Origin of the sequence: Candidatus Liberimonas magnetica (assembly GCA_020523885.1) — a bacterium.
GTDB lineage: Bacteria > Elusimicrobiota > Endomicrobiia > Endomicrobiales > JAFGIL01 > Liberimonas > Liberimonas magnetica.
Window position 1 is genome coordinate 1 of the sequence record JAJAPY010000011.1, and the last position, 98,035, is coordinate 98,035.

Sequence of the window (98,035 nt, forward strand, 5' to 3'; positions counted from 1 at the left end):
CGTTAGCCGCCCTTAAAGCAGCCGGATAAACCCTAGTCCACCTACGCGGTGGAACCTGGTACTAAAATAAAAAACAACCCCAAATCGTTTTCTTCAATTTGGGGTTGTTTTTTAATTACTGCAAGCTAAGAAACCTTCTACCGCCTTCTTGTATTTGTATGTTCAATGTCTATATCTATTACTTTATCTTTTTCCGTAGCCATTACGCAGTTGCCTTCAAAAATAGCGCCCTCGCCTATACTTAAACTGGCAGTATGCAGGTCGCCGTACACCTGGGCTTTGCTTAGTATCTCAAGGCTTTGCATGGCAGTGATGTTCCCTGTTATTTTTCCTCCGACAATGACTATGCGGGCGTTTAAGTCTCCCTGGACCTGGCCTTTTTCGCCGACTATGACTCCGGTAGCTTCAGCTACTCCGCCTTCAAGCTTCCCGTCAATCCTGACAGAATTTTTTGATTTGATCGTTCCCAGGAACGTGCTTTCAGGGCCGACAATGGTTTCAAGCATACCGAATTCATTCTCTTTTTTCTTGAACATAGACATTGTTGTTCTCCCTTTCCCATACATGGGGACAAGCTATCTGTAATTTGACAAAGGCCCTCTATTATTTGAGGCAACAGAGAAAAGGTCTTTTTTGAAATAAGTCATCGGGTCAACAGGGTGTTCGTTATATCTTATTTCGTAATGGGTATGGCTGCCTGTGGAGCTGCCTGTGTCCCCCATCAGGGCTATAAGCTGGCCACGTTTTACTTTATCTCCTGTTTTTACAAGAAATTTGTTCAGATGGCCGTAAAGAGTTTTATATTTATACCCGTTATCGACTATTACCAGCCTTCCGTACCCTGGTTGCCACTCGGCAAGAATAACAGTGCCATAGGCAGTTGAATAAACCGGCGTGTTTTTTACGTTAGCTATATCAACACCCGTGTGCCTGTCGTAGACTTGGTATATAGGATGTATCCTGTACCCGAACTTCGATGTGAAATTACCGACGCACGGCATACAGTTTGGTATTGCCCTAAACAGCATACGTTCGTTTTCCACGTATCCGGTTATCTCGTTAAAACTTTGCATTTGTTTTTTTGTTTCTTCTATTAAAGCGTGTGTCTGCCTGTAGATATCCTGACTGGACATTTCATATATTTTACCGGACAAAAACCTGTTTAAGTCCCCTGTTTCTTCCGGCAGCGGTCCGCCGCGGCCTTCGGTTTCAATTATGGCTTTTTTAGATTTTAAATTCAGGAGAGACCTTATGTTTTCGTCATTTTCTCTTACATGTTCAAGCATTTCTCTTGATTTTCTTACTTCCTGAGCAAAGAACATAACCTTCAATTTCATCAGGTTATGTTCCGATTTTACCCTCCAGTAGTCAATATGGCGGCTTGCCAGGTAGCCGGCCCAGAGAGTTATACCTGTCCATAGAGATAACAAAAAAAGCACAAAAGACAACGTGAAAGTTATCCTCAACGGTTTTATGGTGTTATGAGGTATAAGCATCAGGGTAAGATGCCTTTTCAACTCTTTTTGGATGCTTTGAACGATTTTCATTCTACCTCTTTATATTAATAGGATATTAGTCCCAATATTATATAACACAAAAAAAATAAAATGTCAAGAATATATTTCATATATAATTTTAAATAAGTTTTTATTAAACATCCGCACGCTTCAGGCTATAGGATGTCTAAGATGAACATAATTGACTTGAACTGGTAAAAATATGTAAAATCAAAGGGCTTACAGCCCTTGGTTACACAGATTATAAGCAAAACCGATAGTATAATCACTGTAATCTGTGTATAGAATCTGTGTAATCAATAATTCCCGAAGGGATTATATGAAAAAACTTGATTTTGAATTAATTGTTCAAGCAATAAAGAAACTTATAGTTTTAAACGGCATTTTCTTGCTTTTAATGTCATTGTATAGGCTGTTTTTCTTTGTTTATTTCGCTAATTTCAATGAATTAAAAGGGCAATATTGGTATGTTTTTAAAGCATTTTTCTTAGGGTTCCGCTATGACCTTGCTATAATAGCTTATATAAATGCATTGGTAAGCCTGAGCATTTTAATAATTTTGTTTGCAAGGAACCTGCGGCTGTTTGATATATGGAAAAAAGTACTTAAAATTTACTACACTTTAGCATATTCACTTCTATTTTTGATCATAATTACAGATTTTGGATTCTATTTATATTTCAAAAACCATATCAATATCCTTATATTCGGTATATTTGAAGATGACACAAAAGCTCTTTTTTCAACTATTTACCAGAGCTATCCTATTATAAAGGCGGTTGTTGGGTTTCTGGTATTCATTATTTTAGTAAATTTTATAATAAGGTATTTTGTTGGTTCCATCAAAGACGAAATCGAAGGATTAAAACCATATAGCACTGGTATAAAAGTTATTTTTGTTTTCTGTTTATTAGCAGGTAATTTTATCGCAGCAAGAGGCTCTTTCGGCTTGTTCCCTTTAGGCGTTATGGATGCCGCTCTTTCGCCGAACGAGTTTATCAATAAGTTATCGTTGACAGGGGTTCACACTTTGCAGGAAGCCCTGGAGTTTAGAGCTAAAGAAGGAAAGGAGTACGATCTAATAAAAGAGATGGGGTACCAGGACAACGTAGAACAGGTCGTTCTTGATTTCCTGGATGCGGGCTATGGAGACATTGGCAAACAAGAACTTCAATTGTACCTTGTAAAAAAGACACGCAAAAATGATGCGGCGCAGAAAATAAAACCGAACGTCATTGTAATCATGTGTGAGGGTTTTGGCACGGACCTGGCGAGGTATAATTCAAAAAGTTTTAATGTTTTAGGCCAGCTAAAAGGCCATTTTGAAAAAGACTACTTGTTCACAAATTTTCTTTCAGGAGATATAGGTACTATCGGAAGCATAGAAGCCGTTATCTATAATGTGCCCAAAAGGCCCCAGTCAAAAGCTATAAGCCAATCTAAATATGCTTACAAGGAGCATTCTTCCGGGGCAGCTGTTCCCTACAAGAAAGCCGGGTATGATACTCTTTTTCTGTACGGAGGGAACGCGAACTGGAGAAATATGCAGTCCATCGTGCCTAACATAGGTTTTGACGCGATAGAGGGTGAAGGCGCTATGGACCCCTCCTATCCTAAAAACCAGTGGGGAGTTTATGACGAGTTTCTGTTTGACCACATCTACAAAAAACTTCAGCAAAACAGCGCAAGGCCGAAGTTTATCTTTGCGATGACCACGAGCAACCATCCGCCGTATTCGCTCCCGCCGGGTTATAAATTGTTGCCGCTTGACATACCCGGAGCGCTTCAAAAAAGGATTACAGGGAACAAGAACCTTGCGATGCAGAGGTTCCAGACTTACCAGTATACGAACCAAAAACTCGGAGAGTTCATATCAAGGGTCAAAAATTCGGAATTAGGCAAAAACACCATCATAGCTGTTACAGGAGACCATAACTTCTGGGATGTTGTGGATTACTCCACGGAGGATTCGCTTAACCACTTCGGTGTGCCTTTTTATCTCTATATCCCGGACAGCTTAAAACCAAACAGTGTTGATTTAAATACGGTAGGCTCCCATGTTGATATAATGCCGACACTCTATAACTTATCCTTGTCCGACGCTCAATATTTATCAATAGGAAACGATATGTTAGATGCACGGGTAAAACATATAGGTTTTAACGTTGCAAACCTGGTTATAGCCAAAGAAGCGGCTCTTATTTATACGCCTGCAAACGATACAGCGAGTTATTATAGTTGGAAAAGTGATGACAAAAGAACCCTTAAGGAATCAAAAAAATTCTATATTCATGAAACGATCCTGAAACATTATAAGGCAGCTCTGGCACTTTCAGATTACCTTATTAAACACCCGTTTAAGTTTTAAACCGTAATCCTTCCATGAAGCAGTTTTCAAATTGACAAGAACTGCGGAAATTGGTATCATAAAAACACTTTAAAATTAAACAGAAATGAAGGAAACATAGGATAATGAAAGAAAGTTTACATTACAGAAAAAACAATCTTTATTTTGAGAATGCCTCGCTTGAAAAATTAGCAGATAAATTCGGGACGCCTCTTTACGTTTATTCTAAATCAAAATTGATTGAAAATTATAGGTCTTTTGATTCAGCTTTCAAGAAAGTCCCGCATCTTGTTTGCTATGCGATGAAGGCAAATTCTAATTCAACGGTACTAAAAACCCTTGCAGGTTTGGGTTCCGGAGTTGATGTTACATCCGGAGGAGAACTATACAGGTCTCTAAAAGCCGGATTTTCTCCGGAAAGGACGGTTTATGCAGGTATAGGTAAGACCGCAGTGGAAATAGAGTATGCTTTAAAGCATAATATCCTGATGTTCAATGTCGAATCAATAGAAGAGCTTGAATTAATCGGCCGGTTGGCTAAGAGGCACAATAAAAAAGCCTCTATTGCGCTCAGGGTCAACCCTCACGTTGATGCGCATACCCATAAATACATAACGACAGGAAAAAGCGGTTCAAAGTTCGGGATACCCTATCCTGAAGCTCTTGTGGTTTACAAACTCGCGTCTAAGATAAAAAGTATTGATGCAGCGGGCTTGCATTGCCATATAGGTTCGCAGATAACCGAAGTCAAACCGTTCCATTTAACGTCTTTAAGGATGGCAAAAATAGTTAATGAGCTTTTTAAAGCCGGAATAAAATTAAGATACATAGATTTTGGCGGCGGCCTGGGTATCCAATACAGGCACGAAAATGTTTCCAGTCCCACAAACCTTGCAGACGCAGTACTTGTGCCTTTTAAAGGTTTTAAAGGGACATTCGTTTTTGAGCCCGGCAGGTATATCGTAGGAAATACCGGCATTCTTTTAGTAAAAGTTACATACAGAAAAAAAGCAGACGGCAAGAATTTCCTGATAGTTGACGGCGGGATGAACGACCTCATAAGGCCGACGCTTTATGAAGCCTATCATGATATAATACCGGTAAAAAACCCGGCAGGGCCGAAACTAACTTCTGATGTAGTAGGGCCAATATGCGAGACCGGAGATTTCTTAGGACAATCCAGGCTTCTTCCCTGGCTTGCACAAGGGGAATACCTTGCTGTAAAGTGTGCAGGCGCTTATTCAATGGCTATGTCGTCCCAGTATAATTCAAGGCCGAGGGCAGCTGAAATAATGATAAATGGCTCAAAATATAAAATGGTACGTGAACGCGAAAAATACGAAGACTTGGTAAGAAAAGAAAGGATTAACGGGTAGCGTACAATTATAGCGTACAGCGGATAGCGTAGAGCGTATAGGAAAGTCAAAGATTTTAACTATCCGCTAAACGCTCTACGCTAAACGCTAAAAATAATACTATCCGTTTTACGCTGAACATGAATAAGAAAATTGACTTTTATAAAATCTCTGCAGCAGGTAATGATTTCATAATGATCGATAACAGAAAAAAGGTTTTGTCCGGAGACCTATCTTCTTTAGCAAAGCGTTTATGCCAGAGAAAGCTCTCGATCGGGGCTGACGGGCTTATCCTGATAGAAAAAAGCAAAAAAGCAGATTTTAAAATGTGTTATTATAATTCCGATGGCTCTCATGCGGCGATGTGCGGGAACGGCGGCCGTTCCATAGCCCGTTTTGCGAACCTGCTCGGCATAACCTCAAAAAAAATGGCATTTGAAACGGATGCGGGGCTCGTAAATGCCGAGATCTTAAAAAACAATATAAGGCTTGAACTGTACGAACCGAAAGATGTCCGGCTTGATTTCCCTTTAAAGGTAGGCGAAAAAGAGTTTGATGTTTCATTTATAGATACAGGAGTCCCCCACACCGTAGTTGCAGTAAGTAATATAGATAAAATAGACGTATGCGGTCTGGGGCAGATGATAAGGTATCATAAGGAATTTTCGCCTGCAGGCACGAACGTGGATTTTATCCAGAAGAAAAACGAGAACACCATATATGTAAGGACTTATGAACGCGGGGTTGAAGACGAAACGCTCGCCTGCGGTACAGGAGTAGTGGCAAGTGCGATAATCGCCAGTATGAAAAAACTCGTAAAAGAACCGGTTCACTGCATTACGCGGGGCGGAGATACGTTATATGTTTCGTTCACGCTGAATACCGAAGACGATTTTATTTCTCCGGTCTCGAATGTCCATCTTGAAGGCCCGGCGGAAGTTACGTTTACGGGGAGTGTAAATATCTGATTGCAAATTGCAAATCGAGAAATTGCAAATTGTAAATTTAATGAATGACATTGAAAATTTGAAATTTGCATTTTGCACTTTGCAATTTTCAATTAATTTGTGGAGGAAAAATGTTCCAAGGATCGTATGTCGCGATAGTCACGCCTTTTAAAGATAATAAGGTAGACGTAGAAAAATTAAAAGAACTTGTGGAATTTCATATTAAGAACGGGACATCCGGGATAGTGCCGTGCGGCACTACTGGCGAATCGTCTACTCTTTCATACGAAGAGCATGATTTTGTCATAGAGACGGTCGTAAAAGCCGTCAAGAAAAGGGTAAAAGTCCTGGCAGGTACGGGGTCAAACAGTACCGATGAAGCTATAATGCTTTCCCGTCACGCTGAAAAAGTCGGCTGCGACGGTGTACTCTTGGTATCCCCGTATTATAATAAGCCTACGCAAAAAGGGCTTTACCTTCATTTTAAGGAAATAGCCAGTGCCATAAAGATACCGATAATGCTTTATAATATACAGAGCCGTACAGCCGTAAACATAGAAATACAAACTACTGCAAAGCTTGCAAGAGAGTGCAAGAATATAGTGGCTGTAAAAGAAGCGTCCGGGTCTTTGGAACAGATGGAGCAGACCATAGCTTCCTGCCCGGACATTGAACTTCTTTCGGGTGACGATGCCTTGACCCTTCCGGTCTTATCTATCGGTGGTGCCGGGGTGGTCTCTGTTGTTGCGAACATAGTCCCGAAAGATGTTTCAGATATGGTCTCCCTTTATCTAAAGGGAGAAATTAAAAAAGCCAAAGAGTTGAATTATAAGCTTTTACCTCTTATAAAAGCGATGTTTATCGAAACAAACCCGATACCGGTAAAAACTGCAATGGGTATGCTTGGGATGTGCCAGCCGGAACTTCGGCTTCCTATGTGCGAGATGGAAGATGCAAATAAGAAAAAACTTGAAAAAGCATTAAAAGATTACGGATTAATAAAATAGGAACAGAAAACATAGGGTCAAAGGGGCAAGGGTCAAGTAGCAAGGAAGAAATAAAGGATTTTCCTAAACCCTTGACCCTGACTACTTGATCCTGATTTTTAGGGGTTTATTATGGATAAAATTAAAATAATAGTTTGTGGTGCGGCAGGCAGGATGGGACAAAGAATAATCAGCCTTGCTAAAGACTCCAAAGAATTAGAGATAGCCGGTGCTGTTGAGACAAAAGGACATCCGATGATCGGCAAGGATGAGCCAAAGATAACATCTGACCTTGCAAGTATTATAAAATCCTGCGATGTTGTTATGGATTTTACCGCGCCGATAAGCGCCTTGATCAATCTTGAGACTGCCTTAGAAAACAAAAAGGCCATTGTTATAGGCACGACCGGCTTTAATGATGCCCAGGTAAAAAAGATCAAGGATACAGGTTCTGAGATACCTGTCTTGCTGTCTCCGAACATGTCAATAGGGGTAAACCTTTTATTTAAACTTGCCGGCGATGCAGCTAAGGTGGTCCCTGATTACGACGTAGAGATAGTAGAGCTTCACCATAACAAGAAAAAGGATGCTCCTTCCGGGACAGCGGTAAAATTGTTTGAAATAATCTGCAATGTTCTGGGAAAGAAACCGAAGGATGCCGGTATATACGGCAGGCATGGTATTGTGGGTGAAAGAACGAAGGAAGAAATAGGCATCCACTCGATAAGAGCAGGGGACATTGTAGGAGAACACACTGTCTATTTTGCCGGCCCGGGAGAAAGGATCGAACTGGTGCACAGGGCCCTGTCAAGAGATACACTCGCAAATGGCGCCCTTCTTGCGGCAAAATGGATATATGGAAAGAAACCGGGAATGTATAATATGCAGGACGTGTTGAACATAAGATAAATCACAGACATCAGACTACAGACCAGAGACTAAAGACCTAAATTCTTAGTCTGTTGTCTGAAGTCTGTAGTCTGATTCTGGAGGTCCTATGATCTATTTAAGGTTTTTGCATGACGGCCACATAAAACACGGTGTTCTGCTTGGTAAAACCGTCCATGAAATTACTCCGAATTATTTCGTAAAATACAAAAAAACAGGGAAGAAATACCCGTTAAAGAAAATCAAACTCCTTGCGCCCGTGCAGCCCGGAAAAATAATCGCTCTGGGGCTTAATTACCTTGAGCATGCTCAGGAGCTTAAAATGTCCATACCTTTCGAACCCCTGATGTTCCTGAAAGCTCCTACGTCCGTTGTAGGGCCTTGCGACGATATATCCTATCCTGAAAGTTCGATAAAGGTCGACTATGAGGCAGAGCTTGCGATAGTAATTAAGAAGAAAGCAAAGAATGTCCCTGAAAAGAAAGTCAAAGACTATATCCTGGGGTATACGTGTTTTAACGACGTAACAGCCCGCGACCTGCAGAAGAAAGACGGGCAGTGGACCAGGGCGAAATCGTTTGATACCTTTGCTCCTATCGGGCCGTGGATAGTGGACGATATTAACCCGGGTAAGCTAAAAATAGAGACCTATTTGAACGGCAAACGGTGCCAGAGGTCTAACACCAGTGACCTGATATTTAAAATAGAAGAGATAGTCCATTTTGTTTCAACAGTTATGACGCTTCTTCCCGGCGATGTCATAGCAACAGGCACGCCGCCCGGTGTCGGGCCTATGAAAAGGAAAGACAAGGTCGAAGTGAGGATCGAAAAGATAGGGGCATTAAAAAATAGAGTTGTATGAAATAGCGTAGAGCGTTTAGCGGATAGCGTATAGAAAAACCAAAATTACAATTTCTTTTCACTTTACTATACGCTCTACGCTAAACGCTATCCGCTGGAGTTTTTAATATGGACATTAAAAAAATATTTACTGATATTGTAGACGTTTTTGACGACGAAAAAGATGACCCGGATGAACCGAAGTATGACCCTGTTCATGTCGGAGCGATGATAATCCTTGTTATTTTTGCGATCGCGGTCCTTTTCTGGCTTTTGTGGGCGCTTCTTGTATTCGGTGGAGGCCTGCAGGCTAAAATAATCCCTTTTCTTAAGATATTGTTCACATCAAATACAGCCGGTGATTTCGGTTACGTGGGTTACCCGTATGAGATGGGTGTTTTTGAGGGCTGGCCTACGAATGTCGTAGCTTTTATTTTTGCTGTTTTACTTCTGGCCGCTGTGTGGCACGTGTTCAATAATACAGGAAATATCAGCGGAAAAAAAGAGGAAAACAAAAATGAAAATTAATTACAGCGATAAACTTAAAAAACTTCCTCCGTATTTGTTCATTGAGATCGACAGGAAAAAACAAATTGCCAAAGAAAAAGGAGTAGATATAATCTCTCTTGGGGTAGGCGACCCTGATAAACCTACGCCAAAACATATAATAAAAGCCGGACAGGAAGCGCTTGCAAGGCCGTCCAATCACCAGTATCCTTTCGGTTCAGGGCTTAAAATATACAGGGAAGCTGTCGCAGGGTGGTACATGAGGCGTTTTGGCGTAGAACTTAACCCTGACACCGAGGTATCGGCTCTTTTGGGGTCAAAAGAAGGCATAGGCCATTTTCACCTGGCTTTTATAAACCCGGGCGATATAGTATTGATACCCGAACCGGGTTATCCGGTTTATAATACAGGCACGATATTTACAGACGGTAAACCGTATTTTATGCCTTTATTGGAAAAAAATGGTTTTTTGCCTATCCTTGAAGATATCCCAGAAAATATATGCAAAAAAGCAAAGGTGATTTTCATTAATTATCCGAACAACCCTACCGCAGCGGTTGCAGGCAGGGGTTTTTATGAAAACGTCGTAAGGTTCGCAAAGAAATACAACATAATAGTTGCCCACGATGCGGCTTATTCGGAAATATATTATGAAGAAAAACCCATGAGTTTCCTTGAAGTGCAGGGCGCAAAGGAAGTCGGTGTGGAGTTCCACTCGCTTTCGAAAACTTATAATATGACCGGCTGGAGAGCAGGCTGGATATGCGGGAATGCCGATATAATTAAAGGGCTTGCTACGGTAAAAGATAATTATGATTCCGGGGTTTTTGGAGCTGTACAGGAAGCGGCCGTAGCAGCGTTGAACGGGCCGCAGGACTGCGTTGATGATATGCGGAAAATATATAAAACAAGAAGGGATGCTTTAGTCGACGGCCTCGTCAAGCTTGGCTGGAAAGTCACTAAGCCTAGAGCAAGTTTTTATGTCTGGGCCAGGACGCCCGCCGGGTTCACGTCCGCAGAAACCGTAGCAAAACTTCTTGACGAGGCAGGTATAGTTTGCACCCCTGGAAACGGCCTGGGGCCGAGCGGCGAAGGCTATGTCCGTTTTGCCCTGACAGTTGAGGTGCCGCGTATAGAAGAAGCATTGAAGAGAATAAGTAAAATAAAGTGGTAAAATAGACCACAGACTACAGACCGCAGACTTCCGGCTACAGATTAGAAAATAGAAAATTTTTAGTTTTTGTTTTTCAGTCTGTAGTCTCAAGTCTGTAGTCTGATGTCTAAACATCTGTGGTCTTGAGTCTTATGTATACAGCATATATCGGGCTTGGTTCGAATATCGGTAACAGATATAGGAATATAAAGAAAGCCTGCGAATCTATTTCAGTTAACCCTTCCTGTAAAATAGAGAAAATATCTTCGTTTTACGAGACGTTTCCAGTCGGGCCTTCCCAGAGAGATTATATAAATGCCGTTATAAAGATAAAAACGAAGTTGTCTCCGGTTTTATTGTTAGAACAATTGAAAATAATCGAAAGGTCGTTGGGGAGAAAAAAACAAAAGAAGAAATGGTTGCCGAGGGTTATTGACCTTGACCTGCTTTTTTACGGCAATAGACTTATTGTAAAGAAAGGCCTTTGTGTCCCTCATCCCGAGATCCCAAAGAGAAGGTTTGTACTTGAACCTTTAGTTGAAATAGCTCCGAAATTGATACATCCAGTATCCAAAATGAGCATAAGGTCTATCCTCGGCAAATTATTGACACAAAAGAGCCAAAAGGTTAAGGTTATTAAATAATCAGGAATGGCAAACAAAAAAAATCCCAATTGTTTGCTGGGGGGAAGATTGTGGAAAAAATGACAATCAGTAAAATAAAGGAAATGAAAAAAGCGGGCAAAAAGATAGCTATGCTTACGGCCTATGACTATGAGACCGCTAAAACATTGAACGAAGCTGGGATAGATATTATACTCATCGGAGATTCTCTTGGCATGGTCAAACTGGGGCAGGAAAACACGCTCGATGTTACTGTGCATGATATAATTTATCACTGCAAAGCCGTTAAAAGAGGGAATTCAGGGGCTCTTTTAGTGGCAGATATGCCGTTTATACCGCAGCACAAAAAAAATATAGAGGTCTTAAAAGATGCTAAATGCATGATCGAACACGGCGGCGCAGATGCAGTAAAAATTGAGGTGGGTATAACGAGCCAGTGTTGTTACGGGAAAGACACAAAAGCCGTCACCTCAATGGCCCCGAAAACCACTGATTCGGTCCTTAAGATAATAGAATTGTTGTTAAAAAACAATATCCCGGTAATGGGGCATATAGGATTAACGCCTCAGTATCTTGAACAGCTGGGAGGCTATAAGGTGCAGGGCAGGGATGATAAAACAGCTTCCGAGCTCCTGGCTACAGCCAGACTGCTTGAAGCTACGGGTGTTTTCTCTCTTGTTATTGAATGTATCCCTCCTTCGCTTGCAAAGCAAATAACCGGAAGTTTATCAATCCCTACGATAGGCATAGGTGCGGGTGTTGAGTGTGACGGCCAGGTCTTAGTGATAGACGATATACTCGGTCTCTGTTCAAGGATAAAGCCGAAATTTGTAAAACAATACATTAACTTAAAACCGCAGATTCTTGATGCGGTAAAACAATATGTCAAAGAAGTTAAAGAACGCAAATTTCCCGGCGAGGAAAACACCTATAATTAGGAGCGCATAATGAGGATAAAAGGCGTTAATATTGGCGGCTGGCTTCTGATGGAAGGCTATATCCTTGGCGGGAGGAACATCCCGGAAAGCCGGTTTAAAAGAGATTTTATAAAAGTTAACGGAGAAAATGAGCTTTTTAAATTTGAAAAAACGTTCCGGGACAATTATATAAATGAAATAGATTTTGAGAATATAAGCCGTATGGGCGCTAATACGGTCCGGGTACCGTTCAACTCGAGGCTGGTTGAAAAAGGACCTTACCTATATTCAAAAGAAGGGACTGAGTATATTAAAAAAGCGCTTGACTGGGCAGAGAAATGCGGCCTAAAGATAATACTTGATTTGCATGCAGCGATAGGCGCCCAGAACCATGACTGGCACGGAGACAGCGACGGCAGGGCGCTTTTGTGGGATGTAAAGTCCTACAGGGAAAGGACCTGCGTGCTCTGGGAGTTTATAGCCGGTTCTTTTAAGAACCATCCCGCACTTCTTGGCTACGATGTTTTAAATGAACCTGTCGTTGATAAGTCAAAGATAGGGGCATTAAAAAACTTTTACAGGGACGTCATAAAACGCATAAGAAGCGTTGATAGCAAACACACGATATTTCTTGAAGGCAATATCTGGGCACAGCAGATAGATTTTTTAAATGATTTGATTGATGATAATATTTCTATAAGTATACATACCTATTGCCCGTTAACTTATACTTTTAATTTTTCGCCTTTTTTAAAATTCCCGGGGAAAATAGAAGGATGTACGTGGGACTCTAAAACGATAAAAAAATACCTAAAGCCTTATTACGATTATTCAAAAAAGAACAAAGTAGAGATCTATGTGGGAGAGTTCGGGATCAACTGGCGCAGCGGTTATTACGGCGAACTTGACTGGCTAAATAGCATATTAAAGGCTTTTGATGAATACGGTTTTGGCTATACTTACTGGACATACAAAGCCATGGCAAACAGCGTTTTTCCAGACGGTTTGTTTCAGCACATTTCGGATAATAAATATGTAAACAGGATGGGACCGGTCTTTGGCTGGGAAAACTATCCTAAATTCTGGAAAACTGAAAAAAAACAGCTTGCTGATTTCTGGCGAACCAAAAATTTCACGCCAAATGCAGGGATAATAAAGGCATTAAGCAAACATTTCTAATAACCACGTTCCACCGCGTAGGTGGAATGCGGTTGAAAAGATGATTTATGAAGATAATAAAAAGTGCAGGGGAGATGCAGAAAATAGCTTTAAGAGTTAGGCAGAAAGGCAAGTCTGTGGGCCTGGTGCCTACTATGGGCGCTTTGCATGAGGGGCATGCATCCCTTGTAAAAAAGGCCAGGAAAGAAAATGAGATAGTCGTTGTATCGATATTCGTAAACCCGATACAGTTCGGGCCTAACGAGGATTACCTGCGTTATCCAAGGCCGTTTAGTAAAGATAAAAAGATATGTAAAAGCTTAAAGGTTGATTATATATTTGCGCCGGAAGTAAAGGACATGTACCCGGGCGGACAGCTTGCTCATATTTCCGTAAGTAGGGTATCTGAAGTGTTGTGCGGGCCTTTAAGGCCCGGTCATTTTAAAGGAGTAGCCACTGTAGTTGCCAAGCTGTTTAATATTATACTGCCGGTAAAGGCATATTTCGGCGCCAAAGATTACCAGCAGTTAAAAATAATCGAGAAAATGGCATGTGACCTTAATTTCCCGGTCAAGATAATAGCTTGCCCTATTCTAAGAGAGAAAGACGGCCTTGCGATGTCGAGCAGGAACCAGTATTTAACAAAAACAGAAAGAGAAAATAGTTTAAATATCCATAGATCATTAAAGTTAGGGGAAAAATTGATAAAGTCCAAGAAAATAAGAAATTCAAAAGATGTTTTAAATAAAATAATACCGGAAATAAAAAAGATACCGGGTTCTAAAATAGACTATATAAGGATAGTTCATCCAGAGACGCTCGAGTATATTTCAAAAATAAAACTCCCTATTGTTATAGCGGCTGCCGTATGGATAGGGAAAACAAGGTTAATAGACAACATAAAAGTCAGTAATAAGCTCTAAGTTGTAAGCTATAAGAAAAACTCGGGAAACAACGGAGGGGAAAGTGAAAATAAACATTGGTTTTATGTCGTTATTGCTTGGCGCAGCGATGTTAGCAGGATGTGCTGAGCACAAAAAAATTATTCCCGTAAATCAAAATATTCTGAGCCAAGGTATGCAGGAAGAAAAAAGCGTTGTAGATTCCATAACCGAGGTTTTAGCGCAGAACATGAACAAACTGCCCAATAAAAGGCTGGCTGTATCGGATTTTACTGATATTTTAGGCAATGACACAGAAGAAGGAAAACTCCTCAGCGAGCAGATAATCACCAAGTTATCACAAAATCCGAACATAATAGTCGTTGAAAGAAAACAGCTCCAGAAAGTCCTGGAAGAGCAAAAGCTTGCGCTTTCCGGCGCTACTGAAACCGATACCCAGAATGTCGGCAAACTTTTGAACGTTGACGCAATTGTTTCAGGCACTATAGCCCATCTTGATGACTACGAGGAAATAAACGCAAGGATGATAGATGTAAAAACAGGGCAGATCTACTGTGCTGTAAACCCAAAACAAAAAGTAACGCAGAGGAAACAGGAATTTGAAAAGCTTGACCCTGAAATACGCAGCAAACTGGATAATGAGTTCGATAAACGGGCAAAGGAAAGTAATCCTCTTGTAATAAAACAAAGAAAGGAAATGCTTGCCCTAAGAGAAAATGACCCGTCGACCTTTAGGGACACGATAAGAGTGATCAGGGAAGTGCAAGCGCTAAAAAATGACAGGCCGCGGTTGTTTGTAATGCTTACTGAACCGGAAAATTCTCAAAGGCTTACTTTTTTAGCTAAAAGAAACCCTGGTATTTACCGGCGAATTATGGGCCTTCGGGAAAAACTGGAAACGGTTTACAAAAACACTCCTTCATATAAAGATATTATCTTGCTTGAACGAAAGAATATGATAGATAGCGCTCCTGTTGAGCTGAACGAACCGGAATAGCAAAAATAAGTTCGGAGTTATGAGTTCGGAGTGTGGAGTAAAAACTAAAAACAATAATCTTAAGGTTCAAACTCCGAACTGGTATATTTTATGATAAAATCTGACTATTTGATCATCGGAAGCGGTATAGCAGGGCTTTCGCTTGCAATAAAAGCAAGCAGGGTGGGTACCGTAACTATCGTCACAAAACGAAATATAAATGATTGTTCTACCAACTACGCTCAGGGTGGGATAGCCGCTGTTTGGAAAAAAGAAGACAGCTTTGAAAAACATATAAACGATACTTTAGTAGCAGGTGCAGGGCTTTGCAATAAAAGTGTTGTTGAAATGGTTGTTACCCAGGCGACTGAGCGGATAAAAGAATTGATACGCTGGGGGGTCGATTTTACCATAAGCAAGGAAAAATCCGGCTACGACTATGAGCTCGGTCTTGAAGGCGGGCATTCAAAAAGAAGGATATTTCATGCCGGGGATTTTACCGGAGAAGAAATAGAAAAGGTTCTCGTTGAAAACGTAAAGGACAACCCGAATATAAAAGTTTTCGAAGACCATATAGCGATAGATATGATAACGACAGGCAAACTTTTAAAAAAGTTTCAGGGGAAAAATGAAAAATGCTGGGGAGCCTATGTCTTAGACAAAAAGAACAACCGTGTAAGGACATTCCTTGCAAAAGCTGTCGTCCTTGCAACGGGCGGAGCAGGTAAAGTTTATATGTATACGTCTAACCCTGACGTCGCAACGGGTGACGGCATAGCGATGGGTTATCGCTGCGGCGCTGTTGTGAGCGATATGGAGTTCGTTCAGTTTCATCCGACTTGCTTGTTCCATCCAAAGGCAAAATCCTTTTTGATATCAGAGGCTGTGCGAGGCGAGGGAGCGGTGCTTAAGCTTAAGAACGGCGAAGCTTTCATGCATAAGTACCACAGGTTAAAAGAGCTTGCGCCGAGGGATATCGTTGCAAGGGCCATAGACTCAGAACTTAAAAAAAGGGGGGATGACTGCGTTTACCTCGATATAACTCACAGGCCAAAAAGTTTTTTAAAACATCGTTTCCCGAATATATACGCCAAATGCCTTGAGTTCGGCATAGACATGGCAAAAGACCCGGTACCTGTAGTGCCGGCAGCCCATTATCTCTGCGGCGGGATATTGACGGATAAGTCCGGCCAGACATCCATAAATAATCTTTTTGCGATAGGCGAGACAGCCTGCACAGGGCTTCACGGAGCGAATAGGCTTGCTTCAAACTCTCTTCTTGAGGCTCTTGTTTTCAGCCATAATGTATTTGAGAAGACAAAAGACATAATAAAAAACAGCTCGGAATTTATCGAAGTGCCTTTCTGGGATGTAGGAAAAGCAAAAGACAGCGACGAATCAGTAGTGGTAACACAGAACTGGGAAGAGATAAGGCTTTTTATGTGGAACTATGTAGGGATACTGCGCAGTAACAAGAGGCTCAGCCGCGCAAGGACAAGGATAGAGATGTTCCAGAAAGAAATAAGCGAATATTACTGGAACTTCATAGTTACAAGCGACCTGATAGAGCTCAGGAACATAGCCACTGTGAGCGAGCTAATAATAAAATGCGCCCAGAAACGCAAAGAGTCCCGGGGACTGCACTACAACATAGATTATCCGCATAAAAACAAACACCCCAAAAACACGCTATTGCACAGGTTTTAACCCGTTCCAAAGCGTAGGTGGGACATGGTTGTTAATTATAGGGGAGGGATTATGTTAAAAGCAAAGGACATTATGACAAAAAATGTGATAACGATATCTCCGGATGCGACTTTGGCAGATGTGGCAGAATTATTAGACGCAAAAAAGATAACCGGAGTGCCGGTGGTTGACGGTGAAGGTAAGGTTATTGGAGTGATCACAGAAAAAGACATACTAAATTTTGCCTTTCAATTTGTTACCAACCTGCACGCCACTAGAGTCAAAGAAGCAATGACAGTAAAAGTTGTTAGTTTTACTTCGGATACCGATATAGATAAGATATCAGAATGTTTTACTAAGAGTTTGTTCAGGCGTGTTCCAATCATCGATGACGGCAAACTTGTAGGTATCCTTAGCCGCAGGGATATAATCCGTTCATTATTATAGTATATCTGCAACTTGCAGTACGAAATGCAAAGCAGAAGCCGAAAAAAGATGCAAAATGGAAAATAAGCAATATCGTATTATCAAACAACATTGTATGTCCCCTATTTTCCCAAATAAACGACATAACTGAAATCAGTAAAGCAAGTAGTGTGTAATTAGCAATTTTGTGTAAGAGGTGTAATAATGAATGTTGTCCGGGCTCCAAGATTATAGGTTATACATAGATGAATCTGGGGACCATACAAATCAGAATATAGAAAAAACGGATAAACGATTTTTAGGACTTACAGGAATTCGTAAGGTTTAGTATTAAGTGTTGATAATTTAATTTCCATAGATTATTCCTTTTGAGCATAAAAAATCAGCCGCCGGCGCGTAGCGACGGTCGGCTGTATTGTGTTGTTAGAATATTAATTTATTAATGATTTTATACTGCATATTTATGCAAGATGCTTGAAATTAAGGTCTGGTAAGGGATACCTTCCTTAATTGCTGCTCTTTGCAGGCGTATTAAGTCTCTTTCGGAAATACGAATATTGATACGTTTATTCTTTACTAATGTGTTTTTAGCATATTTCCTGTGTCGTTCGATCTCGCTTTTTACATTTGGGATAGATTTCAGAGAACCTTTTTCAAAAGCATTAAGAATTTCTTTTTCTTCGTTTGATAATTTCATAACTCACCTCTTTTAACGTATTTTCTCGTTGCCTTACGGCTGGGGATAATTGTTTTTAAAAACACCATGTCTTCGCTTTCAATAAATGGCACTAAATATATATAGTCATCTACGTTAATTACATATACTTTTTGATTCGGATACTTCTTCTTGTTAGGGTTTGGAATAATATCTAATACATCGCCTCTTTCAATATAAAAAACAATTTCTTCGAAAGAAATACTTCGTTCTTTCTGTAACTTATCATTCTTATCGGAATCCCATTCATGTATTTTCATTTTATAGTATTATAGCCTAATGTGTGCCTTATGTCAACAGGTCGTATAATGCTGGCAATCCTAAGTCTGCATTATTTTGTAATCTCTATCCTGCCCCGTTTTCAATTATTTATAGAAATTGTCGTAATCGACAATTTCGTATCCCCTTGCGGGATAGATTACGACGCGATTTCCATTATTTAGTTCAACTATTCAAGTCAGTACAGTTTCTCTCTTCTTTTATTTAGGCAAGTTAGGCAAGCCTGACACGGATTCGGATTGACACGGATTTTATTGATTTGTTAGCGTTTCTGTTACTTATTTTTTAATTGTGGATAAAACATGTCAGCTAAACTTGGCTGACGCACTTTAAAACTTAACGATTGTAAGCATTGCGGACAAATAAAACTTTGAGAATTATGAAAATTATTATGTAAATTATATGTTGCCCCACAGTTTTTGTATGGACAATTAATAGATTTGCTGTTTATTGGGAATTGATAACCTTTTGAATACTGATCTAATACACTTTTCAAATACTCAAATGAATTAATTTTAGCATCACTATGTGTTGGTTTGCCACCAAGAAAAGCTAACCCAGACAAATTGACATAAATATAATTATTAAGATATGGAACAGGAAAATTTAGTCTTGGTATGTTTTCACAAATTACCCAAACATCTAATTCTAATTGACATGCCATTCCTATTTCATATGCTATCCAGTTTTGAGTATGTTTCCAGCTTAGTGTTCCTTGTGATTGCAAAGTTCTAAAGTTGTTTCCAATAACAAGAAACATTGCAGTAGATTTTCTCATTTCGTCACGAAGGGTTTTCCACGCAGGATTTGATATTTGTTCAAGTTCTGATCGAAATGATCCCAGTTCACACCTTGCAAGAACAGTATCTAAACTGTTTAAGAATTCCTTATCATGTTTAGTGTGCGAAATAAATATTTTTCTTTTATCCATTTTATCCCTCTTATTAATTCTTTGCTAACGACTAAGCTCAGCCGCCGCGGAACGCGGTCGGCTGTAGCGCCTTGATGGACTATTTATTGATTCTTAGTAATTATTTGAATTAAATAGATAGATAAACGCCAAAATCCAAAAGCGAGTAATCCAGAAACTACTAACGACACGTTTTTTTTAATTCTTTCATGCTTTAAAAATATAAGATTTTTAAATTCAATTCTAAAGAAAAAGGCATTAAAGTATAAAAATAGCAGAGCTATAGAAATTCCTATGATTATTCCGATTAATAAATTATTACTTTTTTGAAATAAATATTGTAGAGCAGTAATAGCTAGTATCCATCCAATCCAATCAAACCATATAGCTGTGGCATCAAGAGCAAAAGCGTCAAGGATCTCTATCCATCCCTGTTCAGTTTTTTTCGTTCCAAAATCTATAATAATTCTCTTATTTTTATCCATAACAGTTATTATACGTAATACTTATTTGTTTTTTATTTCGACCTTAATAGGGGTATTTTACTATTTTAGACAAATAAATGCAAAAAACCTTCTTTTGGTATTAAATATTTGACAATATTTTGAAAAAAAGTGTAGAATAGCATAAAATACGTAATGCTGGATATTGAATATATTTAGGGTCTGCTGAAAAATCCAGCAGCCCTTGATTACGGTGATTAACTTCAAGATTACAATGATTAATAACCGTCGAAGTATCACTGTAATCGCAGTTGCTAATCTCTGTAATCAGGGCTTAATGAAAAATATTAAATAACAAAAAGTGCAAGTTTTTTATGTATGCAAAAACCGTGCACTTTTATATGCTTTATTATTACACTATTTGTTGAATATCCAATCATTAATTTCATTTTTCAGTAAGCCCTATATAGTTGTTCCGGAAGCTGTCTTTAAAAAGCGGCAAAGTATTAAAATGACAAATTTACATGCGCATATAAAAAAGACATGACTATTTTACATGATAATACAAAGTAGGTAAAATTGGATTATAAAACTATCCCTGTAGGTTTTTCGTTTCACTCAAAACCTAACCGCAGCGATACGAAGATTGATGGAACAGTAAGGTTTGTATGGATAAAATAATAATTAAGGGCGCAAGAGAACATAACTTAAAGGATATCAGCCTTGAGCTGCCGAAGAACAAGCTGGTGGTAATTACCGGGCTTTCGGGGTCTGGGAAGTCTTCGCTTGCGTTTGATACGATTTATGCGGAAGGTCAGCGCAGGTATGTGGAATCGCTGTCTGCTTACGCGCGGCAGTTTCTGGAGCTCATGGAAAAGCCGGATGTGGATGTTATTGAAGGGTTATCACCTGCGATTGCAATACAGCAAAGGACGCCGTCGCATAACCCACGTTCGATCGTAGGCACTGTAACCGAGATATATGATTACCTGAGGCTTTTGTTTGCAAGGATAGGCATACCTCACTGCCCGCAGTGCGGAAAAGAGATAAAGCCCCAGTCCAGCCAGCAGATAATAGATGAAATAATGGCTATGCCAAAAGATACGAAGATACAGATTCTGGCCCCGATAGTTAGGGGAAGGATAGGGACTTACGAAGAATTGTTTAAACGGTTTTTGAAAATGGGTTATATCCGTGCAAGAGTGAACGGGAAAATTCATGAGCTTGAAAATAAAATAAAGTTGGACAGGTACAAGAAACACAACATTGAGCTCGTCATTGACAGGATCGTTATAAGCCCTGATTCAAGGCAGAGGATCGCTGATTCGGTTGAGACAGCTTTAAAAGAATCAAAAGGGCTCGTGCTTGTTTTAACCGATAAAGGCTCAGGAAGGTTTGATGAGAGGATCTTTAGCGAACATTACGCCTGCACTGACTGCGGTATCAGCTTGCCGGAAATAGAGCCGAGGCTGTTTTCCTTTAATTCTCCGCACGGTGCATGCCCTGAATGCACAGGGCTTGGCAACAAGCTTGAAATTGACGAGAGCCTCGTAATCCCGAACCGTGAACTTTCGATAAGAGACGGCGCAATTCTTCCATGGTCAAACCCAATAACTACAAGGACGCACAGGTGGAAAGGCGCCTGGGGCGGCTACTATGTAGAAATGCTACGTGATGTTTGCAGAAGGCATAATATAGCCGAGAATAAGCCGTGGAAAGAATTAGAAAAAGACGACCAGAAAATATTGCTGTACGGGGATGATGAGTTCGAAGGCGTAATAACTAATTTAGAGCGCAGGTATAAGGAAACAGAGTCCGAATATGTAAAAGAAGAAATATATAATAAGTACATGCGCCAGCAGCTCTGCCCGTTATGCAACGGAGCGCGGCTTAAAAAGGAAGCTTTGTCGGTCCTGATAGACAAAAGGTCCATACACGCTGTCATTGAAATGTCTGTCCTTAAAACCCGGGAGTTTTTTAATGACCTTAAACTGACAGAAAAAGAAAAGGTTATCAGCAAAGCCGTATTAAAAGAGATAAACTCGCGCATTTCTTTCCTGACCAATGTCGGGCTCGGGTACCTGACGCTTGACCGCGAAAGCCATACCCTGGCGGGCGGGGAAGCCCAAAGGATCCATCTTGCAACGCAGATAGGTTCGGGATTAACGGGCGTGCTTTATGTGCTTGATGAGCCTTCCATAGGCCTTCACCAGAGAGACAACAAGAAACTTCTTGATACGCTTATGAAACTTAAAGCGCTCGGTAACACTCTAATAGTAGTAGAACATGACGAAGAGACCATGCGCATGTCAGACTGGATAGTCGACCTTGGCCCGGGTGCAGGGATACACGGCGGAAAAATCGTAGCTGAGGGGACTATCGAAACGGTGCTTAAAGCAAAAGATTCCTTAACAGCAAAATACTTGAACGGACAACTTAAAATACCGGTTCCTGAGAAAAGAAGAAAACCATCTGAAAAAACCCTTAAAATAACTGGGGCGCGGCAGTTCAATTTAAAAAATATAGATGTGGAAATACCTCTTGGCTTGTGTGTATGCATAACAGGGGTTTCTGGTTCGGGAAAATCAACTCTTGTCCATGAGATAATATATAAAGCCCTGGCACAAAAGCTCTACGGTTCAAAAGATATTCCGGGAGCTTATGACAAAATAAAAGGGATAGAAAATTTAGACAAAGTTATAGTCGTAGACCAGTCGCCTATAGGACGCACCCCGCGCTCTAACCCGGCTACTTATACCGGCGCGTTCGGCGTAATAAGAGACCTTTTTTCCATACTTCCTGAATCAAAAAGAAGGGGGTACAAACCCGGCAGGTTCTCTTTTAATGTAAAAGGCGGCAGGTGCGAGAACTGCGGAGGCGACGGGACGCTTAAGATAGAGATGCAGTTTTTGCCTGACGTGTATGTGCATTGCGAAGTCTGCAAAGGGAAACGGTTCAATGAAGAGACACTGCAGGTAAAGTATAAAGGCAAAAATATCGCAGAAGTGCTCGACATGACGGTTGAGGAAAGCTCGGAGTTCTTTGCAAATATCCCAAAACTAAAGCGTGTCCTTGGAACACTTGGTGATGTGGGGCTTGGTTATATTAAGCTCGGCCAGCCTGCAACGACTTTGTCCGGAGGGGAAGCCCAGAGGGTCAAGCTTGCCACAGAGCTTTCAAAAAGAGCTACAGGAAGGACCCTTTACATCCTTGATGAGCCCACGACAGGGCTCCATTTTGCAGATGTAGAAAAACTCTTGAACGTTCTGCACAGGCTTGCGGATGCGGGAAACACTGTGATCGTTATTGAACATAATCTGGATGTAGTTAAAACAGCGGACTGGATCATTGACCTCGGTCCTGAAGGCGGGGACGAGGGCGGGCAGGTGATAGCTTCAGGCACCCCGGAGACAGTGATTAAGAATATAAAATCTTATACAGGAACGTATCTAAAGCCTGTTTTAGAGCCTTAGGCATTGACACTAAAGCTTTTATTAAGTAAAATCTAAAATAATAAAAAAAATATGAAAACTCACCGGAGGCGTAAAATGCTTAAAAAGTTATTTTTAATTGCTTGTTTTTCTATCTTGATTGCAGGGTGTGCCAATAAACAAATGGTCAAACCTGGGACGGAAACACAAAAACCTGAGTCGCAGGAAGAACCTTCCATCCGTTTTGCTGATTGGCAGGCTGTTCCTGAGATGAAAATGATAAACTTTAACTATGATAAATCCGACCTTCTGCCCCAAGCCCGGGAAATATTAAAACAGAATGCCAAGTATCTGCTTGCTAACCCGGACCTTAATATACTTGTAGAAGGCAATTGTGATGAAAGAGGCACTGAAGCATACAACCTGGCCTTAGGGCAAAGAAGAGCCACAGCTGTCCGGCAGTATTACGGTAGATTGGGTATACCGCTTTCAAGTATAGGGACTATATCCTACGGGCTTGAAAAACCGCTGGATCCTGGGCATAATGAAGAAGCCTGGGCCAAGAACAGAAGGGCAGAGACTAAAGTAAGAACCAAAAAAACCGATAAACTTGAAAATAAAGCACCGGCAATACGAGAATAAGAGTAGATAGAGATTTGTTGATAATTTAAAGTCAACGTCGCGGGGCTATCCTGCCCCTGCACCCCTGGTTATCTTTTCTTTGGGTGCACAAAGAAAAGATAAGAAAAGAAATGCACCCCAGAGCCATTCGCTCCTATTTTTCAGGCAGGCCGATAAATCGGCATTCCATTTATGTAAATAGAGGAAGTCACTGCCGGAACTCGCCCCGCCATGGCGGGGCTCAGACAGTCCTCACAGAATTCCCTGAAAAATACTCGCTCATAACCGGCTCCAAAGGGTGGTAAAACATAAACACAACTTATAGATCGTACAAAGTATATAAAACTCCAAATTTTAAACTTGAACCATCTAAATGAAATTTTTTAGGATTATATATCCCTTTTTATTTTTGTTATCATCATTTCTTCTTTCCGGCTGTATAGCCACTACCAATCAATATGTCGACCTTAAAGACGAGATATACCAGCTGCAGTTGAAACTTAATGAAGTACAGAAAAACCAGGCTGACCTTTCCAGTAAAATGGACACGCTTAACTCTAGCATGGATGCACTGACGTCCAAACTTGATGAAACCACCAACAGCATGTCCGTGCTCGGGCAAAGGCTGGATGATGTCGAATCAAACCTGTCCAGGAAAATGAACAAGCTTTCCGAACCTGTCTACCACCAGCCGGTAAAAGTATCCACGTCAGCAGCCGCAGCGCCGGCTCCGCCTGCGCCGGTTATAAGCGACAACTCTTCAGGGCCTGTCCCTTCGAAGCTTTACCAGCTTGCCTACAGCGATTTTTCCAAAGGAAAGTATGAGCTTGCCATAGAAGGCTTTGTGTCGTATTTGAGCGAAAATCCGAAAGGGGAGCTGGCAGACCAGGCAGAGTATTATCTGGGCGAAAGCAATTATGCTTTAGGCAAATGGGATGAAGCCTTGTCTGAATTCGGAGCGGTCGAGACTGATTTTCCCAAGTCAGAGCTGATACCTGCTTCGCGCTTAAAAAAAGCATTATGTTTCGAGCAGAAAAGTAAAATAAAAGAGATGAAAGAACTATTAGGATCTATCATAAAAGATTTTCCGAACTCTCCGGAATCGTTTACTGCAAAAGAAAAATTATATACCTACCGTAACAATAATGATAAATGACCTTAAAATCGCACTCACTTTATCAATTCTTGTTCATGTAAGTGTTTTTCTCGTAACAGCTTATAAATCCAAAAGTGTCATATATTTAAGCCTTCCAGTTGAAATTTTTTTCTATAATGCGCCCAGCCCCACGGTTTCAAGCGGCGACATAATACCTAAGGAAAAAGAAAAAGACGAGGTAGTTATACCCAAGAAAGAAAAAAGGGTAAAGGAAAAGAAAAAACTTAAAGAAACAAAAACAGAAACAAAGCAGGAAACAACGGCCGGGAAAGCTTCTGAATCCGCACCTGCTCACCTTGTGCCTTCAGGCCAGATAAGCGTAGACTCGGCCAGGTTTCCGTATACGTATTATACCAGCATGATCGTTAAGAAGATAAGCCGTAACTGGCAATGGGCCGTTGAGTTCGGGCGTTTAAAAGCCGTGGTTTATTTTAAGATACAGAAAGACGGCAGTTTAACCGAGGTTACCGTGAAAGAATCTTCAGGTGACAGTTTATACGACCAGCAGGCCCTGCGGGCTATAAAACTTTCAGACCCTTTTCCTCCTCTGCCGCAGGGGTATCCGGAGGATAACCTGGGAGTATTTTTTGAGTTTACGTTTAAGGAATAAATAATAGCGTAGAGCGTACAGCGTTTAGCGGATAGTAAAAGTCTTTGACTTTCCTATACGCTCTACGCTAAACGCTATCCGCTAGACTGCAAGGATTCATGATGAATTTCATTAAGAAATTTATTTTATACGAACTTCTATTAATAGTTTCGCTTTCAACCTTTGTGTTTGGAGCGGATATTTATTTGACTTTGTCGGCCCACGGGCAGAGGACGGACCTGGGGATAAGCGGTTTTGTTCCGGAGAACGACAAGGTCGAAGAGGCGAAACTCGGACGCCTGGTAACAGAGGTATTGATAAACGACCTGCTGTTCTCCCGCTATTTTAATATAGTGGAAGGCGGACCTCTTTATACCGGCAAAAACGAAGAACTCCTTGACTGGCAGCAGAGAGGCGCAAATGTCCTTGTTTGCGGCAAAGTCTCCCTAAGGAAAAACGAGCTGGTCGTTACCGGGCAGCTTTTTGATATATACAGCCAGAAAGTCATCTGGGAAAAAACTTTTTACGGTTCGGTCGACGAGTTCCGCTACATTGCGCACGACCTGAACGATGAAATAATATTCAGGTTTACAGGAGAGAAAGGGATAGCTCATACCAAGATCGCCTTCGTGAATAACGGTTCAAAGTCAAAAGAGCTTTACGTCATGGACTATGACGGTTATAACCCCAGGCAGTTAAGTTCCGACCGTTCTATCAACCTGTTCCCGAAATGGTCTCCGGACGGCAAGGAAATAATATTTACCACTTACCGCTACGGGAACCCAGATCTTTACGCGATGGCTGTTCCCGGAGGGGAACGGCGGGCCGTTTCAAAACTGCAGGGTTTAAATACCGCCGGGTCTTTTTCTCCAGACGGCCAGTCAATAGCCCTTACTCTTTCAAGAGGGAATGTCCCCAATATCTATATCATAAAAAAAGACGGCAGTATTATCAGGCAGTTGACTTTTTTGAGGGGAATAGCCACAAGCCCCTGTTTTGCCCCTAACGGAAAAGAGATCGTATATATATCGGACATTCCAGGATGGCCTCAGGTCTACATTATAAATTTAGATACTGGAAGGTCGCGCAGGATAATAACCAGGGGTTTTTGTGATTCCCCTGTATGGTCGCCCAGGGGAGACAGGATAATTTTTACTATGAGGGTCCGTGATTACGGCTATGAGCTCTTTGTCTATGACCTCAACACTTCGGAAGTTTCAAGGCTTACTTACGGCAAAGCAAGGCAGGAAAGCCCTTCATTTTCTCCTGATGGCAGGTTTATTACATATTCTTCCACAATAAATTCAAAAAGCGAGATATACGTGATGGCAGTTGACGGTTCCGGCGTAAGGAAGTTAACAGACCTGCCCGGCTCATCTACCACCCCGAGCTGGTCACCCTGAATTTTCTGCAGCCGCCATTCATTGAGAGCGCGGATGCCGGTGAAGAAGGCCTCAAAGACGGTAAAGAAATTTTATATAGGAGACATAAAATGCTAAGAATATTTTTAGTATCGCTGTTTTTTGCAGGTTCAAGTTTGCTTTTTGCGGAAGATATGAAAACCCCTGCGCCTTCCAGCACAAAGAACGTTTCTTTTGATGTCTTTGTTTCAACGAACATAAAGAAAATAAAAGGGCTTGAAAAAGAGACCCGTAAAAAATTGCTTGATAAAGATGCCTCTATAAGAAGAAATACCGTTCTCGGTCTTGCCGTAAAAGGAAAGACCGGATACCTCCCCGCGTTATTTGCGATGCTCTATGACCAGGATATAGCTGTCCAGCGTGCTTCAGTTATGGCCATCACTTCTATAGGAGAAGAAAAAGCCGCAAAGTACCTTATAGACAAATTCAATATGACCGGCGAGTTAAACATCCAGAACGCGATAATAACGGCATTAGGAGAACTAAAAAGTACGGCATCCCTGCCGTTCCTTGGGGCTTTGTTAAAGGATTCATACCCCGGATTCAGGCATGAATCGCTGAAATCAATTGCTATGATAAATGACCCCGGGACCTACCCGCTGATAGCCGAAATGATAAATGATGAATCGGAAGGCATAAAGATTACAGCTGCAAATCTTTCGGCAGAACTGAATATCCCGGATTCTATCCCGCTGCTTTTAAAAAACCTTGACCATTCGGTTTCGATCGTACGTACCGCTTGTGCAAACGCTTTAGGAAAACTTGGAAACGAGGATTCCATAGAAGGCTTGAAAAAACTTCTTAAGGACAAGGACGAACAGGTTAAAAATGCGGCCGAGGCCGCGATACAAAGTATAAAGGAACGGCTAAAGGCTCCCAAATAAAGAATTTTAAATAGAGGTTGTTTAGGTTTTTTAACAATCTCAAATTTCAAATCTGAGGCCAATATGAAAATTGATATTATTATATTTGACCTTATTACAAAGACATTTCAAAATAGTTTTTTTGATTTTATAATGCCTGTTTTGTCAGATGCAAAATTCTGGCGCCTGCCGATATTAGTTATGGTTGTTTGTCTTGCTGTATTCGGAAAGAAAAAAGGTTTAAAAACCATCTTGCTTTTAATATTAGCCGTCTCTATAAGCGATTTTATCTGCGGGAGCATACTCCAGCCTTTGATCAGCCGGCCGAGGCCCCTTGGAGGAGTAACCCCATCTTTTCCGTCCTGCCACGCTTCGAACATGTTTGCAGCCGCGGCCGTTATTTATTATAGCTGGCGAAAGTTATGGGTGGGGGTAACCGTTGTTACGGTAGCTCTTCTGGTCGGGTATTCAAGGGTATATACGACCTCTCACTATCCAAGCGACGTATTCTTTGGCATGGTATTCGGCACAACATTTGCGATAGGTATAATACTTCTCTACAACTTGATGCAAAAAAAGAAACAGGAAAAAGAACAACGTAAAGATTAAGAAAAAGATAAAGCTAAAGGAAAGACAAAACAAAAATTAAAAATGCTTAAATACATAAATTCGATATTCGAATTAAATAAGAGAAACACGATAATTTTTATTGCTGTCATTACTCTTTGGCGTATTTACCTTGCCTCGACGCTTCAGCTCCATCAGGATGAAGCGTATTACTGGTTATGGTCAAGATACCCCGCCTTCGGTTATTATGACCACCCGCCCATGATAGCCTATTTTATCTGGCTTACGACGCTTTTTTCAAAGTCGGAATTATTTGTAAGGCTCTCGGGTATCCTTGTCCCTTTGGTTTTAAGCCTGCTTGCCTGGAAACTGTCAAAACAGATATTTAAAAGCGAAAAAACCGCCTCAGGAAGCGTTTTCCTTCTTAATATATATCCGATGACCATGGCCGGTTCATTAGTCATTACACCCGATGTCCCGGCATTTTTGTTCTGGGGTTTAAGCGTTTATTTTACCTGGCAGGCCTTTGAAACGCAAAAAACACACTTTTGGTACCTTACAGGCCTGTGTTTCGGGTTGTCCCTTGTTTCAAAATATACTACGGTTTTGTTGGCTCCATGCCTGTTCCTTCTTTTGATATTTACCGATGAAAGAAAACATTTAAAGACAATACACCCCTATTTAGCAGTTTTTTTAGCTCTGACCGTATTTTCGCCGGTGATCTGGTGGAACATGCAGCACCAATGGATCTCGTTCAAGTTCCAGCTCGGCCACGGTATGGGTGCAAGAGCGGTTTTTTCTTTAAGCAACCTGTTTGAATATATAGGAAGCCAGCTTCTTGTTATTACGCCGTTTGCCTGGCTGGCAGGGATATCGGTTGTTGTTGCGTATTTATTTTCTAAAAATAAAGGGAAACTATTTTTAGCCTTAACATCTCTTCCTGTAATACTGTTCTTCGGTTATGCGGCCATGAAAAAACCCGGGGAGGCTAACTGGCCTGCGCTTGCATATTTCAGCTTTTCTATAGCTCTTTCCGGATACCTCTTAAGCGATGAGGTTATATCCGGGTTTAAAAAAACCGTATGGGCCATTATTCTTTTAACATGTTTATCTGCAACATGCATCGCCACGCTCCATACCCGTTTTACGGTTTTAAACCTTGGAAAGTTCAATAGAGAGTGGCCTAAGACCGACGCTACTAATTTTTTCTACGGCTGGAAGGAGCTTGCAGGTGAAGTAACAAAGTACAACGACGTTTGGTTCATTATAACGCCTTCCCACCAGATAAGCGCCCTGCTTTCTTATTATACGGATGAAAAGTATTTTACGTACATCGATGAAAAACTCACCAGAAAAAGCCAGTTCAATATCTGGGGGTTCCAGGAAAAATATTACGGGAAGAACGGTCTTTATGTCAATACAGACGACATGACCCTGGAACCATACAAGGAATTATTTGAAAGCTGCGACGCTCCAAAGATGCTTACAGTTTACAGGAACGGTTTCCCCATCAGGGGCTACAGGATAACCTACGGGAAAAATCTGATAAACAAAATGCAGCTCATTTAGGGTATTGACAAAACAAAAAATATTTGTTATATTAATAATGAAGACATAGATGTCTTAGTAGTTGCAACGAAGCTCCCAACATTAGGCGGAGCTTTTTTTATTTGCCGGTCATTGACTGGCAAATAACCCTGTGGTTAGTTTTATTCTATAAACCAGAACAAAACTGCATGGGGTAGATTAAATTTGTTAATTAAGGTTGTATAGGACAATGAAGCCCTTTTTGTAAGGCAGGATGCCTTTAAAAAGGGTTTTTCTATTAATAGGCAAAGTAGCCTGTACTAGGCATAGGCGCCCACAAGAAATGTGGGTTTTTATTTTTGAAAACAATTTGGAGGATAATCCCGCCCTGGCGGGATTTCACGCATTGAAATTTACATTAAGGAGTTCAAAATGAAAAAATTAATATGTTTGTTGTTTTTTACTGGTTACTGGTTACTGGTCACTGTTCACTGTAACGCTACACCGTCTACTCAAATATGGAACCCGTCAACTGATATACAGGGAGTGAAAACATTTCATCTTGGCATTGATGATTATTTTTCTGTATCAAATAATGATACAAAGCCCTATCAGTTCGCCACTGATGTCAACCTTACCTATGGTTTGGTAAAGAACCTGGAAGTCGGAATAGATATATTTGAACCTTCCACAGATCCGTTTCAATTTAATGCCAAATACGGGCTGCCGGAAACGGATCAATTGCCGGCCATGGCGGTTGGAGCAATGAACTTGGGCACTAAAACCGATGTTACCAACTACAACATATTATATGTAGTTGCCGCAAAGACATTTAAACCACTTCCCCGCTTGTCGCTTGGATATTATTCCGGTAATGACAAGCTGTTTGTTGATGAGCTTGGCGAAAAAGCAAATACTGGACTGATATTGAGCCTTGATAAACAGTTAACCGATAACGTGTGGGCTTGTATTGACTATGCTTCCGGCAAGAGCTGGTACGGCGAAACGAGTTTTGGTTTTTCCTACCTGTTTGCCACGAACACCAGCATAATCTTTGGTTATGTAGTTTACAATAATGACAAGATAAACAAAAACAACCAGGTTACAACACAGTTGGATATAAATTTTTAAAGATAGACAACAGACAACAGACAGAAGGCATAAAAGCCCTGGTTTTGAGTCTGTGGTCTGAAGTCTCAAGTCTGATATACGGAGGTTACTAAAATGGATAATATATTAAAAATCGACAGTGGCGACACAGCCTGGGTACTGATGTCAACAGCACTTGTTATGCTGATGACACTTCCGGGGCTTGCTTTTTTTTATGGAGGGTTGGTAAGAAAGAAAAATGTGCTAAGCATTCTGATGCAATGCGCAATTATGTTATGTGTAATAAGTTTGCAATGGATATTGTTCGGTTATAGCCTTGCATTCGGGCCAAATAAAGGTTTCTGGGGAGGGTTTCAATGGCTGGGTTTAAACGGTGTAGGCCTTGAACCGTACGCCGATTATGCAGGAACAATCCCGCATCAACTGTTTATGATATTTCAAGCGATGTTTGCCGTAATAACTCCTGCTTTGATAATAGGCGCATTTGCGGAAAGAATGAAGTTTTCGGCATTCCTTCTATTTAGCATACTATGGGCTACCTTTGTGTATGACCCTATAGCTCACTGGGTATGGGGTATAGGCGGTTTCTTAAGAAACATGGGCGCCCTTGATTTTGCAGGAGGTACTGTAGTCCATATTAATGCCGGTATTGCTGCCATAGTCACAGCCATTGTAATTGGAAGAAGGAAAGGTTACGGGTCGCCAATACCACCGCACAATTTACCGTTTACCATGTTAGGTGCAGGCCTTTTGTGGTTCGGCTGGTTCGGGTTTAATGCTGGAAGCGCCCTTGCGGCAAACGGTCTTGCAGTCAATGCTTTTATTGTGACGAATACAGCTTCGGCTGCTGCCGGGCTTATGTGGGCGGTTCTTGAATGGTTCCATAACGGTAAACCTACCACCCTTGGTGTTGCCACAGGCGCTGTTGCCGGCCTTGTTGCTATAACCCCGGCTTCAGGCTTTGTGGGTTCCATGTCCGCTATCTTAATAGGTTTAGGTGTCAGCCTGATATGTTTTATAATGGTTGCTGTAGCTAAACCGAAGCTTGGTTATGACGATTCTCTTGACGCTTTCGGCGTCCACGGCATAGGAGGGATTTGGGGTGCCCTTGCTACAGGGCTTTTTGCTTCAAAAGCTGTCAATCCTGCAGGTGCTGACGGGTTATTTTTTGGAAATCCGGCACAGTTCATCATTCAGCTAAAAGCCGTAATGATAACTATCGCTTACAGTTTCATGGTAACCTTATTGATATACAAATTAGTTGACGTATTAATAGGGGTAAGGGCTAAGGAAAAAGAGGAAGTGCTAGGCCTTGATTTAACAGAACACCACGAAGGAGCGTATACGGTGTTATAAAAATTGTAGGGGCGGGCCTTGCGTCCGCCCGATATAAAATAATATAAAATCATCAAAATGGGCGGACGCAAGGCCCGCCCCTACCAAAAAGGAGGCAGTCATGAAGTTGATTATCGCGATAATCAAGCCGGACAGGCTGGAAGATGTAAAAAAGGAATTGTACAAAAAGGAAGTTAATCTAATTACGGTCAATGAAGTGCTTGGCCACGGCAGGCAAAAAGGCGTGACAGAAGTTTACCGCGGGGTTGTGGAAAGCGGGAATCTCTTAAGAAAAGTCAGGCTTGAGATAGCCGTAAACGAGAACTTTGTGCAGCCTACGATTGATGCCATAGTAAAAGGAGCGCGGACAGGCGAGATAGGTGACGGGAAGATATTTGTCCTAGACCTGCCCAGGGTAATAAGGATTAGGACCGGCGAAGAAGGCGGGGAAGCGATAGGATAAAGATAGACAGCAGGCCACAGACTACAGACAATAGGCAAATACAAAATAAAAACTGGAGTTTTAAAGTCTGTGGTCTGAAGTCTCAAGTCTGATGTTGAAGTAGTCTAAATTAAAAAAATTAAGTATAATATCAAAGCCCATGCAGCTTCATTCTTGAAACTGCATGGGCTAAAGGCTGAAACTTTATGATCTTTATTATTAAACATGCCGTAGATGAAGGCCCGGGATTGTTAGGCAAATACCTGCAAGAAAAAAATATTAAACATAAAATCATTGAGCTTGAGAAAGGAGAAAGGCTGCCAAAAACAACGGATGGTATCGAAGCTGTTTTAATTATGGGCGGGCCGATGAACGTTTACGAAGAAGGCAAATATCCTTTTCTAAAATACGAAAATGATTTTATAAAAGATGTGTTTAAAAACAATAAACCGCTTATGGGTATTTGCCTTGGAGCACAGCTTATGGCAAAAGCTATGGGTGCAACTGTAAGAAAAGCAAAAAAAGAAGAGATCGGATGGGATAAAGTGTACTTGAGCAGCCGGGGGATTATAGACCCATTGTTTTCTGGTGTGGACAGCGTTATCGATGTTTTTCAGTGGCATGAGGATTGTTTTAGCGTGCCTAAAGGAGCGGTTCTCCTTGCCGAAAATTCAATATGCCCGCAGGCATTTAAGGTAGGGGGCAATTCCTATGCATTCCAGTTCCATATAGAGGTCACTAAAGAACTATTAAATAGTTGGGCAAGAGGCATCAAATCCGTTGACAAAGAAAATATATTAGCAGGGTTAAAGGAAGAGTATAAAAAGCAGGCTTACAAAATATTTAATAATTTCTGTAACATAATACCATGAGAATAGCATTAGCGCAGATCAATCCTATAGTAGGCGATTTAAAAGGCAATGCTGAAAAAATATTGCAGTATGTGAAAATCGCCAAATCTAAAGGCGCGGATATTGTGGCGTTCCCTGAGCTTAGCGTTTGCGGTTACCCCCCCCAGGACCTGCTTTTGAAAGAGGCGTTCGTGGAAGATACGATAAAGGCATTGAAAGATATTTCATCGAAAATATCAGGGATAGTTGCCATTTTGGGGTGCGTAACAAAGGATGATAAAAACAGGCTCTATAACTCGGCTGTTTTGATAAAAGACAGGAAGATCAAGGCTGTCTATAATAAGATTGAGCTTCCCAACTATGGGGTGTTTGATGAAAAAAGATATTTTCATCATGGGAACGAAATACCGTTATTTAAATTAGGCAATACCGTGTTCGGCGTAAGTGTTTGCGAGGACCTCTGGCTTGCCAGGGTGACTGAAGAACAAAAACAAAAAGGGGCGCAGGCGGTATTTAATATATCTTCTTCTCCTTATCATATTGACAAAGCAAGCGAAAGAACGGAATATATCGGCAAAAAAGCAAGGCGCCTTGGTTTATATATTTTTTACACCAATACAGTCGGCGGCCAGGACGAACTTGTGTTCGACGGCAACAGCCTGATCCTTGGGCCGGACGGCAAAGAAAAAATGAGGGCTAAGCCGTTTGAGGAAGATATTATATTTTATGATATGCAGCAGGGCTCTTGCGGGTATCCTGATAACACGGATTATATTGATCTTGGCGGGATAAAAGGCAAAAAGCCGTTATTGAAGAAAAGAAAAATAGAAACAATAAAAGGCCCGGGAGAGGTTTACAGGGCGCTTGTTTTAGCAACGAGGGATTATGTTAAAAAGAACTGTTTTAAAAAAGTTGTTATTGGAATAAGCGGAGGCATTGATTCAGCGCTGACAGCTGTCCTAGCCTGTGATGCTGTAGGCAGGGGCAATGTTATGGGTGTCACAATGCCGTCAATGTATTCTTCAAACCAGACGAGGAATGATGCCATACGGTTTTGCAGGGATAATGGCATAAATATAATTGAAATACCTATCCAGGAAATTTATTATACTTATATCAACTCCCTTTCAAAGGAATTCAAAGGCTTAAAAACCGGCTCTGCAGAAGAAAACCTGCAGGCGCGCATAAGAGGCAATATCCTTATGGCTTTTTCCAACAAATTTGGATGGCTCGTCCTTTCTACCGGGAACAAGAGCGAGGTTTCATGCGGATATTCAACGATTTACGGAGATATGGTAGGCGGGTTTAATATCTTAAAAGACGTGTACAAAACCCGTGTTTACGAACTTTCAAGGTATGTCAACCGGTGCGGTAAATACACAATACCCGGTTCAATAATAAAGCGGCCGCCTACTGCGGAACTCAGGCCAAATCAAAAAGACAGCGATTCTTTGCCGCCATATAGGGTTTTAGACAGGATATTAAAGCTGTATATCGAACAGGATATGGGTTACGAACAAATAACAAGAGCCAACAAGTTCAAGCCAGAAACAGTAAGGAAAGTTATAAAGCTGGTTGACAGGAACGAGTTTAAAAGAAGGCAGGCGCCGCCAGGAATCCGCATAACTAAAAAAGGGTTCGATAAAGACCGCAGGATGCCTATAACGAACAAATACGGTTGCTGAAAAAATTGGCAGTATTATGGATAAAATTCTTGTAATAGTAAATAAGGATATCATTTCTGTGCCGGAATTATTGTTGAAGGAGTTCCTGGGCGGAAAATCAGACGAATATGAACCCTCGGGTACAGGAAAAAATCCGGGAAAGAAGCTTACAATAGCCGGTTACCTTGGCCAAATGCCGGTTATTTTCAGCGAAGATTCAAAAGGTTTGCCGGTTAGTTTAAGCAGTTCGGCAAGGAAACTGCATTTAAGCGGCACGCATTTTGCGTTTATAAGCACGTCGGGTATCCATCCCAGCGGAGAATGGTTATTTGCATATAACGGCAGGTTAAAGAACGAAGAGAAAAACATGTACGATCATTTAATGAATTATATTGATGCGCATAAATTTAAGAACCCTCTTTTATATTTAAAGAAAGCTTTTGAAACTGATGTTATCGCTAAAAGCCCTGCTTCATTGTTTTTGGCCAATAGCAGGTATTTGTTTGTCTTTAAAGGTAAGAACAGCAGGTTAAAGTTTGCTCATCTGGATGAAAATTGGATTTTTTGTTCGCAGAATATAAAAGGTATTAAGTGGAGGCCCGTAAAAAATGGGCATCTGATGGTCGTAGACAAGAAAGCTAATTTAATAAAAAATTTAAGCGAATTACCTCTTGAGCACATGAATAACTACAGCAGAGTAGTTGTGAAACCTATAAGCTCAAGATAATAATACTGTTTTTAGCAGTAGTTTTTTTACAAAAATAGCTGCAGAAATATAATCTAGGACAAAGGCGTCCATTAATTTCACTACGAACAAGTGATATGGGCGTTTTTTATTTGTATAAAATGTATTTTAACAGGAGAAAAGTTAAATGAAAAAAATACTACTTGTCCTATTTCTATGTTTACCGTTGTTTTTCAAAGGCATTGCAGTTGCACAAGAGGCGGCCCAGCCTTTAACTGGAATTGTCCAGGCTTCATCCAGCCCCGGGCCGGTACAATCCGTAACAACAAAGATAGACGGCAGTGACACTGCGTGGGTTTTAACTGCAACTGCGTTTGTAATGCTTATGACACTTCCGGGCCTTGCTTTTTTTTACGGCGGCCTTGTAAGGAAAAAAAATGTGTTAAGCGTCTTAATGCAATGCGCAATGATGCTTTGCGTGATAAGCCTGCAATGGATATTGTTCGGGTACAGCCTTGCCTTCGGGCCGGATAAAGGGTTCTGGGGAGGGTTTAAATGGGCAGGTTTAAGCGGGGTAGGGTTAGAGCCGTTTGCGGGTTATTCAAGTACCATTCCTCATCAGTTATTTATGATATTTCAGGCTATGTTTGCAGTTATTACACCTGCTTTAATAATAGGTGCGTTTGCAGAAAGGATGAAGTTCTCTGCGTTTTTACTATTTAGCCTTTTATGGGCAACATTTGTTTATGACCCGATTACTCATTGGGTGTGGGGAATAGGCGGTTTTTTAAGGGAAATGGGAGCTCTTGATTTTGCCGGCGGAATAGTTGTTCATATCAATGCAGGTATTGCAGCCATTGTTACGGCCCTGGTTATCGGAAGAAGGAAAGGGTACGCTTCACCCACTCCTCCTCATAACCTGCCGTTTACGGTTTTAGGAGCCGGGCTTTTATGGTTTGGCTGGTTCGGGTTTAATGCAGGCAGCGCCTTATCAGCCAGCGGGCTTGCAGTAAGCGCTTTTATTGTAACTAACACTGCTGCTGCGGCAGCCGGGCTTGTATGGGCTTTTCTTGAATGGTTCTATGTTAAAAGGCCTACGACTCTGGGTATAGCGACCGGGATGATAGCAGGTCTTGCTACAATAACCCCGGCTTCAGGTTTTGTAAGTATTAACTCGGCAATTATTATAGGCGCTCTGGCAAGTTTGATTTGTTTTTTTATGGTTGCTTTTATAAAACCAAAATTAGGTTATGACGATTCGCTTGATGCCTTCGGTGTCCACGGGGTAGGCGGGATTGCAGGGACTCTGGCTACAGGGCTTTTTGCGTCAAAAGCGATTAATCCGCAGGGAGCTGACGGTTTATTTTTCGGGAATCCCGGTTTGTTTTTTATACAGCTCAAGGCGGTATTAATAACCATAGGGTACAGTTTTGCCGCTACTTTGGCGATATATAAACTTGTTGATGTGTTGATAGGTGTAAGGGCAAAAGAAAAAGAGGAAGTAATAGGTCTTGATTTAACTGAACATCATGAAGGGGCCTATACGGTGTTGTAATTACAAGGTATAAGGGGTAAGTGATAAGGGCTAAGGGAAACCGAAATCTTTGAATTTGCTTATTTTGTTACTTACAACTTACACCTTACCCCTTATCCCTGATTTAAAATAGTTGACATTCAAAAGGTTTTTAAATATAATCTTGTGTCAATGCATATCAGTAATCACAGGACAACGACGTCCTTCTGCCGATTATAAAATGTATTGCAGATGTTTCAGATAAAAATATGCCCTAACTTGATTTCAAGATCAAATCGGAGGAAACAGCAATGAAAACCAAGGTTAATGAAGGGAAAATTCAGACTATAGCTGACATTTATGGAGAAAACGTGTTCGGGCTCAAGACCATGAGCAAGTATCTTTCAAAAAAAACATACGATTCCCTGCGCGCTACTATAAAAGAAGGCCGGTCTCTTGACCCGCAGATAGCAGACGAAGTCGCGGAGGCGATGAAGAAATGGGCGCTTTCAAAAGGAGCAACACACTTTACCCACTGGTTCCAGCCTTTGACCGGCGGTACTGCAGAAAAACACGATTCTTTCATAGACCCGGACGGGGAAGGCGGAGTAACACTAAAATTTAAAGGCAAAGAGCTTATACAGGGAGAACCGGATGCATCGAGTTTCCCTTCAGGCGGCATTCGTGCGACTTTTGAAGCAAGAGGCTATACCGCCTGGGACCCGACAAGCCCGGCTTTCATAAAAGAAGGCGAGGATTATTCCACACTTTGCATACCGACAGCGTTCTATTCATATACAGGGGAGGCCCTGGATAAAAAGACGCCTCTTCTGCGCTCCCTTCAGGCTTTGTCGAAACAAGTCTGCAGGATGGCGGAGCTGTTTGGGATAGATGCAAAGAACAAGAAAGCCTATGCGACTCTCGGGCCTGAACAGGAATATTTCCTGATAGATAAAGCTTTTTATGATTCAAGGATAGACCTGTTGCAGACAGGCAGGACGCTTTTTGGCAGAAAACCTGCGAAGCACCAGCAGCTGGAAGACCATTATTTCGGAGCCATCAAACAAAGGATCATGGCTTTTATGGAAGACCTGGACCGCGAACTCTGGAAGCTGGGCATCCCTTCTAAAACCAGGCATAACGAAGTTTGTCCTGCCCAGTTTGAAATGGCCCCTGTGTTCGAAGAATTAAACCTTGCTGTAGACCATAACATGATGGTCATGGAAGTCTTACGGCAGGTAGCGGACAGGCACGGGCTTGTCTGCCTCTTGCACGAGAAACCTTTTGCAGGAGTAAACGGTTCAGGCAAACATAACAACTGGTCTGTGGCAGGCCCTGACGGCAAGAACTGGCTTACACCCGGCGATAATCCAAGGGAAAACGCAAAATTCTTAACAGTAATATGCGCCTTGATGAAAGCGATAGATACTCACGCAGGCCTTTTGCGCGCCGCAGTAGCATCCGCAGGGAACGACCACAGGCTGGGAGCTAACGAAGCACCGCCTGCGATACTTTCCATTTTTTTAGGAGACCAGCTTACTGAAATAATAGAACATATAGAAAAAGGAAAAACAGGCGGGGAAGCAAAAGATAAAGAGTTCCTGGAGTTAGGAGTATCGTCACTCCCTAAACTTGCCAAAGATGTTACAGACAGGAACAGGACGTCCCCTTTTGCTTTTACAGGCAACAAGTTCGAGTTCCGGGCAGTGGGCTCAAACCAGAGCTGCTCGACGGCAAATATCGTTTTAAATACGATAGTGGCGGAAGCTCTCGATGAGATATGCACGCAGCTTGAGTCCGATATAAAAGCTAAAAAGGACTTTAACGTATCATTGCAAAAGATATTGCAGTCTCTAGTCAAAAAACATAAGAGAATAATATTTAACGGCGACAACTATACCGAAGAATGGCACAAGGAAGCGGAAAAAAGAGGGCTTCCTAATTTAAAGAACACGCCGGAATCGTTAAAAGAGATAATCAAGGAATCTTCTCTGGCGATTTTTGAAAAGCACAAAGTGCTTACAAGAAGGGAAACGCATTCCCGCTACGAGATTTATAAAGAGCAGTATGAAAAAATAGTCAATATAGAAGCTCTTGTAGCTCTTGATATGGCCAAGACGCTTATAATCCCGGCGGTGTACAGGTACCAGAAAGAGCTCTCTAAAACGGTCATCAACAGTGAAAAGTGCAGCTGCCCGGCCTCTAACCTTAAAGAACTGCTCGGACAGATAGCTAAACTTGCTGAAGATACGCTGTCGGACATAAAAGAACTCGAAGGGTCATTAGCCGGCGAACCGAAAGAGAAGCTTGAAGCGATGAATAAACTCCGCTTGAGCGTTGACCAGCTTGAAGGCCTTGTGCCAAAAGAGTTCTGGCCTCTGGCTTCCTACACGTCAATGATGTTTGTGATGTAAGAAAATCAGACTACAGACCACAGACGACAGACTACAGATTGATTGTTATAATTTAGTCTATAGTCTGTAGTCTGAAGTCTTTAATCTGAGGTTCCATGTCAAAAATATTCACGTTGATGAGCACAGGGCTTCCTGAGTTAGATAAAGTTATCCAGGGAGTCCAGCCGGGCGATAATATCGTCTGGCAGCTTGATTCCATAGAAGATTATAAGCTTTTTGTCCATCCTTTTTGCAGGGACGCCTATGATAAAAAGAACAAGCTCATCTATTTCAGGTTCGCCCAGCATGAATCTCTTCTACCCGAAGGCGTCCAGGCCCAGGTTTACGAACTCCATCCAGAAGACGGTTTTGAGACGTTCATTGCAGAGATATTCAAGGTAATAGAAAAGAATGGGCTGGGCGCATTCTATGTTTTTGACTGCCTTTCCGAGCTTACCGTAGACTGGTACTCCGACAGGATGCTCGCCAACTTCTTTATGCTGGCCTGCCCGTACCTTTACGACTACGACACTGCCACGTATTTTGCCCTCTTGAGGAACCACCACACCACGCAGACCGTAAACGTGATACATAACACAGCGCAGGTGATAATAGACGTTTACCGTAACAAAAAAAGCCTTTACCTCCAGCCGATAAAAGTTTATAAGCGCCATTCCCATACCATGTATATGCTCCATCACTGGAAAGACGGGAAGTTCCATCCTGAAACAAGAAGCGCGGTAATATCTGAAATACTTGAAGAAATTTACCACCCGTGGCTTGACATATCCATATCCAGGCAGGATATGTGGCCTCGTATTTTTGCAAAAGCGCGCGAGCTGCAGCAGGAGCTGGCTAAAAACAGGAAAAACTCAAGAGAAGAAGAAAAGCATTATAACAGGCTCATCAGGATGGTTGTAACAAGGGACGAACCTGTATTAAAGCTTGCTGAAAAATATTTTGACCTTGAAGACCTTATAGATATAGGAAAACATATGGTGGGCACCGGGCTTATCGGAGGAAAAACAGTAGGTATGCTCCTGGCAAGGGCGATACTGAAGAAATCAAGCCTTGAGTGGCGCGACGTGCTTGAGCCGCATGACAGTTTTTTCATAGGTTCCGATGTGTTCTATACTTATGTCGTTCAGAACGGGTGCTGGTGGTTCAGGTGGAAACAGAGGTACTCGGATACCGTCCTTGAAGAAACCGAGGAAGCAAGAAAAAGGATGCTCGACGGCAAATTCCCGCAGGATATCGAAGACCAGTTCAAGGAGATCCTGAATTATTTCGGCCAGTCGCCGATAATAGTACGGTCATCAAGCTTGTTAGAGGACGCCTACGGCAATGCTTTTTCCGGAAAATATGAAAGTGTGTTCTGTGCCAACCAGGGTACTCCGGAAGACCGTTTAAAGGATTTTACCAATGCCGTAAAAACAGTCTATGCAAGCACCATGAGCCGTGATGCGCTCACTTACAGGCTTCAAAGAGGGCTCCTTGACAGGGACGAGCAGATGGCGTTACTGGTCCAGCGTGTCTCGGGTTCGATTTGCGGAAATTTATTTTTTCCGCACGTGGCAGGAGTCGGGTTCTCGTACAACCCTTACGTCTGGAGCAAGGCTATAGATCCTAAAGCAGGAGTGTTGCGCCTGGTGTTGGGCCTCGGCACAAGGGCGGTAGACCGGTCCGGCGATGATTATACAAGGATAGTAGCGCTAAATGACCCGGTAAAAAAACCGGCGGCGGATTTTGAAGAAGCAAGGAAATATACGCAGAAAAAAATGGACCTTTTAGACCTTGCCTCGAACAAGCATGTGACCAGGAATATTTCAGAACTCGTAAAAGAAAATATCGAACTTCCGCTTGAAATGCTTGCCGAACGGGACTTGTCCATGGAAGAAAGGGCAAAGGAAGCAGGCCTGCATGATGTTTTCTCCTGGGTTTTTAATTTTGATAATTTCCTGTCGAAAACAGATTTCCCCAAAGACATGAACAGGATGCTTTCTACCCTTAATGACGCGTACGATTATCCGGTTGATATAGAATTCACGGCCAATATATTCGATGGCAATAAATATAAGGTAAACCTGCTCCAGTGCAGGCCGTTCCAGGTAAAAAAGGAAGTCAGGATCGTAAAAGACCCGGGCAAGATACCTCAGAAAGACATGATACTTAAGACAAGTGGGCCTATCATAGGCAGCAGCATACAGACTATAATAGACAGGATAATCTATGTTGTGCCTTCGGTCTACGGCAAACTTCCTGAGAATGAAAGGTACCAGGTCGCAAATGTAATAGGCAAGGTCACAAATTTAGAGAAAAAAGATAAAAAGAAAATAATCATGCTCATCGGGCCCGGCAGGTGGGGGACAACGACCCCGTCCTTAGGAGTCCCGGTACAGTTCGGGGACATAAACAATGTTTCTGTCCTTTGCGAGATGGCTGAAATGCACGAAGGCCTTGTGCCCGATGTGTCCTTGGGCACTCATTTTTTTAATGACCTGGTAGAACTGGACATGCTTTACTTGGCTGTCTATCCCCAGCGGGAAGATAATTTTATCAATAAAGCATTCCTTGAAAATGCAAATAACCGGCTTTTAAACCTTGTCCCTGAAGCGGGAAAATGGAAAGATGCAGTACGTGTAATAGACCTGGCTGGAGCAAACAAGGAACAGGTAATATATTTAAATGTAAATTCGACAGAACAAAAGGGTGTATGCTATATAGGGGCAAAATAACAGAAAGACAGACATGAGACATCCGACAGCAGACATCAGACCTCGAACAACCGATTTTGGGTTGAGGGATACTAAAAGATAAATGAAAACACGTATAGAGTTAGCATACAAACTAAATTATATAGATTCCGTTAAATTTGAAAAAATAGAAAAATTGTGCGATGACACATCTAAAATGTTATATGGCTTAATTGATTATATTGAAAAAGAATGTTCTCTGTAGTCTTTAGTCAGAAGTCTGTTGTCTGAGGTCTGTAGTCTGTGGTCGGAAGTCTGTAGTCTGATAAGGAATAATATGAACAACTTCGGTTTATACAATAAAGAATACGAGCATGACAGCTGCGGCGTGGGTTTTGTCGTAAACATAAACGGCAAGGCTTCGTATAACATCGTGTCCGAAGGCATAACTATTTTAAAGAATTTGGTGCACAGGGGCGCAACGGGCGGAGATCTAAAGACCGGTGACGGGGCAGGTATCCTTGTCCAGATACCGCACGAGTTCTTTTTAAAAGAATCCATGGCAGCGGGCTTTAGCCTGCCTGACAAGAACGAGTACGGGGCCGGTTTTTTGTTCCTTCCGAAAGAAAAGGTTTTAAGAGAGTCTCTTGAGAATAAAATAAAAGAGATAATTGTTAAAGAGGGCGGTAATGTGCTCGGCTTCAGGGATGTACCGGTCGACCCGGAATGCCTTGGAGAGATAGCAAGGCGGTCCATGCCTTTTATGAAGCAGGTGTTCGTTCAGTTTAAAGGCTTAAAAAACGGCGAGCTTGAGAGGAAACTCTATGTTGTCAGAAAAGTAATAGAAAATTATGTCCTTAGCAAGAAGATACCTATAGAAGATTTTTATATAGTCAGTTTTTCGTCCCGGGTCATTAATTACAAGGGGATGTTCATCGCCCCTCAGTTCGAGATGTTCTATAAAGACCTCGGCGATAAAGATTTCCAGAGCTCGATGGCCCTGGTGCACCAGAGGTACAGCACGAATACATTCCCTTCCTGGCCTTTAGCCCAGCCTTTCAGGTACATAGCGCATAACGGAGAGATAAACACAATCCGCGGCAATATCAATAAAATGAAAGCCCGTGAATCGACCCTGTCAAGCGTTCTTTTCGGAAGCGATATAAAGAAACTATTCCCGATAATAGAGGCTAACGGAAGCGATTCTTCGATGTTCGACAACGCGCTCGAACTTTTGGTTTTAAGCGGAAGGACCTTGGAGCATTCCCTCATGATGATGGTGCCTGAAGCTTTCGGTACGAAATACCATATAAGCGAGGATAAACGCGCTTTTTACGAGTACCACGCAGCCATGATGGAACCCTGGGACGGGCCTGCAGCCATAGCGTTTTGCGACGGGACCAAGATAGGAGCGGTGCTTGACAGGAACGGGCTCAGGCCTGCAAGGTATGTTATAACAAAATCCGGAAAAGTAGTGCTTGCGTCTGAAATGGGGGTCCTGGATATCCCTGTCGAAGATGTACTGGAAAAAGGCAGACTTGCCCCGGGCAAAATGATCTTAGTCGACACCTTAAACGCAAAGGTAACAAAAGACAATGACATAAAATCAATGATATCAAGGCAGAAAATGTACAGACGCTGGCTGGAAGAAAACCGGATAGAGTTAAGGGGATTGTTCCAGCTGCCAGGCCCGGTAAGCGTTGATAAAGCGTCTATAACAACAAAACAAAAACTCTTCGGGTATACAGTGGAAGACCTGAATATCATTCTTACACCTATGGCGGAAAATGCTCAGGAACCGATAGGTTCCATGGGGGATGACGAAGCCCCTGCTGTATTGTCAGAGAGGCCGCAGCTTTTGTTCAGGTATTTCAAGCAGCTTTTTGCCCAGGTGACGAACCCGCCCATTGACCCGTACAGGGAAAACCAGGTGATGTCTCTTATGAGCTTTACAGGGAGGGAAAGGAACCTTCTTGAAGAAACCCCGCTTCACTGCCACCAGTTAAAACTTTCTCACCCTATACTTACGAACGAGGACGTTGAAAAATTAAAAAAAGCCAAGGTAAAGGATTTCAAGACAGCGGTTGTCCCGATGGTGTTTAAACTAAAATCCGGAAAGGCCGGCCTTGAAAAAGCGGTAGCAGGCCTTTGCAAAGCAGTTGAAGATAATATTGACGGAGGATGTTCCATAGTCATAGTGAGCGACAGGTTCGCAGACAAGGATAATGTGCCTATACCGTCTCTTTTGGCGGTTTCAAGCATAAATAACTGTCTTATAAACAAGGGAAAAAGGCACCTTTCAGGTATTGTAATAGAAACAGGGGAAGCAAAAGAGGTAATGGATTTTGCTACGCTTATCGGGTTTGGCGCAAGCGCCGTAAACCCCTACCTGGCGTTTGAGACTATAGCCCAGCTAAAAGACAGCGGTAAGATATCGGATGCCATAAAACTTGAAACCGCGATAGATAATTACATCCTGGCGCTTAAAAAAGGGCTCCTTAAAATAATGTCCAAGATGGGTATATCCACTATCCGCAGTTATAAAGGCGCGCAGATATTTGAAGCGATAGGCCTGGACTCTGATTTTGTAAATAAATATTTTACAGGCATAGCGTCCCGTATAGAAGGGGTGGGGCTTGAGGTGATCGCCCAAGAATCGATCTTGAGGCACAGGTCGGCCTACTCGGAAAATATTAAGGAGAATTCTATCCTTGATTCAGGCGGCAGGTATAATTACAGGCGTTTTTCCCAGAAGCACCTGCTCTCTCCGGAAACCGTGGTACTCTTACAGAAAGCTGTAAGGGAAGCAAGTTACGAGACATACAAAAAATACGCTCAGACCATAAATGACCAGTCAAAGAACCTATGTACCCTAAGGGGTTTATTTAAATTTAAGAAATCCAAGCCCGTAAATATAGATGAAGTGGAAAGTGTTGATTCTATAGTAAAAAGGTTCGTTACTTCGGCGATGTCCTTCGGCAGTATCAGCAAAGAAGCTCATGAGACCCTGGCTATAGCGATGAATAGGCTTGGCGCAGGGTCAAATTCCGGAGAAGGCGGAGAGGACGAAGAACGTTATATTTCACTTGCCAATGGCGATTCAAAAATGAGCAAGATAAAACAGGTTGCCTCAGGCAGGTTTGGAGTCAACTCCAACTATCTGGTACATTCAAAAGAACTGCAGATAAAAATGGCGCAGGGCGCAAAACCAGGGGAAGGCGGCCAGCTCCCGGGCCACAAAGTCAACCAGATAATAGCAAAGGTAAGGCATTCAACGCCCGGTGTAATGCTTATTTCGCCGCCTCCGCACCACGATATTTATTCAATAGAGGACCTGGCCCAGCTTATCTATGATCTAAAAAATGCTAATCCTGAGGCAAGGGTCTCGGTAAAACTGGTAAGCGAAATCGGCGTGGGCACAGTTGCGGCAGGTGTTGCCAAAGGAAAAGCCGATATGGTCTTGATCTCCGGCGGCGACGGCGGCACAGGAGCTTCCCCTTTATCTTCCATAAAAGGCACAGGAATTCCCTGGGAGATCGGGCTTTCAGAAACACAGCAAACGCTCGTTTTAAATAAATTGAGGAACAGGATAAGGGTTCAGGTTGACGGCCAGCTAAGGACAGGGAGGGATATTGTGATCGGAGCTCTATTGGGAGCTGAAGAGTTCGGTTTTGGCACTATAGCCCTTGTCACCCTTGGATGCATTATGATGAGGAAATGCCATTTGAACACCTGCCCGGTAGGAGTGGCGACCCAGGATGAAACTTTAAGGAAAAGGTTTAGCGGAAAACCGGAACACGTTATAAATTTCATGAGGTTTGTGGCACAGGAAGCGCGGGAAATAATGGCAGAGCTCGGGTTTAAGACTTTCGATGAAATGATAGGCCAGGTTGACAGGCTTGAAACAAATAACGCCATAGAACATTACAAGGCGAAAGGCCTTGATTTTTCAAAAGTATTTACTAAATCAGTCGTCAAGGACCTGGAAGGCTCCTACCATTGCACAAAAACCCAGGAGATAGATCTTTCGCTTGCTCTTGACCCGGAAATAATAGAAAAAGCCAAAGACGGCCTTGATAACAAGAAACCCGTTGTGTTGTTCGCCCAGATAAGGAACAGCAACAGGACCGTAGGCACAATGCTCAGCGCTGAGGTATCAAAACGGTATGGTTCCGGAGGTTTGCCTGAAGACACGATTAAATGCAAGTTCACCGGTGTGGCAGGCCAGAGTTTCGGAGCATTTTTAGCCAAAGGCATAACTTTTGAACTTGAAGGCGATGCTAACGATTATTTGGGAAAGGGACTATCCGGCGGAAAGATAATACTTTATCCTAACAAGAAATCAACTTACCGGGCACATAACAATATTATTACCGGCAACGTGACTCTTTTCGGAGCGACTGAAGGCGAGGTGTATATCCAGGGTATGGCGGGCGAACGGTTTGCAGTCAGGAATTCCGGTGCTCTAGCTGTGGTTGAAGGTGTCGGCGACCACGGCTGTGAATACATGACAGGTGGAAGGGTGATAGTGCTTGGTAGGACAGGGATAAACTTTGCCGCCGGGATGTCCGGCGGGATAGCGTATGTGCTTGACGAGGACCAGCTCTTTGATACGAAGTGCAACCTTGAAATGGTCGACCTAGAACCTGTCAAGAACGATACAGACAAGGCCTTCCTGTATGAATACATAAAAAAACATATTGAATATACCGACAGCCAGTACGCCGCAAAGATAATCCACGACTGGGAAGAAATAGTACCTAAATTTGTGAAAGTCTTCCCGATAGATTACAAGAAAGCCCTGGAACGTATACAGGTCTCGGATTACAAGGGCTCAGAGACCGTGTCAATGACGGAAGAAGTCTTTAGTTAAACAGATTAATTGAAAAATGCAAATTGTAAAATTACCAATGCAAAATTGTGGTTAAAGGCTTTTAGAAACATTTAATTTTCATTTTTCACTTTGCATTTTGCATTTTTCATTGAGGTGTGGATAAATGGGCAAACCTACGGGTTTTTTAGATTACCAGAGGAAAGATATAGCATACAGGCCTGTTGAAAAAAGGCTGAAAGATTATAAAGACGTCAATCAGTACCTTCCTTTTGACGAAATAAAAATTCAGGCTGCAAGGTGCATGGATTGCGGGATACCTTTCTGTCACTCCCTGGGGTGCCCGGTGTACAACCTCATACCCGAATGGAACGACCTGGTGTACAAAGGCAAGTGGGAAGAGGCGCTCGGTCGGCTTGAAAAAACTAACTCGCTTCCTGAAATTACCGGAAGGGTTTGCCCGGCGCCTTGCGAGACCTCATGCACGCTTTCGATAAACGACAGCCCGGTTTCAATAAAACAGATAGAGCTTTCCATAATAGAATACGGTTTCAAGAACGGACTGGTCAGGGCAAAGGTGCCGGAAAAAGAGACGAAGAAAAAGGTCGCCATAATCGGTTCAGGGCCTGCAGGGCTTTCCTGCGCAATGGCTCTGCGCGAGATGGGCCACAGCGTGACTGTCTATGAAAAGGAAGACAAAGCCGGCGGGATACTGCGCTACGGCATACCTGATTTTAAGCTCGAGAAATGGGTCTTGGACAGAAGAATAGACCTCATGAAAAGATCAGGAATAAAATTTAAGACCGGAATAAATACCGGAATTAAACTTACGGCAAAGGCTCTTAAAAGATCCTATGACGCGATACTGATAAGCACAGGCGCAGGCGAACCCAGAAAATTAAATGTTCCAGGTTGTGAAATGAAAGGCCTGTATCTTGCCATGGAATACCTTACTAAGTCGAACAAGTATGTAAGCGGAAAACTAAAGAAAACTGAAATAATATTGGCAAAAGGCAAGAACGTCCTGGTCATAGGCGGCGGAGACACCGGCTCTGACTGTGTAGGCACAGCCAACAGGCAGGGAGCAAAAAAAGTTTACCAGTTTGAGATACTGCCGAAGCCGAAAGAGTGGAACGAGCCCTGGAACCCTGTTTGGCCGAACTGGCCTGTGATACTTCGGACTTCTTCTTCACATAAAGAAGGTGCGGAAAGGGACTGGTCTATTATAGTAAAATGCTTTAACAGTGAAAAAGGGAATATCAAAGAGGCGGTTTGCGCAAGAGCGGATTGGAAATGCGACGAAAAAGGGAAGTTCGTAATGAGCGAAGTTCCGGGCAGCGAATTCAGGCTGCAGGTTGAGCTTGTACTTCTTGCGATGGGTTTTGTTCACTGCGAGCATTCAAAGCTCATTAAAGACCTGGGCCTTGAGCTTGACGGCAACTGCAACATAAAAACCGGCAGCGATCATGCGACGAGCCTCAAGGGAGTCTTTGCTGCGGGCGATGCTGATACAGGGGCGTCTCTTGTCGTGCGCGCGATATACCACGGCCAGGAAGCCGCAAAGTCCATAAACAAATATCTTTCTAAGTAATAAGCATACAAGCATACAGAAATACTTCCTTGAATATTAATAATAATATTTGTATAATAATGATATATGTAGTTAAAAAATGGTAAAATATGGAATATTGTAAATGAGAACACATAATCAAATTCTGACCTCTCTAACAAATGCTTTTAAATCTATAGGTTATCGAAATAACTTAATTCAACCAAATTATCAATATGTTGATTTTTTTGAAAAAGATTTTCCACAATCGCGAACTATAGATTTGGGAATATTTGGACAAGAACCATTTGATTATAGATCTGCTTGTTTTGGTGTTCATTTATATAAAAACAACGAAACTATAGATCATTTACGTGCTTTTGGAGCACCTCAATTATTTGTAGTGCATAATGGCACAACATTTCATTACATCAATAAGGAAAAAAGTTTAGATAAGAAAAATGAAATTCCCACAAAATTATTGCCTGAATTAATAAAAAAACATATTAAAGATTGGAATCCTGATACTGTAAGAGGGGCAAAATCCGGTATTTTTCCTTCAGGTATCCAACAAATCGATTTTATAGATATTGGATTATTACCCGCTTTGGAAAGTGAAGCCAGTAAAAAAATAGACCAACTAATAAAAAGAATACTCGCTAATATAGATGAGGTTTATAAGCAGAATAATTTACCAGCTGTATTTCACATTGTTTTTCGTTTATTAGCGGCGAAATTATTAAGTGATAGGGATGTTGTCTCCACTATAGATTTTTCCAATCATTCTGTAGCATTAGGGTCAGTTCTAACTTATTATGGAAATAGATTTAATAAAGAAGATATAACTAAAATCCCTAAACAAGTAATTAGTGATATATCTCAAGAAGTGGGGAGATCATTCTCATTTAAGAATTTATCAGTTGATACGCTTACTTATGTATATGAAAATACTTTTGTTTCTCAGGAAAGCCGAAAAAATTATGGTATACATAGTACACCTTCTTATATCGCCGATTATGTGCTTTCCCAAATGCCAATTGATAAGATACCAGTACACAATTTAAAGGTTTTTGACCCTATGTGTGGTCATGGGATATTCTTAATTGCTGCAATGAGAAGAATAAGAAATTTTTTGCCTAAAGATTGGAGTGGGGAAAAAAGGCATGATTTTTTCATTAAGCGTTTAAGAGGAACAGACATAGACTCATTTTCCATAGAAGTTGCCAGAATGTGTTTAATGCTTGCTGATTTTCCTGAAAGAAACGGCTGGAATTTAAATAATGATGATATTTTTAGAGGTAATCTCCTGGAAAATGAGATATCAAAAACAACAATCCTGGTAGGAAATCCCCCTTTTGGAAATATAAAAATAAAATCTCATGACATACCAAAACCCGTTGAACTTTTAAGAAGGGTCTTTCCAAAACTTTCAAAAGGTTCTTTAATAGGGATGGTTTTACCTAAAACAATTCTTGATAGCAATGATTACAAAAAAGAGAGGGACTTGTTATTGAGTAATTTTAGTATTTTAAGTATTACATCATTGCCTGATAAAATATTTAAGTATTCCGATGAAGAAACCGTAGTTCTGATTGCAGAAAAAAGTCAAGAAAAAATTAAAAGTACTTTTACAAAATATCAGGAAGTGAAAGATAAAGATAGAGAAAAGTTTAAAACTAATAATAAATTTACTTATACTGATGCTGTACCACAAGAATATTTTTCGAAAGATAAAAACTTAATAGTCCCGCCCTTAAGAGAATTATGGGAAAGATTGGAAAAATGTCATAGATTCAGTGAAATTGCTGTTATAAGAACAGGTGTTGAATATAAATCTAATTTAGATAAAAACAGGTGGTTAATTAATAGTCATTCTTCTGATGCTGTGCACGGGATAGCAGATACAAATGATATCGAGCAATTTAGAGTAATTAATTCAATATATATGAGCACAGATAAAGAATTAAGAAGAAATTCTTGTCACAAATTTGAAGATATTGATTGGCATATTCCTAAAGTTATAGTTCCCTGTAGCAGATTATCTCGTGGGGTCTGGAGATATGTAGCAGCTATTGATTATAAAGGGCTTATGATTTGGCGTAATTTATGTGGTGTTTGGCCTAGTAACAAAGATATAAGCATAGAACTACTTGCTGCTTTATTGAATTCACCTTTAGCACAAGCATATGTATACTGTCATTCTACACAGAGAGGTGTTCCTGTGAGGGTTTATAAGAAAATACCTATACCAGATAATCTACATCATATTAATTACTTTATAGAAGGACTTGTAAAGAAATATTTAGAAGATGTTATCAAAAATAAAGAAAAAGCAAAAAAAACACTTTTAGAAATAGATGCTGAGATACTAAAAATTTATAATATGCCCCCGAAGTTAGAAAGACAGCTATTAGATTTATTTTGGGGTCAGAAGCGTAAGGTGCCTTTTGATTTTACAGGGTATGTCCCTTCGGAAAATGCTTCATGGATACCTTTGCATGTATATATTTCTGATAAATATAAAGAAGCACATCCTAAGAACATATTAGAAAAATATCCTGTGATAAAGGATAAGAAATTGTTAGATTACCTAACAAAAATAGGGACTGAATAAATATGCCTGGAAAAGATTATTTATTGGACACTAATATACTGGGGTATCTCGCTAACTTAAAAGCAGGTGAAACATCTGATGAATGCAAACGGTTAAAAGCCAATATTGATAGAATTTCAGATAGAAAAATGTGTTTATGTCCAATTTCAGCAGGTGAAATAGAATATGGGCTTCTCGTCAATACACACATGGATAAAGATAAAAGTGATCAAATAAGGAATATTCTGGATTTGTATCCCTATTTCCATATTGATCGCAATATTGCGGTAGAATATTATGCTAAATTGCGAGCTTTGTTATTTGAGAAATATTCTCCAAAGAATAGAAGAAGTAAAGTCAAAAGACTGGAAGAATTGGTTGATCCTTTAACATCAAAGAAATTGGAAATACAAGAAAATGATGCATGGATATGTGCTGTTGCTATGGCATATAATTTGGTGCTAGTAACTAATGATAAAATGAAGCCTATTAAAGATATAATTGGAGCAAATCTAGAGTTTGAGGATTGGCTAATATAATAAGAAAACAGAGAAAAACAGAGAATTTCATTGACTTTATTTTCTTATTAATAGTATAATAAATACCCGAATACAAGTACACATACCTTAGGTTTTTGCTAATTTGAAAATACAACAATCATTAAACGTCTTCAATGCCTGAAATGGTATTTGTGGAAGTTTTGAAGACGTTTTTTTCTTGGTAAAAAACATGAACAAAAAAGCTAAAATCGCATTGGAAAATGGAGTTGTTTTTGAAGGAAGTTCTTTCGGCGCTGAAGGTGAAAGGGACGGCGAGGTGATATTTAATACAAGTATGTCCGGTTACCAGGAGATACTTACCGACCCTTCCTACAAAGGCCAGATAGTTGCTATGACATATCCTTTAATAGGAAATTATGGGGTAAACACCGAAGATGTTGAATCCGGCAGGGTCTCGGTGGACGGTTTTGTAGTAAAAGAAGCAAGCCGGCTAACAAGCAACTGGAGGTCCAAACAAGACTTAAGCGAGTATTTGAAGGAAAACAGTATTATTGGGTTAGAAGGCATTGATACCCGCGCTTTGACAAGGAGCATCAGGTTAAAAGGCGCCTTAAAAGCAGTTATTTCAACCGAAGACCTCAATGATAAAAGTTTAATTAGAAAAGCTCAGGAGTCGCCAGGCCTTGTAGGCAGGGATCTCGTAAAGCTTGTTACCTGTGACAAACCTTATTTATGGAATAAGAAAGGAAAATATAAAGTAGCAGCGATTGACAGCGGTATAAAACTTAACATATTGCGGGAACTTGAAAAAAACAACTGCCAGGTGCACGTATTTCCCGCAAAAACATCGGTGGAGAAGATACTCGATATAAAGCCTCACGGACTCTTCCTTGCTAACGGGCCGGGAGATCCGTCTGCCGTTCAATATCTGGTTAAAACCGTAAAACAGTTGATAGGCAGAATTCCTATTTTCGGCATATGCCTGGGCCAGCAGATGCTCGGTCTTGCCCTTGGCGGCAAGACATACAAACTTAAATTCGGCCATCATGGCGGAAACCATCCGGTAAAAGACTTAAGGACCGGCAAAATATACATAACCGCGCAAAACCACGGTTTCTGTGTAGATATTAATTCGCTTAACAAGAACGATATCGAAATAACGCATATGAACCTTTATGACAATACACTTGAGGGGTTCAGGCACAAGAAACTGCCTATTTTTTGCGTGCAGTTTCACCCTGAAGCCAGCCCCGGCCCGCATGAAGCGGAATACCTGTTTAAAGAATTCACTGACCTAATGGAGAAGAAAAGTGCCAAGAAGAAATGATATACACAAAATATTGATAATAGGCTCAGGGCCGATAATTATAAGCCAGGCCTGTGAGTTTGACTATTCCGGGACCCAGGCCTGTAAGGCGCTTAAACAGGAAGGCTACGAAGTAATACTTATAAACTCTAATCCTGCCACTATTATGACGGATCCGGAGATAGCAGATGCAACCTATATTGAGCCGATAACTCCGGAAGTCCTTGAAAAAATAATCGAAAAAGAACGGCCTGATGCGATACTCCCGACCCTGGGCGGACAGACCGGTTTAAATACCGCAATGAAACTCTATGAAAGAGGGACGCTTAAAAAATATAAAGTAAAAATGCTCGGTGCAAATTATCATACAATAAAAAAAGCTGAAAACAGAGATGATTTTAAAAAAGCGATGTTAAAGATCGGCCTTGATCTGCCAAAATCGGGATTAGCGCACTCTATGCAGGAAGCAAGCAAAGTCTTGAACAGGATAAAACTCCCTGCTATAATACGCCCGAGCTTTACATTGGGCGGTACGGGCGGCGGTATAGCCCGGACAATGAAAGAATTTGAAAGAATAATCGACCTAGGTCTTAAAAACAGCATGATCCATGAAGTCTTGATAGAAGAATCGATAATTGGATGGAAAGAATACGAGCTTGAAGTTATGCGCGACAGGAAAGACAATGTTGTGATAGTCTGCTCGATTGAAAATTTTGATGCCATGGGCATACATACCGGAGATTCAATAACGGTTGCACCTGCGCAGACTCTGACCGACCGGGAATACCAAAGTATGAGAGATGCTGCGATAGCGATAATTAGAGAAATAGGCGTAGAGACAGGCGGGTCTAACATACAGTTTGCCATTAACCCTAAAGACGGGCGCATGGTTGTTATAGAAATGAACCCGAGGGTTTCACGCAGTTCGGCGCTTGCGAGCAAAGCTACGGGTTTTCCGATAGCAAAGATAGCTGCTAAGCTTGCAGTCGGATACAGCCTTGATGAGATTAAAAACGACATAACAAAGGAAACCCCGGCATCTTTTGAACCTACTATAGACTATTGCGTGGTTAAGATCCCGAGGTTTACATTCGAAAAGTTCCCGGAAGCCGAGGATATCCTTGGGATATCGATGAAATCTATCGGCGAAACCATGGCCATAGGAAGGACGTTCAAAGAAGCGCTTCAAAAGGGGCTACGAAGCCTTGAAATAGGCCACTCAGGGCTTGACAACAAAAGTAACTATACTCAGATACCTGATGAAAAAATAGAACACAGGCTTAAGATACCCAATGCCTCGAGGATATTCTATATAAAGTACGCTTTACAGAAAGGCTATACGATAGATGATATCCATAGGCTTACGTACATAGACCCGTGGTTTTTGGATAACATTAAACAGATAGTCGAATTTGAAGATGAAATGCTGAAATCTTCTTCGAAGAAAAAATTATCGAGGGATACTTTAAGGAAAGCAAAGGAATATGGTTTTAGCGATAAACAGATAGCAGACCTTATAAAAACCGATGAGCTTTCGGTCAGGAATTTAAGAAAAAAATACAGGATAAAACCTGTTTACAAACTCGTAGATACCTGTGCAGCTGAATTTGAAGCCTATACCCCTTATTATTATTCCACTTATGAAAAAGAGAACGAAACAAAGAGGTCAAATAAGAAAAAAATAATGATACTCGGCGGCGGGCCGAACAGGATAGGCCAGGGCATAGAATTCGATTACTGCTGCTGCCATGCTTCTTTTGCGCTGCGCGACCTTGGCTATGAGACAATAATGGTCAATTCAAACCCCGAGACGGTTTCTACGGATTATGACACGTCGGATAAACTTTATTTTGAGCCTCTTACTTTCGAAGACGTGATGAACATAATAGAAGAGGAAAAACCGGATGGTATAATCGTGCAGTTCGGCGGGCAGACGCCCTTGAACCTTGCAAGGCGCCTTTATGAAGCAGGAGCAAATATAATTGGTACAAGCGTTGATTCTATAGACCTTGCCGAAGACAGGGAAAAGTTCTCGGAACTTATGGAAAAATTAAAAATAAGCCAGCCGCCTAACGGTTCTACGACTTTAAAGAGCGAGGCTGTAGAGATAGCAGAAAATATAGGTTACCCGGTCCTTGTCAGGCCGTCCTATGTCCTTGGCGGGAGGTCAATGAAAATAATTTATGACGAGGAATCCCTGAAAGATTTTATCTTCCAGGCAAGGGAGATCTCTGCGGGTAAACCGATCTTAATCGATAAGTTCCTTGAAGATGCGGTCGAAGTTGACGTTGATGCGATATCGGACGGCCAGACGACCGTTATCGGCGGTATCATGGAACACATAGAAGAAGCGGGGGTCCATTCCGGCGATTCTGCCTGCGTTCTTCCTCCACATACCTTAAGCGACGATATAATAGAGATGATAAAAAAAATAACCTACACCCTTGCAGGAGCTTTAAAAGTTAAGGGCCTTATGAACATACAGTATGCCATTAAAAACGATATAGTCTACGTCCTTGAGGTAAACCCGAGAGCGTCAAGGACTGTGCCGTTCGTAAGCAAAGCAACAGGGGTGGCTCTTGCAAAAATTGCTGCAAGTGTCATGGCGGGAAAAACCTTAAAGCAGCTGAATTTTACTAAAGAAGTACAAGTTGAACATATATCAGTTAAAGAATCTGTTATGCCTTTTTCAAGGTTTTCCGGAGTTGATATCCTTTTAGGCCCTGAAATGAAATCTACCGGCGAGGTGATGGGCATTGATTCAACTTTTGGGATAGCTTTTTATAAATCCCAGATAGCTGCAGGCCAGATTCTTCCTCTAAAAGGAAAGATATTTATGAGCGTAAAAAATTCGGATAAAAGAAATATAATATTTATAGCAAAAAAACTTTTTGACCTCGGGTTCCAGATAATAACGACAAAAGGCACTTCAAAGGTCTTAAAGTCGAACAATATCCCCTGTGAAGAAATAGGAAAGATAGGCGAGGGAAATGAAGAAGTCCTTGAGCGCATAAAGAAAGGCGAGATAAAGCTTATCATTAACACCCCGAGCGGAAGGCGGGGCCAGTTTGACATGAGGCCTATAAGAAGCCTTTCTGCCCAGAACGGCATCCCCTGCATTACGACCATCCAGGGTGCCCAGGCAGCAGTGAACGGAATAGAAGCGATAATGAGCGGAAAACTTAAAGTAAAGCCGATACAAGAATATATTAAATAGACATCAGACTACAGACCGCAGACTATAGACTAACTTCAAAAACGAATCTGTTATTATGTGGTTTTTAGTCTGTAGTCTGTGGTCTATAGTCTGCAGTTATGGGAGTTATTATGTGCGGTTTATTCGGAGTCTATAACCATAAGGAAGCATTAAAACTAACCTACCTTGGCCTTTATTCGCTTCAGCACCGGGGCCAGGAAAGCGCCGGCCTTGTTGTTTCTGACGGAAAGAATGTAAATCATATCGTTGGTATGGGCCTGGCTGGCGATGTGCTGACTATGGATAAGCTTTGCAAACTCTCCGGCAATATAGCCATAGGACATGTCAGGTATTCTACGACAGGCTCATCTTTGATAAAGAACGCCCAGCCGTTTTTGATAAAACATAACAGGTATTTTCTTGCAATCGCACACAATGGGAACCTTGTCAATACGATAGACTTAAGGTATAAACTTGAATCCAGCGGCGCTATATTCCAGACTACAACGGACAGCGAACTTGTGGTCCATCTTATCGCCCGTTCGAAAAAAGAAAAAATCGAAGACAGGATAATAGAATCCTTAAAACAATTAAAAGGAGCCTATTCTTTTCTTCTTATGACGGAAGATAAGATAATAGCAGTAAGAGACCCGTATGGTTTCAGGCCGCTGGCCTTGGGTAAAATAGGGGACAGCTACGTTGTGGCTTCGGAGACCTGTGCTTTTGATATCTCGGGCGCAAAGTATGTCCGGGAAATTGAGCCGGGTGAAATGGTCGTCATAAGTAAAAAAGGGATCAGGTCAATAAATGTTTTTAAAAGCCCGCGGAAAGCTTTCTGTATTTTTGAATATATATATTTTGCAAGGCCGGACAGCAACATTTTCGGACAAAACGTATGCCTGACCCGGGAGCGGCTGGGAAGAGAGCTTGCCAGGGAATGCCCGGCAAACGCTGACATGGTCATGCCAATCCCTGATTCAGGAAACTATGCAGCTTTGGGGTTTGCCAAGGAGTCTCAGATACCGTTTAAAATGGGGATAGTAAGGAACCATTATATAGGCAGGACTTTTATACAGCCTCTTCAGGAAATGAGGGATATGAGCGTAAAACTAAAACTTAATCCGGTAAAAGATGTGATAAAAGGAAAAAGATTAGTAGTTATAGAAGACTCGATAGTAAGAGGCACTACAAGCAAAACAAGGATAAAAGCATTGAGGGAAGCCGGGGCTAAAGAGATACATATGCGGGTAAGCTGCCCGCCTTTGCGGCATCCATGTTTTTACGGGATAGATTTTCATACTAAGAAGGAACTTATAGCCGCTCAAAACAGCGTGGAAAAAATAGCAAAGATAATCGGGGTTGACAGCCTCGGGTATTTAAGCGTTGAAGGGATGTTAAAGGCGATGTTCCAGCCGAAAGATAAATTTTGTACGGCCTGTTTCAGCGGTAACTACCCGGAAATAATAAAAGGAAAAGTTTCTAAATATAACTTGGAGTAAAATAAAGGGTCAAGTAGCAAGGGTCAAGTAGTTAGGAAGTCCTTGACCCTAAACCCTTGACCCTGTGACCCTGAAGTTTCAAGGAGAAAAAAATGGCAAAATATATCATCGTAACCGGCGGGGTAGTATCATCCCTGGGTAAAGGCATAACGGCTGCATCACTTGGCAGTATTTTAAAAAGCTGCGGGTTAGAAGTGACTGTAGTTAAAATAGACCCGTACCTGAATGTAGACCCGGGCACCATGAGTCCTTTCCAGCACGGCGAGGTTTTTGTCACTGATGACGGGGCAGAGACGGACTTAGACCTCGGCCATTATGAAAGGTTCATGGATGTAAACCTGTCAAAGAACAATAATTTTACGAGCGGGGCTGTTTACGACACGATAATAACCAAAGAAAGAAAAGGTGAGTTCCTGGGCGGAACGGTACAGGTGATACCTCATGTCACAAATGAAATAAAATCACGGATACAAAAACTAGGGGTAAACCATGACGTAGTTATAGTTGAAATAGGCGGTACCACAGGAGACATAGAAGGGCTGCCGTTTTTAGAAGCGGTAAGGCAGATGGGCCACGAGCTGGGTCCCGACAATATTTGTTTTCTGCACGTAACCTTAGTGCCGTTTATTCGCGCGGCAGAAGAATTAAAAACAAAACCCACACAGCAAAGCGTTGCAAAGCTCAGGGAAATCGGAATACAGCCTCAGATACTTGTTTGCAGGACTGAAAGGCCTATCAGTAAAGAAATGAAAAAGAAGATGTCTCTTTTCTGCAACGTGCGGGAAGATGCTGTTATCGAGGAAAGGGATGTTACGCACAGCATTTATGAAGTGCCGCTGGTCCTTAAGGAACAGAACCTGGATAAACTCATACTTGAGATACTTCATCTGAAAGCAAGAAAGAGCAACCTTAAAAAATGGGAAGAATTACTTAAAAAAATAAAGAACAGGAAGAAAACCATTAACATAGTGATAGCCGGCAAATATACTGAGCTCAAGGATTCCTACAAAAGCATCTGGGAATCGCTTGTCCATGCCGGAATAAATAATAATGTTATTGTTAATATTAAATATGCTGACGTGGAAAACAGGAATTTGAAGGATGAGCTTAAAAAAGCGGACGGTATACTTGTACCGGGCGGTTTCGGAGACAGGGGAATTGAGGGTAAACTTGAAGTTGTCAGGTATGCAAGGGAGAACAAAGTTCCGTATTTCGGGCTATGCCTTGGCATGCAGATGGCCGTTATTGAGTTTGCAAGAAATATCTGCGGGTTTAAAGGCGCAAACTCTACCGAGTTTAACCCTAACACGCCGTATCCTGTTATAGACCTGATGCTTGAACAAAAGAATGTAATGCATAAGGGCGGAACTATGAGGCTCGGAAAGTATCCGTGCAGGATAAAGAGGAACTCCCTTGCGTACAAAGCATACAAATATGACCTTGTTTATGAAAGGCACCGCCACAGGTATGAGGTGAACAACGAGTTTAAAGAGATACTGCAGAAAAAAGGTTTGTTCCTGGCAGGCGAGTATGAAGAAAAAGGCCTTGTAGAGATAGTAGAACTTAAAAATCATCCGTGGTTTTTAGCAGTACAATTCCATCCCGAGTTCAAATCCAGGCCCAACAGGCCCCATCCCTTGTTCAACGATTTTATCAAAGCTTCCATAAAAAACAAATAAACCCAACTAATCCCTTCTTTCGTGTCTTTTTGTTTTTTTGCCCATAATATTGTATAATTTAATAAACTTTAATGAAAACTTTATGATACAAAACTTTAAAAAATTAGATCAATTTAATACAGAATTTATTAAAAATGAAAAGCTATCTTATCTTGAAGCTCTTTGTGTATATGAACAGCTTCATAACGAAGCTGTATCTTTGGGCATAATAAACGACCAGAATATCCTTGAAGGCATCGAAGTTAATTTGCAAATCTCAAAAATCGTTAATAGGCTAAAATGATACAGGTTCTTATAAAAAAGCTGGCCGAGGCTCTGGATAGGAATAATATCCCGTACATGGTTATTGGTGGGCAGGCGGTTTTGTTGTACGGCAGTGTTCGTTTAACAAGAGATATTAATGTTACCTTAGGTATAGGTACAGATAAGCTTGAAATAGTGAAAAAACTGTGTCGAGACTTAAACCTTTCAATGATACCCGGAAAATCTGATGAATTTGTTTATGAAACAATGGTTTTGCCTGTTGAAGAAAAAAATATTAAAATAAGGGTAGATTTTATTTTTTCTTTTTCCGAATATGAAAAACAGGCAATAAATAGAGTAAACAGGGTGATTATAGAAGATTATCCAGTCAAATTTACGTCAATGGAAGATTTGATAGTACATAAAATCTTTGCCGGCCGTGCCGTTGATTTAGAAGATATAAAAAACATATTGATAAAAAACAACGATAAAATAAATTATGAATATATCAAAAAATGCCTTAAAGAGTTTTTCAATGTTCCCGGGAAAGAGAATATGTTGAAGGATTTTATCAAATTGAAAGATAATATTGTAAAATAAGAAACATAAATATATAATTATCTTCACTGAAAATTAGATTTTACGGTCACTGGTAACTGGTTACTGTTCACTGTAAATGGGCCGGTAGTTCAGCTGGGAGAACGCATCGTTCGCAACGATGAGGTCGCCGGTTCGAATCCGGTCCGGTCCATTTTTAAAGAAAGCAAGATCAATCATGAAAGTAACTTTAATACAAGCTCCAGCCTGGGGTATAGACACGCCTCCGTTGAATTTAGCTGTTCTTGCGTCAGTCCTAAAAAAAAACGGGCACAAAGTAAATGTTATAGATATAAATAACGAGTTATATCATAAGACCGATAGCAAATATAAGGCTAAATGGGGCTCCGGGGATTTTTTGGCATGGGAAGATAGAAATTATGTTGAAAGATTTTTTGCTGAAAATAAAGGGATAATTGACCTGATCTTAAAGCAAAAAAGCCTTATAGATTCTGCTGTGGTTGGTTTTTCCATTACGTCTTCTACAAAACTGGCAAGCATGGAGCTTGCAGACAAAATTAAATTCCTGGACAAAAATAAGCTCATTGTTTTTGGCGGTTATCTCTGCGTAAGGCAAAGGCAGGCAGGCCACTTTTTAAATGAAAAAAACGTTGATGCCGTAATACTCGGAGAAGCTGAAGCCACATTTCCGGATTTTTTAAACAAGTTAGAAAAAAATAAGAAAATATCTTTCTGTAAAGGAGTTATATATAAAAAAGGCCCGGATATAATAGATTGCGGCGACAGGCCTGTCATTAAGGACCTTGACAAACTGCCTTTTCCTGATTTCGGAGTTTTTCCTTTAGATAAATACAAAAACTTCCATAAAATTCCCATGAGAGCCAGCCGGGGATGCGTTTTGGAGTGCGTCAACTGTTATTTGGATTATTCCTGGCATGAGTTCCGCACGATGAGCGGAACAAGGATCTTTGAAACCGTAAAATACCTGGCTAAAAAAACCGGGCTAAACAGCATATTTTTTTATGACGCGATTTTAAACGGGGATATGAACGTGCTTATGGAATTTTGTGAGTTGATGGCCAAATACCAGCGCAGGGCTAAAACCAGAATATCCTGGGGCGGGACAGCAGTCCCTTTACCTGAGCTTTCGCGCAAAGCTATTTTAAAAATGAAAACAGCCGGGTGCGATTATTTATATTACGGAATTCAAAGCGGTTCTCAAAGGGTGCTTGATAAGATGGGAAGGAAGTTTAATATCCTTGCCGCACAAAGGGTCATTCGTGATTCGCATGAAGCAGGTATTTTTACTCATGTGTCTTTCAGAGTAGGGTTTCCTTTAGAAACAGAAGAAGATTTTAAAAAGACCATTGAATTCGTAAAAAGGAATTCAAATTATATTGATGCAATATCCGTTCCTCCGGTTTTTGATATACCCGGGAATACGGATATTTACAGGGATTTTAAGAAATTCGGGGTTTTATCGCCTGCCGGCGGCAACTATTGGCGCACAAAAAACGGCAATACTTATCCGGAAAGGTTGCGCAGGCAGGAAGCCCTTGGCAGGACAGCAGCAAAGTTAAAAATAAAGGGTGCAGAACCGGAACTCAGTGCTTTTATGTCCCGCAAATCGTTAGACCTTGAAAGGTATCGCAAATATCTGAAGGAGCTTAAAAAAGCCGGGACATGTCTTAAAAAGCATGCTGGTGCCGTGCCGGTTAATTCCTGGCAGGTTATTAATTGAACAAGATGAAAGTAGCCTTAGTCCAAACTCCACAATGGCAAAGGAAGTTCCCGCCGCTCGGGGTCGCGCTGCTTTCAGCTGCTTTGCGCAAGGCCGGGTTTGAAGTTGAGGTCTTTGATATCAATAACACCCTTTATCATGAAGTTAAAAAAGACTACAAGGGTTTGTGGGATATCCCCAAAGCACAGCTCTGGACACAGAAAGATTTTGTCCTGAAATTTATTGAAGACAATAAAAAAGAGATATCAAAATGGGCCGGGAAAATACTGGCAAGCAAGGCTAAGGTTATAGGTTTTTCCACGCACTACAGTTCTCTTTTGATGAGCCTTGAGCTTGCCAGACTGATAAAGGCAGCGGATGTGGAAAGGGTCATAATCATCGGAGGGCCGGAATGCCTGCCCGGGAGGGCCGGCAATAGAGCGATAGAAAACGAGAACATTGACGCCGTGGTCCTGGGGGAAGCGGAAGAAACGCTGCCTGAGCTTATACGAATAATTGAAAAAAATGGGAAACCGGGTTTTTTAAAAGGGATACTGTTCAAAAAAAATAAAAAGGTTATCGACTGCGGGCCAAGGCCGGCGATAAAAAATATAAACCGCCTTGCGTTTGCGGACTTCAGTGATTTTCAATTAGGCCGGTATCTAAACTCGAATGTTTTACCCGTCTATATAGGGCGAGGCTGCCCCTACAAGTGCGTGTTTTGCACAGTAGATTCAATATGGAAAAACTTCAGGTCTCTAAAAGCTGACAGGCTGTTTAAGGAATTGGAGCATCAATTAAAATTATACAAAAATGTAGATACTCTGTATTTCTGCGATTCTATAATTAACGGAAACATTAAGGAATTAATAAGATTCTGCGATTTAATATTGAAGTACAAGACTAAAAATAGACGGTTCAAAAACCTGTCCTGGAGCGGCGAAGCAGCTCTTTGCGGCGCGATGACAAAAGAAATGCTGATAAAGATGAAACTGGCCGGGTGCGGTTCTTTAAGTTTTGGCATTGAAAGCGGCTCGCAGAAAGTGCTTAAGGACATGAGGAAACCGTTTACTATAAAAACCGCGGAAAGATTGATAAGAGATGTGTCAGAAGCAGGCATCGTCATGATAGGGGGGTTTATCGTGGGTTTTCCTACTGAGAGCAAAAAAGATTTTGAACAAACCCTGAAATTTCTAAAGAGGAACGCCGGATATTTATATATAGCTGACCCGAGCGAGACCTTTTGTTCCATAGATGAAGGCACTTATCTGTCCGGGCATTCGCAGGAATTCAATGTCCCAAGCGGCAGCCACATGCTTTTCTGGAGCACTTTTGACGGCAAAAATGATTACCCGGAAAGGGCAAAAAGGTTCAAGAGGTTTGTTCAAACAGCGGGTTTGTTGGGTATAAGGCTCGGGAACAGCGGCAGATCAGGCAGTTATTTTAAGACAGTTAATTCAAAAGCATGATAGCAGAACAAATAACGATTCAGGTTAAATATATTTGTTTTAAGATGCAAATATAAAAAATATAAGTATGAGAGGTCTTATGTCTTACGTAGTTTTTGCAAGGAAGTACCGGCCGCAAACATTTGACGATATTGTAGGGCAGGAACATATATCGCGGACACTGAAAAATGCCATTTCCGAAAACCGCGTTGCCCACGCATATCTTTTCAGCGGGCCCAGGGGCGTAGGAAAGACCACTACTGCAAGGATACTTGCAAAGGCATTGAACTGCAAAGAAGGGCCTACCGATAAACCCTGCAACAAATGTTCAAATTGCACTGAGATAGTGGCGGGAAATAATGTCGATGTCCAGGAAATCGACGGCGCATCTAACCGCGGCATTGACGAGATACGGGCTTTAAGAGATAACGTAAAATTTGCGCCTGCTTCTTCAAAATATAAAATCTATATCATAGATGAAGCCCACCAAATAACTGACGCGGCTTTTAACGCCCTTCTTAAAACGCTTGAAGAGCCGCCCCCTCACGTAGTTTTTATACTTGCAACTACGGAAGCTCAAAAGATACCGGTGACTATACTTTCGCGCTGCCAGCGGTACCGTTTTAAGCTGATTTCCTCAAAAGAAATAATCGCCCACATAGAAAAATTAATGAAAACAGAAAAATTCGAGATCGAGCAGGAAGCTTTACGGGTCATTACGGAATCCGCAGGCGGGTCCTTGCGCGACGCCTTAAGCCTGCTTGACCAGGTCGTTTCTTTTACCTCGGGAAAAGTCACTTTCAAAGATATGGAAAACCTCCTGGGTTTCCTGCCTAAAAAGATAGTATGTAGTGCTGTGACCTGCATAGCCCAAAGAGATTCCGCAAATATCCTTTCTTTGATAAAAGATATTTCGGAACAAGGATACAGCCTGGTACAGTTTGCAAGGGATTTAAGGGAACATTTCCGGCATCTTCTCTTGTATAAATTGAACAAGGACGTTCTTGAGGTTACAAAGGAAGAAGAGGAGCTGTTGAAAAGCCAAAAAGAATTATTTTCAAGCGATTGGCTTATAAGGACAGGGAACATCCTGTCTAAACTGCTTGATGAAATGCGCTGGAACGCACAGCCAAGGCTGATATTGGAGCTTTATCTGTTGAGGGTAGCCCAGCCTTATGCCTCTGTGTCCGAGTTAGTTGAAAAGCTTGAGAACCTGGAAAAAAACCTCCCAATGACAGATGAACCGGAAAAGATACAGCAGATAAAGGAAAAGATGAAGATAAAGGTAGAGATAAAGGAAGAGGAAGAAACAAAAGATAAAGCTAAAGAAGAGGCACAGGCGAGTCCAATTATTTATGATAAAGATCAAATGAGCTTATGGAAAAACGTTGTATCAGAGGCAAAGCTTGCAAGCCCCCACCTAGGGAGTGTTTTGTCGGAAGTTTTAATAAAAGGGGTGACAGGGGCCAAAATAAATTTGGCTGTAAGAAGCAATTTCCAGCAGGAAAGCATAAAACGCAACCAGGAGTTGGTTGAAAAAATAATAAAAGATATTTTCGGCAGTGAATTAAGGATCGAAACCGTTGTGGATGCAGATATACCCTCGCTGTCTTTTGAAGGACAAGAGGAAGGAATAGTCATAGATAAGGAAAACAGCCCTGCCCCAAGCAGCGATATGTACAGGCTTGAAGATGCTGTTATTGACGAAGAGAATATACCTGCTGATGTGAAAAGGGTATCCGATAAATTTCACGGGAAGATTACAAAGAAAAGGGCATCTTCATAAAGATGTCTGATCCTTTTATAAGGTAAAAGAAATGAACAGGCCGCAGTCGATCGAACGAATGATAGAGTCCTTAAGAAAACTTCCGAGTATAGGCCCCAAGATGGCTGAACGCTTGAGCTACTATATTTTAAAGTCATCGGAGGCAAGCGTAGAAGACCTGATAAATTCGATAAGACAGGCAAGAGAACTCATACATCTTTGCGACCGGTGTTATAACTTGAGTGAAGAAAACCCGTGCCCTATTTGCAAGGATGAGTCCAGGGATGCCTCTATATTATGTGTTGTAGAAACTCCTCAGGACCTGTTAGCTTTAAGCCATGTAAAAAACTATGACGGGATGTATTTTGTCTTAGGAGGGGCGCTTTCGCCTCTTGACGGGGTCGGCCCTGCTGATATAAGGGTCAAAGAGTTGATTAACCGCATCAAAAATGATAAAATAAAAGAAATAATAGTAGCTACGGATACAGATTCAAAGGGTGAAACCACGGCATTATACCTTTCAGAACAGATAAAACCTCTAAACGTCAAAGTGACCCGCCTGGGATACGGCCTGCCTGTAGGCGGAGACCTAGAATATGCTGATGAGGTAACCTTGTCCCGTGCCATAGAGGGCCGGAGAGAAATGTAATTACAGATTGGGTAGACGGGAAACGGTAAATGGGAGACGGATAGATAATGATTTTTTCCTTCTACCATCTACCTTCTACCGTTTACCTTTTATTAATTTATAAAGGAGTTAATTTATGTCAGAAATGGTAGAAATAAGATGGCATGGAAGAGGCGGGCAGGGTGCAAAGACCGCTGCGCTTCTTTTTGCAGAAGCAGCGCTTGCTACAGGAAAATATATCCAGGCTTTCCCTGAATACGGGCCTGAAAGGATGGGTGCGCCTGTCCAGTCTTTTGACAGGATAAGCGACAAGCCGATAACTCTTCATTGCGGTATCACAGAACCGGATTTTGTGGTGATACTTGATCCGACGCTCATGGACAGCGTTGCCGTAACAGACGGTTTAAAAGCGAGCGGAAAAGTGATAGTTAACACTTCTTTTTCAGCCTCAGAAATTGCAAAAAAACTGGGAATTCCTTCAAGCCAGGTCTCTGTAGTAAATGCAAGCCAGATAGCCCAGGAAACAATAGGCATGAACATACCGAACACGCCTATGCTTGGAGCACTTGTAAAAGTCATTGGTAACCTTGATATAACTGGTGTTCTTGAAGATACAAAACACAAGCTTGAGCTCAAATTCAGGCATAAACCGCAGGTCATTGAAGGAAACCTTGCATCAATAAAAAGAGCATACGAAGAAGTAAAGAATGGATAAAATATCGTCATGAGTCATGAGTAGTGGGTCATGAGCCATTGACCCAAGACACATGGCCCAGGACACATGACAGGAGTTAATAATGAAAATCGAAGAGAAAAAACCAGGTTGGAAAGAGCTCCCGATAGGAGATATCCTTGAAGCAGGTACAGCAGCAAAATTTAAAACCGGCGACTGGAGAAGCGAAAGACCTGTGTGGAACGAGAAGTTATGCATACAATGCATGTTCTGCTGGATAGGGTGCCCGGATAGTTCAGTCGTGGTTAAAGACGGCAAAATGACGGGTTTTGATTATGACCATTGTAAAGGATGCGGCATTTGTGCAAAAGAATGCCCCGTAAAACCTGTCAAAGCTATATTGATGGAAAAAGAGAAAAAATAACAAACTGTTCTGAGTAATGAGTCATGGGTTATGGGTCTTGGACCCAAGACTCAAGACACACGACTCATGACCTTTTACTTTAAGGAGTTTACAATGGTTCAGACAACATCCAAATTAAGTAAGATAGTGGCAAAAACAGGAAATGAGATAATGGCAGAAGCGATGCGCCAGATTGCGCCGGACGTAGTAGCAGCTTATCCTATCACGCCTGCAACCGAAGTAGTACAGATATTCTCCCAGTTTGTTGCGGACGGAGTTGTTCCTACCGAGTTTGTCGCGGTTGAAAGCGAACACTCAGCTATGTCCGCATGTATCGGATCCTGCGCAGCAGGTGCAAGGACGATGACGGGTACTTCGTCACAGGGTCTTGCGCTTATGTGGGAGATGCTCTACATCGCAGCGGGCCTTAGGCTTCCTATAGTGATGGCAGAAGTAAACCGCGCGCTTTCAGCGCCGATAAACATTCACGGAGACCAATCGGACACGATGGGCGCAAGGGATGCGGGATGGATACAGATCTATTCAGAGAATTCTCAGGAAGCATATGATAATATGATACAGGCTGTAAGAATAGCTGAAAAAGCCAAGCTTCCCACAATGGTGACCACTGACGGTTTTATAATCAGCCACTGCATGGAAGTTGTTGAAACGCTGCCTGATGAAGAAGTAAAAAAATTCATAGGCGAGTATAAACCGGAAAGATACCTGCTTGATATAAAGAAGCCTTTTACTCTTGGGGCTCTTGACCTTCAGGATTACTATTTTGAACACCGTTACCAGCTTGCAAAAGGTATGGAAGACGCAAAGCCGATAATAATGGAAGTAGCGAATGATTTTGCTAAACAATTCGGCAGGCAGTACGATTTCTATGAAAAATATAAAATGGATGACGCTGAGGCCGCTATCGTTATCATCGGTTCTGCTGCTGGAACTGCAAAAGTCGTGATAGATGAACTTAGGGAAAAAGGTGTAAAAGCCGGGCTTATAAAAATAAGAACCTTCAGGCCTTTTCCTCACACCGAACTGGCAAAAGACCTATCAAAGCTGAAAGCTGTCGCTGTATTGGACCGCTCTGATATGTGTGCGGGCTCCTTCGGGCCTCTTTTTACGGAAGTCACATCAGCCCTTTATGCAAACCTGAACGGCAGCGGCCCCAAGATAGTAAACTATATATACGGCCTTGGCGGAAGGGATATAATGACGGGACATTTCACAGAAGTTTTTGAAAGGTTAGGCAAAATTAAGTCAGGCGAAGCCGTAGGAAAGTTATTGGAATATATAAACTTAAGATAATAAAATCAGTCCTGAGTATTGAGTTGTGAGTTATGTGTTTCTGACTCAAGACCCAAGACTCAAGGCTCACAACATTAAGAGGAGTAAATTAAATGGCTAATTTAAAAGAACTATGTAAAAAAGAAGATTTAGTGACGGGCGGACACAGGCTTTGTGCAGGCTGCGGAGCAGGTATCATAGCCAGGCAGGCTTTGCTTGCGTCAGGCGACAAAAATATAGTTGTTACAAGCGCGACAGGATGCCTTGAAGTCGCAACCACCATATTTCCCTATAGTGCATGGAAAACGCCGTTCATACATGCAGCTTTTGAAAATTCCGGAGCCACGTGTTCCGGCGTTGAAACAGCATACAGGAGCCTTAAGAAGCAGGGCAAGATCAAGGACGATATACATTTCATCGCGTTCGGCGGCGACGGCGGTACTTACGATATCGGCTTGCAGTCACTCTCAGGTGCTATGGAACGGCGCCACAAGATGCTTTACATCTGCTATAATAACGAAGCTTATATGAATACCGGCATACAAAGAAGCGGCGCTACACCTAAAGGCGCGCATACAACAACAGCTCCTACTGGAAAAGTAAAGCAGGGAAAAGAACAGGTGCGAAAGGATTTGACAGCGATTATGGTAGCTCATGAGATACCTTTCGCTGCTCAGTCGGCTGTAGGTTACTGGAACGATTTTACGACAAAAGTTCAGAAAGCCCTGGATGTTGACGGACCCAGTTTCATAAATATATTACAGCCCTGCAGGCTTGGCTGGGGATATAAACCGGAAGACACGATGCTGCTCGGCAGGCTCGCAGTAGAAACATGCATGTGGCCTGTTTATGAAGTTGAGAACGGCAAATATAAAATTAACATAAAACCCAAAGTGAAAAAGCCGATAACCGAGTTTTTTGCCCCGCAGGTAAGGTTCAAACACCTTCTTAAAACAGAGAACAAGGCCCTCTTGGACCAGATACAGAAAGAAGTTGACGAACGCTGGGAAAAATTGCTGAAGCTTGAGAGTTGTTTCGCATAATTGACAAACAAAAATCAGATAAGTAGAATATACCAAATCAGTTATGAGTTGTGAGTAGTGAGTTCCTGGTACAGGTTCGGAAATGAGTCTTGAATTTAGTTTTGAAAAACTTGAAGTATATAAAAAATCTATAAATTTTGTTGATAGAATTTATATAGTAACAAAGTGTTTTCCTAAAGAAGAAACATTCGGACTCACGAATCAAATTAGGCGAGCTTCTGTCTCTATAGCATTAAATATAGCTGAAGGTACTTCCAGGAACGGGAAAGATTTTACTAGATTTCTTGATATAGCTAAGGGCTCTGTGTTTGAATGTGTAGCAATAATACAGATATCAAAAAATCAAGGGTACATCCAGGAAAAAGATTTTTTGTTGTTAAAACAAGAGCTAGATGCGATATCGAGAATGCTTAGCGGCTTAAAAAACTCGGTTAATTAATTTTTTACTCAAGCAACACAGAACACAATACACATAACTGTAGTTGAGATTCTGGCGTAGCTCAATGGATGCGTGTCCTGACGAATAAGTCAGGACAGGTACGCAGGCCGCCGAGACGGTGAGGCGGCAGGAGGAGCAAGCTCCAACGTTGAGCAAATCAAAGAAAGCTAAAAAAATAATAGATATAATAAATAACCGTGTTTGATTCTGGCGTAGCTCAACGGTGGAGCATCCGGCTGTCAGTAGGCAGCTTTCCCGTGAAAGCGGGATTGAAAAAGTGGGTGAATTCAGGGAACCCTGATTACCGCAAGGTGTAAGGCAATCCTGAGCCAAGCCCCGATATTTTTTCGGGGAAGGTGCAGAGACTAGACCGAAAGGTCGTAGTGCCAAATAATTGGTACGAAGCGCCCGCTCTCCTTATGTTGGAGAATGAGATAGTCCAAGCCTTAAAGAAATTTAAGGGACACTTGTAACCGGAGGGTTGTAGGTTCGAATCCTACCGCCAGAGTTTATTTTTTAAAACATATTGAAATATCAATAAGTATTAACTATTTACAAAATTGACCCCTGGTAGGACTTTGGTTGATTTTGCAATATGAAAGCAACAGGTTCGAATCTGTTGCTTTTTTGTTTATACCAATAGCTGTCTTTTAGTAATAAAGTCCTTGAAAATATGTAAAAACGGCGTATACTTATATTGATGATGTTGAATAGATAAAGGCAAACCCGGAGAAATCCGGGGACGCAAAGCCACGGGTTCTAACCATTTTTATGGAAGGATAGCCGGGTTACCGGGGTCAACATGTCAGTCTATAGAGGGGATAGGACTAATTTTTATTTATGTGTAAATTATTCCTATCTCTTTTTTTTATATTATAGAGAAACATTTTACTTGTAATGTTGAATAGATAAAGGCAAACTCCGAGAAATCGGAGGACGCAAAGCCACGGGTCCTAACCATTTTTGTGGAAGGATAGCCGGGTTACCGGGGTCAACATGTTCAAATACAATAGAGGTGGGACTAATTTTTTCTATTTGAATAAATTATTTCTATCTCTATTTTTTTTATTATATGGTTCTTATTCTGTTGTATTTGCCGGCTATGGAGTTATCTGTGGAATAGTGACGAAGTTGGACGGTGTGACAACAGTAGGCGGAGCAGTGATAGAGCTGGTGCAGTCTGGTGTAGTTAAGTACAGTGCTGTGTGTGATGGGAACGGTAATTATATGATGACAGTGGCGCCTGGTACGTACGATGTGAGGGCGTCATCGGCAATATACTACACGCAGACAAAGATCGGTACAGGGATAAGCAGCGGTGACAATGTGGTTGTGAACTTTGCATTAGCGCCGAAGGTGTATAGCGGTGTGATATCCGGGAAGATAACGAGTGCGGACGGGGTGTCGGCGATACCCGGGGGGCTGATAGAGGTAATGAAAGGCGGTGTAGTAAAGAAGTTCATGATGGTGGATTTAAGCGGGAACTATTCAATAGTAGTAGATACAGGCACATATGATGTAAGGGCATGTTATACAGGGTATCAGGAACAGATAAAGAGCGGATATGTAGTGACATCTACGGTGACGGTAAATTTTGCGTTATCGGTAGTAGTTCCAGATCAAAGCTCGACAAAACCGATAATCAGGACGGTAGCAGGTACGTTATATACAGGGAGCTGGGCAAACGGGATCTATGGACTTGCAGCGCAATTAGGCTCTGTAAATGGGATAGCTTCGGACGGGAAAGGTAATGTGTATATAGTTGAGGGTGATAATTATAGGGTGAGGAAGGTGAATGCAGCCGGGATAATAACAGCTTTTGCCGGGACTGGTGCAGAGGGCTATTCAGGTGACGGAGGTCCAGCGACATCAGCGATGATATATAGGCCGTGTGGAATAGCGGTAGACGTGACAGGGAATGTATATATAGCCGATTCTTATAACAATCGAGTAAGGAAAGTAGATAGTTCAGGGATAATAACGACATTTGCGGGCAACGGGTCTATGGGTTATTCAGGTGACGGAGGTTCAGCGACATCAGCGGCGCTGGCAAGGCCGTTTGGTATAGCGGTGGACGGGTCAGGGAATGTATATATAAGTGATAGTTATAATAACCGAATAAGGAAAGTGAACAGTGCGGGGATAATAAGTACGGTAGCAGGAACAGGTGAAGGAGGATATTCCGGTGATGGAGGTCCAGCGACATCAGCCAAGTTAAATCAACCTTACGGAATAGCTGTGGATGGGACAGGGAATGTATATATAGCTGATAACAGACGAATAAGGAAAGTGGATAGTACAGGCATAATAAGTACATTTGCAGGGGCAGGAGGTTCCGGGTATACAGGAGATGGCGGGATGGCGACATCTGTTAACTTGGATAGGGTTCAATGGGTGGCAGTAGACGGGTCCGGGAATGTATATGTAAGTAAACTTGGATATGATAGGGTAGGTAAAATAAATTCATCAGGCGTGATGACATATTTTGCAGGAGGAGGGTATAGTTCCGCAGACGGGATAGATCCTGCATTGTCTGAACTTATGAGTCCTTATGGGACAGTGGCAGTAGATTATTCCGGTAATGTGTATATTTCAGAATATTCTAGAAATCCCAGAGTGAGGAAGGTTGATCTTGAAGATCCGTCTGTCCAGTACGGCATAATTTGCGGCAGGTTAACGAAGCCAGATGGGACTGCGGCATCAGGCGTAGTTGTAGAATTGGTAGGATCGAATGATGTCAAATATAGAGAAACAACAGACGAGAACGGGAATTATTTACTAAAAGTAGCACCAGGGACTTATAATTTAGTAGCAGTATCTGAATGTTATTATGAGCAAATACAGACAGGCAATGTTGTAGCTAATGGCGATAACGTGATAGCAAATATGACGGTTTCTCAAAAACCTCAAATTGGCATGATATCAGGAAAAGTTACTAAAGCAGATGGTACAACAGAGTTAAGCGGAGTGATAATAAAAATATTACAATCAGGTGTTATAAAATCAAGTACAACGACGAATTCAACAGGCAACTATTCAATAACAATAGGGACAGGGACTTATGATGTAAAGGTATTTTCGACAGGATATTATTCAGACACGAAAACCGGATATAGTGTAACCAATGGTTCAACTGTAACGGTTAATTTTGCGCTTATTCAAATCCCACAAAAAGGAATTATTTTCGGCAAAGTAACTAAATCTGATTGTACAACAGTTTTATCAGGTGCGATAATTCAAGCATTACAATCTGGTTTTTTGAAATCAAGCGCCACAACAGATGGAAACGGGAATTATTCAATAACGGTTAGTACTGGGAGTTATGATATTAGTGCTGCATTATCGGGTTACGAGTCACAGACAAAGAACACCTATAGTGTAACCAAAGGTTCTACAGTTACAGTTAATTTTTCACTTATACAAATTCCACAAAAAGGGATAATCTCAGGTAAAGTAACAAAATTAGAAGGCATACCCATAAGCGGAGCATTAGTAAATGTATTACAGTCTAACATCATAAAATCCAACGCTATAACAAATGCATCAGGCGATTATTCGGTAATAATAGGAACAGGCACTTATGATATTGCCGTGTCATTTTCCGGATATCAAGCACAAGCAAAAAGTAATTATTTTGTGGCCAATGGTTCTACAATAACAGTAAATTTTGCACTTACTCAGATTCCACAAAATGGGATACTTTTAGGCAAAGTAACTAAATCTGATGGTACAACAGTTTTATCAGGTGCGATAATTCAAGCATTACAATCAAATGTTTTAAAATCAAGCGCTACAACGAACATAGATGGAAATTATTCAATCACTATTTGTACTGGTAGTTATGATGTTAGTGCATCATTATCGGGTTATGAATCACAGATAAAAACCGGGTATAGCATAACTTATGGTTCCACTGTAACAGTAAATCTTGAATTAACTCAAGTTTCTCCTCCTACCGATACTGCGCCGCCTGATGATAATCCAAATATTCCTCCAGAACCAGAAACTGGGCTCCAAGCGCTGGAAAATAAATGGTCAAGATGGGATCTTATGGCCTGGGGTGATGCTATTCTTGACATAGCATCTTACAATAAGAATATATACTTAAGCGGATATACAATTGGGAATTATGATGGAAATCATAACCATGGGAAAAAAGATGTTTTTTTAAAAAAATATGATACGGAAGGAAATAAATTATGGTCAAAACTGCTCGGAACAACAGCTAATGATATTGGTTTCTCGCTGGCAGTTAATAATACTGGCAACATCTATATTGCCGGGAATACTGAAGGAACTTACGAATTAAATACAAGTTCTGGTTCAGGTGATATATTTATTGCCAAATACGATTCGTCAGGCAATAATGAATGGGTCAGGCAAAAAGGAAGTTCAAATATAGACTATGCAAATGGCATAGCAATTGATAGTAATAACAATTTATATGTAACTGGATATACAAATGGGAGTATGGATGGGATTAAAAACACCGGAGGTAAGGATATATTCCTTATTAAGTACGATAATTCAGGAAATAGAAAATGGACCAAATTACTTGGTTCAACATTGGATGACATTGGACAATGCCTGACAATCGACAGATACAACAATATTTATATAGCCGGGTGCACAGAGGGCAATTTGAATGGTAATTTAAATGCTGGTGGAAAAGATATATTTGTTGCAAAATATGACGTTTCAGGAAATATGGTATGGTGTAAACAATTCGGCTCGCAGGTAGAAGATATTTGTAGTAAAGTAAAAGTCGACGGTGCAGGGAACGTTTACTTGTTAGGAACTACAGCAGGATTGTTTGATGGTAACAAAAATTATGGAGCCATTGATATTCTCTTAATAAAAATAGATCCATCCGGAAGTAAATTCTGGTCAAAACAATTCGGTACTACAAGCAGTGATATTGCAACCGGGTTAGCGATTGGTTGTAATAGTATCTACATATGTGGATTTACAAGAGGTTGCGTTGGAGTAAAGATTATTGGAGGAGTAGATTTCTTTATTCTAAAAACAGATCTTGCTGGAAATGTCTTATGTGTAAAACAAGATGGAAAAAATACTGATGAAACTACTTATGGATTAACTCTTGATGGATCTGAAAATATATATTTATCAATGAACAGTTCTGGCATGAAAGATGTTTCATTTAATGGAGAGGAATTTATTGGGAGTGGTGTTTACTGTAGTGCTGGGACTAAAGGTGGCACGCGGGCTTTTGCTACCGAGACTGGTTTATTGAAATACATTAAAATAAAGACACCTACTTTTGGAATAATTTCAGGTAAAGTGACAAAATTAGATGGCACTACAGCGATATGTGGGGCGATAGTTAATGCATCACAATCAAGTGTTGTTAAATCAAGTGCCACAACAAATGCAACAGGAAATTATTTAATAACTTTAGGTACCGGTACTTATGACCTTAGCGTCTCATCTTCAGGTTATCAATCACAGTTAAAAACCGGATATAGTGTAACCAATGGTTCTACTGTAACGGTGCATTTTTTGCTCCAACCGATGCAGGATACCACTGCTCCGTCCATTCCCATATTAACTTGTCCGCTTAATAATTGGGCAACCGCACAAACAACAATTAGTTTTGATTGGCAAGATTCTACTGATACAGTATCCGGAGTTGCTGGCTATGAACTGCAGCTTTCCACTAACAATCAATTCAAAGGTTCATATTGCATTACCACTTCTGTGGTTTCACAGATAAAACTTACTAATATTGTGCCGAACTCATATTATTGGCATGTAAGGGCGAAAGATAATAAAGACAATTATTCAGACTGGTCGGATGCAAGGTTATTGAATATTAAATTCATTCCCATACCTGTGCCAGCGGATAATGTTCCACCTGCCTCAATGACAGGGCTTTTAGCAAAACAGGGCAAGAATGAGGGGGAAATTATCCTCACTTGGTCAAGCCCGGGAGATGATAATTGGACTGGTGTACTTTCTTGCGGTTCTCAGTTTAGGATACAGTATTCAACACTCTCAACAGTAGGTTGGTCATACAAATCTGCTCAAATATCGGTATCGGTATCCAGTGGTTTGCCTAATTCAAGTACGTCATATACTGTTCAGGGGCTGGAGCAAGGAAAAGAATATTATTTTCGCAACTGGTATTGCGATGAAGTGCAAAACTGGTCTGAAGCATCAAATGTCGTAGTATCGAAAGCTCAAGTATATCAAGGGGTAACAGCTCCCAAATATTTCAACGGAAAAGCGCTTTCAACTAGCTCAATTCTATGGAAGTGGGAAGATACTACCAAAAATGAGAACGGGTATAAAATACTAAATTCATCACGGGTAATGGTTTCCGGAGAACTTGCTCCGAACACTACTTCATGGATAGAATCAAACCTTTTGCCAAATACATCCTATTTCCGTTATGCCCATGTCTTTAATCAAATTAATGCTTTAAATTCTGATCCATGCGTTGTATTTACACAGGCGAACATACCTTCCGGACTGGTTATTCTTAACAAGAACATAACATCCATTGAAATGTCTTGGAAAGGCAACGGAATATGTTACGCAGTTGAAAGATCTACAGACACTCTTGAGTGGACATATTCCAAAACATGGCAGGATAACTTATATGTTACAACTTATACCGATACCGGACTTGTAAGTGATACCTCATACTATTACAGAATACGCGCATACAATGGTGATAAGGAAATAACGGAGCCTTGCAAATATATAACTGTCAAAACCAAGAGAGCGCCGCCACAGCCGGTTTCAAACCTAACTACTGAATCATTGGATAACGCGAAAATCCTCTTAACCTGGGGTTTCTCTTCATCAGGTGATATTTCCCATTACAATATCTATTATTCAACTAATCCAGACTTTATTGATTTTTCTTCACCTAAAGGTGTTGTCAAAGGCACAGATGGGCAATGGATTTCTCCAAAACTTACTAATAAGGTAGTTTATTATTTTGTTGTACGCGCCCTGGATGCATACGAAAATGAAGAACAGAACAAGAACTTTGTGAGTGCAACGGCTCTGAAGAATGTGTCCGGATTGGTAAAAGCTGCTATTAAGACACCACAGAACGGAAAAAAAGTTTCAGGTAATTTGCTTATGGTCATGGCAGAAGTTGTATCCGGTGATATCGCAAATACTAAAGATATCCTTTTTGAATTTAAAACTGATGTTGAAACTGCCTGGCATAAAATTCCCGCTGCGAATGTCAACCATCCAAATCCGGATAATGATGCTCCGTATTTCATGCACTGGGATGTAAATAGTATGCCGCAGGGGAAGTATTTGCTAAGGGCTGTGGCATGCGATATTGAAGATGTAAACGACTGCTCGCCCGGATATATCACTATAGAAATTGATAATAGTGACCCCGACGTAATGGAAACCAAAGGTAATGACGGACAACAGGTCAAGAAAGAAAAAATAGATAATTCAATAGATACTACTGTAAAAATAGGTGATGAAAATACAAATGCGTTCACGCAAGTTATAATTCCAAACGGTGCAATTGATACTGTGGCGACAAAAATATTCGTAACGGTCAATCCCATAAACACAGTAGCTTTACCTGAAAACGTTGTTTCAATAAACGAGTATCGTGAAATAAAGCTTGATAACGGCGCAAAAGTCAGCGGCCAGGTGACCCTTGTTATCCCATACGATGATGATAACAATGATAAAATTGTGGATGGAACTGATATCCCGGTTTCAATTCTTAAAGTATTTGCCTACAGCGCAGAAACAAGGAAGTGGGAAAAGCTTCCCACACAGATAGACGCAGAAAATAAGACTGCAGCAGGTATAACAACACATTTTTCGCTCTTTGCCATTTTCAGCGCCCCGCCGCTAACCTATGATAACATAAGGGCTTATCCTAATCCGTACAAACCCGGCAAAGGGCATTCCTATATTAAGTTCGATAACCTTACAATGCACACAAGGATACAGATTTTCACTATTGCAGGTGAAATTGTTTTTGAAAAAGATGACATCAATATCGGAGAATATTCCTGGAATGTAAAAAATCAATCGGGAAATGATGTTGCAAGCGGCGTTTACATTTGTTTGATGATCAATGATAAAGGCGATAAGAAGATTGTTAAGGTAGCGGTAATACGATGAAAATAATAAAACTTCTTACTATCATTTCTATAATCATGTTGCCTGCTCTGGTTTATGCTGTTGACAATGATGCAGGAACGTCGAGCTTTCAGTTCTTAAAAATAGGTGTCGGGGCCAGGCAGGCAGCGCTGGGAGATGCTTTTAGTGCGGTTGACAATGATGTCAATGCCATATTCTGGAATCCTGCTGGTATTGGGCGCACAATCAAACCTCAATTGAGTTTCTCGCGTAACCAATGGCTGGGAGAAATCGATGAGCAGTGTGTTGCAGGCTGCTACCCTACACGGTATGGAACTTTTGGTGTAGGCGCCATGTATCTATCTATGAATGACCTTATTGGTTATGATATTGACTCACTGGGTAATCCTGTAAAAATATCAGATTTTACTTCCCGTGATATGGCAGGAATTATATCTTATGGCATTAAGGCCGGTAATCTTTCGTTAGGTGTTAATGCAAAAATGGTTCAGGAAGAAATAGAAACGATGGTAGCTAAAGGCTCACTAATGGATGCAGGGATACAGTTCCGGATAAAACACCACACAACACTGGGACTTTCAGTTCAAAATATAGGGCCAAGCATCAAATTTATAGAGAGATCTGAATCTGTTCCACTTAACATTAAGGCAGGTATTGCATCCAGGTTTATAAATGAGAACTTCCTTATTGTAGCAGATGTCAATAAATCCTCAGATGGAGAATTGCAGCCATGTGTTGGTGTAGAATACACCATTCATAATATAGTTGCTTTTAGAGCGGGTTATAACAACAAAAACTCTTTAAGCAGCGGTATAACTATGGGTGCAGGGTTTAGTTTTTCTGGCTGGATTATAGATTATGCATTCATCCCTTATGGAAACTTGGGTAATGTTAACAGAATAAGCATTTCGCTCAAGCTTTAATTTGTTTGCCGATTAATTTAGCCAATTGCTTGTAAAATCAAAGCTGTTTTGATTAGAAATGTCCCCGAAATAGGTTCGAACATCGTTCAGCCAGGGGAGTTTATTGCTTTAAGTTCCGACGATAAACCATCTATTTTCAGTCGATAAACGATTGGGAATGGATGGTTTATGTTGTTTTTGCGAAAAAGATTGTAAAGAGTATTGCTATAACCAGAAAAACTTCTACATTTAAGTTAGTGTAGTTAGTGAAGCCAGGCACGTTTCTTTATAAACATTACAAAATAATTGCTGTGTTGTTGGGAAACAAAAGGATATTGGAAAAAATTAGAAATAAATTATTGCCATCAATAAGTCAAGAAAATATTTATTCAATGTTTCTGGGTGAAAAATAGAAAGAAAGTAAAAACGGTGAAAACGCTGTCACCTATGCCGAAATGGTGCCGGCCCTCCTTCGTCCCGCTTTGCGGAACTACGGAAGGACACAGCATGACTTTTATAGGAGACTTTAGGGACATTGTTAGGAAATACGGTATTGAAAATCCAGGGACGGTTTTGATGAAAGCATATATTCTGATAGTCGCTTTGTTTGCCTTTCCGTCAATTGTGACTGGCGCGCAGAAGTTGCCAGATATTAAGACTGTTGATTACGTGGATATAAACCGCTATATGGGCACATGGTACGAGGTCGCCAGGATAACCCACTGGTTTGAGAAGGGGTTGGTGAGCTGTACGGCCAATTACAAGCTGCTCGACAACGGCAAAGTGCAGGTATTAAACACTGGTCACAGGCGCACGCCTGACGGTAAGATAAAACTCGCGCGTGGCAAAGCCTACGTTGCCGACAAACAAACTAATGCCAAGCTGAAGGTCACTTTTTTCTGGCCGTTCTATGGCGATTATTGGATAATCGAGCTGGGGAAAGACTACGAGTACGCAGTGGTCGGCGGGCCGGGCCGGAAATACTTTTGGGTGCTATCACGAACGCCTGACATGTCGCCCGAAGTGTACAATGCCATCATTGAAAAGGCGAAGGCTCAGGGTTACGACCTAAGCAAAATCGAGAAGATGCATTAAAATAAAAACATGAGATATTTGGGTTTATGACGTAATATCGAAACTGATATATTTTGTAAAGTTGCTGAAAATAGGTGAAATATAATGATAACTGTTAAGGAGAATACTACGCTAGTGGGGGTGTCCGAACTGCGGGACAATTTGGATAAAATACTTAACAAGACTAGGGAAAGTCTTGTTATTATTGAAAAAAGTCATAAACCGGTTGTGGTATTAATGTCAAATAAGGAGTACAATAAGATGACTAAGATGGTTAAAATAGCCGAAGATATAATTCTTGGGGTCATTGCAAAGGAAAGGTTATTGAATAGCAAAAATGAAGATTTCGTTGATATAGAAAAATTAATATAATCATGGATGAAGAGCTCCAGAGCTAGTTAATTAGTTTAGTGAGCAAAGAATTTGACATAAGACTTAAAAATTAAAAACAATATTTAGTAGTAGACTTTAAAATAAAGTAAAGGAGAAAAACCATGGGTAAAGACCAGAAGGCAAGAAAAGAAGTAAAAAAGACAGCAGAGAAAACATTGAAAGAGAAAAGGCTTATAAAAAAAGCAAAAAGAGAAAGCAGATAATTCAATAGTTAGTAAAATGGATCAATGCAAGGCCATTTATGCATCCAATCGGGAATCACACTAGAATAGTTTAATTTATTTATTCAAATAGTCTAGATGATCTGTGTTGAAAAAGATAGGTAGCTACCACGCTGAGATTAACAAATTTCTACAATATAGAAAAAATAGCTTGACAAAATGATGTTTTTGAGTTATAATTTCTGTAAAGGAGAAAATATGAAAATAAATGATAGATTAAAAGCTATTCGTTCGGCTTTTGGTTTTACACTACAAGATGTTGAAAAATCAACAGGAATTGGTGTTTCGTCACTAAGCGATTTTGAAAATGATAAAAGAGAACCCTCTTTGAGTCAATTAAATAAGTTGTCAAAATTATATGAAAAACCACTTACATTTTTTCTTGATGTTAATAATGTGCCTGAACCTATTATATTGTGGAGAAAAACGCCCGAAGATTCAAAACGTATGAAAATGGAAGCAAAATTTACTACATTATGTAAACAATACAAAAACCTTGAGGTTTGGACAAAATCGGCATGTGTGAACAGTTTTAATGTATTATTTGCGCAAGTCTTTCCTAAGGATTACAACGAAGTAAGAAAACTTGCTGTTCAAACAGGCAAGCAGCTGGATTTGGGTGCCCATCCTTCATTGAGCTTATTAAAGGTGCTGGAAGAAGTGTATGGTCTCAAAATATTTTACAACCCACTGGGAGATGATGCTTCATCTGCCTGTTTCTATACAGATGAGTTTGGGCCGGCAGTAATGTTAAACAGCGACAGCAAACAATGGAGGCGTAATTTTGATTTAGCTCATGAACTGTTTCATCTAATTACATGGAAGGTTCGGCCTGTGTCTGAAACTCCCAACACACCTATGAAAGATGAAGAGACATTTGCTAATCATTTTGCGAGTGCTATTTTAATGCCTGAAGAATCACTGAGAAGTGCGGTTGAAAGCTGCGTAAAAGATAATAAAATAAGCGTCGACAGTTTGGATGCTATTGCAAGACAGTTTGATGTTTCGGTTGAAGCATTGTGCTATAGGCTTCCTTATATTTTCAGTATTAATCCAGATGGAATTAAAGAATTGATAGAAAAAACAAAAAAGTACTCGAGATTGCCTATAAGAGAAAGTGAAACACCGCCGCCGGATTTGCCTTCAAGATACAGAGCTCTTGCTGTAACAGCTCTTAATAACGGTGAAATATCTTCTCAACAATTCGCTAATTATATCGGTATCAAGATATCTGAAATTGATGAATATTACATCCCCGGAGAATCAAATGCCATCCAAATCAATACTGGTTCTATGTGATACCGGGGTAATTATTGAAGCATTTAGAACAAGCTCATGGGATATATTAATCGAGAAATATGATATTCTTATATCTCAAGCAATTGTGGATGAGATATATTATTATAAAGATGATGCTGGCAATAAGCATGATATTGTGCTTTCCGGTTATGTCTCAGCCAATAAGATTAAAGTAGTTGATGTTACATATTCGGAAACTATAGAATTTAAAAATAAATACAACCCTGTATATTTCGAAAAATTAGATTCGGGAGAATTGAGTTTGTTATGCGTATTATTTAAAGATTTATCTCAAGAGTTTTTAATTTGTTCAGGAGATGCAATTGTGTATAAGGTGCTTGGAAAACAAAGATGTTCTGAAAAGGGTATTTCTCTTGAAGAATTATTGCAAAAAGCAGGTTTTACAAAGCCACTTAAACAACAATTCAAAAAACAATTCAGGGAAAATTATTCTCAACAGGGGTTATCAGATTCGTTTTTATAATTAAAAAGTAAACTATTTCCAGGAACTTGCTTAAAAACGTCGAGTTGCTATTGTTGTCCTGAATATAGGGATACCTATTGCAGCTCGATTTTTATTTTAAGGAGGTATAAAAGAGGTGGAAATGGCTCTGATTCAGAATTTAAATAAATTGTTTTATAGATTACTTAATATGGAACCTGTGAAACAGAGTACAATAACTTCAAAATTAAGCAGAGATAATCATTATATTCCAATTTGGTATCAAAGAGGATTTATTCTGCCTGGAGAAAATGATTACTTTTATTTAGATTTATTGCCAAAGAAAATACAACTACCAAATGGTAAAATTAAGATATTGAATGAAGTTCGAAAACAATATCCTAAAAGTTGTTTTTTTGAAAAAGATCTATATACAACATCATTTCTGTTTTTTCTGAATGATGAAATTGAAAAAAAATTATTTAGTAATATAGATAATAATGGGTCTAAAGCTGTAAAAGCAGTAATAAATAATAATTTCGCAGAATTGCATCATAATTTTATTAAATTCTTTGAGTATTTAGACATACAAAAGTACACGATGGACTTAATATATGTTTAAAGCTTACAATATCTCAAACTGAGCAGATTTAAGATGATGCAATCTTTACCTAAATTGCTATTCAATTTCACCAATTCGTTGTAAAATCAAAGCGATTTTGAATAGAAATGTCTCCAAAACAGGTTCGAACATCGTTCAGCCAGGGGAGTATTTTGCCCCAGATATTCCACCAAAAGTGGAGTAGCTGGGGCAATCTATTTGCTGTAAGGATTCGAAGTTGCAACCCGGAGGGAACCCACTAGTGTCCAAACGTTTTAGGTATTGATCTTTGAAATAACTAAGTAAATTCAATGCATTTTAGAGCACAAAAATATTTTACGATTTGGATTCGAATTTTCATTTATGCCATACTGTAATAAATATGTTACTTGGAGGCATAGATGAATTGTAATAAAATAATATTTATTTATAAACTGCCGAGGATTAAATTGAAAAATGGCAATTCTAAATTATTCTGGATTGCCCGGTCAAACCGGACAATGACAAAATAAATAATTTTATATATTTTTCTATTAACTTTTAAAAGAAAACTCATATTCGTAGATTTACCCCCAAACTTTTCCTACTTCATAAACAGTATTTTTGCTTGCTTCTTAAGTGGTAAAAAAGATAAAATTATAAAAATATGTCCATAGAAAATCAAGGCAGGCACTAAAATCATAAATGAAAATGGCATTATTTAAGCGTTTACTCTTAATATTTGTTGGCATATTTATCGGGCTTCTTGCCGGTGAGTTATGTTTGAAGATTTTTAAAGGCGTCCCTCCTGTAGCAGCAAGGTCCAAAACCGATCATTATGATGACATTTATTGGAAATACGTTGATATTTATGAGCCGTATTTTAAGAAGAACAATAAAACTCATGTTTATGAAACACAAAGGCCGTTTGCTTTTAACAATTCTAGTTTTCCTGCCATAAAACCTGCAAATGAAAAGAGGATTTTTATTATTGGAGAATCGGTCGCAGGGCGTTTTGAAAGTGAAAAGGAGTATTTTGAGCATAAACTTTCAAGCCTTTTACCTTATTATAAATGGAGTATAATAAACTGCGGCATGCCTGGCTATGATGCTTACCGGATCAAGCTGATAGCAAAAGAAATTGTAAATTACAAACCCGACCTGATAATCTTAATGATGGGAAATAATTGTCCTTTTGTGCCAGAAACAATAAATCATTGGAAGTATAAATATGCCATATTAGGCTCTTTCTGGGTTACAAGCATAATAACTGACCGGTTAAAACCTTCCTTAGATATCAGAAACAAAGGCCTTGAATATTTTTGCAAAGAATTATATGAAATGATAGGTATTGCCAAAAGCCGAAGCATACCCTTGCTAATATCTACCCTGCCTAATAATATCAAATTAGTTAATTATCAATATGATACAGATGAAAAAAAATTCAAAAACTATTGGCTATTGTGGCATAGGCCTCAAATGATATTCAATAATAAGAGCAACGATGATATTTCCCGCGCAAAAGCCCTTGAAAATATGGGAAAAAGTCATGAGGCGGAAATCTTGTACAAAAGACGAGGGTATCGCAATTTGGGAGCATGGAAAAATAATCTAATTTTAAAGGAAGTCGCAGGAAGAGATAGGAATGTTATGCTCTTTGATTTTGAAAAATACTTGATGGAGATCGGAAAGAAAGAGTCTACGGGTTTTGATTATTTTTCCGATAAGGTGCATTATTGGCCTTATGTTTACAGGTTGTATGTTGACAACCTGGCAAAAGCAATATACCAGTATAACGATGCAATGTCTAAAAATATCCTTGATAATAATATGAAATGGAGAAAAGAAGGCTTTGCTGAAGTTAAACCTGAAGATGTCCTAAAACATAACAGGATGGATTTGATAGGAAAGGCAAAAAAAATATTGAACGGAGAAGAGAGAGTTAATAAAAATTATGATTTTGCCGCGCTAGTTCAAATGTTAGTGGCGGCGTATAAAACCGACCCTGAGGTTTTTGAGGGCATGAAGTATTTAAATAAAAAATCTGAACTGCAAGATGATGAGTGTTTTAATCTGGTATTAACAGCAGAGGCGCTAAGGCTGGTGAAAAAATATCATGATGCCATTAGGTGTTTAAACGCGGGGATAAGAATGAAAGACAGCGAATATCTTGGGTATTTTATCAGGGGACTGGTGAAATATGAAATGAATGACCGCCAAGGCGCTGAAGCGGATTTTAATAAACTTCATGAGCTAAAACAGGGTTACGGGTGGGTTAAGGTAGTTTCTCTTGATTCGTTCTCGGAAAACGGTCAATTGTGATCCAAAAATCAATAGCCGGATATTGGACAATTATTAATTTATTTAGTAAAATAGCCTCTTGAAATAAGAGAGAACTATGGCAAAAAATCTACTATCAATCTTTGACCTGTCATCAAAAGAAATATGGTCGCTTTTTGGTCTTGCTAAAAAGGTCAAACCTCATAAGCATTTGAACCGGCTTGCCGGTAAAACTCTTGGACTTATATTCGAAAAACCTTCTACAAGGACTTCTGTTTCATTTTCAGTTGCGATGTTCCAGTTGGGTGGTTTTCCTTTGATATTGGATGTGAAGAATATGCAGTGGCAGCGGGGCGAAACGGTCCAGGATACAGCAAGGGTCCTTTCAAAGTACATTGACGTAGTTATGTTCCGGGCGTTAAAACACTCGGATGTGGAAGCTTTTGCGTCTTCATCGACTATACCCGTGATCAACGGCCTTACTAACAAAGAACATCCCTGCCAGATACTCGGAGATCTACTGACCCTGATAGAAAAAAGAAAAATAAGCTCAGCACAAGAACTGCGGAAAATGAAAGTAGTTTTTATGGGCGACGGGAACAATGTCTCAAATTCCTGGCTTGGCGCAGCTGCTATAATGGGGTTTAATTTTATTCTTGTGGGGCCAAAAGGATACGGCCCTGATAAAGAGATTTTAGCAAAGGCCCTTCCTCTATCAAAAAAAACGGGTGCAAAAATTGAAATAAGCGATGACGTGCGCCGTTCAGTAAAAGGCGCAGACCTTATTTATACCGATGTCTGGACGTCTATGGGTGCAGAAAAGGAAGAAAAGAAAAGAAAAGTTGTATTTAAACCCTACCAGGTAAACTCAGAACTCTTAAAACTTGCCAAAAAAAACTGCCTTGTAATGCATTGCCTCCCTGCTTTCAGGGGCCAGGAGATAACAAGCGATGTCCTTGACGGGCCCAGCTCTGTAGTGCTTGACCAGGCAGAAAACAGGCTTCACATACAGAAGGCGATATTGATACATTTGCTTAAACCTGAGAAATGATCAAGAACTATCATACACATAAACCAAAAATAAATCCTCAAACCTACATCTCAAAACATGCTCTGGTAATAGGAAGGGTCACTCTTTCAAAAGACGTTTCCGTATGGCCCGGCTGCGTTTTAAGAGGTGACGTAGAAGAGATACTGGTAGGAGAGCGTACTAATCTTCAGGAGGGCGTATTAGTTCATCCGAATCATTCAAAGCCGGTAATAATAGGCCAGGGTGTAACAATAGGGCACGGTGCTATTATACACGGCTGTAAAATAGGAGACGGATGCCTTATAGGCATGGGTGCGGTCATTCTTGACGGTGCTGCCATAGGAGATGAGTGTATAATAGGTGCGGGAAGCATCGTTACTGAAGCTATGCATGTAAGTTCAAAAAACCTGGTCCTTGGCATGCCCGGAAAGATAGTCCGGCAGGTTAAGGAGGAAGAGATAAAAAGAATAAGAAAGAATACCGAAGAATACGTACAGCTTGCCAGAGTTTATAAGAAAAGTAAAATTTGACCATGACAAAAATCAGGTCACCTTTTGAAATTTATAGAAAACTATTCAAAGATTTCGGGCCGCAAGGCTGGTGGCCTGTTACAAGAACAGGTGAAGCTAAAGAAAAAAACAAGCCCGCATATTACCCATTATCATATAACAGGGATACAGAAAATAAAAAATTTGAAATTTGCCTTGGCGCGATCCTAACTCAGAATACTTCCTGGAAAAACGTGGAAAAGGCCATTGTTAACTTAAATTCTAGTAATATATTAAGCGTAAATAAAATTAACAGCGTAAAAAAAAGTTATCTTTGTAGGCTTATCCGGCCTTCCGGATACTATAACCAGAAAGCAGAAAGGCTAAAGGCCTTCTCGTCGTACATATTAAAAAAATATGAAGGCAAAATAAGCCGGCTCTTTGATGAAAACACGGAAGCGGCAAGGAAAGAGCTGTTGTCTTTATCGGGCATAGGCCCGGAGACTGCTGATTCGATGCTTCTATATGCGGCGAATAAACCGGTATTTGTGGTTGACGCATATACGCTGAGGATAGGTAAAAGGGTAGGCTGGTTTGGGGACGGGAGTAAAGGCGAAGAGGGGCATATAACCGGCAGAAAGGAAAAAGATTACGATATAGTACAGCGGTATTTTCTTAAAAAACTGCCGGAATCTTTTAAGGTCTATAATGAGTTCCACGCTTTGCTTGTAGAGTTAGGTAAGAATTATTGCAGAAAAAAACCTCTTTGTACCGGCTGCCCGATAAGGCAAATGTGCAAATATACAAAAAGGAAATTGCCCGCCTACGCTAACCGTGTTATCAATCCCGCTAAGCGGGATGGCTATTCGCCATATTGATAACACAGCTTCGGCGGGTCACCTGAAATTTGTGAAAATTTTATATTATTTGAGTAAACAGCAATATTGTGAAATTTTAAAATAACAGTGAGGTAAATTTTCAGGTGAAATATATAGTGGTTTTTATTACCTGTGCAAATAAAAAAGAAGCTGATAAAATAGCAAACCTTCTTGTAAAAGAAAAGCTTTGCGCCTGCGGTAATAGCCTAAAGGGTGTGAGGTCAATATATTGGTGGAAAGGCAAAATAGAAAAATCTAATGAAGTGCTTTTGCTATGCAAATCAGTCAAAATTAAACTTGATAAAATAATAAAAAGGGTCAAAGAACTTCATTCATACGATGTTCCTGAAATAATAGCTTTGCCGATACTTGGCGGGAGCAGGGATTATCTTAAATGGATACGAAATTCAGTGAATAATAGATACTGTAAATTATTAACAAACTAATGTTGTTCTTTAAATTCTAAATCCTAAACTCTAAACCCTAAACAAATTCAAAACTCAAATAACCAAAATAAAAAACAACAGGATTTTGTTTAGTATTTTAAGTTTTGAACATTTGAATTTATTTAGAGTTTAGGATTTAGTGTTTAGAGTTTTATCTACTATTCATTATCAATTAAGGGCTAACTTATGTTTCCGGCTTTATACTATGTTCAAAAAGACAAAGATACCATAAAATGCCAGCTTTGCCCGCACGGGTGTGTCATAGGAAATGAAAAAACCGGTATTTGCAGGGTAAGGAAGAACCACTCGGGAAAACTTTTTTCCCTCACTTATGATAAATTTACATCGATTAACCTTGACCCGATAGAAAAAAAACCGCTTTATCATTTTCATCCGGGAACATATATACTTTCCGTAGGTACAATCGGGTGCAATTTCGCATGCGACTTTTGCCAGAACTGGGAGATATCGCAGGCCAGTTTTAACGGCATTCAAACAAGGACCTTGACCAAGGAGTTTGCCCTAAAATATGCAATTGAAAATAACTCTATCGGCATAGCTTATACCTATAATGAACCGTTGATGAATTATGAATGGGTGCTCGATACATCAAAGCTTTTTAAAGAGAAGGGCCTGAAAAATGTGCTTGTCTCAAACGGTTTCATCAATGAAGAACCCTGGGAGAAACTCGTACCGTTTCTCGATGCGGCAAATATAGACATAAAATCGTTCAATGACGAGTTTTATAAAAAATACTGCAAAGGAAAACTCGCTCCTGTTTTAAGGTCAGTAGAGACCATGGTCAAGATGAAGAAACATGTGGAAATAACGACCCTCCTTATTCCAGGTGAGAACGACAGTGATGAGGAAATAAGAAAGCTTGCCGGCTGGTTAGCCGGTTTAAACACCGAGATACCTCTTCATTTTTCAAGATATTTCCCGAACTATAAGATGAATATTCAAACGACCGGCATTGAAACCTTAAGAAGAGCCTATAAAATAGCAAAAGAGAAGCTGAAGTTCGTCCATTTAGGGAATGTCTCAAACTCAGAGCTTTCATGATAATCCTTGCTTCGTCATCACCCAGGCGCTTTGAACTGTTAAAGGAGTGCGGTTTAAAATTCAAGGTTATCCCAGCCAGCATAAAAGAAAATACCAGGTATAAAAATCCCGCAAAAATAGTTGAAAGGCTTTCTTTAAAAAAAGCGTTATTTGTCGGAAATAAATTAAAAGACGGCCTGGTAATAGGGGCCGATACTATAGTCGTTTTAAAGGGCCGGATAATCGGAAAGCCGAAGGACAAAAAAGATGCATTCAGGATCTTGTCAATGTTAAACGGCACCTATCACAGGGTTTACACAGGGGTCGCTGTAGTCGATGCAAAAACGCTGAAATACAAAGTAGGCCATGAAGTCAGCCGCGTTAAAATGAGAAAATTGAGCAAAGAGGAAATAAATAATTTTACCGGTAAACATATGGATAAAGCCGGGGCTTATTCTGTCCAGGAACAGGAAGATGCCTTTGTAGAAAAAATCGAGGGCGATTACTATAATGTGGTCGGGCTGCCTTTAAGAAAACTTGCCGCTTTATTACGGGCCTTTAAGATCAAGCTGACAGTAACAAAGAAAATATACCGACCGGGGAAATTATCCTAATCCAACATGGATTCTAATAACCAACCGTCATTGAGAAAACCACACAACGCCATAAATAAGATCATAATCGGAAATTTAATTGCCGCTGCTATTATAATAAGCACTGTCTGGGCAAGTAATTTGATAATCAGGAACAATTACATGCCTTTAAATGACCTTTATTTAGACTGGCTGCTTAACGGGAAAAACTATTTTGTCGAAGCTTATAGGTCCGAAAAAAATCCGGCAATACTGATGAGGACCAACAAAGAATTAATTTCCATGGACAATACTCCAGAAAGCTTCAGCAGAGAAAAAAAGCCAGGGGCTGTCCGGATTTTCTGCGTAGGAGGTTCAACGACCGGAGGCTGGCCGTTCCATAAATATTTATCTTACCCGAGACTGATGTCCTTGTATTTAAAGGACCTCTTGCCGGATAAAAGAGTAGAAGTTATAAATGCAGGTTTTATGCGTTCGGATTCCTTCAGCGATATTTCTCTTGTTAAGGAAATCCAAAATTACCAGCCCGATCTTATAATCCTTTATGAAGGCCGCAATGAAGAGCCGGGCATATCCCTCCATTCCTTAAAGCAGTTATGGCTTATGAAAACCTATCTGTTTATTTTACGGAATTTTCATGTCTTTAGTAATTTAAAGAAAAGCTTTAACAACGAATTTAACGGGGCACAAGGCATCAGGGACCTTGTGCAAAAAATGGATAAATCCAACGAAAATAAACTGCGGAATTTTATTTTTAAAAATATAATGCTTATAAATGAAACAGCAAAGGCGAATAAATGCAGGATTGTATTACTAACACAGGTTATGCACTCATCTGAGCGAAACAATGGTTCTGTTATGAATTCCATTAACGGCTGGCTTAAGGAGTTATCAACAAAGAATGGTATTTTACTGATCGATATAAATGAAGCGTTTAAGAACTCAGTGATACCCGAAGAAGAACTTGTAATTCCGTTCAGTGTACACCCTGATTATAGGGGGTATGCTTTAATGGCAAAAACAGTTTGTCTGGTGCTGGCAGATGAGAATATCATCGCAAGCAAAAACAAATGGGAGTGGAAGAATTTAAAAGACGATACCTATTACTTTGACAAGCTTAGATTTACGCCTGCCTTTATTAATGAAACATATTACAAGAGGGTTTTGGGATTATCTAAGATAACAGATTTGAATGGTTTTGAAAAAAAATACCGGCAAATGGCCAAGGATTTTGTAAAAAATAACAGTACTAAATAGTGAAACCCATCCGGCAGGAGCCGAAGGATGGGTTTCATCCCGCAATGGCGGGATTGACTCTGCTTAGTACTTACAACTTACTGCTTATAACTGTCTTTACGATTGGCCTTTTTCTATCTCGTTTAAATGCACTTTTATCTTGACTGAAATATTCAACTGTTTGAACCATTCATTAAAGACCATCGCAACTTTTTCCTGCCTTAAGTTTTTTATAAATTCCTGCCTTTGTGCCTCAAACTTGGACATGTCCCCGCGGTTAGCTCTCATATATTCAAGGCGGATCTCGGGTTCCGTCAACCTGACGCTCGAAGCGATAAGGTACCTTAATTTAAATACAGCTATTTGCCTTTTTCTTGATTCTTCAAACTTTTGCGGAGTTGTACGGAGTATCTGATTCAATACGTTGTAATAGGCGAACCTGTCAAACTGCCCGTTTTTTTGAAAACCGGGATAGCTGTTAATATCCGCGGCGATCTCGCCGTCCGAAACCTTTATGCCGTATTTAAGGGACTCCTGATAGAAAACCTCTTCCTGTATCAAGTCCTGCACAACTTCCTGCTTTTTGGTTTTCAGGATGTCATCGGTTACTTCCGTGTTTTTTTTGCGCATGTTTTCCACTACTCTGTTATACAAGTTGTAATAGGTCGTGTAGGGGATCTGGACGCCGTTTACTTCAGCGACTGCATCGCTTGCTGTTTTTCTTCCAAAAAAATAACTTCCAAAACCTACAAAAGCACCTGAAAGAAATCCCAGTATGGTTATCGCGAATATGGTAGTCCTATGTTTACGCAAAAAATTCATTATCATTGGTATATATCTCCTTGAATATCAGACTACAGACTACAGCCTGGTTTATTGTACAATAATTGCTTGGTGAAATCAAATTTAATATAATGAGATTGTTTGAAAACCAACAATCTCTGATTGCAGTGATTAAGGAATAGACTACACAGCTTATGAATCAAGACCGTTCGAAGATGTTTTAACGGTATAATAATAAAACAATGGAACTAGTATCAAAGCTTGTTATGCAGGTGTTCATATATATTTTGCTCGGTTTTATTATGAGCAGGTTAGTCAGTAAAAACCTTGAAAAATTTGTAGATATATTCATAAATTTTGCAATCTATTTTTTAATTCCTTTTTTTATCCTTTCTACTATCTGGGCCGCGCCGTTATCTGTTCTTGAGGCAACAAAAATAATAAGTGTAGCTTTTTTTGTTTTTGTTGCAGGCATCTTAATGGCTCAGGTTTGGGCATATTCCAGGAAAATACCTTTTTCAAAACATTGCTTATCAATAATTTTCATGAACTCTGCCTATCTTGCTATACCGATAAATACAATGCTTTGGGGAAAACAGGGTGCGGTTTATACAATTATTTTTAGCGCAGTCATCTCGGTATTCAATTATACCGCAGGGGTCTGGTGGATAAGCAAAAACAAATCCATAGTTGAGGTATTAAAGCTCCCTTTTATTTATGCGGTAGTCGCCGGAATAGGGCTGAATATCTTAGCTATACCTATCCCTGAAGTCATTTTAAAATCAGGCAATTATGTATCTTATTTTACCCTTCCGTTAATGCTGGCCCTTGTGGGATACAGCCTAAAAGCCATTAAACCGGAGGTGTTGCTGGATGCTTTTTTTGCGGGTGTTTTATTAAGGATGCTGGGAGGGGTGCTGGCAGGGACTTTTTTCGTTTTTGTTTTTGACGTGACGAGCCCTACCATGGCCGGCGTATGCCTTATGACCGCTTCCATGCCTCCGGCTGCAAATAATTATATTTTAGCACAGCGGTATAAGGCAGAAGTGGAGTTTACCTCAGCTTCTATTTTTTTAGGTACTGTTTTTGTCCTATTAACAGTTCCAGCGATAAGCTATTTTTTAGCTATGTTCTATTAATATGAGATACTTTAAAACTAAACTCTTTATTTATTTGGCTGTTTTTATATTCGCCTATCTTTTTATTAATCCCTACTACTTGTTCCCGGACGGGCAGGGTTATTTTTCTTATCTGCCCTCTATTTTTTATGACGGTGACATTGATTTTTATAATGATTTTACAAATATGCGTATACCTATTCCTCTTGCCCTTACCAAAACCGGGTATATAAGCAATAACTGGTCTTTTGGAACGGCATTTTTCTGGACACCTTTTTACCTGACTGCAAAAATACTTGCCAAGGTTGATGTGAGCCCTTATTCGGTCTGGTTTTGGTACTGGGTTAATTCAGGCACTATATTTTACGGTATCCTTGCGTTTTATTTGATCGTCCTGACACTAAAGGAAATGGGATATAAGTCCTATAGAATTCTTGTCGCGATAACCGCGTTCATAGGCACGCCTATGTTCTTTTATACTTTCATTCTTTCATGCACTGCCCATGCTATAACAGCATTTGTCATAACTCTTTTCCTGTGGGCTTGGCTGTATTCTATGCCGGATAAAGCAAGTGACGAAAAGAATAAATTCAAATTAAACGAGTTAAAAAGGTTTACTGTCCTTGGCTTAATCCTCGGCGCGGCTTTTATGGCAAGGCCGCAGGAAGCGCTGTTCGGCGTAGTTGTATTATTTGAACTTGGTTTCAGGCTAAAGGACGGGTTCATAAAAGCATTAAAATCCGGGGCGGTTTTTATCTTTTCTTTTTTGTTAGGAGCTTCTCCCCAGCTTATAATTTGGAAATTATTTTACGGTTCATTTTTTTATGCTCCCAGTAAATTTAATGTTTCGCTGAAATATTTTGCCTTGCCGCAAGTCCTATTTTCCTCATACCACGGGATATTGACCTGGACACCGGTATTTTTTATAGCTTTTTTTGGACTTTGCTTCGGCCTTTTAAAAAATGCAAAAATATTTTCCGGGCTTATCGCTGCTTTTCTGGGGCAGCTGCTTATAAATTCCTGCTGCGTGGCGTACTGGGAAGGGTATTCGTTCGGGCTTAGGCAGATGGTAAGCACACTGCCTTTGGCGGCTATAGGTATTTCTGAATTCTGGAGCTTTTTTGAACTCAAACCAAAGTTCATAAAAGCTATAGGTCTTGCCCTGATAGTTATCCCGGGCCTTTGGACCGCAGGGCTGCTTCTTAACTATTATTCCGGGCTTGATCTTCTCTGGTATCTTTCATATAAGGATATATTAACTAAACAAGCGGGTATAATATTTAATTTAAAAGGGATATTTAATAAATTGGCGGCATTGTCCCGGCCTGAGCTGTCTTTATTTATCGGGATCTTGGTAGTTGGTTCTATTTTTTATATTGTATTTGAAAAGCTCAAAAACCAGTTCGAGAAAGCAAGGCTGTACCCTGTTATCCTGTTTCTGGCAATTATACTGGCAGGATATGATATAATTATCCTGAAAGCTCATTTAAACAAACCCATGCATACGGGCGAGCAAACTGCAAGTCTAATAACTTCCGGGCAGCTGGATGAGTTTTTCATAGGACAGGTGCAGGAAATAAAGAAGAAATACAACCTTAAATGAGAACAAAACCGGTACTTTTATTTTTTATTGTTTTTTCCATATATCTTTTTACCCTTCATCCTACGGTGCCGGCTTACCGCGATTCCGGCGACCTTGTAGTTGCCTCAAGCACGGTCGGGCTTGCCCATCCTCCGGGGTATCCTTTATATATTTTGTGCGGGAAAGTTTTTGACATGCTCAGCCCGTTTGGAAATACCGCCTATCATGTTAATATCATGTCCGCGGTTTTCGGCGCAGGTGCGGCTTTTGTCCTTGCCGTGTGCCTGGAGAGTGTTTTTGGCGGCTCTTGGTGGATTTTGATATCTCTTTTCTTGCTCCTTTTTTCGCCTTCTTACTGGAGGCTTGCCCAGGTCCCGGAGATGTATTCCTTGAACGCATTTTTATTGAGTTTGATCCTTTTGCTGGCCATTAAGCTGTCCATAGATTTTAAGGCCCATAATATAAATAATCCGCTTTTTTTATTGATAGCATTTTTATGCGGGATTGCTTCGGGGAACCACCAGACCATTATATTCATAATACCCGGCCTTGCCTGGTTCTTCTGGTCTTTGGGCAGTTTCAAAATAGAAGACATTGCATACGGTATTTTACTTTTTAGTCTTGGCCTTTCGGTTTATTTGTTTTTGCCGCTAAGATTTTCAACTGCCCCGGTCTCAAGCTGGGGTGAACCCCAAAGTATCGAAGGCCTCTTTAGGATAATAACCCGTTCAGATTACGGCGGGATGAAACTTCACCCCGAACAGAGCAAGTTTGAATGGAGCTTTGGGATGGTAATGCAGCATTTGTTAGTTTATATAAAATCCCTTTCCCAGCAGTTCACCTGGCCCGGGATGCTGCTTGGACTAATCGGGATATATCTCAAGATAAAGGACAGGTTCTTTAAATTCCTCCTCATAAGTCTTTTGATATCCGGCCCGGTCTTTGTAATATTGTCTAACCTCCCGCCCAACGAGGAGACTACCCTCCCTATCCTTGAACCGCATTTTGTCATGCCTAATGTTCTATTCATGTTCTTTGTTGCAGCCTGCGTATCAGCCATTGCATCAAAAGGCCTTGGTAAAATGCTTATTTTATTTTTGGCAGTATTATCATTTAATACGAACATGGCCCAATGCGATTACAGGAACAGCTTTTTTGCCTATGATTATGCAAGGAACTTGTTTCTAACCTTGAAACAAGGCAGTTTTATTTATAACCCTGACGATTCAACGGCATTTTTAACGACTTATTTTCAGAAAATTTTAAAAAAACGGCAGGATATAAAGCTTATCGCATATTACCGCACACGCTGGGGATATATGCTGATGAAGGAACGTTACCCGGAAATACTCCCGAAAGAGGAAGTCTCTTCCGGGAGGGAGCTTGAACACCTGATCCTTGATTACAACCGCGAAAAATTCCGGATCTTTTCGGAACTGCCCAGTAAGTTCCCGCCGAACTATTCTTCTTACCCGTATGGCTGCCTGTTCAGAATGTCAGAAAAAGGCGAGTATGAACCGGATAATAGCCCATTTATTTTTTATGTTGAAAGAGGGGCTTATAGTAAAAGCGAAAAGAATGATTTTTTTACCAATCATATCATTTCATATTATTCTTCAAGCCATAATAACCTGGGCCTGGCTTTTGCGAACATAAAACAATATGACACGGCGCAAAAGGAATATTATAAGTCGCTCAGTATAGACCGTACGCTCATAGCTGCTTACAACAACCTCGGCACGCTTGAGTATGCACAGTCAAATTATGAAAAAGCCGTTTACTGGTTCAACAGGGTCCTAAAATACAATACTAACAGCGACCTCGTGCTTTTTAATATAGGGTTAACGTACAAAGCGCTGCAAAAATACCAGCAGGCACAGGAAGCTTTCCTGAAGTTATGGCAGAAGGGTAATTCTGCTAATGTCGGCAATGAACTCGGGCTCCTGTATCTATATTCCGGGGAGACAAACAGATCGATAGAGTTTTTTACAAAAGCCATAGAACTTGACCCGAAATATTTATATGCCTATTACAACCTCGGCCTTGCATACCAGAAAGCCGGCGATTATCCTAAAAGCAAGCTGAGTTTTAAATATTATCAGGGCCTGGTCCAGGACCCGAAAGAAAAACAGGAAGTTGAAAAGATTTTAAAAACTTTGCAATAAAAAAATAAAAATTTGATAAAATAAGGTCTGCTTCTCTGAAAATCCAGCAGACCAGGACTTTTAAAAAGGACAAGAAAATGAGTATTTTAAAGATTTATAAGTACGGTGAACCTATTTTGAAGAAAAAATGCCTGCCGGTCAAAGAAATTACGCCGGAAATAAAAAAATTAGCCGGCGATATGCTTGAGACGATGTATATCAATAATGGCGTCGGCCTTGCCGCCTCTCAGGTAGGCGTACCGGACAGGATATGCGTTATAGATGTAAGGCCTGAAGGAAAAAGGAAACCCCTTGTGCTCATAAACCCTAAGATAACAGATAAGAGCGGCAAGATGCTGGAAGAAGAAGGCTGTCTTTCGTTCCCGGGTATAGCAGCCAGTATCAAGCGTCATAAGAACGTCAAGGTGAGCGCGATAAATGAGAACGGCATGCCTGTTATCGTAGAAGGGGCCGGCCTCCTTTCAAAAGCCCTGCAGCACGAACTGGACCATCTGGACGGCAAGGTTTTTATAAGCAGGCTTCCGATTTATAAAAAACTGCATGTTCAGTACCTGATAAGAAAAAGAAAAAAATTGGGCGAGTGGTAAAAACAATGATTAGAGTGATTATTGGAGCAAAAAATGGAAACAACGAAAATAGTTGTGTTTAAAGGCAAGAATGTCCGCAGGGCTATTCATAACAATGAGTGGTGGTTTTCTGTAACAGATATAATTGAAGCGCTTACAGGTACAGAAAGGCCGAGAAAATATTGGAATGATTTAAAAAACAAATTGAAAAATGAAGGATATGTTGAGTTGTCCGAAAAAATCGGACAACTGAAAATGCAATCTTCTGATGGTAAGATGTATAATACAGACTGTGCAAATGCTGAAACAATGTTTCGTTTAATTCAATCGATCCCATCGCCAAAAGCAGAACCTTTTAAACGCTGGCTTGCCAGGGTGGGGTATGAGAGGGTTCAGGAAATTGAAAACCCCGAGCTTTCAACACAGCGGATAAGGGCGTTATACAAGGCTAAAGGATACAGCGATGCCTGGATAGAAAAACGGATGCGGGGTATTGCTGTTCGTGATGAATTGACAAATGAATGGAAAAAGCGGGGTGTAAAAGAAGATAAAGAGTATTCAATACTGACCGCTGAAATATCGAAAGCAACTTTTGGCTTAACCCCAAGCGAATACAAGGGATTAAAAAAACTTGATCGTGAAAATCTGCGGGACCATATGAATGATCTGGAACTTATTTTTACTATGCTGGGTGAAGCTTCTACAACTGAAATAGCACGCAACAAACATGCTCAAGGTTTTGAAAAAAATAAAGATGCGGCAATACAGGGTGGTACTGTTGCAGGCAGTGCGCGCAAAGACCTTGAAAGAAAAAGCGGCAAAAAAGTTGTTTCATCCGAAAACTATCTTGACCAGCCGGAAAGCCGTAAACGGTTGGAGAAATAAAGTTGATTTTAATACACCGATATATAAAAATAGGAAATAAGTATTGTGTCCCCTGAATTCCTTGGACGGGTATTATTTTGTAACAATATGTTCAAAAGACAGAAAGAATATTTTCG

79 protein-coding genes, 1 tRNA gene and 2 riboswitches are annotated in these 98,035 nt (G+C 40.7%); of the genes, 73 read left to right on the top strand and 7 right to left on the bottom strand.

Annotated features, from left to right (window positions below; all coding sequences use genetic code 11):
• Positions 1 to 137 precede the first annotated feature (137 nt).
• Positions 138 to 542: a polymer-forming cytoskeletal protein gene (locus LHV68_09110; protein MCB4792032.1), complete on the bottom strand. Its 405-nt coding sequence runs from the start codon at positions 540 to 542 to the stop codon at positions 138 to 140.
• Positions 543 to 575: 33 nt separating this feature from the next.
• On the bottom strand, positions 576 to 1,547 hold the full coding sequence (locus tag LHV68_09115; protein ID MCB4792033.1) for a M23 family metallopeptidase: 972 nt from the start codon (positions 1,545 to 1,547) through the stop codon (positions 576 to 578).
• 289 nt (positions 1,548 to 1,836) lie between these two features.
• On the opposite strand from LHV68_09115, the gene LHV68_09120 reads away from it, so the two are divergent.
• The 15 genes from LHV68_09120 (at position 1,837) to LHV68_09190 (ending at position 17,249) form a co-directional block, all read left to right on the top strand.
• A complete protein-coding gene (locus LHV68_09120; GenBank protein MCB4792034.1) occupies positions 1,837 to 3,885 on the top strand; it encodes a sulfatase-like hydrolase/transferase in 2,049 nt (682 codons plus the stop codon).
• Positions 3,886 to 3,989: 104 nt separating this feature from the next.
• On the top strand, positions 3,990 to 5,240 hold the full coding sequence (lysA, locus tag LHV68_09125; protein MCB4792035.1) for a diaminopimelate decarboxylase: 1,251 nt from the start codon (positions 3,990 to 3,992) through the stop codon (positions 5,238 to 5,240).
• Positions 5,241 to 5,359: 119 nt separating this feature from the next.
• Complete coding sequence (gene dapF, locus LHV68_09130) at positions 5,360 to 6,187, top strand: diaminopimelate epimerase (GenBank protein MCB4792036.1); 828 nt, start codon at positions 5,360 to 5,362, stop codon at positions 6,185 to 6,187.
• Between the two features lie 110 nt (positions 6,188 to 6,297).
• Positions 6,298 to 7,173, top strand: coding sequence for a 4-hydroxy-tetrahydrodipicolinate synthase (gene dapA, locus LHV68_09135; GenBank protein MCB4792037.1), 876 nt, complete (start codon positions 6,298 to 6,300; stop codon positions 7,171 to 7,173).
• Positions 7,174 to 7,284: 111 nt separating this feature from the next.
• On the top strand, positions 7,285 to 8,061 hold the full coding sequence (dapB, locus tag LHV68_09140) for a 4-hydroxy-tetrahydrodipicolinate reductase (GenBank protein ID MCB4792038.1): 777 nt from the start codon (positions 7,285 to 7,287) through the stop codon (positions 8,059 to 8,061).
• A gap of 88 nt (positions 8,062 to 8,149) precedes the next feature.
• Positions 8,150 to 8,902, top strand: a complete 753-nt coding sequence (locus LHV68_09145) for a fumarylacetoacetate hydrolase family protein (GenBank protein ID MCB4792039.1) — start codon at positions 8,150 to 8,152, stop codon at positions 8,900 to 8,902.
• A 107-nt stretch (positions 8,903 to 9,009) separates the two neighbouring features.
• Entirely contained in the window at positions 9,010 to 9,408 is a 399-nt protein-coding gene (locus tag LHV68_09150; GenBank protein ID MCB4792040.1) for a hypothetical protein, read from the top strand.
• Positions 9,404 to 10,561: an LL-diaminopimelate aminotransferase gene (locus LHV68_09155; GenBank protein ID MCB4792041.1), complete on the top strand. Its 1,158-nt coding sequence runs from the start codon at positions 9,404 to 9,406 to the stop codon at positions 10,559 to 10,561. Before LHV68_09150 ends, LHV68_09155 begins: the two co-directional genes overlap by 5 nt.
• Before the next feature lie 131 nt (positions 10,562 to 10,692).
• Positions 10,693 to 11,184, top strand: a complete 492-nt coding sequence (gene folK, locus LHV68_09160) for a 2-amino-4-hydroxy-6-hydroxymethyldihydropteridine diphosphokinase (GenBank protein ID MCB4792042.1) — start codon at positions 10,693 to 10,695, stop codon at positions 11,182 to 11,184.
• Between the two features lie 59 nt (positions 11,185 to 11,243).
• Positions 11,244 to 12,101 carry a 3-methyl-2-oxobutanoate hydroxymethyltransferase gene (locus LHV68_09165; GenBank protein MCB4792043.1) on the top strand — a complete coding sequence of 286 codons (858 nt, stop codon included), beginning with the start codon at positions 11,244 to 11,246 and terminating at the stop codon, positions 12,099 to 12,101.
• Positions 12,102 to 12,110: 9 nt separating this feature from the next.
• Positions 12,111 to 13,259 (top strand): glycoside hydrolase family 5 protein, encoded by a 1,149-nt coding sequence (locus tag LHV68_09170; GenBank protein ID MCB4792044.1) that lies wholly within the window; start codon positions 12,111 to 12,113, stop codon positions 13,257 to 13,259.
• A gap of 47 nt (positions 13,260 to 13,306) precedes the next feature.
• Positions 13,307 to 14,161, top strand: coding sequence for a pantoate--beta-alanine ligase (gene panC, locus LHV68_09175; GenBank protein ID MCB4792045.1), 855 nt, complete (start codon positions 13,307 to 13,309; stop codon positions 14,159 to 14,161).
• A gap of 43 nt (positions 14,162 to 14,204) precedes the next feature.
• Positions 14,205 to 15,137: a CsgG/HfaB family protein gene (locus LHV68_09180; protein ID MCB4792046.1), complete on the top strand. Its 933-nt coding sequence runs from the start codon at positions 14,205 to 14,207 to the stop codon at positions 15,135 to 15,137.
• Positions 15,138 to 15,227: 90 nt separating this feature from the next.
• Entirely contained in the window at positions 15,228 to 16,823 is a 1,596-nt protein-coding gene (nadB, locus tag LHV68_09185; GenBank protein MCB4792047.1) for an L-aspartate oxidase, read from the top strand.
• Positions 16,824 to 16,874: 51 nt separating this feature from the next.
• Positions 16,875 to 17,249, top strand: a complete 375-nt coding sequence (locus LHV68_09190; GenBank protein ID MCB4792048.1) for a CBS domain-containing protein — start codon at positions 16,875 to 16,877, stop codon at positions 17,247 to 17,249.
• 427 nt (positions 17,250 to 17,676) lie between these two features.
• Here the strand turns inward: LHV68_09190 and LHV68_09195 are convergent, their stop codons facing one another.
• From LHV68_09195 to LHV68_09210, 4 genes are all read right to left on the bottom strand, one after another.
• Complete coding sequence (locus LHV68_09195) at positions 17,677 to 17,925, bottom strand: antitoxin (GenBank protein ID MCB4792049.1); 249 nt, start codon at positions 17,923 to 17,925, stop codon at positions 17,677 to 17,679.
• Positions 17,922 to 18,203 carry a BrnT family toxin gene (locus tag LHV68_09200; GenBank protein ID MCB4792050.1) on the bottom strand — a complete coding sequence of 94 codons (282 nt, stop codon included), beginning with the start codon at positions 18,201 to 18,203 and terminating at the stop codon, positions 17,922 to 17,924. Before LHV68_09200 ends, LHV68_09195 begins: the two co-directional genes overlap by 4 nt.
• 293 nt (positions 18,204 to 18,496) lie before the next feature.
• Entirely contained in the window at positions 18,497 to 19,153 is a 657-nt protein-coding gene (locus tag LHV68_09205) for a hypothetical protein (GenBank protein ID MCB4792051.1), read from the bottom strand.
• Between the two features lie 83 nt (positions 19,154 to 19,236).
• Entirely contained in the window at positions 19,237 to 19,617 is a 381-nt protein-coding gene (locus LHV68_09210) for a hypothetical protein (protein ID MCB4792052.1), read from the bottom strand.
• Between the two features lie 626 nt (positions 19,618 to 20,243).
• Between LHV68_09210 and uvrA the strand changes: the two genes are divergently transcribed.
• From uvrA to LHV68_09475, 53 genes are all read left to right on the top strand, one after another.
• Complete coding sequence (gene uvrA, locus LHV68_09215) at positions 20,244 to 23,048, top strand: excinuclease ABC subunit UvrA (protein MCB4792053.1); 2,805 nt, start codon at positions 20,244 to 20,246, stop codon at positions 23,046 to 23,048.
• A 75-nt stretch (positions 23,049 to 23,123) separates the two neighbouring features.
• The gene (locus LHV68_09220) at positions 23,124 to 23,648 is read left to right on the top strand and encodes an OmpA family protein (GenBank protein MCB4792054.1); all 525 of its coding nucleotides are present in this window, start codon (positions 23,124 to 23,126) and stop codon (positions 23,646 to 23,648) included.
• A gap of 352 nt (positions 23,649 to 24,000) precedes the next feature.
• On the top strand, positions 24,001 to 24,783 hold the full coding sequence (locus LHV68_09225) for a tetratricopeptide repeat protein (GenBank protein ID MCB4792055.1): 783 nt from the start codon (positions 24,001 to 24,003) through the stop codon (positions 24,781 to 24,783).
• Positions 24,773 to 25,393 carry a TonB family protein gene (locus tag LHV68_09230; protein ID MCB4792056.1) on the top strand — a complete coding sequence of 207 codons (621 nt, stop codon included), beginning with the start codon at positions 24,773 to 24,775 and terminating at the stop codon, positions 25,391 to 25,393. Before LHV68_09225 ends, LHV68_09230 begins: the two co-directional genes overlap by 11 nt.
• Before the next feature lie 98 nt (positions 25,394 to 25,491).
• Positions 25,492 to 26,775, top strand: coding sequence for a Tol-Pal system beta propeller repeat protein TolB (locus LHV68_09235; protein MCB4792057.1), 1,284 nt, complete (start codon positions 25,492 to 25,494; stop codon positions 26,773 to 26,775).
• Positions 26,776 to 26,864: 89 nt separating this feature from the next.
• Positions 26,865 to 27,677, top strand: a complete 813-nt coding sequence (locus LHV68_09240; GenBank protein MCB4792058.1) for a HEAT repeat domain-containing protein — start codon at positions 26,865 to 26,867, stop codon at positions 27,675 to 27,677.
• 63 nt (positions 27,678 to 27,740) lie between these two features.
• Positions 27,741 to 28,265: a phosphatase PAP2 family protein gene (locus LHV68_09245; GenBank protein ID MCB4792059.1), complete on the top strand. Its 525-nt coding sequence runs from the start codon at positions 27,741 to 27,743 to the stop codon at positions 28,263 to 28,265.
• A gap of 42 nt (positions 28,266 to 28,307) precedes the next feature.
• Positions 28,308 to 29,792: a glycosyltransferase family 39 protein gene (locus tag LHV68_09250; protein ID MCB4792060.1), complete on the top strand. Its 1,485-nt coding sequence runs from the start codon at positions 28,308 to 28,310 to the stop codon at positions 29,790 to 29,792.
• A 390-nt stretch (positions 29,793 to 30,182) separates the two neighbouring features.
• Entirely contained in the window at positions 30,183 to 30,881 is a 699-nt protein-coding gene (locus tag LHV68_09255; protein ID MCB4792061.1) for a hypothetical protein, read from the top strand.
• A gap of 93 nt (positions 30,882 to 30,974) precedes the next feature.
• The gene (locus LHV68_09260; protein ID MCB4792062.1) at positions 30,975 to 32,216 is read left to right on the top strand and encodes an ammonium transporter; all 1,242 of its coding nucleotides are present in this window, start codon (positions 30,975 to 30,977) and stop codon (positions 32,214 to 32,216) included.
• 100 nt (positions 32,217 to 32,316) lie between these two features.
• Positions 32,317 to 32,658, top strand: a complete 342-nt coding sequence (locus tag LHV68_09265; protein ID MCB4792063.1) for a P-II family nitrogen regulator — start codon at positions 32,317 to 32,319, stop codon at positions 32,656 to 32,658.
• Positions 32,659 to 32,843: 185 nt separating this feature from the next.
• Entirely contained in the window at positions 32,844 to 33,509 is a 666-nt protein-coding gene (locus LHV68_09270; protein ID MCB4792064.1) for a type 1 glutamine amidotransferase, read from the top strand.
• Positions 33,506 to 35,173 (top strand): NAD+ synthase, encoded by a 1,668-nt coding sequence (locus tag LHV68_09275; GenBank protein MCB4792065.1) that lies wholly within the window; start codon positions 33,506 to 33,508, stop codon positions 35,171 to 35,173. Before LHV68_09270 ends, LHV68_09275 begins: the two co-directional genes overlap by 4 nt.
• A 16-nt stretch (positions 35,174 to 35,189) precedes the next feature.
• Positions 35,190 to 35,879 carry a hypothetical protein gene (locus LHV68_09280; GenBank protein ID MCB4792066.1) on the top strand — a complete coding sequence of 230 codons (690 nt, stop codon included), beginning with the start codon at positions 35,190 to 35,192 and terminating at the stop codon, positions 35,877 to 35,879.
• A 145-nt stretch (positions 35,880 to 36,024) separates the two neighbouring features.
• Positions 36,025 to 37,392 carry an ammonium transporter gene (locus LHV68_09285; GenBank protein MCB4792067.1) on the top strand — a complete coding sequence of 456 codons (1,368 nt, stop codon included), beginning with the start codon at positions 36,025 to 36,027 and terminating at the stop codon, positions 37,390 to 37,392.
• Positions 37,393 to 37,661: 269 nt separating this feature from the next.
• Complete coding sequence (locus LHV68_09290; GenBank protein MCB4792068.1) at positions 37,662 to 39,764, top strand: glutamine synthetase III; 2,103 nt, start codon at positions 37,662 to 37,664, stop codon at positions 39,762 to 39,764.
• A gap of 95 nt (positions 39,765 to 39,859) precedes the next feature.
• A complete protein-coding gene (locus LHV68_09295; protein ID MCB4792069.1) occupies positions 39,860 to 42,478 on the top strand; it encodes a PEP/pyruvate-binding domain-containing protein in 2,619 nt (872 codons plus the stop codon).
• Between the two features lie 82 nt (positions 42,479 to 42,560).
• On the top strand, positions 42,561 to 42,701 hold the full coding sequence (locus LHV68_09300) for a four helix bundle protein (protein ID MCB4792070.1): 141 nt from the start codon (positions 42,561 to 42,563) through the stop codon (positions 42,699 to 42,701).
• 72 nt (positions 42,702 to 42,773) lie between these two features.
• Positions 42,774 to 47,309 carry a glutamate synthase large subunit gene (gene gltB / locus LHV68_09305; protein MCB4792071.1) on the top strand — a complete coding sequence of 1,512 codons (4,536 nt, stop codon included), beginning with the start codon at positions 42,774 to 42,776 and terminating at the stop codon, positions 47,307 to 47,309.
• Between the two features lie 124 nt (positions 47,310 to 47,433).
• On the top strand, positions 47,434 to 48,858 hold the full coding sequence (locus LHV68_09310) for a glutamate synthase subunit beta (protein ID MCB4792072.1): 1,425 nt from the start codon (positions 47,434 to 47,436) through the stop codon (positions 48,856 to 48,858).
• A gap of 103 nt (positions 48,859 to 48,961) precedes the next feature.
• Positions 48,962 to 51,430, top strand: a complete 2,469-nt coding sequence (locus LHV68_09315) for an N-6 DNA methylase (GenBank protein ID MCB4792073.1) — start codon at positions 48,962 to 48,964, stop codon at positions 51,428 to 51,430.
• A 2-nt stretch (positions 51,431 to 51,432) separates the two neighbouring features.
• Entirely contained in the window at positions 51,433 to 51,948 is a 516-nt protein-coding gene (locus LHV68_09320; GenBank protein MCB4792074.1) for a type II toxin-antitoxin system VapC family toxin, read from the top strand.
• A gap of 190 nt (positions 51,949 to 52,138) precedes the next feature.
• Positions 52,139 to 53,236 (top strand): glutamine-hydrolyzing carbamoyl-phosphate synthase small subunit, encoded by a 1,098-nt coding sequence (gene carA, locus LHV68_09325; protein ID MCB4792075.1) that lies wholly within the window; start codon positions 52,139 to 52,141, stop codon positions 53,234 to 53,236.
• Positions 53,220 to 56,432, top strand: a complete 3,213-nt coding sequence (carB, locus tag LHV68_09330) for a carbamoyl-phosphate synthase large subunit (GenBank protein ID MCB4792076.1) — start codon at positions 53,220 to 53,222, stop codon at positions 56,430 to 56,432. Before carA ends, carB begins: the two co-directional genes overlap by 17 nt.
• A 110-nt stretch (positions 56,433 to 56,542) precedes the next feature.
• Positions 56,543 to 57,910, top strand: a complete 1,368-nt coding sequence (gene purF, locus LHV68_09335; protein MCB4792077.1) for an amidophosphoribosyltransferase — start codon at positions 56,543 to 56,545, stop codon at positions 57,908 to 57,910.
• Positions 57,911 to 58,002: 92 nt separating this feature from the next.
• Positions 58,003 to 59,589, top strand: a complete 1,587-nt coding sequence (locus LHV68_09340) for a CTP synthase (GenBank protein MCB4792078.1) — start codon at positions 58,003 to 58,005, stop codon at positions 59,587 to 59,589.
• An 82-nt stretch (positions 59,590 to 59,671) separates the two neighbouring features.
• Positions 59,672 to 59,872, top strand: a complete 201-nt coding sequence (locus tag LHV68_09345; protein MCB4792079.1) for a hypothetical protein — start codon at positions 59,672 to 59,674, stop codon at positions 59,870 to 59,872.
• Positions 59,869 to 60,432 (top strand): nucleotidyltransferase, encoded by a 564-nt coding sequence (locus tag LHV68_09350; protein ID MCB4792080.1) that lies wholly within the window; start codon positions 59,869 to 59,871, stop codon positions 60,430 to 60,432. Before LHV68_09345 ends, LHV68_09350 begins: the two co-directional genes overlap by 4 nt.
• A 78-nt stretch (positions 60,433 to 60,510) precedes the next feature.
• Positions 60,511 to 60,583 (top strand) — tRNA-Ala (locus LHV68_09355).
• 24 nt (positions 60,584 to 60,607) lie between these two features.
• Entirely contained in the window at positions 60,608 to 62,131 is a 1,524-nt protein-coding gene (locus LHV68_09360; protein MCB4792081.1) for a B12-binding domain-containing radical SAM protein, read from the top strand.
• 5 nt (positions 62,132 to 62,136) lie between these two features.
• Positions 62,137 to 63,579 (top strand): B12-binding domain-containing radical SAM protein, encoded by a 1,443-nt coding sequence (locus LHV68_09365; GenBank protein MCB4792082.1) that lies wholly within the window; start codon positions 62,137 to 62,139, stop codon positions 63,577 to 63,579.
• Between the two features lie 79 nt (positions 63,580 to 63,658).
• The gene (gene dnaX / locus LHV68_09370; GenBank protein MCB4792083.1) at positions 63,659 to 65,344 is read left to right on the top strand and encodes a DNA polymerase III subunit gamma/tau; all 1,686 of its coding nucleotides are present in this window, start codon (positions 63,659 to 63,661) and stop codon (positions 65,342 to 65,344) included.
• Positions 65,345 to 65,375: 31 nt separating this feature from the next.
• Positions 65,376 to 65,972: a recombination mediator RecR gene (recR, locus tag LHV68_09375; GenBank protein MCB4792084.1), complete on the top strand. Its 597-nt coding sequence runs from the start codon at positions 65,376 to 65,378 to the stop codon at positions 65,970 to 65,972.
• A gap of 115 nt (positions 65,973 to 66,087) precedes the next feature.
• Entirely contained in the window at positions 66,088 to 66,666 is a 579-nt protein-coding gene (locus LHV68_09380; GenBank protein ID MCB4792085.1) for a 2-oxoacid:acceptor oxidoreductase family protein, read from the top strand.
• Between the two features lie 82 nt (positions 66,667 to 66,748).
• On the top strand, positions 66,749 to 67,048 hold the full coding sequence (locus LHV68_09385) for a 4Fe-4S binding protein (GenBank protein MCB4792086.1): 300 nt from the start codon (positions 66,749 to 66,751) through the stop codon (positions 67,046 to 67,048).
• Between the two features lie 93 nt (positions 67,049 to 67,141).
• Positions 67,142 to 68,341, top strand: coding sequence for a pyruvate ferredoxin oxidoreductase (gene porA, locus LHV68_09390; protein MCB4792087.1), 1,200 nt, complete (start codon positions 67,142 to 67,144; stop codon positions 68,339 to 68,341).
• A 92-nt stretch (positions 68,342 to 68,433) separates the two neighbouring features.
• A complete protein-coding gene (locus LHV68_09395; GenBank protein ID MCB4792088.1) occupies positions 68,434 to 69,363 on the top strand; it encodes a thiamine pyrophosphate-dependent enzyme in 930 nt (309 codons plus the stop codon).
• Between the two features lie 82 nt (positions 69,364 to 69,445).
• A complete protein-coding gene (locus tag LHV68_09400) occupies positions 69,446 to 69,802 on the top strand; it encodes a four helix bundle protein (protein ID MCB4792089.1) in 357 nt (118 codons plus the stop codon).
• A gap of 709 nt (positions 69,803 to 70,511) precedes the next feature.
• Positions 70,512 to 70,598: riboswitch (cyclic di-GMP riboswitch) on the top strand.
• Between the two features lie 107 nt (positions 70,599 to 70,705).
• Positions 70,706 to 70,792, top strand: a riboswitch (cyclic di-GMP riboswitch).
• A gap of 132 nt (positions 70,793 to 70,924) precedes the next feature.
• Positions 70,925 to 77,938, top strand: a complete 7,014-nt coding sequence (locus LHV68_09405) for a carboxypeptidase regulatory-like domain-containing protein (protein ID MCB4792090.1) — start codon at positions 70,925 to 70,927, stop codon at positions 77,936 to 77,938.
• A complete protein-coding gene (locus tag LHV68_09410; protein ID MCB4792091.1) occupies positions 77,935 to 78,840 on the top strand; it encodes a PorV/PorQ family protein in 906 nt (301 codons plus the stop codon). The genes LHV68_09405 and LHV68_09410 overlap by 4 nt, the downstream gene beginning before the upstream one ends.
• 486 nt (positions 78,841 to 79,326) lie before the next feature.
• Positions 79,327 to 79,914: a lipocalin family protein gene (locus LHV68_09415; protein MCB4792092.1), complete on the top strand. Its 588-nt coding sequence runs from the start codon at positions 79,327 to 79,329 to the stop codon at positions 79,912 to 79,914.
• An 84-nt stretch (positions 79,915 to 79,998) separates the two neighbouring features.
• Positions 79,999 to 80,265, top strand: coding sequence for a type II toxin-antitoxin system Phd/YefM family antitoxin (locus tag LHV68_09420; GenBank protein MCB4792093.1), 267 nt, complete (start codon positions 79,999 to 80,001; stop codon positions 80,263 to 80,265).
• Positions 80,266 to 80,705: 440 nt separating this feature from the next.
• Positions 80,706 to 81,806, top strand: coding sequence for an ImmA/IrrE family metallo-endopeptidase (locus LHV68_09425; GenBank protein MCB4792094.1), 1,101 nt, complete (start codon positions 80,706 to 80,708; stop codon positions 81,804 to 81,806).
• Positions 81,775 to 82,290, top strand: a complete 516-nt coding sequence (locus LHV68_09430) for a hypothetical protein (protein MCB4792095.1) — start codon at positions 81,775 to 81,777, stop codon at positions 82,288 to 82,290. The genes LHV68_09425 and LHV68_09430 overlap by 32 nt, the downstream gene beginning before the upstream one ends.
• Before the next feature lie 121 nt (positions 82,291 to 82,411).
• Positions 82,412 to 82,870: a DUF4238 domain-containing protein gene (locus LHV68_09435; GenBank protein MCB4792096.1), complete on the top strand. Its 459-nt coding sequence runs from the start codon at positions 82,412 to 82,414 to the stop codon at positions 82,868 to 82,870.
• A 663-nt stretch (positions 82,871 to 83,533) separates the two neighbouring features.
• Entirely contained in the window at positions 83,534 to 85,150 is a 1,617-nt protein-coding gene (locus LHV68_09440) for a hypothetical protein (GenBank protein MCB4792097.1), read from the top strand.
• A 76-nt stretch (positions 85,151 to 85,226) separates the two neighbouring features.
• The gene (gene argF, locus LHV68_09445; GenBank protein ID MCB4792098.1) at positions 85,227 to 86,159 is read left to right on the top strand and encodes an ornithine carbamoyltransferase; all 933 of its coding nucleotides are present in this window, start codon (positions 85,227 to 85,229) and stop codon (positions 86,157 to 86,159) included.
• Positions 86,156 to 86,668: a gamma carbonic anhydrase family protein gene (locus tag LHV68_09450; GenBank protein MCB4792099.1), complete on the top strand. Its 513-nt coding sequence runs from the start codon at positions 86,156 to 86,158 to the stop codon at positions 86,666 to 86,668. Before argF ends, LHV68_09450 begins: the two co-directional genes overlap by 4 nt.
• A gap of 2 nt (positions 86,669 to 86,670) precedes the next feature.
• The gene (locus tag LHV68_09455) at positions 86,671 to 87,504 is read left to right on the top strand and encodes a hypothetical protein (protein MCB4792100.1); all 834 of its coding nucleotides are present in this window, start codon (positions 86,671 to 86,673) and stop codon (positions 87,502 to 87,504) included.
• Positions 87,505 to 87,608: 104 nt separating this feature from the next.
• Positions 87,609 to 87,950, top strand: a complete 342-nt coding sequence (locus LHV68_09460; GenBank protein ID MCB4792101.1) for a divalent-cation tolerance protein CutA — start codon at positions 87,609 to 87,611, stop codon at positions 87,948 to 87,950.
• Positions 87,951 to 88,136: 186 nt separating this feature from the next.
• Entirely contained in the window at positions 88,137 to 89,012 is an 876-nt protein-coding gene (gene amrS / locus LHV68_09465) for an AmmeMemoRadiSam system radical SAM enzyme (GenBank protein MCB4792102.1), read from the top strand.
• On the top strand, positions 89,009 to 89,605 hold the full coding sequence (locus tag LHV68_09470) for a Maf family protein (GenBank protein ID MCB4792103.1): 597 nt from the start codon (positions 89,009 to 89,011) through the stop codon (positions 89,603 to 89,605). The genes amrS and LHV68_09470 overlap by 4 nt, the downstream gene beginning before the upstream one ends.
• Before the next feature lie 6 nt (positions 89,606 to 89,611).
• Complete coding sequence (locus LHV68_09475) at positions 89,612 to 90,841, top strand: GDSL-type esterase/lipase family protein (GenBank protein ID MCB4792104.1); 1,230 nt, start codon at positions 89,612 to 89,614, stop codon at positions 90,839 to 90,841.
• Positions 90,842 to 90,937: 96 nt separating this feature from the next.
• Here the strand turns inward: LHV68_09475 and LHV68_09480 are convergent, their stop codons facing one another.
• Complete coding sequence (locus LHV68_09480) at positions 90,938 to 91,648, bottom strand: SurA N-terminal domain-containing protein (GenBank protein ID MCB4792105.1); 711 nt, start codon at positions 91,646 to 91,648, stop codon at positions 90,938 to 90,940.
• A 197-nt stretch (positions 91,649 to 91,845) separates the two neighbouring features.
• Here LHV68_09480 and LHV68_09485 point away from each other — a divergent pair, with 197 nt between their 5' ends.
• The 5 genes from LHV68_09485 (at position 91,846) to LHV68_09505 (ending at position 97,919) form a co-directional block, all read left to right on the top strand.
• A complete protein-coding gene (locus LHV68_09485) occupies positions 91,846 to 92,742 on the top strand; it encodes an AEC family transporter (protein ID MCB4792106.1) in 897 nt (298 codons plus the stop codon).
• A 1-nt stretch (position 92,743) separates the two neighbouring features.
• Entirely contained in the window at positions 92,744 to 94,324 is a 1,581-nt protein-coding gene (locus tag LHV68_09490) for a hypothetical protein (protein ID MCB4792107.1), read from the top strand.
• On the top strand, positions 94,321 to 96,468 hold the full coding sequence (locus tag LHV68_09495) for a DUF2723 domain-containing protein (GenBank protein MCB4792108.1): 2,148 nt from the start codon (positions 94,321 to 94,323) through the stop codon (positions 96,466 to 96,468). Before LHV68_09490 ends, LHV68_09495 begins: the two co-directional genes overlap by 4 nt.
• A 77-nt stretch (positions 96,469 to 96,545) precedes the next feature.
• Complete coding sequence (def, locus tag LHV68_09500) at positions 96,546 to 97,055, top strand: peptide deformylase (GenBank protein MCB4792109.1); 510 nt, start codon at positions 96,546 to 96,548, stop codon at positions 97,053 to 97,055.
• A gap of 33 nt (positions 97,056 to 97,088) precedes the next feature.
• Positions 97,089 to 97,919, top strand: coding sequence for a Bro-N domain-containing protein (locus LHV68_09505; protein MCB4792110.1), 831 nt, complete (start codon positions 97,089 to 97,091; stop codon positions 97,917 to 97,919).
• Positions 97,920 to 98,035 lie beyond the last annotated feature (116 nt).

Excerpts from the sequence above, each read along its gene's own strand:
- LHV68_09110 (MCB4792032.1), bottom strand. The coding sequence starts at position 542 with ATGTCTATGTTCAAGAAAAAAGAGAATGAATTCGGTATGCTTGAAACC.
- LHV68_09115 (MCB4792033.1), bottom strand. The coding sequence starts at position 1,547 with ATGAAAATCGTTCAAAGCATCCAAAAAGAGTTGAAAAGGCATCTTACC.
- LHV68_09120 (MCB4792034.1), top strand. The coding sequence starts at position 1,837 with ATGAAAAAACTTGATTTTGAATTAATTGTTCAAGCAATAAAGAAACTT.
- lysA (MCB4792035.1), top strand. The coding sequence starts at position 3,990 with ATGAAAGAAAGTTTACATTACAGAAAAAACAATCTTTATTTTGAGAAT.
- dapF (MCB4792036.1), top strand. The coding sequence starts at position 5,360 with ATGAATAAGAAAATTGACTTTTATAAAATCTCTGCAGCAGGTAATGAT.
- dapA (MCB4792037.1), top strand. The coding sequence starts at position 6,298 with ATGTTCCAAGGATCGTATGTCGCGATAGTCACGCCTTTTAAAGATAAT.
- dapB (MCB4792038.1), top strand. The coding sequence starts at position 7,285 with ATGGATAAAATTAAAATAATAGTTTGTGGTGCGGCAGGCAGGATGGGA.
- LHV68_09145 (MCB4792039.1), top strand. The coding sequence starts at position 8,150 with ATGATCTATTTAAGGTTTTTGCATGACGGCCACATAAAACACGGTGTT.
- LHV68_09150 (MCB4792040.1), top strand. The coding sequence starts at position 9,010 with ATGGACATTAAAAAAATATTTACTGATATTGTAGACGTTTTTGACGAC.
- folK (MCB4792042.1), top strand. The coding sequence starts at position 10,693 with ATGTATACAGCATATATCGGGCTTGGTTCGAATATCGGTAACAGATAT.
- LHV68_09165 (MCB4792043.1), top strand. The coding sequence starts at position 11,244 with ATGACAATCAGTAAAATAAAGGAAATGAAAAAAGCGGGCAAAAAGATA.
- LHV68_09170 (MCB4792044.1), top strand. The coding sequence starts at position 12,111 with ATGAGGATAAAAGGCGTTAATATTGGCGGCTGGCTTCTGATGGAAGGC.
- panC (MCB4792045.1), top strand. The coding sequence starts at position 13,307 with ATGAAGATAATAAAAAGTGCAGGGGAGATGCAGAAAATAGCTTTAAGA.
- nadB (MCB4792047.1), top strand. The coding sequence starts at position 15,228 with ATGATAAAATCTGACTATTTGATCATCGGAAGCGGTATAGCAGGGCTT.
- LHV68_09190 (MCB4792048.1), top strand. The coding sequence starts at position 16,875 with ATGTTAAAAGCAAAGGACATTATGACAAAAAATGTGATAACGATATCT.
- LHV68_09195 (MCB4792049.1), bottom strand. The coding sequence starts at position 17,925 with ATGAAATTATCAAACGAAGAAAAAGAAATTCTTAATGCTTTTGAAAAA.
- LHV68_09200 (MCB4792050.1), bottom strand. The coding sequence starts at position 18,203 with ATGAAAATACATGAATGGGATTCCGATAAGAATGATAAGTTACAGAAA.
- LHV68_09205 (MCB4792051.1), bottom strand. The coding sequence starts at position 19,153 with ATGGATAAAAGAAAAATATTTATTTCGCACACTAAACATGATAAGGAA.
- LHV68_09210 (MCB4792052.1), bottom strand. The coding sequence starts at position 19,617 with ATGGATAAAAATAAGAGAATTATTATAGATTTTGGAACGAAAAAAACT.
- uvrA (MCB4792053.1), top strand. The coding sequence starts at position 20,244 with ATGGATAAAATAATAATTAAGGGCGCAAGAGAACATAACTTAAAGGAT.
- LHV68_09220 (MCB4792054.1), top strand. The coding sequence starts at position 23,124 with ATGCTTAAAAAGTTATTTTTAATTGCTTGTTTTTCTATCTTGATTGCA.
- LHV68_09225 (MCB4792055.1), top strand. The coding sequence starts at position 24,001 with ATGAAATTTTTTAGGATTATATATCCCTTTTTATTTTTGTTATCATCA.
- LHV68_09230 (MCB4792056.1), top strand. The coding sequence starts at position 24,773 with ATGATAAATGACCTTAAAATCGCACTCACTTTATCAATTCTTGTTCAT.
- LHV68_09235 (MCB4792057.1), top strand. The coding sequence starts at position 25,492 with ATGATGAATTTCATTAAGAAATTTATTTTATACGAACTTCTATTAATA.
- LHV68_09240 (MCB4792058.1), top strand. The coding sequence starts at position 26,865 with ATGCTAAGAATATTTTTAGTATCGCTGTTTTTTGCAGGTTCAAGTTTG.
- LHV68_09245 (MCB4792059.1), top strand. The coding sequence starts at position 27,741 with ATGAAAATTGATATTATTATATTTGACCTTATTACAAAGACATTTCAA.
- LHV68_09250 (MCB4792060.1), top strand. The coding sequence starts at position 28,308 with ATGCTTAAATACATAAATTCGATATTCGAATTAAATAAGAGAAACACG.
- LHV68_09255 (MCB4792061.1), top strand. The coding sequence starts at position 30,183 with ATGAAAAAATTAATATGTTTGTTGTTTTTTACTGGTTACTGGTTACTG.
- LHV68_09260 (MCB4792062.1), top strand. The coding sequence starts at position 30,975 with ATGGATAATATATTAAAAATCGACAGTGGCGACACAGCCTGGGTACTG.
- LHV68_09265 (MCB4792063.1), top strand. The coding sequence starts at position 32,317 with ATGAAGTTGATTATCGCGATAATCAAGCCGGACAGGCTGGAAGATGTA.
- LHV68_09270 (MCB4792064.1), top strand. The coding sequence starts at position 32,844 with ATGATCTTTATTATTAAACATGCCGTAGATGAAGGCCCGGGATTGTTA.
- LHV68_09275 (MCB4792065.1), top strand. The coding sequence starts at position 33,506 with ATGAGAATAGCATTAGCGCAGATCAATCCTATAGTAGGCGATTTAAAA.
- LHV68_09280 (MCB4792066.1), top strand. The coding sequence starts at position 35,190 with ATGGATAAAATTCTTGTAATAGTAAATAAGGATATCATTTCTGTGCCG.
- LHV68_09285 (MCB4792067.1), top strand. The coding sequence starts at position 36,025 with ATGAAAAAAATACTACTTGTCCTATTTCTATGTTTACCGTTGTTTTTC.
- LHV68_09290 (MCB4792068.1), top strand. The coding sequence starts at position 37,662 with ATGAAAACCAAGGTTAATGAAGGGAAAATTCAGACTATAGCTGACATT.
- LHV68_09295 (MCB4792069.1), top strand. The coding sequence starts at position 39,860 with ATGTCAAAAATATTCACGTTGATGAGCACAGGGCTTCCTGAGTTAGAT.
- LHV68_09300 (MCB4792070.1), top strand. The coding sequence starts at position 42,561 with ATGAAAACACGTATAGAGTTAGCATACAAACTAAATTATATAGATTCC.
- gltB (MCB4792071.1), top strand. The coding sequence starts at position 42,774 with ATGAACAACTTCGGTTTATACAATAAAGAATACGAGCATGACAGCTGC.
- LHV68_09310 (MCB4792072.1), top strand. The coding sequence starts at position 47,434 with ATGGGCAAACCTACGGGTTTTTTAGATTACCAGAGGAAAGATATAGCA.
- LHV68_09315 (MCB4792073.1), top strand. The coding sequence starts at position 48,962 with ATGAGAACACATAATCAAATTCTGACCTCTCTAACAAATGCTTTTAAA.
- LHV68_09320 (MCB4792074.1), top strand. The coding sequence starts at position 51,433 with ATGCCTGGAAAAGATTATTTATTGGACACTAATATACTGGGGTATCTC.
- carA (MCB4792075.1), top strand. The coding sequence starts at position 52,139 with ATGAACAAAAAAGCTAAAATCGCATTGGAAAATGGAGTTGTTTTTGAA.
- purF (MCB4792077.1), top strand. The coding sequence starts at position 56,543 with ATGTGCGGTTTATTCGGAGTCTATAACCATAAGGAAGCATTAAAACTA.
- LHV68_09340 (MCB4792078.1), top strand. The coding sequence starts at position 58,003 with ATGGCAAAATATATCATCGTAACCGGCGGGGTAGTATCATCCCTGGGT.
- LHV68_09345 (MCB4792079.1), top strand. The coding sequence starts at position 59,672 with ATGATACAAAACTTTAAAAAATTAGATCAATTTAATACAGAATTTATT.
- LHV68_09350 (MCB4792080.1), top strand. The coding sequence starts at position 59,869 with ATGATACAGGTTCTTATAAAAAAGCTGGCCGAGGCTCTGGATAGGAAT.
- LHV68_09360 (MCB4792081.1), top strand. The coding sequence starts at position 60,608 with ATGAAAGTAACTTTAATACAAGCTCCAGCCTGGGGTATAGACACGCCT.
- LHV68_09365 (MCB4792082.1), top strand. The coding sequence starts at position 62,137 with ATGAAAGTAGCCTTAGTCCAAACTCCACAATGGCAAAGGAAGTTCCCG.
- dnaX (MCB4792083.1), top strand. The coding sequence starts at position 63,659 with ATGTCTTACGTAGTTTTTGCAAGGAAGTACCGGCCGCAAACATTTGAC.
- recR (MCB4792084.1), top strand. The coding sequence starts at position 65,376 with ATGAACAGGCCGCAGTCGATCGAACGAATGATAGAGTCCTTAAGAAAA.
- LHV68_09380 (MCB4792085.1), top strand. The coding sequence starts at position 66,088 with ATGTCAGAAATGGTAGAAATAAGATGGCATGGAAGAGGCGGGCAGGGT.
- LHV68_09385 (MCB4792086.1), top strand. The coding sequence starts at position 66,749 with ATGAAAATCGAAGAGAAAAAACCAGGTTGGAAAGAGCTCCCGATAGGA.
- porA (MCB4792087.1), top strand. The coding sequence starts at position 67,142 with ATGGTTCAGACAACATCCAAATTAAGTAAGATAGTGGCAAAAACAGGA.
- LHV68_09395 (MCB4792088.1), top strand. The coding sequence starts at position 68,434 with ATGGCTAATTTAAAAGAACTATGTAAAAAAGAAGATTTAGTGACGGGC.
- LHV68_09400 (MCB4792089.1), top strand. The coding sequence starts at position 69,446 with ATGAGTCTTGAATTTAGTTTTGAAAAACTTGAAGTATATAAAAAATCT.
- LHV68_09410 (MCB4792091.1), top strand. The coding sequence starts at position 77,935 with ATGAAAATAATAAAACTTCTTACTATCATTTCTATAATCATGTTGCCT.
- LHV68_09415 (MCB4792092.1), top strand. The coding sequence starts at position 79,327 with ATGACTTTTATAGGAGACTTTAGGGACATTGTTAGGAAATACGGTATT.
- LHV68_09420 (MCB4792093.1), top strand. The coding sequence starts at position 79,999 with ATGATAACTGTTAAGGAGAATACTACGCTAGTGGGGGTGTCCGAACTG.
- LHV68_09425 (MCB4792094.1), top strand. The coding sequence starts at position 80,706 with ATGAAAATAAATGATAGATTAAAAGCTATTCGTTCGGCTTTTGGTTTT.
- LHV68_09430 (MCB4792095.1), top strand. The coding sequence starts at position 81,775 with ATGCCATCCAAATCAATACTGGTTCTATGTGATACCGGGGTAATTATT.
- LHV68_09435 (MCB4792096.1), top strand. The coding sequence starts at position 82,412 with ATGGCTCTGATTCAGAATTTAAATAAATTGTTTTATAGATTACTTAAT.
- LHV68_09440 (MCB4792097.1), top strand. The coding sequence starts at position 83,534 with ATGAAAATGGCATTATTTAAGCGTTTACTCTTAATATTTGTTGGCATA.
- argF (MCB4792098.1), top strand. The coding sequence starts at position 85,227 with ATGGCAAAAAATCTACTATCAATCTTTGACCTGTCATCAAAAGAAATA.
- LHV68_09450 (MCB4792099.1), top strand. The coding sequence starts at position 86,156 with ATGATCAAGAACTATCATACACATAAACCAAAAATAAATCCTCAAACC.
- LHV68_09455 (MCB4792100.1), top strand. The coding sequence starts at position 86,671 with ATGACAAAAATCAGGTCACCTTTTGAAATTTATAGAAAACTATTCAAA.
- amrS (MCB4792102.1), top strand. The coding sequence starts at position 88,137 with ATGTTTCCGGCTTTATACTATGTTCAAAAAGACAAAGATACCATAAAA.
- LHV68_09470 (MCB4792103.1), top strand. The coding sequence starts at position 89,009 with ATGATAATCCTTGCTTCGTCATCACCCAGGCGCTTTGAACTGTTAAAG.
- LHV68_09475 (MCB4792104.1), top strand. The coding sequence starts at position 89,612 with ATGGATTCTAATAACCAACCGTCATTGAGAAAACCACACAACGCCATA.
- LHV68_09480 (MCB4792105.1), bottom strand. The coding sequence starts at position 91,648 with ATGATAATGAATTTTTTGCGTAAACATAGGACTACCATATTCGCGATA.
- LHV68_09485 (MCB4792106.1), top strand. The coding sequence starts at position 91,846 with ATGGAACTAGTATCAAAGCTTGTTATGCAGGTGTTCATATATATTTTG.
- LHV68_09490 (MCB4792107.1), top strand. The coding sequence starts at position 92,744 with ATGAGATACTTTAAAACTAAACTCTTTATTTATTTGGCTGTTTTTATA.
- LHV68_09495 (MCB4792108.1), top strand. The coding sequence starts at position 94,321 with ATGAGAACAAAACCGGTACTTTTATTTTTTATTGTTTTTTCCATATAT.
- def (MCB4792109.1), top strand. The coding sequence starts at position 96,546 with ATGAGTATTTTAAAGATTTATAAGTACGGTGAACCTATTTTGAAGAAA.
- LHV68_09505 (MCB4792110.1), top strand. The coding sequence starts at position 97,089 with ATGGAAACAACGAAAATAGTTGTGTTTAAAGGCAAGAATGTCCGCAGG.